The sequence below is a fragment of the Sphingopyxis sp. BE235 genome, from assembly GCF_031457175.1.
In the GTDB taxonomy this organism is placed as follows: Bacteria; Pseudomonadota; Alphaproteobacteria; order Sphingomonadales; family Sphingomonadaceae; genus Sphingopyxis.
The window spans coordinates 280,771-396,113 of the sequence record NZ_JAVDWC010000004.1; the positions used below are offsets into that span (position 1 = coordinate 280,771).

General features: G+C 64.0%; 96 protein-coding genes (2 of these 96 only partly in view). 45 read left to right on the plus strand and 51 right to left on the minus strand.

Going from position 1 to position 115,343, the window contains the following annotated elements:
- The 6 genes from J2X38_RS17700 to manD all read right to left on the minus strand — a co-directional run.
- Positions 1-230, minus strand: the 5' portion of a protein-coding gene (locus J2X38_RS17700; RefSeq protein ID WP_058539334.1) for a hypothetical protein. The gene continues 184 nt to the left of window position 1, outside the view; only the first 230 of its 414 coding nucleotides appear in the window; its start codon is at positions 228-230; the stop codon falls past the left edge of the window.
- A 25-nt stretch (positions 231-255) separates the two neighbouring features.
- Entirely contained in the window at positions 256-630 is a 375-nt protein-coding gene (locus J2X38_RS17705) for a hypothetical protein (protein ID WP_056373730.1), read from the minus strand.
- A gap of 58 nt (positions 631-688) precedes the next feature.
- The gene (locus tag J2X38_RS17710) at positions 689-1,186 is read right to left on the minus strand and encodes a response regulator transcription factor (protein WP_231732763.1); all 498 of its coding nucleotides are present in this window, start codon (positions 1,184-1,186) and stop codon (positions 689-691) included.
- Between the two features lie 112 nt (positions 1,187-1,298).
- Positions 1,299-2,006 carry a FadR/GntR family transcriptional regulator gene (locus J2X38_RS17715; RefSeq protein ID WP_310255946.1) on the minus strand — a complete coding sequence of 236 codons (708 nt, stop codon included), beginning with the start codon at positions 2,004-2,006 and terminating at the stop codon, positions 1,299-1,301.
- A gap of 33 nt (positions 2,007-2,039) precedes the next feature.
- Complete coding sequence (locus J2X38_RS17720) at positions 2,040-2,957, minus strand: DUF4861 family protein (RefSeq protein ID WP_310255947.1); 918 nt, start codon at positions 2,955-2,957, stop codon at positions 2,040-2,042.
- On the minus strand, positions 2,957-4,168 hold the full coding sequence (manD, locus tag J2X38_RS17725) for a D-mannonate dehydratase ManD (protein ID WP_310255949.1): 1,212 nt from the start codon (positions 4,166-4,168) through the stop codon (positions 2,957-2,959). The genes J2X38_RS17720 and manD overlap by 1 nt, the downstream gene beginning before the upstream one ends.
- 303 nt (positions 4,169-4,471) lie before the next feature.
- Here manD and J2X38_RS17730 point away from each other — a divergent pair, with 303 nt between their 5' ends.
- From J2X38_RS17730 to J2X38_RS17745, 4 genes are all read left to right on the plus strand, one after another.
- Positions 4,472-5,623, plus strand: coding sequence for a glycoside hydrolase family 88 protein (locus J2X38_RS17730; protein ID WP_310255951.1), 1,152 nt, complete (start codon positions 4,472-4,474; stop codon positions 5,621-5,623).
- A 174-nt stretch (positions 5,624-5,797) separates the two neighbouring features.
- A complete protein-coding gene (locus tag J2X38_RS17735; protein WP_310255953.1) occupies positions 5,798-8,740 on the plus strand; it encodes a TonB-dependent receptor in 2,943 nt (980 codons plus the stop codon).
- A complete protein-coding gene (locus J2X38_RS17740) occupies positions 8,737-9,981 on the plus strand; it encodes an alginate lyase family protein (RefSeq protein WP_310255955.1) in 1,245 nt (414 codons plus the stop codon). The genes J2X38_RS17735 and J2X38_RS17740 overlap by 4 nt, the downstream gene beginning before the upstream one ends.
- 9 nt (positions 9,982-9,990) lie before the next feature.
- Complete coding sequence (locus tag J2X38_RS17745) at positions 9,991-11,154, plus strand: alginate lyase family protein (RefSeq protein ID WP_310255957.1); 1,164 nt, start codon at positions 9,991-9,993, stop codon at positions 11,152-11,154.
- Here J2X38_RS17745 and J2X38_RS17750 read toward each other — a convergent pair.
- The 7 genes from J2X38_RS17750 to J2X38_RS17780 all read right to left on the minus strand — a co-directional run bounded on the left by J2X38_RS17750 (position 11,151) and on the right by J2X38_RS17780 (position 20,924).
- Positions 11,151-12,743, minus strand: a complete 1,593-nt coding sequence (locus J2X38_RS17750; protein WP_310255959.1) for an acyl-CoA dehydrogenase family protein — start codon at positions 12,741-12,743, stop codon at positions 11,151-11,153. The genes J2X38_RS17745 and J2X38_RS17750 overlap by 4 nt on opposite strands.
- 2 nt (positions 12,744-12,745) lie before the next feature.
- A complete protein-coding gene (locus J2X38_RS17755; protein WP_310255961.1) occupies positions 12,746-13,960 on the minus strand; it encodes an acetyl-CoA C-acetyltransferase in 1,215 nt (404 codons plus the stop codon).
- An 18-nt stretch (positions 13,961-13,978) separates the two neighbouring features.
- Positions 13,979-15,175, minus strand: a complete 1,197-nt coding sequence (locus tag J2X38_RS17760) for a CoA transferase (RefSeq protein WP_310255964.1) — start codon at positions 15,173-15,175, stop codon at positions 13,979-13,981.
- 781 nt (positions 15,176-15,956) lie between these two features.
- Positions 15,957-18,113: a tetratricopeptide repeat protein gene (locus J2X38_RS17765; RefSeq protein ID WP_310255966.1), complete on the minus strand. Its 2,157-nt coding sequence runs from the start codon at positions 18,111-18,113 to the stop codon at positions 15,957-15,959.
- Positions 18,110-18,577, minus strand: coding sequence for a hypothetical protein (locus tag J2X38_RS17770; RefSeq protein ID WP_058539323.1), 468 nt, complete (start codon positions 18,575-18,577; stop codon positions 18,110-18,112). The genes J2X38_RS17765 and J2X38_RS17770 overlap by 4 nt, the downstream gene beginning before the upstream one ends.
- Positions 18,574-20,181 (minus strand): cytochrome C, encoded by a 1,608-nt coding sequence (locus J2X38_RS17775; protein ID WP_310255968.1) that lies wholly within the window; start codon positions 20,179-20,181, stop codon positions 18,574-18,576. The genes J2X38_RS17770 and J2X38_RS17775 overlap by 4 nt, the downstream gene beginning before the upstream one ends.
- On the minus strand, positions 20,181-20,924 hold the full coding sequence (locus J2X38_RS17780; RefSeq protein ID WP_310255970.1) for a hypothetical protein: 744 nt from the start codon (positions 20,922-20,924) through the stop codon (positions 20,181-20,183). The genes J2X38_RS17775 and J2X38_RS17780 overlap by 1 nt, the downstream gene beginning before the upstream one ends.
- A 476-nt stretch (positions 20,925-21,400) precedes the next feature.
- On the opposite strand from J2X38_RS17780, the gene J2X38_RS17785 reads away from it, so the two are divergent.
- A complete protein-coding gene (locus tag J2X38_RS17785) occupies positions 21,401-22,819 on the plus strand; it encodes an NAD(P)-binding domain-containing protein (RefSeq protein WP_405053471.1) in 1,419 nt (472 codons plus the stop codon).
- A 464-nt stretch (positions 22,820-23,283) separates the two neighbouring features.
- Entirely contained in the window at positions 23,284-24,621 is a 1,338-nt protein-coding gene (locus J2X38_RS17790; protein WP_053555637.1) for a site-specific integrase, read from the plus strand.
- A gap of 82 nt (positions 24,622-24,703) precedes the next feature.
- Here J2X38_RS17790 and J2X38_RS17795 read toward each other — a convergent pair whose 3' ends face one another.
- Positions 24,704-25,459, minus strand: a complete 756-nt coding sequence (locus J2X38_RS17795) for a helix-turn-helix domain-containing protein (RefSeq protein ID WP_077031238.1) — start codon at positions 25,457-25,459, stop codon at positions 24,704-24,706.
- A gap of 91 nt (positions 25,460-25,550) precedes the next feature.
- On the opposite strand from J2X38_RS17795, the gene J2X38_RS17800 reads away from it, so the two are divergent.
- The 3 genes from J2X38_RS17800 to hutC all read left to right on the plus strand — a co-directional run bounded on the left by J2X38_RS17800 (position 25,551) and on the right by hutC (position 28,125).
- Complete coding sequence (locus J2X38_RS17800; protein ID WP_156878254.1) at positions 25,551-26,279, plus strand: class I SAM-dependent methyltransferase; 729 nt, start codon at positions 25,551-25,553, stop codon at positions 26,277-26,279.
- Position 26,280: 1 nt separating this feature from the next.
- A complete protein-coding gene (locus tag J2X38_RS17805) occupies positions 26,281-27,135 on the plus strand; it encodes an alpha/beta fold hydrolase (protein WP_083720930.1) in 855 nt (284 codons plus the stop codon).
- Between the two features lie 183 nt (positions 27,136-27,318).
- Positions 27,319-28,125 carry a histidine utilization repressor gene (hutC, locus tag J2X38_RS17810; RefSeq protein WP_294047960.1) on the plus strand — a complete coding sequence of 269 codons (807 nt, stop codon included), beginning with the start codon at positions 27,319-27,321 and terminating at the stop codon, positions 28,123-28,125.
- 4 nt (positions 28,126-28,129) lie between these two features.
- Here hutC and J2X38_RS17815 read toward each other — a convergent pair whose 3' ends face one another.
- The 7 genes from J2X38_RS17815 to J2X38_RS17845 all read right to left on the minus strand — a co-directional run bounded on the left by J2X38_RS17815 (position 28,130) and on the right by J2X38_RS17845 (position 37,813).
- Complete coding sequence (locus J2X38_RS17815) at positions 28,130-28,864, minus strand: PepSY domain-containing protein (protein WP_077031240.1); 735 nt, start codon at positions 28,862-28,864, stop codon at positions 28,130-28,132.
- Entirely contained in the window at positions 28,861-29,565 is a 705-nt protein-coding gene (locus J2X38_RS17820) for a PepSY domain-containing protein (RefSeq protein ID WP_077031241.1), read from the minus strand. Before J2X38_RS17820 ends, J2X38_RS17815 begins: the two co-directional genes overlap by 4 nt.
- A gap of 11 nt (positions 29,566-29,576) precedes the next feature.
- On the minus strand, positions 29,577-32,282 hold the full coding sequence (locus tag J2X38_RS17825; RefSeq protein ID WP_077031242.1) for a TonB-dependent receptor domain-containing protein: 2,706 nt from the start codon (positions 32,280-32,282) through the stop codon (positions 29,577-29,579).
- A 285-nt stretch (positions 32,283-32,567) separates the two neighbouring features.
- A complete protein-coding gene (locus J2X38_RS17830; protein WP_011542694.1) occupies positions 32,568-33,320 on the minus strand; it encodes an amino acid ABC transporter ATP-binding protein in 753 nt (250 codons plus the stop codon).
- Positions 33,317-34,564, minus strand: a complete 1,248-nt coding sequence (metC, locus tag J2X38_RS17835; RefSeq protein ID WP_062767673.1) for a cystathionine beta-lyase — start codon at positions 34,562-34,564, stop codon at positions 33,317-33,319. Before metC (J2X38_RS17835) ends, J2X38_RS17830 begins: the two co-directional genes overlap by 4 nt.
- Positions 34,554-36,746, minus strand: a complete 2,193-nt coding sequence (locus J2X38_RS17840; RefSeq protein ID WP_077031243.1) for an ABC transporter permease subunit — start codon at positions 36,744-36,746, stop codon at positions 34,554-34,556. The genes metC (J2X38_RS17835) and J2X38_RS17840 overlap by 11 nt, the downstream gene beginning before the upstream one ends.
- Positions 36,743-37,813, minus strand: coding sequence for an amino acid ABC transporter substrate-binding protein (locus J2X38_RS17845; RefSeq protein WP_120694176.1), 1,071 nt, complete (start codon positions 37,811-37,813; stop codon positions 36,743-36,745). The genes J2X38_RS17840 and J2X38_RS17845 overlap by 4 nt, the downstream gene beginning before the upstream one ends.
- Before the next feature lie 55 nt (positions 37,814-37,868).
- Between J2X38_RS17845 and J2X38_RS17850 the strand changes: the two genes are divergently transcribed.
- Positions 37,869-38,774, plus strand: coding sequence for a LysR substrate-binding domain-containing protein (locus J2X38_RS17850; RefSeq protein ID WP_003046376.1), 906 nt, complete (start codon positions 37,869-37,871; stop codon positions 38,772-38,774).
- Positions 38,775-38,810: 36 nt separating this feature from the next.
- Here the strand turns inward: J2X38_RS17850 and J2X38_RS17855 are convergent, their stop codons facing one another.
- The 10 genes from J2X38_RS17855 to J2X38_RS17900 all read right to left on the minus strand — a co-directional run bounded on the left by J2X38_RS17855 (position 38,811) and on the right by J2X38_RS17900 (position 47,354).
- On the minus strand, positions 38,811-41,282 hold the full coding sequence (locus tag J2X38_RS17855; RefSeq protein ID WP_294048557.1) for a TonB-dependent siderophore receptor: 2,472 nt from the start codon (positions 41,280-41,282) through the stop codon (positions 38,811-38,813).
- Between the two features lie 115 nt (positions 41,283-41,397).
- Entirely contained in the window at positions 41,398-41,514 is a 117-nt protein-coding gene (locus J2X38_RS17860; protein ID WP_294048558.1) for a DUF411 domain-containing protein, read from the minus strand.
- Positions 41,515-41,520: 6 nt separating this feature from the next.
- Positions 41,521-41,868, minus strand: a complete 348-nt coding sequence (locus J2X38_RS17865; RefSeq protein WP_294048559.1) for a hypothetical protein — start codon at positions 41,866-41,868, stop codon at positions 41,521-41,523.
- Positions 41,869-41,895: 27 nt separating this feature from the next.
- A complete protein-coding gene (locus tag J2X38_RS17870; RefSeq protein WP_310255989.1) occupies positions 41,896-42,363 on the minus strand; it encodes a DUF411 domain-containing protein in 468 nt (155 codons plus the stop codon).
- 58 nt (positions 42,364-42,421) lie between these two features.
- The gene (locus tag J2X38_RS17875; RefSeq protein WP_223181178.1) at positions 42,422-42,811 is read right to left on the minus strand and encodes a DUF305 domain-containing protein; all 390 of its coding nucleotides are present in this window, start codon (positions 42,809-42,811) and stop codon (positions 42,422-42,424) included.
- Between the two features lie 92 nt (positions 42,812-42,903).
- Positions 42,904-44,115, minus strand: coding sequence for a copper resistance protein B (locus tag J2X38_RS17880; protein WP_077031245.1), 1,212 nt, complete (start codon positions 44,113-44,115; stop codon positions 42,904-42,906).
- Positions 44,112-45,947 carry a copper resistance system multicopper oxidase gene (locus tag J2X38_RS17885; RefSeq protein ID WP_405053472.1) on the minus strand — a complete coding sequence of 612 codons (1,836 nt, stop codon included), beginning with the start codon at positions 45,945-45,947 and terminating at the stop codon, positions 44,112-44,114. Before J2X38_RS17885 ends, J2X38_RS17880 begins: the two co-directional genes overlap by 4 nt.
- Positions 45,948-46,066: 119 nt before the next feature.
- A complete protein-coding gene (locus J2X38_RS17890; protein ID WP_067179814.1) occupies positions 46,067-46,651 on the minus strand; it encodes an RNA polymerase sigma factor in 585 nt (194 codons plus the stop codon).
- A complete protein-coding gene (locus tag J2X38_RS17895; RefSeq protein ID WP_003046401.1) occupies positions 46,648-47,085 on the minus strand; it encodes a periplasmic heavy metal sensor in 438 nt (145 codons plus the stop codon). The genes J2X38_RS17890 and J2X38_RS17895 overlap by 4 nt, the downstream gene beginning before the upstream one ends.
- A 2-nt stretch (positions 47,086-47,087) precedes the next feature.
- Positions 47,088-47,354: a hypothetical protein gene (locus J2X38_RS17900; protein WP_003046403.1), complete on the minus strand. Its 267-nt coding sequence runs from the start codon at positions 47,352-47,354 to the stop codon at positions 47,088-47,090.
- A 143-nt stretch (positions 47,355-47,497) separates the two neighbouring features.
- Between J2X38_RS17900 and copC the strand changes: the two genes are divergently transcribed.
- The 8 genes from copC (at position 47,498) to J2X38_RS17940 (ending at position 55,751) form a co-directional block, all read left to right on the plus strand.
- Positions 47,498-47,881 (plus strand): copper homeostasis periplasmic binding protein CopC, encoded by a 384-nt coding sequence (gene copC, locus J2X38_RS17905; RefSeq protein WP_011542702.1) that lies wholly within the window; start codon positions 47,498-47,500, stop codon positions 47,879-47,881.
- A 6-nt stretch (positions 47,882-47,887) separates the two neighbouring features.
- Positions 47,888-48,856: a copper homeostasis membrane protein CopD gene (copD, locus tag J2X38_RS17910; RefSeq protein WP_077031247.1), complete on the plus strand. Its 969-nt coding sequence runs from the start codon at positions 47,888-47,890 to the stop codon at positions 48,854-48,856.
- Positions 48,853-49,578 carry an AraC family transcriptional regulator gene (locus J2X38_RS17915; RefSeq protein WP_232314621.1) on the plus strand — a complete coding sequence of 242 codons (726 nt, stop codon included), beginning with the start codon at positions 48,853-48,855 and terminating at the stop codon, positions 49,576-49,578. The genes copD and J2X38_RS17915 overlap by 4 nt, the downstream gene beginning before the upstream one ends.
- A gap of 137 nt (positions 49,579-49,715) precedes the next feature.
- Entirely contained in the window at positions 49,716-50,393 is a 678-nt protein-coding gene (locus tag J2X38_RS17920; protein ID WP_011542705.1) for a class I SAM-dependent methyltransferase, read from the plus strand.
- A 166-nt stretch (positions 50,394-50,559) separates the two neighbouring features.
- Complete coding sequence (locus tag J2X38_RS17925) at positions 50,560-52,881, plus strand: heavy metal translocating P-type ATPase (RefSeq protein ID WP_077031248.1); 2,322 nt, start codon at positions 50,560-50,562, stop codon at positions 52,879-52,881.
- 43 nt (positions 52,882-52,924) lie between these two features.
- On the plus strand, positions 52,925-53,401 hold the full coding sequence (locus tag J2X38_RS17930) for a DUF4440 domain-containing protein (protein WP_053555655.1): 477 nt from the start codon (positions 52,925-52,927) through the stop codon (positions 53,399-53,401).
- A 257-nt stretch (positions 53,402-53,658) separates the two neighbouring features.
- On the plus strand, positions 53,659-54,288 hold the full coding sequence (locus J2X38_RS17935; RefSeq protein WP_077031249.1) for a cytochrome c: 630 nt from the start codon (positions 53,659-53,661) through the stop codon (positions 54,286-54,288).
- A gap of 185 nt (positions 54,289-54,473) precedes the next feature.
- Positions 54,474-55,751, plus strand: coding sequence for a hypothetical protein (locus J2X38_RS17940; RefSeq protein ID WP_011542709.1), 1,278 nt, complete (start codon positions 54,474-54,476; stop codon positions 55,749-55,751).
- A 307-nt stretch (positions 55,752-56,058) separates the two neighbouring features.
- On the opposite strand, the gene J2X38_RS17945 is transcribed toward J2X38_RS17940, so the two are convergent.
- Positions 56,059-58,134: a TonB-dependent receptor gene (locus J2X38_RS17945; RefSeq protein WP_077031250.1), complete on the minus strand. Its 2,076-nt coding sequence runs from the start codon at positions 58,132-58,134 to the stop codon at positions 56,059-56,061.
- A 313-nt stretch (positions 58,135-58,447) separates the two neighbouring features.
- Here J2X38_RS17945 and J2X38_RS17950 point away from each other — a divergent pair, with 313 nt between their 5' ends.
- The 6 genes from J2X38_RS17950 to J2X38_RS17975 all read left to right on the plus strand — a co-directional run bounded on the left by J2X38_RS17950 (position 58,448) and on the right by J2X38_RS17975 (position 65,155).
- Positions 58,448-58,807, plus strand: a complete 360-nt coding sequence (locus J2X38_RS17950; RefSeq protein ID WP_053556385.1) for a hypothetical protein — start codon at positions 58,448-58,450, stop codon at positions 58,805-58,807.
- Positions 58,808-58,870: 63 nt separating this feature from the next.
- Entirely contained in the window at positions 58,871-59,137 is a 267-nt protein-coding gene (locus J2X38_RS17955) for a hypothetical protein (protein WP_053555658.1), read from the plus strand.
- A 63-nt stretch (positions 59,138-59,200) separates the two neighbouring features.
- Positions 59,201-60,427: a TolC family protein gene (locus J2X38_RS17960; RefSeq protein WP_077031251.1), complete on the plus strand. Its 1,227-nt coding sequence runs from the start codon at positions 59,201-59,203 to the stop codon at positions 60,425-60,427.
- Positions 60,424-61,656, plus strand: coding sequence for an efflux RND transporter periplasmic adaptor subunit (locus J2X38_RS17965; protein WP_077031252.1), 1,233 nt, complete (start codon positions 60,424-60,426; stop codon positions 61,654-61,656). Before J2X38_RS17960 ends, J2X38_RS17965 begins: the two co-directional genes overlap by 4 nt.
- On the plus strand, positions 61,653-64,787 hold the full coding sequence (locus J2X38_RS17970) for an efflux RND transporter permease subunit (RefSeq protein WP_310256003.1): 3,135 nt from the start codon (positions 61,653-61,655) through the stop codon (positions 64,785-64,787). The genes J2X38_RS17965 and J2X38_RS17970 overlap by 4 nt, the downstream gene beginning before the upstream one ends.
- Positions 64,784-65,155 carry a copper-binding protein gene (locus J2X38_RS17975; protein ID WP_077031254.1) on the plus strand — a complete coding sequence of 124 codons (372 nt, stop codon included), beginning with the start codon at positions 64,784-64,786 and terminating at the stop codon, positions 65,153-65,155. Before J2X38_RS17970 ends, J2X38_RS17975 begins: the two co-directional genes overlap by 4 nt.
- A gap of 25 nt (positions 65,156-65,180) precedes the next feature.
- Here the strand turns inward: J2X38_RS17975 and J2X38_RS17980 are convergent, their stop codons facing one another.
- The 4 genes from J2X38_RS17980 to J2X38_RS17995 form a co-directional block, all read right to left on the minus strand.
- Positions 65,181-65,978, minus strand: coding sequence for a sulfite exporter TauE/SafE family protein (locus J2X38_RS17980; RefSeq protein ID WP_077032448.1), 798 nt, complete (start codon positions 65,976-65,978; stop codon positions 65,181-65,183).
- Positions 65,975-67,555, minus strand: coding sequence for a bifunctional protein tyrosine phosphatase family protein/NAD(P)/FAD-dependent oxidoreductase (locus J2X38_RS17985; protein ID WP_067179789.1), 1,581 nt, complete (start codon positions 67,553-67,555; stop codon positions 65,975-65,977). Before J2X38_RS17985 ends, J2X38_RS17980 begins: the two co-directional genes overlap by 4 nt.
- Before the next feature lie 31 nt (positions 67,556-67,586).
- On the minus strand, positions 67,587-68,465 hold the full coding sequence (locus J2X38_RS17990) for an MBL fold metallo-hydrolase (RefSeq protein WP_083455621.1): 879 nt from the start codon (positions 68,463-68,465) through the stop codon (positions 67,587-67,589).
- Positions 68,466-68,720: 255 nt separating this feature from the next.
- Entirely contained in the window at positions 68,721-70,520 is a 1,800-nt protein-coding gene (locus tag J2X38_RS17995) for an amidohydrolase family protein (RefSeq protein ID WP_200905403.1), read from the minus strand.
- 203 nt (positions 70,521-70,723) lie between these two features.
- Between J2X38_RS17995 and J2X38_RS18000 the strand changes: the two genes are divergently transcribed.
- The 5 genes from J2X38_RS18000 to J2X38_RS18020 all read left to right on the plus strand — a co-directional run bounded on the left by J2X38_RS18000 (position 70,724) and on the right by J2X38_RS18020 (position 78,551).
- Positions 70,724-72,010 (plus strand): dicarboxylate/amino acid:cation symporter, encoded by a 1,287-nt coding sequence (locus J2X38_RS18000; RefSeq protein WP_077031256.1) that lies wholly within the window; start codon positions 70,724-70,726, stop codon positions 72,008-72,010.
- Between the two features lie 2 nt (positions 72,011-72,012).
- Positions 72,013-72,474, plus strand: a complete 462-nt coding sequence (locus J2X38_RS18005; RefSeq protein ID WP_077031257.1) for a RidA family protein — start codon at positions 72,013-72,015, stop codon at positions 72,472-72,474.
- Between the two features lie 179 nt (positions 72,475-72,653).
- Entirely contained in the window at positions 72,654-75,749 is a 3,096-nt protein-coding gene (locus tag J2X38_RS18010; protein WP_077031258.1) for a TonB-dependent siderophore receptor, read from the plus strand.
- Between the two features lie 137 nt (positions 75,750-75,886).
- Positions 75,887-77,302, plus strand: coding sequence for an amidohydrolase (locus J2X38_RS18015; protein ID WP_077031259.1), 1,416 nt, complete (start codon positions 75,887-75,889; stop codon positions 77,300-77,302).
- Position 77,303: 1 nt separating this feature from the next.
- Entirely contained in the window at positions 77,304-78,551 is a 1,248-nt protein-coding gene (locus J2X38_RS18020; protein WP_310256009.1) for an amidohydrolase family protein, read from the plus strand.
- A 22-nt stretch (positions 78,552-78,573) separates the two neighbouring features.
- On the opposite strand, the gene J2X38_RS18025 is transcribed toward J2X38_RS18020, so the two are convergent.
- Both J2X38_RS18025 and J2X38_RS18030 read right to left on the minus strand, forming a co-directional pair.
- A complete protein-coding gene (locus J2X38_RS18025) occupies positions 78,574-79,053 on the minus strand; it encodes an Lrp/AsnC family transcriptional regulator (protein ID WP_037512420.1) in 480 nt (159 codons plus the stop codon).
- 12 nt (positions 79,054-79,065) lie between these two features.
- On the minus strand, positions 79,066-80,391 hold the full coding sequence (locus J2X38_RS18030; RefSeq protein WP_082660530.1) for a dicarboxylate/amino acid:cation symporter: 1,326 nt from the start codon (positions 80,389-80,391) through the stop codon (positions 79,066-79,068).
- Between the two features lie 314 nt (positions 80,392-80,705).
- On the opposite strand from J2X38_RS18030, the gene J2X38_RS18035 reads away from it, so the two are divergent.
- The 4 genes from J2X38_RS18035 to J2X38_RS18050 all read left to right on the plus strand — a co-directional run bounded on the left by J2X38_RS18035 (position 80,706) and on the right by J2X38_RS18050 (position 86,682).
- Positions 80,706-81,395: an RNA polymerase sigma factor gene (locus tag J2X38_RS18035; protein ID WP_053555670.1), complete on the plus strand. Its 690-nt coding sequence runs from the start codon at positions 80,706-80,708 to the stop codon at positions 81,393-81,395.
- 14 nt (positions 81,396-81,409) lie between these two features.
- On the plus strand, positions 81,410-82,615 hold the full coding sequence (gene metC, locus J2X38_RS18040) for a cystathionine beta-lyase (protein WP_310256014.1): 1,206 nt from the start codon (positions 81,410-81,412) through the stop codon (positions 82,613-82,615).
- A 74-nt stretch (positions 82,616-82,689) separates the two neighbouring features.
- Positions 82,690-85,164: a TonB-dependent siderophore receptor gene (locus tag J2X38_RS18045; protein ID WP_294048577.1), complete on the plus strand. Its 2,475-nt coding sequence runs from the start codon at positions 82,690-82,692 to the stop codon at positions 85,162-85,164.
- 27 nt (positions 85,165-85,191) lie between these two features.
- Positions 85,192-86,682, plus strand: a complete 1,491-nt coding sequence (locus J2X38_RS18050) for a VCBS repeat-containing protein (RefSeq protein ID WP_310256016.1) — start codon at positions 85,192-85,194, stop codon at positions 86,680-86,682.
- Positions 86,683-86,937: 255 nt separating this feature from the next.
- Here the strand turns inward: J2X38_RS18050 and J2X38_RS18055 are convergent, their stop codons facing one another.
- The 12 genes from J2X38_RS18055 to J2X38_RS18110 all read right to left on the minus strand — a co-directional run bounded on the left by J2X38_RS18055 (position 86,938) and on the right by J2X38_RS18110 (position 102,097).
- Positions 86,938-87,243, minus strand: a complete 306-nt coding sequence (locus tag J2X38_RS18055; RefSeq protein WP_137890099.1) for a hypothetical protein — start codon at positions 87,241-87,243, stop codon at positions 86,938-86,940.
- Positions 87,244-87,405: 162 nt separating this feature from the next.
- Complete coding sequence (locus tag J2X38_RS18060; protein WP_053555674.1) at positions 87,406-88,050, minus strand: thioredoxin domain-containing protein; 645 nt, start codon at positions 88,048-88,050, stop codon at positions 87,406-87,408.
- Complete coding sequence (locus tag J2X38_RS18065) at positions 88,047-88,481, minus strand: disulfide bond formation protein B (RefSeq protein WP_171013492.1); 435 nt, start codon at positions 88,479-88,481, stop codon at positions 88,047-88,049. The genes J2X38_RS18060 and J2X38_RS18065 overlap by 4 nt, the downstream gene beginning before the upstream one ends.
- On the minus strand, positions 88,478-88,963 hold the full coding sequence (locus J2X38_RS18070; RefSeq protein WP_053555675.1) for an SRPBCC family protein: 486 nt from the start codon (positions 88,961-88,963) through the stop codon (positions 88,478-88,480). Before J2X38_RS18070 ends, J2X38_RS18065 begins: the two co-directional genes overlap by 4 nt.
- A gap of 13 nt (positions 88,964-88,976) precedes the next feature.
- Entirely contained in the window at positions 88,977-92,156 is a 3,180-nt protein-coding gene (locus J2X38_RS18075; protein WP_053555676.1) for an efflux RND transporter permease subunit, read from the minus strand.
- A 44-nt stretch (positions 92,157-92,200) separates the two neighbouring features.
- Positions 92,201-94,741 (minus strand): heavy metal translocating P-type ATPase, encoded by a 2,541-nt coding sequence (locus tag J2X38_RS18080; protein ID WP_067179758.1) that lies wholly within the window; start codon positions 94,739-94,741, stop codon positions 92,201-92,203.
- Between the two features lie 186 nt (positions 94,742-94,927).
- Positions 94,928-95,398, minus strand: a complete 471-nt coding sequence (locus J2X38_RS18085; RefSeq protein ID WP_067179755.1) for an SRPBCC family protein — start codon at positions 95,396-95,398, stop codon at positions 94,928-94,930.
- Positions 95,399-95,479: 81 nt separating this feature from the next.
- A complete protein-coding gene (locus J2X38_RS18090; RefSeq protein WP_067179753.1) occupies positions 95,480-95,824 on the minus strand; it encodes a DUF190 domain-containing protein in 345 nt (114 codons plus the stop codon).
- Between the two features lie 12 nt (positions 95,825-95,836).
- Complete coding sequence (locus J2X38_RS18095) at positions 95,837-99,079, minus strand: efflux RND transporter permease subunit (RefSeq protein ID WP_148650765.1); 3,243 nt, start codon at positions 99,077-99,079, stop codon at positions 95,837-95,839.
- 3 nt (positions 99,080-99,082) lie between these two features.
- Positions 99,083-100,252, minus strand: coding sequence for an efflux RND transporter periplasmic adaptor subunit (locus tag J2X38_RS18100; RefSeq protein WP_067179751.1), 1,170 nt, complete (start codon positions 100,250-100,252; stop codon positions 99,083-99,085).
- Between the two features lie 109 nt (positions 100,253-100,361).
- The gene (locus J2X38_RS18105; RefSeq protein WP_310256029.1) at positions 100,362-101,546 is read right to left on the minus strand and encodes a TolC family protein; all 1,185 of its coding nucleotides are present in this window, start codon (positions 101,544-101,546) and stop codon (positions 100,362-100,364) included.
- Between the two features lie 188 nt (positions 101,547-101,734).
- Positions 101,735-102,097: a hypothetical protein gene (locus J2X38_RS18110; RefSeq protein WP_077031264.1), complete on the minus strand. Its 363-nt coding sequence runs from the start codon at positions 102,095-102,097 to the stop codon at positions 101,735-101,737.
- A 415-nt stretch (positions 102,098-102,512) separates the two neighbouring features.
- Here J2X38_RS18110 and J2X38_RS18115 point away from each other — a divergent pair, with 415 nt between their 5' ends.
- From J2X38_RS18115 to J2X38_RS18140, 6 genes are all read left to right on the plus strand, one after another.
- The gene (locus J2X38_RS18115; RefSeq protein WP_067179743.1) at positions 102,513-102,908 is read left to right on the plus strand and encodes a DUF3703 domain-containing protein; all 396 of its coding nucleotides are present in this window, start codon (positions 102,513-102,515) and stop codon (positions 102,906-102,908) included.
- A 58-nt stretch (positions 102,909-102,966) separates the two neighbouring features.
- Complete coding sequence (locus tag J2X38_RS18120; RefSeq protein WP_067179740.1) at positions 102,967-103,305, plus strand: hypothetical protein; 339 nt, start codon at positions 102,967-102,969, stop codon at positions 103,303-103,305.
- A gap of 64 nt (positions 103,306-103,369) precedes the next feature.
- Complete coding sequence (locus J2X38_RS18125; protein ID WP_067179737.1) at positions 103,370-104,605, plus strand: TolC family protein; 1,236 nt, start codon at positions 103,370-103,372, stop codon at positions 104,603-104,605.
- Entirely contained in the window at positions 104,602-105,864 is a 1,263-nt protein-coding gene (locus J2X38_RS18130; RefSeq protein WP_067179735.1) for an efflux RND transporter periplasmic adaptor subunit, read from the plus strand. Before J2X38_RS18125 ends, J2X38_RS18130 begins: the two co-directional genes overlap by 4 nt.
- Before the next feature lie 17 nt (positions 105,865-105,881).
- Positions 105,882-109,043, plus strand: coding sequence for an efflux RND transporter permease subunit (locus J2X38_RS18135; RefSeq protein WP_089217534.1), 3,162 nt, complete (start codon positions 105,882-105,884; stop codon positions 109,041-109,043).
- Between the two features lie 116 nt (positions 109,044-109,159).
- Positions 109,160-109,765: a cation transporter gene (locus J2X38_RS18140; protein WP_058818126.1), complete on the plus strand. Its 606-nt coding sequence runs from the start codon at positions 109,160-109,162 to the stop codon at positions 109,763-109,765.
- A gap of 52 nt (positions 109,766-109,817) precedes the next feature.
- Here the strand turns inward: J2X38_RS18140 and J2X38_RS18145 are convergent, their stop codons facing one another.
- Positions 109,818-110,240, minus strand: a complete 423-nt coding sequence (locus J2X38_RS18145) for a helix-turn-helix domain-containing protein (protein WP_058818127.1) — start codon at positions 110,238-110,240, stop codon at positions 109,818-109,820.
- Positions 110,241-110,295: 55 nt separating this feature from the next.
- Here J2X38_RS18145 and J2X38_RS18150 point away from each other — a divergent pair, with 55 nt between their 5' ends.
- The 6 genes from J2X38_RS18150 to arsB all read left to right on the plus strand — a co-directional run.
- Positions 110,296-110,931, plus strand: a complete 636-nt coding sequence (locus J2X38_RS18150; RefSeq protein ID WP_058818128.1) for a cation diffusion facilitator family transporter — start codon at positions 110,296-110,298, stop codon at positions 110,929-110,931.
- Positions 110,932-110,935: 4 nt separating this feature from the next.
- Positions 110,936-112,888 (plus strand): cytochrome c/FTR1 family iron permease, encoded by a 1,953-nt coding sequence (locus tag J2X38_RS18155; RefSeq protein ID WP_058818129.1) that lies wholly within the window; start codon positions 110,936-110,938, stop codon positions 112,886-112,888.
- Positions 112,889-113,021: 133 nt separating this feature from the next.
- Entirely contained in the window at positions 113,022-113,351 is a 330-nt protein-coding gene (locus tag J2X38_RS18160) for a helix-turn-helix transcriptional regulator (RefSeq protein WP_058818130.1), read from the plus strand.
- Between the two features lie 31 nt (positions 113,352-113,382).
- The gene (locus J2X38_RS18165; protein WP_058818131.1) at positions 113,383-113,904 is read left to right on the plus strand and encodes an arsenate reductase ArsC; all 522 of its coding nucleotides are present in this window, start codon (positions 113,383-113,385) and stop codon (positions 113,902-113,904) included.
- Positions 113,901-114,332 carry an arsenate reductase (glutaredoxin) gene (arsC, locus tag J2X38_RS18170; RefSeq protein WP_058818132.1) on the plus strand — a complete coding sequence of 144 codons (432 nt, stop codon included), beginning with the start codon at positions 113,901-113,903 and terminating at the stop codon, positions 114,330-114,332. The genes J2X38_RS18165 and arsC overlap by 4 nt, the downstream gene beginning before the upstream one ends.
- A 10-nt stretch (positions 114,333-114,342) precedes the next feature.
- Positions 114,343-115,343, plus strand: the 5' portion of a protein-coding gene (arsB, locus tag J2X38_RS18175) for an ACR3 family arsenite efflux transporter (RefSeq protein ID WP_058818204.1). 64 nt of this gene lie beyond the right edge of the window; the window shows 1,001 of its 1,065 coding nt (coding positions 1-1,001); the start codon lies at positions 114,343-114,345; the stop codon falls past the right edge of the window.

Here is a 115,343-nt window from a genome sequence, read left to right on the forward strand (position 1 = left end):
AAACTCTGCGTGCGCATGGCAATGAACCAGAAGCTCAGCAGAACGAACATGTCGATGATGAAGATATTCAGTTCAATATCGGTCCAGGTCGGAAAAGGCGTCAGGGCACTGGTGAGGACCGAGGCGATCAATGCTGTATAGGCCGCCCAACGTTCCAATGGCCCGCCGCGTCGGATCGCGACGGCCACCGTGATGAGCAAGACAGCATAATAAATCGCCACGGACCACATTGTGGCAGTCAACCTTTCTTGCGGATCAACCGGCCTTCGCGAACGTAGCAGCACCATCGCCTGAGCGATCGTTGCTGCCTTCGTCGACCAGCTTCGCGGCGGCCGGCTTGACGCCCGCGCCGAACATCCGCGTTCCGAGGCCGACTTCCTTTTGCGTCACGGTCAGCGCCAGATGCGCGTCGGTCAGAAGCTGGCGGACTTCGCCCGCGGCGGCGAGCGCATGCGCGACCTTTGCCATCGCTTCCTGGCCGACGATCGCCGACATGTTGGTTTCGCGGCGCGCGGTGGGCAGCGTCGCGGCGAGCTGGGCGATGCGGATCATCGCTTCGTCGATCGCATCTTCGGCCAGGTGCAGGTCGGAAGCGATCTTCTTCGCCGCAGAAACTCGTTGATTCAGCATCATCTTTTTCCTTGAAAAAGAATGCTACCGGTTCCCCCCCGCAGCATTCGTTCGAACATCAGGTCAGAACACGACCGAGTCCGACAAGGATCGAATAGAGGGCGGAGAAGGCCAGGATTGTCGCAAAAGCGATCAAAATCGGCCAGATTATCCTTTCCATCAACCCATGCCGGTTGGCCGGCTGGGACGCGGTAGGAAATGGCGAACCTATATCGAAAAATCGCCGAAACGAACTGCGCCCCGCTTCCGCATCGGGGGGCGGAGATACGTCGCCAAGGTCGATCAATTGATATGTCAAAGGCTGATAAGGGGTAACATGATCGAAGACACCGTTAACAGCAAGGATACGCGCTGCCTCTATTCTGTTGGAAACATTAAGTTTTTTTAACACGCGCCGCACGCGTTCGTCGACGGTGTGCGGCGAAACGTTCATCAGCCGCGCGATCTGCTTGGAATTTTTGTGCTCGTAAACGTGCCGCAGCGTTTCGATCTGCGCGGCAGACAGCAGGCTTATGTAATTGTCGGGGTCGCCTTGCACGGGGTTGGAATAGAGCATCACGAGTCGAAATCAAGGTCAGTAGATAGCTAATTTCCTGCGCGGCCCGTTCTGGGGCACGCGTTCGGCACCCAATCGCACCGATCAATAGCGCGCAATAACGGGCAGGCGGCTATCGGCTTTCCTTGAGCGTGCGATAGCGCAGAATCGATTTTTCGATATGCCGGCGCGCGGCGCGGCGCGCGGCGACCGGATCGCCGGCCTCGATCGCGACGACGATCGCCTCATGGTCGCGGTTGATCGTATGCGCATAGCGTTGGTGCAGGACGGGATCGTCGCCTTGCAGGTACAGCCGCCGCGAGGGGATGAGCCGCACGCCGAGAAACTGGGTAAAGCGCAGGAAATAGGGATTACCCGTCGCGCGCGCGATCGCGGCGTGAAAGGCGGCGTCGGCGGCGACCGAGGCGTCGACGTCGCTGCCTTCCTCCATCGCGTCGAGCGCGCTGCGCAGCGCCGCCAGATCGGCGTCGGTACGCCGCCGCGCGGCGAGATCGGCCATCTCGGCCTCGAACCCCATGCGCATTTCGAGCAGCTTGAGCACATCGTCGATCTCGCCGATTTCCTCGGCGGTGACCTGGAAAGCGCGATATTGCGCGCCGTCGGGGACATAGGCACCCGACCCGCGCCGCGAGACGAGCAGGCCACGCGCGGCGAGGCGCGAATAAGCTTCGCGCACGACGGTGCGGCTGACGCCGAACGTCTCGGTGATCTCTTTTTCGGTCGGGAAACGCGATCCGACGGGCATTTCGCCCGTTTCGATCTGTTCCTCGAAGCGCTGGACCAGATCATCCGCCAGCGACGCCGCCTTGGTTACCGCCATGGATGCTGCGTTATCATCGCGCCGCGAAGCTGGCTAGGGCCGGAAATCGGGTCGCTGCGCGTCGACATAGCTATTCCAGTCGCCCTCTGCCGCAAAGTCGCCCCCGCGATCCCCCCCGCGATCCCACGCCGCGCCGCTGTAATAGACAAAGGGCTGCCCCGGCCGGACGCGGATGAGGATCAGATAATTGTCGGTGTCCTCGGCAAAGCCCGCGAAGGCGGCCGGATCGACGATCACCGCCGCCGCCATCCGTCCTTTTTCGCCATCGGCGGGTCCCCACCAGCTCAACCGCGCGGCGGCGGCGTCCTTGCGGACCTCGCCCAGCTTGCTCCCGTTTATCGGCCGTTTCGAAATGCCGATGCCGACGATCAGCTCGGCATCGCTGCTCGACGCGATGGTCGAGGTCATCCGGGTGAAATTCGTGCCCGCCGGCAGCGTGAAGCGGCGTGTTTCGCGCACCGTGCGCAGCGTATCGACCGGCCACGGCTCGTAATCGACGGTGAAGTCGGCAACGTCGGGCCTCGATTGCAGGATGCGCGGCCGCACATAGTTGCGCGAGGTCCACAGCTTGTTGTCGTACCAGATGCCGAGCCCGCCGGTCCCGCGGCCCGTACCGACATTATAGAAGTCGATCCCTTCGCCATGGTCGGCGTGCTGGTCGCCGGTGCGCAGCTGACGGTCCGTGAAAGGCCAGCGCACGCGCTTGCCCCACGCGTCGATCCCCGACGAGGAGGGCGGTTCGGCCTTCTCAAGCGCGCGACCATAGATACGGTGCGCGATGCGGTCGTTTTCCCAGAGGAGGTCGTCGAAGCGATAATCGGCGATCACCACCGCCGCGCGCGCTTTTTGCTCGTCCGCCGTGGCGGGCCGGAGCGGTTTATGCTGTGGTTTGGGCTCTTGGGCGCCCACCGGCGCGGCGAGCAAAGCAAGTGCAAGGAAAGTCAAACGCATTACCAACTCCACATCGTTCCGTCCTCGAGCCGGTTCACCGGCAGATAGGCACGGGCATAAGGAAAGGATTCGGCGAGCGCCTCGTCGATATCGACGCCGAGGCCCAGCGCGTCGCCCGGATGGAGCATGCCGTCCGCAAAGCGATAGGCGTGCGGGAAGACCGCGTCGGTCTCCTCCGTATGGCGCATATATTCCTGGATCCCGAAATTGGGGATCGAAAGCCCGAGGTGCAGCGCCGCCGCCATCGTCACCGGCGACAGGTCGGTCGCGCCGTGGCAACCGGTGCGGACCTGGTGGAGATCGGCGAGGGAGGCGATCTGCCGCATATGGGTGATGCCGCCCGCGTGGAGCACGGTGGCGCGGATATAGTCGATCAGCCGGTTTTCGATCAGCGCCTTGCAATCCCAGATCGACGAGAAAATCTCGCCGACCGCGAGCGGCGTCGTCGTATGCTGGCGGATCAGGCGGAACGCCTCCTGATCCTCGGCCGGGGTCGCATCCTCGATCCAGAAGGGACGCCAGGGTTCGAGGTCCTTGCCGAGCCGGGCCGCCTCGATCGGGGTCAGCCGGTGGTGGACGTCGTGGAGCAGGTGGACGTCCCAGCCGAGCGCCTCGCGCGCCGCGGCGAACAATTCGGGGACGACACGCATATATTTCGCCGTCGACCAGACATTCTCGGTCGGCAGGTCATTGTCGGCGGGCTCGTAGAAATAGCGGTCCTTGCTGACGCCATAGGTCGACGCCATTCCGGGCACGCCGCATTGCAAGCGGATCGCCTTATACCCCTGCCGCTGGTAATCGAGCGCCGCCTCGATCGTGTCGGCGATCGTCGCGCCATTGGCGTGGCCATAGACCATGCAGCCCTCGCGCGCGGCACCGCCGAGCAGCTGATAGACCGGCAGTCCTGCGACCTTGCCCTTGATATCCCACAGCGCCATATCGACCGCGGCGATCGCCGCCATCGTCACCGGGCCGCGGCGCCAGTACGCGCCTTTATAGAGATATTGCCAGATATCCTCGATGCGGTGCGCGTCGCGCCCGATCAGGCAGGGGACGACATGCTCCGACAGATAGGCCGCGACCGCGAGCTCGCGGCCATTGAGCGTCGCATCGCCGACGCCCGTCGTCCCGTCGTCGCACTCGATCTTCAACGTCGTGAAATTGCGGCCCGGCGCGGTCAAAATCACCCGGGCTGACACGATCTTCGGCATTCCATCCCCTCATCGCCACATGGCTAGTTGTGTGACAACCTTATTGACACTCGATCCAAAAGGAAAGACATATGTCACCGGTGTCAAGGTCAAAGGCCGACACCTCCATGGGAGAGGAAACACGATGCGCAGCGCCAGATGCACCCCGCCTGCCGCAGGCGCGCGCTTTTCGGACATCATATCATCGCCGCGGTGGAGACCGTCGCCCAGCGCTATGCGGGCGGCGCGCGCGGCCCCTGGCAAGATCACGCCGAAACGTGCCTCCTTTCGCTGGTCGCCCCTTGTTGCCGTGAAGGAAATGCCATGCCGCTGAGCCTCTTTGCCCTGATGATGACCGCCCCCGCCGCCGCGGTGGCGCCTGCCGAACCCGCGATGCCGCAGCCCGCGGCGATCCTCGCGCAGACGCGCCGCGTCGCCGACTGGCAGCTCGCGAACCGCACCAACTGGGCGACGATGCCCGCGGCGCGCAAGAGCGTGCAGGAAGTGCGCGACTGGCAGCAGGCGACCTTCTGGGTCGCGCTGACCGAGCTCGCCAGCCGCGACAAAAAATATGCGCAGCCATTGCTCGATCTCGGCCGCGCCGAGAAATGGCAGCTTGGCGACCTCGCCTATCACGCCGACGATCAGCTCATCGGGCAGGCGTGGCTGTGGGCGGCGCAGAGTGGTGCGGGCAAGGGCGCGATCGCGCCGACGAAAGCCTATTTCGACAACGTCCTCGCCAATCGGCCGACGATCGGCCTCGAATTCATCCCCGTCGCGCCGGGCAAGAACACGTCGAAATGCACCGACCGCTGGTGCTGGTGCGACGCTTTGTTCATGGCGCCGCCGACCCTGCTGCGGCTGTCGAAGGCGACGGGCGACAAACGCTACGCCGATTTCGCGCACGAGGAATATAGGGCGACGACCGACTATCTCTTCGACTCGTCGGAAAATCTCTATTTCCGCGACAGCCGATTCTTCGGCATGCGTGATACCAAGGGGCGCAAGCTGTTCTGGAGCCGCGGCAACGGCTGGGTGATGGGCGGCCTCGTGCGGATGCTGCAGGTGATGGACAAGAAGGATCCGAAGCGTCCCTATTATGAAAAGCTGTTCAAGGACATGTCGGCGAAACTCGTGATGCTACAAAAGGCCGACGGCTATTGGCCCGCATCGCTGCTCGACAACGACCCGGGCACCCCGCCCGAATCGAGCGGCACCGCCTTCTTCACCTATGCCTTTGCGTGGGGGGTCGACAACGGCCTGCTCGACCGCGCGACATACGAGCCGGCGGCGGTGCGCGGATGGGATGCCTTGCAGCGCGCGGTGCAGCCCGACGGCATGCTCGGCTGGGTCCAGCAGGTCGGCGACCGGCCCGACAGCGTCTCGGCGAAAGAGACGCAATTTTACGGCAGCGGCGCCTATCTGCTCGCCGGCACCGCGATGTACGACCTGTCGAAAAAGCGCGTAAAGCGTTGATATAGAAAGGGCCGGTCCACCCAGACCGGCCCGTAGCCGCCCTACAACGCGGGCAATTGACTTACCCTCTCAAAGTTGTCATACATTTCTCAAGTTGTATGACAACTAAAATTGACACCGGTATCAACCGGGTCAGTGCCGCCACCAGAGGCGGCGCCACAAAAGGAGAGGGAAATGAAGTCACCATCGGCCTTGCCGACCCGCGCCGCCCTGCTGGCGTCCGCTGCGCTATTTACTGCGATGCCGGCGTGGGCGCAGGAAGCCCCCGCCGAAATCGAGAGCGAACAGGCGGCGGCGGTCGATGGCGGTGACGAAATCCTCGTCACCGGCACCCGTGCGACGCAGCGCAGCTCGATCGAATTCAAGCGCGCCGCCGACGTCGTCGTCGACGGCCTCGTCAGCGACGAAATCGGCGCGACCCCCGACAATTCGGTCGGCGACACGCTCGAACGCATCGTCGGCGTCTCGGCCGACCGCTTCAAGGGCAACGCCAACGAGCTGTCGGTGCGCGGCCTTGGCCCGACCCTGAGCTTCTCGACCTTTAACGGGCGTGAGGTGTCGACCGCCGGACCCGACCGCTCGGTCGCCTTCCAGCAATTCCCGTCCGAACTCGTCAACGGCGTGCTCGTCTATAAAACCCAGCGCGCCGATTTCCTCGAGGGCGGCGTCGGCGGGGTGATCGAACTCAAGTCGATGAAGCCGCTCGATTACGGCAAGCGCCGCATCCAGTTCGAGGTGCGCGGCGATTTCCAGCCGCAGGACAATGATGTCTATCAGCACGACGGCCTCGGCTATCGCGCCAATTTCTCCTACACCGACCAGTTCGAAACCGGGCTCGGCGATATCGGCGTGTCGATCGGTTACCAGCGGCAGGACACGACCGCGCCCGAGGATTATTATAACGCCAATTCGACCTTCCAGCTCTGCAACACCTCGGCGAACAATCCCTTTCAGCTGACCGGCAGCGCCGCCGCGCAGATCGCGGCGGGCGCCAGCCAGAATTGTACGTTCGCGACCGGTCCACGCTCGGTTGCGCCGAGCGCCGGCGCGCCGCCCGTGGTCGTCGGCGAAACGCGAGGCCCCGCCTATTTCGCCAATACGTCGCGCAGCTTCCGCACCCAGCAGACCTCCGAGGTTCGCGACGGGCTGATCGGTGCGATCCAGTGGCGCCCGTCGCCCGATTTCGAAATCGCGATCGACGGCCAATATTCAAAGCGCAACAGCCTCGAGGACCGCAACGTCCTCGGCATCACCGAGGGGCTGCGCGGGGTCCAGCCGCTGGTCATCGGCAACGGCGACAACGGCTATTCGCGCGGCGCGCTGATGAGCTATCGCGGCAATTCGAACCTCGAAAACCAGCTCGAAACGCGCCGCCGCGTCGAGGAATATCTGGGCGGCGGTTTAAGCCTGATCTGGTCGCCCGACCGCTGGAACGTCGCCTTCGACGCCTCCTATTCGAACAGCCACCGCACCGAGACGCAGAAGCAGACGCGCATGCGCTCGACGCGCCGTGTCGGCTATACGCTGACCTATGAGGGCGACGATGTCGTGCCGGTCGTCGCATTCGACAATTTCGACATCACCGACCCCAATCTGTTCCTCGCGAACGCTGCCAACGCGGTCTATGCCCGGCGCCGCTTCGTCACCGACCGCACCGACCGGATCTGGGCCGCGCGGCTCGACATCGACCGCGAGCTCGACGGCTTCGTCACCAGCGTGAAATTCGGTGGCCGGGTCTCCGACCACAATCGCACCAACGACAATGCGCGCAACAACGACCTCAACACACTGGCCGCCATCAACGGCCAGACGCCGGCGCAGCTGATCACGCAGGCGAACCAGCAGTGCCGCGTCCCCTTCACCACCTCCTCCTATATGAAGGGCATGGGGACAAACGTCACACGCTGGGCGACCTTCGACAACGACTGCCTGTTCCGCACCTTTGCTGGCAGCGACGATGCGCTGCCCTACCCCGCCGACGGCCGAGACCCCAGCGACATCGACGTCACCGAACGCATCTATGCCGCCTATGCGATGGCGAATTTCGAATCCGATGCGGGCAACGTGCCGTTCAGCGGCAATATCGGCCTGCGCTGGGTCAAGACCGACATCACCTCGATCGGGTTCCGCCAGCCCTATCGTATCGTCATCGACAGCGTCGGCGATACCTATTCGATCGGCGTCGACCCGACCCGCCCACTCGAAACGAACCGCGTCAAAGGCAGCTACAATTATTTCCTGCCGTCGGCGAATATCGCCTTCGACTTGTCGCAAGAGGTCAAATTGCGCCTCGCCGCCTATCGCGCCATCGCGCGCTCGGGGATCGAAAGCTTCGGCGCGGGGGTCAATCTCAACCCGACGACCTCGGCGACGGGGGTCGACAATATCATCTTCAACGCGACGACGGGCAACCCGAACCTCAAGCCGCTGCGCGCGTGGAACCTCGACGCCAGCCTCGAGCTTTACGCCTCGCAGGACACGCTGATCTCGGTCGCGGGCTATTATAAATGGGCGAAAGGCACGGTGATCAGCGCCGAGGAGCCTATCCCCACCGATGTTACGATCACGACGATCCGCGACGGCGGCGCGCCGGTGACCGAAACCGTCACCATCGCCCCGGTGGCCCCGACGAACGACGCCGAAACGCGGCATCTCTATGGGGTCGAAGCGACCGCGAGCCACGCCTTCACCTGGCTTCCCGATCCGCTCGACGGGTTCGGCATCCAGGGTTCGGTCAACCGCGCCTTTGCCAATTTCGAATATCCCGACACCTCGCCGATCGCCGACTATGTCGACCCGGCCAATCTGATCGGGCTGTCGAAATGGACCGCGAGCGGGTCGGTTTGGTTCGAAAAATGGGGCCTCTCGCTCCGCGCCAACCTTCGTTACCGCTCGGGCTATTACAAGCCGAACGGCGGCACCAACCGCGAGATCCGCGGCGGCACCTACCTGAATCTCTCGGCGCAGTACGACCTCACCAAGAATGTCCAGGTCAAGCTGCAGGCGCTCAACGTCACGAACACGCAGGATATCATGCACAAGGGCGGGTATGACAGCATCGCCGAAGTGTCGCGCAGCGGCCCGCAATATTTCTTCGGCTTCCGGGTCCGCCTGTGAAGCCAGCGACCTTAGCCCGACTCCCTTGGGCTATCCTGGCCGCCGCCGCGTATTTTCCGTCCGCGGCGGCGGCTTTTTCCTCGGCGCCCGCAGCGCCTGTCTGCGCTGCGAGCGAAGGCTATTCGGCATCGTTCGATGGGCGCCGCACCTTCACGCTACGCCCCGATGATCTTGCGGCGATCAAGGCGGCGCTGCCTAATGATGCCGCGATCGGCGCGGCGTACCGCGAGCTGATCGCGCGCGCCGACAAGGCGCTCGCGGCAAAACCCGCGTCGGTGATGGACAAGCGCAGCATTCCGGTGTCGGGCGACCGCCACGATTATGTCAGCCTCGCGCGTTATTGGTGGCCGAACCCCGCGAATCCGAAAGGCGCCTATGTGCGCCGCGACGGCGACACCAATCCCGATATCGAATCAAGCCGCTTCGACCGCTCGGCGCTCAGCCGCATGGCGCGCGAAGCCGACACGCTCGCGCTTGCCTACTATTACAGCAGCGACCGCAAATATGCCGCGGGTGCGGCGCAGGCGATCCGCGCCTGGTTCCTCGACCCCGCCACCGCGATGAATCCGAACATGAATTTTGCGCAGGCGGTGCCGGGCGTGTCGAACGGCCGCCCCGAAGGCGTACTCGACGGCGCGAGCTTTATCGGCGTGATCGACGCCGTAGGGCTGATCGGCCCGTCGGGCGCATTGACGCCGGTCGAGACGACCGCGCTCGAAGGCTGGTTTTCGCGCTATCTCGACTGGATGCTGAGCAGCCCGAACGGCAAGGCCGAGGGCAAGGCGTCGAACAACCACGGGCTCTGGTACGACGCGCAGGCCGCACGCTTCGCGCTCTTCGCGCGGAGGCCCGACATCGCGCGCGCGATCGTCGCGGCCTTTCCCAAGGCCCGGATCGCGCAGCAGATCGACGCATCGGGCGCGCTGCCCGAGGAACTGACTCGCACACGCAGCTTCCATTATTCGCTCTATGCGCTGGGTGCCGCCTATACGGTTGCGGATAGCGCGGCATGCCTCGGCATCGACCTGTATCGCGCCGACGAAAAGGGCCGCTCGCTGCGCAAGGCAACCGACTATGTCGCCGCCTGGCGCGGCCGCGGCGCCGACTGGCCGTACAAGGAGCAAGGCTGGCCCGCCGACACGCTCGACGCGCTGCTCGTCCGCGCCGACGATGCCTGGGGACCCGGCGCCTATCCGCGCAGCATCGGCGGCGACCTGTTGCTGCGCCATCGCTCCCGGTAAGGACACAGGATGATCGCACGCCGCACTCTGCTCCTCACCGCACTGCTCGCCGCACCGGCGGCATGGGCGCGCCCGCGGCCCGGCGCGCTCGATATCCGCGCGATCGAGCGCCGCCGCCTGCTACCGCGAGCCGCAGCGCTGCTCGGCGCCGAACCGCGCACGATCGCCGCCATTCCCGCGCCGCGCAGCCCCGCGGGGCCGCACGACTATTATTCCGAGGGCGATTATTGGTGGCCCGACCCGGCAAACCCCGGCGGTCCCTATGTGCGCCGCGACGGCCGCTCGAACCCCGACAAGTTCGACGGCCACCGCGACGCGCTGATCGCCTTCGGCCGCACCGTGCCCGCGCTTGCGGCGCTGTGGGACCTCACCGGCGAGACGCGTTTTGCGGGCGCCGCGATGCGCCACCTGACCGCGTGGTTCGTCGATCCGAAAACGCGGATGAACCCGAACCTGAACCACGCGCAGGCGATCATCGGCGTGAACAGCGGCCGCGCGATCGGGGTGATCGACACGCTGCAGATCGTCGAGGTCGCGCGCGCCGCCGCGCTGTTCGCCAAGCGCGATGCACCGGGCTATGCGGCGATCCGCGCGGGCGTCGAGGGCTGGTTCGCCGCCTATCTCGACTGGCTCACCACCTCGCGCTTCGGCACCACCGAACGCGACGAAAAGAACAACCATGGTACCTGCTGGCTGCTCCAGGCGGCGTGCTTTGCCGCGTTGCTTGGCCGCACCGATATTCTCGAGGATGCGCGGGGCCGGCTTCAAACCGTGATCATCCCGACGCAGATCGAGCCCGATGGCCGCCAGCCGCTCGAACTCGCGCGCACCAAGCCCTACGCCTATTCGCTCTTCAATCTCGATGTGCTCACCGCGTCGGCGTGGCTGCTCGGCGGCAGTGAACTGATCGGCTGGAAGACCCCAGACGGCCGCTCGATCGGCGGCGCGATCGCGTGGATGGCGCCGTTCATCGCGGACAAGGCGAAATGGCCGCTGCCGCCCGACGTCGAATATCGGGACGGCTTCCCGGTGCGCCAGCCGAGCCTGCTCTTCGGCGGCATCGCGCAAAAGCGCAGCGACTGGCTGGACCTCTGGCAGCGCCTCAATCCGGATCCGACCATCGGCGAGGTCGTGCGCAATTTCCCGGTGCGCCAGCCCCTGCTCTGGCTCTAGTTGCGCCCGCCGACCAGCCCGCGCGCGATCACCTGCGCCTGAATCTCCGCCGCGCCTTCGAAGATATTGAGGATGCGCGCGTCGCACAGCACCCGGCTGATCTCATATTCGAGCGCATAGCCGTTGCCGCCGTGGATCTGCAGGCTCGCGTCGGCGTTCGACCAGGCGGCGCGCGCGGCAAGCAGCTTCGCCATGCCCGCCTCGATATCGCAGCGCTTGCCCGAGTCCTTGGCGCGCGCGGCGGCGTAGCTGAGCTCGCGCGCCATCACGAAGTCTACGAGGCTCATCGCCAGCTTGTCCGACACGCGCGGGAAATGGACGATCGCCTTGCCGAACTGCTTGCGGCTGAGCGCATAATCCAGCCCGAGCTCGAGCGCGCGCCGCGCCACCCCGACCGCGCGCGCGGCGGTCTGGATGCGCGCGCCTTCGAAGGTCCGCATGAGCTGCTTGAACCCCTGCCCCTCTTCGCCGCCGAGCAGCGCGTCGGCGGGCGCTTTCATCGCGTCGAACTGCAACGCATATTCGCGCATCCCGCGATAGCCGAGCACTTCGATCTCGCTGCCGCTCATCCCGACGGCGGGGAACGGTTCGGCCTCGCTCCCGCGCGGCTTGGGGACGAGCAGCATCGACAAGCCGGCATAGCCCTTCGCATCGGGAACCGTTCGCGCGAGCAAGGTCATCAGGTCCGAGCGCGCGGCGTGGGTGATCCAGGTCTTCGCACCATCGATCACCCAATGATCGCCGTCGCGGCGCGCGCGCGTCTGCAATGACCCAAGGTCCGACCCGACGTCGGGTTCGGTGAACACCGCGGTCGGCAATATCTCGCCGCTCGCGATCCGCGGCAGCCATTCGGCCTTTTGCGCGTCGGTGCCCCCCGTCGCGATCAATTCGCCTGCGATCTCGGACCGCGTGCCGAGCGACCCCGCGCCGATCCAGCCGCGCGACAATTCCTCGGTGACGATGCACATCACCAGCTTCGACAGGCCGAGCCCGCCGAACGCCTCGGGGATGCAGACGCCGAAGGTGCCGAGGTCGGCCATCGCCTGCACCGTCGCATCGGGGATCAGGTCGTTCGCGAGATGCCAGCCGTGCGCGTGCGGGACGATCTCCACATCGGTGAAGCGGCGATACTGGTCGCGGATCGAATCGAGATCGGCGTCGTGCAATGTCTCGCTTGGCCAATGGCCGTCGGCGAGCGCAGCCGCGACCTCGGCGCGCATCGCCGCATGATCGGCGTCGAGCAGGTCGGCACAGCTATCGGCGAGCGAGCGCGCCTCGGCGCCCAGGCCAAGATCGGCCGGGCGGAAAATCTCATTCTGCCCCATCGGCAACCCGCCGACGAGCTGGCCGATCCCCTCGGCAAAGGCGAGCACCGCGATTTTCGTATCGAGCGGGTTCGTCTCCCGGCCGGACTCGCACCATTCCAGCACCGCCTCCAGCGCCGCGACCGTTGTCGCGACCCACGCAAAGCCATGCGCCGCACGCTGCTCGCGGTCGATCGGCGCCTGCGCCAACCGTTCGGCAAGCGCCGCCTCGGCCGCGGCGCGATAGACCTGCGCCGCCGTCAGCGCCTCGCGCAAATCGGCCATGCTCAGGCAGCGCGCTCGAAGATCGCGGCGATGCCCTGCCCGCCGCCGATGCACATCGTCTCGAGCCCGTAACGTCCGTCGCGGCGCACCAGCTCGCGCGTCAGGTTCGCGAGGATGCGCCCGCCCGTCGCGCCGATCGGGTGGCCAAGCGAGATGCCCGATCCATTGACGTTGAGGATTTCGTTCCGGCTGTCGTCGTCCGACCAGCCCCAGCCCTTCAGCACCGCAAGCACCTGCGGCGCGAAGGCTTCGTTGAGTTCGACGAGGTCGATATCGCCCCAGCCGAGCCCGCTGCGCGCAAACAGACGCTCGACCGCGGGCACCGGCCCGATGCCCATCCGGCTCGGATCGCAGCCCGCCGCCGCCGAGCTGTGATACCAAGCTATGGGTGTGAGCCCGAGTTCATCGAGCTTGTCCTCGGCGACGACAAGGCATGCCGCCGCGGCGTCATTCTGCTGGCTCGCATTGCCTGCGGTCACGACCCCGCCTTCGAGCGGGCGCAGCTTGCCGAGCGTCTCGAGCGTCGCGTCGGCGCGGTAACCCTCGTCGTGCGCGAAGACGACTGGATCGCCCTTTTTTTGTGGCACCGATACCGGCACCAGCTCGTCGTCGAACAGGCCGTTCGCCCAGGCGGCGGCGGCGCGCTGGTGGCTGCGCACCGCATAGGCGTCGCATGCCTCACGGCCGATATCATAATCCTTGGCCAGATTTTCGGCGGTCTCGATCATGCCCGTGATGACACCGAAGCGCTCGACCGGCTGCGACATCAGCCGCCCGCGCGTCAGCCGGTCGTGGAGCGTGAGGTTGCCCGCGCGAACCCCCTTACGAATGTCGGTCGAATAATGTTCGACGTTCGACATCGATTCGACGCCGCCCGCGACGACGACGTCGGACATGCCCGTCTGGACCATCATCGCGGCGTTGATCACCGCCTGCAACCCCGAACCGCAGCGGCGATCGAGCTGATATCCCGGCACTTCGAGCGGCAGTCCGGCGGCGAGCCACGACCAGTGGCCGATGCTCGGCGCCTCGCCATTGCCATAGCCTTGGCTGAAAACGACGTCGTCGACGCGCGACGGGTCGATCTTCGTCCGTTCGACCAGCGCCTTCAGGATCACCGCGCCCAGCTCGCCCGCGGTCAGCGAGGACAGCGCGCCGCCGAACTTGCCGACGGCGGTGCGGATCGGGGCGACGATGGCGGCGCGGCGCAGGGTCATGTCTTCATTTCTCCATGGTCAGGCGATACCGACGATACCGGCATCGATCAGCCGGGCAAGCTCGCCCGATGAAAGCGACAGGCGCTCGCTCAGGATTTCCTCGCTATGCTGCCCGTTGCGCGGTGCGGCGCGCGGCGGCTGGCGTTCCGCCTGCGGCAATGTCGCAAAGGCGCCCGCGGCGGGATAGGCGAAACCGCTAGGATTGTCGGCGTGCCCGAAGATCGGATTGTCGCCGACCAGCGTCGGATCCTGCACCGCATCGTGCATCGTGCGGTAGGGCGAATGAACGATGCCGCCCGCGTCGAACGCGGCGGCGAGATCGGCATGATCGCGGCTTGCTATGGCCGCCTCGAACAGCGGATAGAGCGCGTCGCGATGCGTGAAACGCAGCCCGTCGTCGGCCGCAAAGGACACGCCGCGCGCCGCCTCGATCGCCGCGATCGCTTCGGCGAGACCCAGCGCCGCGATCAGATTGGCCCATTGGCGCGGCGTGACGACGACGATCATCGTCCGCCGGCCGTCCGCCGTGACAAAATCGCGCCCGAACAGGCCATAGACGGCATTGCCGAGGCGCGGGCGGTTCGCCCCCGAATAGAGCATTTCGGCGACCCCGCCGAGATTGGCGACGGTGCCGATCGCGACGTCGGAGAGCGGCAGGCGCACCTCGCCGCCCTCGCCGGTCACGGTGCGGCGCTGGATCGCCGCGAGCAGCGCAAAGGCGGCATAGGCGCCCGTCAGCAGATCCCACGCGGGCAGCACATGGTTGACCGGCTCGGGACCGGCACCCGTCAGCATCGGATAACCGACGCTGTTGTTCACCGTATAGTCGAGCGCGGGCGACCCGTCGGCCCAGCCCATCACGCGTATGGTGACGAGGTCGGGGCGCCCTTCGGCCAGCTTTGCATGCGACAGGAAGCCCCCGACCGGAAAATTGGTGACGAACTGCCCCGTCGCGCGCACCAGCGCCTGCAGCAGCTCGCGCCCCTCGGGCCGCGCCAGATCGAGCGCGACCGACTTTTTCGCGCGGTTCAGATTTTCCCAATAGAGCGAATCATTGGCGTCGGTCACCGGCCAGCGGCGAAAATCGGGGCCGCCGCCGATCTGATCAACGCGGATCACCTCGGCGCCCATTTGCGCGCAATAAAGCCCGGCGGTCGGAGAGGCGACGAAGGACGAAGCTTCGATCACCGACAGGCCGGCCAGCAGGTCGTACATCCGGCGCCAATCCCCCCCGAGAGCCTCTCGCGAAATCCCCGGCCTCAACGGCCGCAGGAAGCTATCTGGCGCATCCTAAGGGTTCGAACCCCCGGCCTCCGCCTTCGGAGCGGGTACTAACAGGCTATGCCATTCAATGCCAGAGCCGGCATCTCTTACATAAGCCACTAATATTAAGCCGAAAAGGTGAAAATCAACTCCGCCAATGCCAACCCAGATCCTGCCAGAATAAGCCCTGTGGCTTACGCCCCGCTTTCGCGAAAGCGACGAAGCGCCGGGTTTCGGCATCCGGATATTCGCGTCGGACAAGCGTAGATATATCATCCGATCTTTTCATTCTCCCCCGGCCTAGCGATCATTTTGAACGTTTCGGCCAGCTTGACGCCGATGCAACGGAACGATCGTTGCGAACAGCTGTTGTCAAAATATCGAAACTCAAATGGAGGGTGGTTCGCCCTCGCCGTCGGAGAGAGAGAATGAAAAAGCTTCTGACAATTTTCGCAATTAGCAGCTCGCTGTTGCTTCTGTCTGCTTGCAACACAGTTGAAGGAGCTGGAAAAGACGTTGAATCCGCTGCAGACTGTGCTGATGGGGTTAAAGGCAACTGCTAGGCGGCGTGACAGATGGGCGTGAACCGGCGTTCGCGGATCACCTTCATTGACCGGTAGCGGACTGTCGGCTTCTGGGTGCAGGTCGTGAAAAGCAGACGCCGGCCAGGCTATGTTCGCCTGCCATCGCTCGCCATTATTCGTCGCCGCTAGCTCGCCATTATTCGTCGCCGCTAGAACGAAAAACGATAGCCAAGGTTTAAGATCGTCGCGCGCTCCTCGCTTTTGCCGACGAACGCCGCATCGGACCATCGTTGATCGAGGAAAGTGAAGCCGATTTCGGCGTCCAGCGCTACCTTCGTCGACGCGGCGTAAGTGACGCGCAGGCTGGGGCGATAGGCTTTTTGGTGGCCCGGGCCAAAGCGATCGGTGCGCCGCGCGAAACGGAATCGCGGCTCGAAGCTGACCGGCCCCACGGGAAAGCGCGCCGCCGAATCGAACGAAATGATGTTGAAACGGGCCGTCCGCGCATGGCGCAGCCCAAAGATGAGCGTGTCGCCTTTCCTGACGATGCCGTTTCCAGTGATCTGCGCGCCCAGATAAGTTTCGGTGCCGCTGTCCGCGATCGCATCGACCCCGCCCGATGCCGGGGTGCTGCCGGTACGCGACAGGACCAGATCGAGATTGGCCTGCCATTTTGGTGTCAGCGGCTGGGTATATACCACCGACAGGCTGCGGGTTCGTGCCGATCGATCGCGCGCCCATTGTTCCAGCGTCTGGCGCGTGAACAGCTGCCTGAGTTCGCCGAGGCGGTGCACTGACTGGCCGATCACGCTGTTAGTGAGCGAGAGCTGGGGATAATATTGCTGGTCGAATTGCACGCCCACGCTGCCCCCGCCCCGCAGCGGCACGGTGGCGTTCAGGAAGGCATGGCTGAGCTTGCCAAAGCTGACGTCGAAGTCGACCAGCCCCCACAAAACGACGCCCGGCGTGCTATAGCGCGCCTCGATGCCCACCGCCTGCCGGTCGGTCAGCCCGCCGCTTTTCTGGTCGAACCAATAGGCATTGAGCTCGAACGGCTTGTCGCGCGGCGCATAGCCCAGCGTGAAACCGTAGAAACGTCGGTCCCGCTCGATCCGGTCGGTGCGGGTCGAAAAGACCGGACGCCCCGCCTGCGCGTGGAGCGTCCACGACGGATCGATCTCCCATCCCGCACGGATGCCGTCGAACCGGCCGAACACGCCCGAACCGAACAGCGACTGCCGCCCAATCCGCGCCGAAAGGCCAAGGCGATAATGCTGGGTATCGATGTACAGCGCCGCGATGCGCTGGGTGTCGTCGCCCGAACTGCGCGAGGAGCCGACAAGCGTGACCGGCCGCCAATCGAGCGTATAGCTGCCGGCGGCGCGCGCGCTGAACCGCGTTTCGCCGTTGGTGGTCGCCATGTTGATATCGATTGCGGTCAGCAGCTGGTCGATATTGACGCGTCGGTCGATCTCCTCGATCGGATCGCGCCGGCGCGCATCGACGAAAACATTGCGGCTGGTGTCGCGCGAATAAAATTGCGAAAGACCGCCCGAGAAGGTGGTGCGCCATTCGCGCCCGTCCACGCTCGGCCGTGCGGGCTCGCCCGCGCCACCCCGGCCCAGCGCCGCCAGCCGCTGCCCGACCCGGTCGGCGCCCGGCGAGCCAGGAAAACGCCGCAGATATTCCTCATAGCGCAGCCGCGCCGGCCCGCGTTCGCCGCGGCGTTCGTGGATCATGCCGCTGAGTTCCAGCGCGCGCGGGGCATAATCGGTGTCGCGTTGGCCAAGGATGCGGTCGAGCGCGTCGCTGGCGGCTTCATATTGGCCCGCCGCCACCGCCTCTTCGGCCACGGTCTGGAGACGGCGCAATTCGTCGCCGTCCAGCGGCGCGACGGCGCCGTCCGCCGCCTGCTCGACCGGACAGCCGCCTTGAAGGGCGATGTTGCGCAGCGACAGCACCAAGCTTTGCGAGTCATGTCCCAGGGCGATTTCGAAGCGGGTGAGCGTGCGAAAAGTGATCGCGAGCACCGGTCCGCCGACGGCGTCGGCCTCGTAGACAATAGAGCGGACCAGCGGCGTACCGCCCGGCACGGGCAGGAAATCGCGGTTAGGCCGAACGCCGGGCTGCACCATCTCGACCCGCAGCCGCACGTCCATTCCCTGGTCGGTCGGGGCCGCGCCGCTGTAACGGATCGGGCCTGTGAAATGGATCGTCACGGTCGGGCAGTCGATGGTGCCCGCGGCGCTCGCGTCGGCCAACACCTTGTCGCCGCCGCGCTGTGCCCCGGCATGGCCCGCCCAAAACAGCAGGAACAGCGCGAGTGCGATCTTGAGCAAGGCTTCGAAGGCGGCATGCGCGCTCATGATGCCGCTCCCGGCAACAGCTGGTTCCAATGGATCGCCCGGTGGCAATCCTGGCATTGATTGCCGGTCGGCGGGTGATTGGCGGTCTTGCCGGGCGCCTGGAAATTATTGTGGCAGCTGACGCAGTTGCTCACGACGCCGCTGTGGTCGAAGCGCGCGGTCAGCCAGTCCTTGGTGGTATGGCACGACACGCACGCATCGGTCGTGGGGATGTGGCGGAACGTCTTGCCCTCGGCGCGGACATTGTTGTGACAGGCGGCGCAGGTGCGCGGCGTGCCGCGGAACACCGCCTTGGCGTGGCAGGTGTCGCAGCCGATTTCGGCATGCCGCCCGTCGAGCACGAACCCCGTCGAGATATGATCATAGCGGTCGATGACCTTGATCGGCGGCGGATCGGACGTCGCCGCCGCGGCCAGCGCGGCGACAAGGAAGCAGCCCAGCAGGGCGATCCAGGCTTTGATCATCGCAGGTGCCTCCCGTCGAAATCCGGATGGCGGCGCGCGTTCGCGGGGACGCGCACCGTCTTGAAGCTGTCGCCCCCGACATGGCAGGTTTCGCATTTCGTGCCGAAGCGGCCCTCGTGATGATCGTCAGCCTTGTGGCAGCCGTAACAGCCCACCGGCAGCCGCGCGGTCGTCGCGGGCCTGGTGTGGCAGCTGTTGCAGGCGAGCCGGGCATGGCGGCCGGTCAGTGAAAAACCCGTGCGATCATGGTTGAACCGCGCGCCGGTCCAGCGCGCGGTCGTGTGGCATGTCTCGCACCTCGCTGGCGTGCCGAACCGGCCCTTGTGCGCAATGTCGGCGTGGCAACTGGCGCATGTGACACCTGCGGCGCGGAATTGCGTATTCCGGTGACAATCGGCGCACGCGACGCGGCTGTGGGCGCCGGTCAGCGGAAAGCGCGTTGCGGCATGATGAAAGCCCGGCGCCGGCCGCCAGCGGTCCTGCGTGTGGCACGCCGCGCAATTGCGGCCGAGCTTGCCCAGATGCGGATCCTGGCGGACATGGCACCCGGCGCATTCGCGCGATGGTTTGAAGCTGTGCACAGGTTTGACGTGGCAGGTGGCGCAGCGCACCCGCTTGTGCGCCCCGAGCAGCGGAAAACGCGTCGCCTTGTTGTGATCGAAAAACGCGCCTTTCCAGCTGGCAGGCGAATGGCAGGTGGCGCAGTTGCTGCCGTTGACGCCCTTATGGACATCGTCCTTGCGGTGACAGGCGGCGCACTGCATCGGTGGACGCAGCCGATCGTTCTGCGCGCCGTGACAGGCGGTGCAGGTAACCGTGCGATGCTGGCCGACGAGCGGAAAACGCGTCCGTTCATGGTCGAACAGGGCGCCCTTCCAGCTCAGCTGCGAATGGCAGCTTGCACAGTCGGTTCCGTTGCGCCCCTTGTGGACATCGTCCGCCAGGTGGCAGGCGACGCACTGTTTCGGCGTCCCGGCGAAGCGATTGCCGACATGGCAATCGGCGCATGCGGCCGTCTGATGCGCGCCGACCAATTGAAAGCCGGTCGCCGCGTGATCGAACTTATGGATGATCTTCCAGCCGCTTTCGCTGTGGCAGCTGGCGCAATTCTTGCCGAAGCGGCCGCTATGAACATCCTCTTTGACATGGCAGGCAACGCAGGCAGCGGGCGCGGCACGAAACTTCATTCCGGACTTGTGGCAGTTCGCGCAGGCGACGCCGCGATGCTTGCCGTGGATCGGAAAATCGATCTTGCCATGGTCGAAGCCGGTGCCCTTGAGGTTCGCGGCGAATTGGACCGCGCCCTGATGCTCGAGATGGCAGGCACGGCATTGCTGTTTCGCGGCCGATGGCGTGCGACCGTGAAAGCCGGTGCGCAGGCGGACGTCGTTGGCGACGTCGGCATGGCATGCCTTGCACTTGCCATTCTCGGCCGACGGGGTGAAGGAATAATGGCAGGCTCCGCAGCGCGCCTCGATCTTCGCATGCGCGGGGCGCAGCGGGCCGGGGCTGACCAGTCGCTCCAGCGTCGGGCGCAACGCGAACAGTCCCCCGATCATCGCCAGCAGCACGAGCGCGCCGACAAGGACCGAGGTCCGCGACATCAGTACATATGGACGGCGAGGACGTGCAGCGCCACGGTCATCGCGAGGAACAGGAACAGCGGCACGTGCAGATAATGCCAGGCCCGGAACAGGCGGTCGTAGAAGGCGAACCCGCCGACGTCGCGGATCGACTGCAGATAGCGCGTCAGATGGTCGATCAACGCCTCGCTGTCGGTTGCCCGCCGGCCCGGAAGCGAAGCCTCCCGTGCCAGTTCGGCACGCACGACACCTCGGAGCCGCCAGGCGAACAGCCATGTCCGGGCCGTGATCGAAAAGACCGCGAACGCGCCATGAAACAGATTGGACCGCTTTTCGAGGGCGTGCCGCTCAAGCTCGCGAAGATAGCCGACGATGAGGTGACCGGCGTCGCCATCGGCGTCGAGCAGGAGCCGCGATTCGCCAAGTTCGTCGAGAAAATCCCGAACCTCCAGCTTTCGCTGCGAATATCCGCGATGGATATGGACATATAGAAAGCGCCCGAAAAGCCCGCTCGCGACGACCACCAGCAAGGCAAGCAGGGCGACACCGCTGTTCGTCGCCGCCCAGGTAAAGCGCGCATGGTAAAGAATGACCAGCGGCCCGAGCAGGCCAAGCAGCATGTGGATGCGAAACCAGGTGCCGACCGACCCCATCCATGTTGCTCCGGTCAGCCTTTTGCGGAGCGGATAGATCATGAGAATGGCCATCATCGTCACGCCGATGATCCCGAGCGCATAACCAAGGCCATCCTCGGGCGTCGGCAATTCCGCGCGATGCCACCAGCCCCATAAGATGGCGGCAGGTATGAACAATAAAATGAGGAAGGAAAAAACTGTTTCAAAAGAAACAATTGCTTTCCTTTGGGGTGCCGACGCCTCTCTGGCTACGAGAGTGAGCTGTTCCGACTCCATTTTGGTTCACCCTCTAGGGCATGTTTACTAGGCTAGACCTCCCTCTTCGGCATGACAAATTATTAGTCTATCTATATAATTTGGCCTACTCCTTCCAGATTTTGCACATTGATTTCAAAAGAACTGAACGCAGCCGTGGTCAAAAATCCATATCGCTCGCCGCCCCGAGCGCCGAACAGCGACGCGGCTTGAACCTCCCATCGACGCGAATGCCGCACCGCCGGGCGCAGGGGGTCTTTCCTCTTGTGACAAGGACGGCTCTTAGGGCCGCGGAGGGCTTCCAGAGGGGAAAATAGCGGAAAAATCCGCAGACATATGATGGAGTCGCAATGCCCTTTGACCCGGCGGTTTTCGCCGACGCCCTCGCGGCGTTACCAAAACTGCCGTTTGACACGGCGGCGCTCGCCTACGCGCTCCCGGCATTGCCCATCTGGCTGAGCTATTGGGCGCGGCACCGCGCGATCGAGCGCAAAAGTCACACCATATTGGAAGATGCGCGCGACGCAGGGCTGACCGAGCCCAATTCGCTCCACCCCGTCATCGACACCGCCAAATGCATCGGCTGCTCGGCATGTGTGCTGGCGTGCCCCGAAGGCGACGTGCTCGGCCTCTTGGAGGGGAAAGCCACGCTCATCGACCCGACCCGCTGCATCGGGCACGGCGCCTGCCAGCAGGCATGCCCAGCCGACGCGCTGGCGCTGGTCTTCGGCACGGCCACGCGCGGCATCGACATTCCGTTCGTCAGTCCCGATTTCGAAACCAATGTCCCCGGCATCTATCTCGCCGGCGAAATCGGCGGCATGGGGCTGATCCGCAACGCCGTGAAGCAGGGGACCGAGGCTGTCGACGCGATCGCCGCCGCGAACGAAGGCGATGATGCGCACGACATGCTCGACCTGATGGTCGTCGGCGCGGGTCCGGCGGGCATTGCCGCCAGCCTGCGGGCGATGGAACTCGGCCTGCGCTTCGAAACGGTCGAGCAAGATAGTCTGGGCGGAACCGTAGCGCATTTCCCGCGCAACAAGCTGATTATGACCGCACCGGTAAAACTGCCGCTCTTCGGCGAACTCCGCTTCCGTGAAATCCGCAAGGAAGCGTTGCTGGGAATATGGCAGGATGTCATCGAGCGGACCGGGCTGCATATCCGCTGCAACGAAAAGGTGGTGGATGTCACGCCCGGCAACCGGGGCTTTACGGTCAGAACAGCGAACGGCGTGTATCGCGCCCGGCGGGTGCTGCTGGCAATCGGCCGGCGCGGAACCCCGCGCAAGCTGGGCGTGCCGGGCGAGGATCGGAGCAACGTCGTCTATCGCCTGACCGACCCGGCGCAATATGCCGGCCGGCGCGTGCTGGTCGTCGGCGGCGGCGACAGCGCGATCGAGGCCGCTGTCGCATTGGCGGATCAGCCGGGCACCCAGGTCACCCTTTCCTATCGGCGAGATGCCTTTAACCGGACGCGACGGCAGAATCGCGATGCGATCGCCGCGGCGGCGGCGGAGGGCCTGGTCACGCTATACCTCCAATCGTCTGTCGAGGAGGTGCGGCATGGCGCCATCTCCCTTCGGCACCACGCCGAATTGTTCGACCTGCCGAACGACGATGTCATAGTCTGCGCGGGCGGCGAGTTATCCACAGGCCTTCTGCAATCGATGGGCATTCGCGTGGAGCGCAGGTTCGGTACGGCTTCTCCCGCAATTGCGATCGATCCGGTAAACGCGACCAAGGAGGCAAATCTGCAGGCGGCCTGATGCACCATCATATCTTGGGGACCTGTGGTGCCTAACGTCCGCTTTGAGGGCGAATCTTCAATAATCTGAACGGCCGACATCGGGCCCAAAGTGCCATGCCCGAACATGATTCGGACCGCGGCGGGACGAATATGACGCGTAATGGCATTGCCTCACGAACGAGATGCTTATGCGGCAAAATCCACGCTCCCGCGCAAATCGCCGGAATCTAGTCAAATATTTGAAGTATAAAGGAAATGGCGCACCCGAAGGGATTCGAACCCCTGGCCTCTGCCTTCGGAGGGGGTACTAGCATGTTTGCGCCAGCCTACGCCAGAGCAAGTTTTTCTAGCCTAAGCCACTATAATAAAACGCTATTCTTGATTTGTCGATCTGCGCTGCCGTAACCTTGAATTCGCCCTGATTTCCTTCCGCGTGCTTACGTGGTGCTTACGCGAAAACCGGGCCAAACGGGAGTAGGCTCGATGGTCAAACTGACCAAGCGCGTTGTCGATGCAGCTGTAGCAGAGACGAAAGATTATGTCCTCTGGGACGATGAACTAATTGGCTTCGGGCTCCGGATATTCCCCACCGGCAAGCGCAGCTACCTCATTCAGTATCGCGCCGGAGGCCGCTCGCGTCGTTACACGATCGGCATCCATGGAGTCTGGACTCCGGAAACTGCCAGGCGGGAGGCCAAGTCCCAGCTCGGTAGGGTTGCTCAAGGCGAGGACCCTGCCGAAGAACGGGCCGAACTCAACAAAGCGATGTCGATGAAGGAGCTATGCGAGCTCTACATGCAGGATCTCAGGGATGGACTCATTCTGGGCAAAGGGGGCCGCCCGAAGAAGCAATCGACCGTCGACATCGATCTGGGCCGGATCGAACGGCACGTCATCCCGCTCCTCGGATCCCGCCGGGTCAAAGACCTCACTAAGGCGATCCTCACGAAAGCCATGCGCGATATCATGGCGGGGAAGACCAAAGCCTTCATCAAGACCAAAAAGCTCCGCGGCCGCGCCAATGTGCGGGGCGGGCCAGGCACGGCGGCTCGGACGCTGGGGTTGATTGGCGGAATACTGACCTATGCCGTCGATCTCGGCATCATCGACAGCAATCCCGCGCATGGCATCAAGCGTCCCAAAGACAATGTCCGTTCGCGGCGTCTCAACGACGGCGAGTATCGAATTCTTGGCCGCATGCTCAAGGCCGCTGCGCAAATCGAGAAGTTCGGCCCGACGATCGATATCATCCGGCAAATCGCACTTACAGGTTGCCGACGCGGTGAGATTATCAATCTCAAATGGTGCGATGTCGATATCGACGGAAGTTGCCTTCGCCTCTCCGAGAGCAAGGAAGGAAAGTCGGTCCGCCCTGTCGGCTTGCCGGTTGTAGAGTTCCTCGAGCAGCATCAAGGCGAAGACAATGGCACATATGTGTTTCCTGGCCCGCGCGGTGAGGACACGGCATTTGGCGGCTTTCCAAACCATTGGGACGAGATATTCCTGGGCTCGCCCCTCGAAGGCGTCACTGCGCATGTTCTGCGCCACAGCTTCGCCAGCATCGGTAATGACCTGGGCTTCACCGAGGTCACCATCGCCGCCCTTATGGGTCATGCGAAGGGGTCGGTAACGAGCAAATATATCCATGTCCTGGACGCGGCGTTGATTATGGCAGCCGACACACTGGCCGGCTACATTGCCGCCCTGCTCGACGGAAGAATCTTCAAGCAGCGTGCGTATTCGCTCGATCGCGCATCGCGGAAGGCGGCTCTCTCCGAGTTTCTCGATCGACAGGAGGCACCAATTCGCAAGGCAGCCTAGCTGGGACAGGGTTACGGATTTTGGAGGGAAGCTTGAATTCAGATCGCAAGCCGCAGCTAGCGGCGCGCCGAAATTCGACCATCTACCTACGCTTGGACTGGCTTTGGAAATACTTCCCCGGGGTGACGCCGGTCGCCTGACGGAACATACGGATGAAATTGCTGGCCGAGCCAAATGACAAATCCAGGGCGATATTGGTTATGGGCTCTCCTTCAGCCAAGCGAACCAGGGCGGCCCGAAGTCGCGCCTGTCTTCTGTAATCTGTAAAAGTCATATTCGCTTCACGCTCGAATGCGCGAGCCAGGGTCCTGCTGCTCGCGCCCAATTCGCTCGCCCACTCCGACAATGGTTTGTCATTCCCCGGCTCCCGCGAGAGAGCGGTCTCGATTTTTCTGAGACGCGAGGACCGCAGTTGAGGGACGAATAGGGATGGCGCGATTTCGACGGACACTTCTTGAGAGAACAAGAGCGTCAAACTGACGCGCCGGGAGCGCGGCGCTGCCTTTTCGAGGGCAAAGATGCACTCGCGCAGGAGGCTACTCACCGCAACGACACCGGGAGCCTCGGGCAGCCGGCGGAGCACGCTGCCGCGACAGTAAACGCTGAGCATTTCGAAGCCAGCTGAAGTTTGCACCCGGTGATTTTCATTGGAAGGGAGCCAGCAGGCTTGCTGGGGCGGCACCACCCAGCATCCAGCCGCCGTTTCGAGGATCATCACACCGCGGCTAGGATAGATGAGCTGTGCGGCAGGGTGAACATGCCACGTGCCCCTGAACCCCGCCGGAAATACCGAACGGTCTACTGAGAGGGCATCGGCCCCGCCTTCGGCAATTGTCACAACATGTCCGATTCAGAATATTACTTGTCATGCTAGCATATATCCGACGTAACGCGGATTGCCTACCAGACGCCATCAGGTGGAGTTGCAGATGTCGTTGAAGATGGTCGAACAGCGAGAGCCGGAAGAAATGCCTCGCCCGCACGGAGAGTATCGCAAAGAATTCCTATCGCGCGTGCTCGCCTTCAAGCCGTCGTCGATACTGGATGTAGGGTGCGGCAATGGTGCTTCGCTGCAGCTATTCAGCGAAGCCGATGTCGCCCACTGCGTCGGCATAGACCCGGAGGAAGAGGCCGTAGAGGAAGGCCGCGCGCTAGGTCTGGAAATACACCTCGGCCGAGCAGAGGCACTTCCATTCCCGGATCAAAGCTTTGATGTGGTGACTTTGGAATACGCCGCGCATCATCTTGAAAACCTTCATAGGGGGCTTCAGGAGGCAATCCGGGTCGCACGTTTGGGTGTCGTGGTGCTGGATTGCTGGTACGATGCGGCCATTCCATCGCAGCTGGCAGCACAGCTATATGACGAATGGATAAAGGTAATAGACCGCCGGGCCGGTCTTGTGCACAATCCCTGCCCCCAGCCAGCTGATCTCGCCGCCACATTTCTGACCGCCGGCTTCAAGATCGACTATTCTTGTAGGCTTTTTCTCGTGCCCCTCTCCGTTTCCCAAATCGAATTATCGGCCAGACAGAGGCTTCACGAGATCCCGGAGCCTTGCGGATTGCGCGACGATCTGGAGAGGCTGCTTGATATAGCCCGATTAAATGGTCTTTCGGATGACGGTGCGATCATCCTCTCGGCAGCTCGTGGCGGTTAGCATGCGGACCGACATAATCGACATAACCTATTCCGGACCTGACGGCTGGCCGCTCTTTGCTGCGCTTGTAGATCCCTATCGCAGGCTGCCGACCGCCAACGTCGTTGTGCTCATGCATGGCGGCGGCCCTGATCACCAAAGTTTGATACCCTTGGCGCGCCAGCTGTGCGACCGGCATGCGGTACTGCTGCCCGATGTCCGTGGCTATGGCCGGTCCCTTTGCAGCGAGGAAGCGAAACACACCTGGGCGTCCTACGCAGCCGACGTGATCGCGCTTCTCGATCACCTGAAGGCAGATTCCGCCATTGTCGGCGGTGCGGGGCTCGGCGCCACGATCACTTTGCGAACCGCACTCGCCCATCGGGAGAGAGTGAGAGCGGCCATTTTGATCAGCGTTGAAGACATCGAAGACGACGAGGCCAAAGTAGCTGAAACGGCATTTATGAGAGAGTTCGCGGCGCGCGTCCGCGAGGAAGGGCTTTATGCGGCCTGGGCGCCAATACTGCCCAATTTGGCGCCAGTCATTCGCGAGATGGTTCACGACGCGATTCCGCGAAGCAATGCGGCCAGCATTGCGGCTGCCGCGGCAATAGGTGATGACCGCGCCTTCCGCGGCGTCAGCGAACTCGCAGCTATAGCAATGCCGACGCTGATCATTCCAGGAATGGACGAGAGGCATCCACAAGCGTTAGCGGAGCAGCTCGTTGACCTGCTGCCGCACGGCAAGCTGGCTGCGGCAGCAATGTCGGATGCGATCGTGACAGCCGAGGATTTCGCTCGATGCCTGGCGCCTGGCATCCGCGAATTCCTGAACGAGCTTCCTCCGCTGCCCACAGCATCAGCAGGCCCTGATTAACCGCCCAGCTTCACTCAAGGTAGCCGAGCTTTTGGCCGGCATGGGCAAGCCCAATAGTCATTTGGCGAGATGACTTGCGTCACAAATCGGTGGCATCAGGCACCAGTCGCCCCGATGCCGTAAATCGTTTCTTGCAGTCATATGACTTTGGAAGGAGCCTAACGGAAATTCACGTCGGAACGCTTGGAATCTGAATGGTTTCACCTGTATAGACGGGTGATGGATCTTATGCCTCGACTGAACTCGAACAGCGCCCAGCGGTCTGCCGACGGCGCTTCCCCGGATGCCCCACCGCGCTACGCAGCGATCAAGCAAAGCATCCATGATGCTATCCGCGAAGGCCGTTTGAAACCGGGAGACCGCGTGCCGTCGGAAGCCGATCTGGTCGGGCAATTCGACGTCTCGCGCATGACGGCGAACCGGGCGCTTCGCGAATTGCAATCGGCAGGTATCATCGTCCGCCGCGCGGGTAGTGGCTCGTTCATCGCCGAGCCAAAGCCGATCGGCCATATGATCGAGATCCGGAATATCGCCGAGGAAATTCGCGGACGCGGTCATGACTACCGGGCGAGAGTCATCCAGAATGTCGAGGAGAAGGCCAGCGCCGAAACCGCCGCGCTGCTGGAGGTGCCGGTGGGCACGAAAATCTTCCATTCGATCATCGTTCACCACGAGGCCGAGTTCCCGATCCAGCTCGAAGAGCGGTTCGTACTTGCGTCCGCCGCGCCGGATTATGGCACGCTAGATTTTACGCAGCTCACGCCCAACGAATATTTGACGCGCACCGCGCCGCTCGAGCGGGTCGAACACCGCGTCCGCGCGGAAATGCCCGACGCGCGCACGCGCGGCATGCTCGGTCTCAACGAGGGGGAACCGGTTCTGCGCATGACGCGGCGGACCTGGAGCAACGGTCGGCTGGTGTCGCACGCCTGGCTCTCCCATCCCGGCACGCGCTTCGAACTTTCCGCCGCCTTTTCGGTCGACGACTGACGCGTCAGGCCGTGCTGCGGGTAACGACGGGCTTGCGGCGACGGCGCAGCCAGCGAAAATCGGCGCGGCTGAAGCTTTTGAAGAGTAGATAGAAACCGGTCCCCGAAAGCCACAGCGCCCCGAAAGCGACGAAGATGATCAACGGGTGGTTGAAGCTCTTCCGGTTCACATAATCCATGTTGTGGAGCATCCAGAAGAAATCCCAGGTCCGCCAGGTATCGCCGCGCATCACGAGGAAGCGCGCCGTGTCGAGCGAGACATAGGCGCTGCTGTTCTCGGCGTCGGAAAAGTCGACGCGCCACATCGCACCTTCATGGTCGCGTGATTCCAGGTTTGGCTTGGCAATCACGCTCACCTTGCGGATTGGTGCCTCGTTCATCATCGTTGCGACTTCGCGGGCCATCCCCTCATCGACGCGGATATCCTCGCCGCTCGTAGCGTCGACCAGCCGCACGCCCTTGGCGGTGCGGAGTTCGTAGATCGGTCGGACGCCAAGATCGCGCAAAACCACCCCGGTGACGGGCTCACCGCGCGGCAAGCTGGCGATGTCGAAATACTCTCCGGCCGGCAAAGGGTGCGCATGCGACATCCCGCCGCCGTGTCCCCCGACCTTGTCCTTGTCGAGCAGCGCCATCACCGAGCCGCTGAGCGCCCAGAGCAGAAACTGGAGACCCAGGATCAGCCCCACCCATTTGTGGATGCGCCGGAAGAAGAGCGGCGTCAGTCGGATGCGTTTCATGCCTGCTTCCTCTTGCGGCGTTTGAAGGACCAGATCAGCAGCCACGCACCGGAAAGCGCCATCGCGAAGACGCTCCAGGTCGCGATGCGCAGCAACGGGTTGTTGACGTCGGTCCGCTCATCATAGTCCATGATGTGGAGCATCCACGCGAAATCGAAGACGCGCCACAATGCGTGGCGGCGCGAAATGAGCTCGCCGGTCGTCGGCGACAGGTAGAGCGTCGGGCGGTTCCAGCCTTCGAACTCGATCTGCCAATAGGGTGGCTTGCGCGCCTGCATTTCCTGAGGCGCCTCGGTCAAAAGTCGCACCGAGACGATCTCGCCGTCACCGGTGTAGATGCGCCGTGCCTGTTCGCGAACCTGGGACTCGGTCAGGGCAGGCAGCGGCGCACCCGAACGCGCGTCGAACAGGCGCGCGCCTTCAGGGGTCTCGGCGCGCCAGACCGGTTGGCCGAAAAAGCGCTGGAGACGGATTTCAGACACCCCCGGCGCGGCCGCGACGACCTTCGACGGCGCTGCGAGTCCGTCGAGGTCGAAGGGCTGGGCCACCGGGGAGCGCACCAGATGATCGCCGTGGATGGTGTCGATGTGAACGACCACCATGTAGAAGCCGGTCAACGTCCAGAGCAAAGCCTGGACGCCCACCACCAGCGCCAGCCATTTATGCGTTCGCCGGACGAGCAGCGGCCAACGGATCGCCATATCGATTACCCTCAGAACGCGGTGCGGAAGCCGACGTAGAAACGCCGTCCGAGCAGATCATAGGTCATCGTGTCGGTGTTCGCATCGGTGAAGCTCTGGATATAGGGGGCCTTGCGATCGAAGAGGTTGTCGACACCAAGCTGGAAGCGCGTCTTCTCGTCAATCTCATAGGCGACCTGAAGGTTGTGATAGAAGACATTCGGCGTGCTGTAGCCGATCTCTCCGGGAGCCGCATTAAAGTCGGTCGCCTTGCCGATCCACTGCGTCGACCAAGTCGCGCTGACACCATCTTTTTCAGCGGTCAGCACGCCATAGCCGCGCCATTTCGGATAGCCGCCATTGCCGCCGCCGATAAAGCCGTCGAAGTCGATCGGCGCGCCGCCGGGGAAAGGCAGGACCACATATTTGTTGAGATAGGTCACGTTGACGTCGAGCGAGACGTTCACGCTGCCGATGTCATTGTTGTAAACGAGACCCAGATCGAGGCCGTTCATTTCTTCGCGGCCCGTGTTGATCGGTTGCGCGGAGAGGAAGGTAACCTCGCCGGTCAACGGGCTGCGGGTAAAATCTTCGCAGAAGGGATGCGAAAGATTCTGGCTCGCATAACAAATGCTGAGCTTTGTCGAGCCCGGAATAGCACGGATCGCATCCTTGATCTTGATGTCGAACCAGTCGGCAGTGAGCGAGAGTCCCGGAACCAGTCCCTTCGGTGAAATCACCGTCCCGACGGTCCAGGTCGTCGAGCTTTCGGGTTTCAGATTCTCGTTGCCGCCGACCGTTGTCAGGATCGTTGTACCGAGCTGAACATAATTGGCCGGCACGCCCGACGCCTGACAATTGGCGATCAGTGTCGCATTGCCGCTGGTCGAATAGCGCGAGCAGGGGTCGGTGGTCGTCAGATTGCCCTCGGAGACGCCGCCGAACAATTCGGGGACGTTCGGAATGCGAAAGCCGGTGCCGTAGGTGCCGCGCAGGCGGAAGCTGTCATTGATGACCCAGTCGACGCTCCCCTTGTAGTTCCAGTCGCTGCCGAACAGGTCGTAGTTCGAGTAGCGAACCGCGCCGTCGAGGGTAAGCGACTGGAAGAAGGGTGTGTCGGCCAGAACGGGCACCGACAGTTCGAGATAGGCTTCCTTCGCCGTGCTCGTTCCGGAGATCGGATCCTGCTGGTTGGTGTTCGCGATACCGAGCACCGTCAGCGGATCGGGATCGCGCCAACCCTTTTCCTTGCGATAGACGACACCCGCCGCGAAGGAGACGGGGCCTGCGGGCAGCTTGAAGAGATCGCCGTTGATATCGGCGGTGACCGTCGCAAGCTCGTTGCCGCCGCGGTCGCGCGACGTGAACAGGATATAGTCGAGAACCTCCGGGGTCAGGTCGCCGAACCCGAGATAGTCGGCGCAGGGGATCGTGGCACCGGCAGCAAGACTGCACTTGGTCGTATCGAGGGAATTCGCCACTCGCTCGAGATTGGCGATGTTGGTCGAACCATCGACCGCGGTGTTGCGGCCGAAGGCGCCCGCGATTTCCCATCCCCAATCGTTCGAGAGCTTGCCGCGGAGGCCAAACGTACCCTGCCAGGTATCGGTTTCCTGGAAGAATTGGCGCGGGCCGGGCTCGGCGAGGCGGCGCTGGATGAGGACGATATTCTGCCCCGTCGGATTGGTGGGATTGCTCGCCGCGATCGAGAGGTTGCGCAGCGTTCCGGGCGTCGCGATCTGATTCGACTTGCGGAAGGTGTAAAGGAATTCGCCGAACGCCTCGATATTGTCAGTGATGTCATAGTCGGCGAAAAACGCCGTGCTCACGCGCTCGACCGGGCTCACCGCGTTGAGGAACGGGTTCGAGTTGAAGTTGTGCTTGGCAGCGCTGTACGGCTCGAAGAAGTTGCCGTTACCGCCCAGCACCTGATTGAAGTTGATCTGCTGGCCGTTCGGCAGCACCGCGCGGCCGCCGATCGTCGAGGCGCTGTTCACGCAGCTCAGCATGCCGGGCGTGGTTTCGGCAAGCGAGCAAGGCGCGCGCGTTGCCATATTGACCGCGCTCGTCTTCTGATAGGTGACCGCCGCCATGAAACCGCCGCGATCGTTGCGGACGCCCCACAGGAGGTCGGCGGTGAAGTCCGAGCCATCGCCCTTTTCGGTGATGCCTTGGCGCACGCTGAGGCCGAGGCCTTCATAGTCAGTGCGGGTCACGAGGTTGACCACGCCCGCCATCGCGTCGGCGCCATAGATCGCCGAGGCGCCGTCCTTGAGCACATCGGTGCGCGCGAGCGCCGCGACCGGGATCATGTTAAGATCGGGCGAGGAGTTCGCCCCGGTGCCGCCCGCGACGAGGCGGCGGCCGTTGAGCAGGACGAGGGTGCGCTTGATGCCGAGACCGCGCAGGTTCACCTGCGCCGTGCCATATCCATTGTTCGCCCAATAGGCCGACGTCTGGTTGCCCGCGAAACCGGCGTTGGCCGGCAAGCGCTGCAGCACCGTCTCGATATTGACGACGCCGGTGTTCTCGATCTGCTCGGCCGACACGACGGTCGCGGGGCCGACGCCCGCGAGATCCTGGCGACGAATGCGCGAGCCGGTCACGACGATGTCCGATGCGTTCGGAGCATCCTCGGCGGCGGGTGACTGCGTCGCGGCACCGCTCTGCGCGAGCGCGGGTGTTGCAAAAGTGGCGACCGCTGCGGCGCTGGCGAGCAAAATTGTCCTGGTCATCATAGCGAAACCCCCTGATGGTTGGCTGATTCCCCTCAGAGAGCATCAAATGTATATACAGGTCAATAAGAATTTATTGAATCATATCAATTAGTTATGAAGGAAATTCCGGGCGCACGATACCTATTAGATACGCACGCCAAAGCTCTACCCCTCATCAATTTTGAAATTTTTTTTCCGGCCTGAGCCTTTTCGCGCAAGGAGCCGGCTGGCCCCTCCCTCGGCTTACTTATGAAATGACATGATTAAGTGGGTCGGCACAGCTTGGGGGCGACCGACTTGAGCCGCTCAATGCGAAAGTATCTGTTCGAGAAAGGTCCGTGCACGCTCGCTTTTCGGCGCGGCGAAAAAATCGGCCGGCCTTGCGTCTTCGATGATCTGGCCCTGATCCATGAAAAGAATGCGATCGGCCGCCTCGCGCGCGAATCCCATTTCGTGCGTCACGCACACCATCGTCCGTCCTTCGCCGGCAAGGGCCGTCATCACATCGAGTACCTCTTTGATCATCTCGGGATCGAGCGCCGATGTCGGCTCGTCGAAGAGAAGAATCCTGGGTTCCATCGCCAGAGCGCGAGCTATTGCGGCCCGCTGTTGCTGCCCTCCCGAGAGCTGCCCCGGATATTTGCCCGCCTGGTCGCCAATCCTCACCTTGTCCAAATAGGATATGGCGCGCGCCTCCGCCTCCGGAAGAGACAGGCCGCCGAGCAGGACGGGTGCGAGGGTGCAATTCTCGAGCACAGTCTTGTGCGGAAACAGATTGAACTGCTGAAAGACCATGCCGACGGCGCGGAGCGCCGCAACTGCCTCCCGCGACGCGTCGGTAATCTTGGCCCCCTCGATCAGGACGGCGCCGGAGTCGGGCACCTCGAGCCTGTTCATGCAGCGAATGAGCGTCGACTTGCCGGAGCCCGAAGGCCCGCAAATCACGATCCGCTCGCGCGGGGCGATTTCGAGGTCGATCGAGCGGAGCGCATGATAGGCGCCATAATATTTGTCGACCTGCCGCAAGCTGACGGCCGCGTGGCCCGAGGCGTCGGTCATGACGCCTGCCCCCGGCCGCGTAGCGCTCGTACCCGCGCGAAGGCTGCGGCGAGGTCGGCGATCAGATCCTGCGGCGCTTCGAGTCCGGCGTGAATGCGGATCAGCGCCCCATCTGCCTCGCCATTCGGAAAATCGCGGATCGGAGCGGGCCACGCCGGAACCGCGAGACTTTCGAAGCCGCCCCAGCTCGAACCCAGCTGGAATAACGAGAATTCGTTGAAAAAGGCGCTAGTTTCGGGCGGGGTAAGACCGTCGAGCTGAACACCGAACAATCCGGACGCACCGGTGAAATCCCGCTTCCAGATCGCATGGCCGGGGTCGGCGGGATGAGCCGGATAGCGGACCGCAACCACTTCGGGTTGCTGGGCGAACCATTCGATCAGCGTCGTTGCGGTGCGCTGGTGGCGTTCAAGGCGCGCATCGAGCGTCCTGATGCCCCGGTGGACCAGATAGCAATTGTCGGGACTCGCGCAGTTGCCCCAGCGCGCCGCCGCGTCCTTGAGCTGGCGGTAGACGGCATCACTGGCGGCCGTCATCGTGCCGAGCAGACAGTCGGAGTGCCCCGAGAGATATTTGGTTGCCGAAGCAAGCGAGATGTCGACCCCGTGGGCCAAGGGCTTGAAGAAAAGCGGCGTCGCCCAGGTGTTGTCGAGAGCGGTCAATATGCCCCGGCTGCGTGCAACGGCCGTGATCGCGGGGACGTCGATCATATCGAATGTCTGCGAGCCCGGGGTCTCCATATAGATGAGCCGGGTGTTGCTGCGGCACAGCCCGGCAATCTCCGCTCCGATATCGGGCCGGAAATATTCCACCTCGACCCCGAAACGCGCGAGAACGTCGGTCAGAAACTTGCGGGTCGGCCCATAGACGCAATCCGCAACGAGCAGATGATCGCCCCCGGCCACGAAAGCCGTGAGGGCCAGCGCGATCGCGCTGGTTCCGGACGAGGTGATGACGGTGTTGCAGCCGCCTTCAAGTTCGCTGACAGCCTCGGCGAGCGCAAAGGTCGTTCGCGTTCCGTACAGGCCATAGATGACCTCATCGTAGAGACCCTGGTGCCGGTCCATATAGGCCTCGACGCTGTCGTAGATAATGGTCGAGGCTCGATCGACGGGCGGATTGATGAGGCCCCGCTGATCGCGCGGGCGGGGACCGCCGTGCACGGCACGCGTCGGATCCTGCCAAGCGTGCCCTTTCGGGCTCGCCGGCTCCTCGAGCCATTTTCCGTCATGATTATCCTGCATAGTCTAGTTTCCGTTCGATCTTCATGCTGAGCCGGGACAGGGAGAAACAGAGGAGGAAGAAGATTGTCCCGGTGAAAAGATAGGCTTCGGCGAAATAGGGTCGCCATTGCGCCTCGACGTAGGAGAGGCGGGTCGTCTGCAACAAATCGAAGACGCCGACGATGAGGACGAGCGTCGTGTTCTTCACCTCGCTAATCGAAGTGTTGACCAGTCCGGGTACGCTGACTTTCAGCGCCTGCGGCAACAGGATATGGCGCCGCGCCTGCCATTTGGTGAGGCCGAGAGCGTGCGCGGCCTCGGCCTGCCCGACGGGAACCGCCAGCAGGCCGCCCCGGATGACCTCGGCCATATAGGCGGCAGTGAAGAATATGAGCGCGAGCTGGACGCGCGGCAGGCTGTCGATCGAGAGATAAGAGGGCACGAACAGCGGAAACAGGACCGCAGCGAGGAAGAGCACCCCGATCAGCGGCGTTCCGCGAACCAGCTCGATGAAGACGACGCTCGGCCAGCGAATGCCGCGCCGCGTCGACCTGCGGCCGAACGCGAGGAGTATGGCCAGCGGAAACGCGCCGACAACCGCGAGGCTCGCGAGCAGCAATGTGACCGGCAGGCCGCTCCACTTCTCCATCGGGACATAGGAAAGGCCCGCGAATCCTCCTCGTAGCAGAAGTACCGCCACCGCGATCGCGCCGAGCCAGGCTAGGCCGAGGCGGCTACGCCAAAATCGCGGGACGAAGGAGAACGCGAGGCAGGAAAGCAGCGCCGCCGCCGCCGCTGCGGACCGCCACTGCTCGGCTTCGGGATAGGTTCCGAACAATATAAGCCGCGCATTTTCGCGGAGGAATGGCCAGCAGGCACCGCTGGCCAAACGGCAATCGGCCGCGCCCCCGGCGAATGTCGCCTCAAACAGCAGCCACGAGAGTCCCTTGCCGACGAAAGCCGCGGTCATGGCGAGGATCGCGATGGTCAGTATCGACTGGCGTCCTCCTCTGAACAGATTGCGCCGCATCCACGACGGCCAGGCCGCCGCCGAGCGTAGCGGAAAGGGTTCGAGGGGCGCCGACTGGATGCTGCGGCCGGGCTGCCCGGCAACGGTCCAGCCCAACCGGCGGGCATAGCGGCCGGTAACGAACGCCAAGGACAGCGAGAGCAGGAGAAACGTCGCGACGATCAGACCGACGCCTTCGATCGCCTGACCTGTCTGGCTGATGACGGTATCGACCACCGAGACAAATTCGGGATATCCGATCGCGACGCCCAGGGAGCTGTTCTTGATCGTGTTGAGATGCCAGCTCGTCATCGGCGGTATGGCAATGCGCAGCGCTTGCGGGATCACGATCCGTCCCATCGTTTGCGCGGGCGACAGGCCGAGCGCTTTGGCGGCCTCGCTCTGCCCTGCTGGAACGGCGAGGATCGCGCCGCGGAATATCTCGGCCAGATAGGCCGAGGCATAGACCGAAAGGCTGGTGACCAGAGTCAGAAACTCCGTTGAGAAGGACAGTCCGCCGACGGTTCCGAAGCGCCCCGCCCGCGGCAGATCGATCCCGCCCCACAGCAAGAGCGGCACCAGGGAGATGCCGGCGAAGGCCAGCGCAGTGCGCGTGCGAACGGCTCCTCGCCGCACGGCACCCAGCAGGATCGCACAGGCGACGATCGCGATGAGCAAGACCGGCCGTCCCGGATCGGCCAAGGAGAGCGCGGGGAGGTGCAATCCCCGATTATCGAGGTCGAACGGTCCGACGGCGCCCGGGCCGGGTCCGGGCAGACCGAACAGCAGCGCGGCGTACCAGACGAACATCTGGAGCAGCAGGGGAATATTGCGAACCAGCTCGATATAAAGGCCGGAGAGCCTCGCAAGCAGCCAGTTGGACGACAGGCGCGCCATGCAGACCGCGAGGCCGAGCAAGGTCGAGAAGATGATGCCGAGCGCCGATATCAGGAGCGTGTTGAGAAGACCCACCGCCAGCGCCGCGGCATAGGAATCGCCAGGCGCGTAAGCAATCAGCGTTTCGCCAATCGCGAAGCCCGCCCGGTCGAACAGGAAACCGAACCCCGTCCGGATGTTTCGGTCCGCTAGATTGTCCGCCAATGTCGCAAACAGGCCGTAGGCGACCACAAGCCCGCCCGCGATCAGCAGCCAGGGCAACGCAGCGATGGCAAGCCGCCTGTGTTTATGGTTCATCGCATCGGCAACGGGTAGATCAGCCCGCCGTCCCGATAGAGCTTATTCTGTCCGCGTTCGACGCCGAGCGGCGTAATGTGCCGGTCGAAGATTTCGCCATAATTGCCGGTCGCCTCGATTGCCCGGTACGCCCAGTCATCGTCGAGGCCGAGCGACTTGCCGAATCCGGGCAAGCCGCCGAGCATCTTGCGCACTTCAGGGTCGCGCGAGGCCATACGCATGCGCGCGGCATTCGCGCGGGTGACCCCCATTTCCTCGGCAGCGAAGAGCGCGTTCAGCACCCATTTGTTGATCTCATACCATTGCTCGTCGTCGCTGCGCACGACTGGGCCGACCGGTTCTTTGGTGAGCCGCTCGGGCAGCACCACATAATCGTCGGGATGTGCGGTGTCGGCCAGGCGGATCACCGTCAGCGTGAAGGCATCGGTGGTCATTGCGTCGCACCGCCCGGCAAAGAAGGCGAGCTTGGCTTCCTCGGGATTCTCGAACACGACCGACAGGAAACGCAGCCCCTTGCGCTCGAAATATTCGGCGGTGTTGAGTTCGGAGGTCGTCCCCTTGGTGATGCAGATCGATGCGCCATCGAGATCCGTCGGAAGCCGCACGCCCGATCGCCGGGGCACCAAGAAGCTCTGCCCGTCATAATACATGGTGCCGACGAAATTCACCCCGAGGTCGGTGTCGCGCGTCAGCGTCCATGTGGTCGTCCGCGACAGGACGTCGGCCTCGCCCGTCTGCACGATCGTGAAGCGCTTGTTCGAGGCGACCGGCATGAACCGGACCTTGCGGGCATCGCCGAGGACCGCAGCGGCGAGCGCCCGGCAGTAATCGACGAAGAAGCCCTGCCAGCGTCCGCGCTTGTCGAGATAGGACATGCCGAGCTGCCCCGTATGAATTGCGCAATTGAGCGTTCCGCGCGCGCGAATCCGCGCAAGCGTCGACCCCTTCGCCGCGGCGATTTCATGCCCACCGGTGCCGGCGGGCTCGCGGCCGCAGCCGCCGAGTAACAGGGCGCCTGCGGCGAGCAGCGCCGGTAACCAGCGGCGCGATGCGTGCGACCTATTCATAAACGAGGCTTTCAATGCTAGCGCCATAAGAAATAGCTATAGGGAGCGATGTCCGATGAACCTGCGTCACCTCGAAGCCTTCAGGGCCGTGATGCTCTCGGGATCGGTCACCCAGGCCGCGCAGTCGCTCAACCTGTCGCAACCCGCGGTGAGCAAGATGCTTGCCGAGCTCGAGCATCAGCTGGGCTTTCAGCTCTTCCTGCGTTCGCGCGGCAGCGCGCTCACCGTGACGCCCGAAGCCGACGCCTTTTTCTACGAAGTCGAGCGGAGCTTCTCCGGTATTGCGGCCCTGAAGCGGGTAGCGGAAGACATCCGCAACATGGCGACCGGCACGCTCCGGATCGCCGCCCTCCCGGCGCTCGCGGTCAGTTTCCTGCCGCGCGTGATCGCGGCCTTTCGCGAGACACATCCCGGCGTCACCGTTCAGCTCCAGACCCGCAGCTCCTCGACGGTGCGGCAATGGATGGCGAACCAGCAGTTCGACATCGGGCTCGCGACGCCGGCGCGCGAATTGCCCGGCATAAGGATGGAGCGCTTCCTGCGCTGCCCCGGCGCCTGCGTTCTCCCTGCCGGCCACCGCTTGGCCGTCAAGGACGTCATCCGGCCGGCCGATCTCGAGGGCGAGCCCTTCATTTCGCTCGCGCTCGAGGACGGCGTGCGTCACCGCATCGACCGCATTTTCGAGGACGCGGGCGTCCACCGCGAGATGGTCATCGAAACCCAATATGCGATGACCATCTGCGCGCTTGTCATGCAGGGGGTCGGATGTTCGATTCTCAACCCCGTGACCGCAGCGGATTATGCCGAGCGGGGCCTTACGGTCCGTGATTTCGCGCCGGAGGTCCATTTTGAATATATGCTCTTCACGCCGAAGTTGAGGCCGATGTCCCAAGTCGCTGCGGCCTTTATCGCGGTGCTCGAATCCCACCGCGACGCGATGTTCGGCTCCGACGCCAGCTGAAGACACAAGACGCCGCACGGCCCTCACGGCCACCGATCAGAAGGAGGCGGTCGCGCGGACGTACCAGAAGCCCCCGTTGAACCCCGTCGGCGCGAAGCGGAGATATCGGATCCCGTTGTTGATCTGGGATTGCCGCGCCTCGACGTCGGGGTAATTGTCGAAGATATTCTCGCCGCCAACCGCAAGCTTGAGCATGTCGCTGACCTTGTAGGACAGCTCGAGATCGACCAGCAGTTCGGCGCCGCCCGTCTGGTCGGCAGCCGGTGCGGCGCCATAGTCGGTCCATTTGCCATAATAGTTCGCGCGCGCGACGAAGCCGAAGCGCTCGCCCGCATAAGTGAAGGACGCATTGCCCTTCCACTTCGGAACGAAGCCCTCGAGTTCGAGCAGCCGCTCGCGGTCCGCAGTGATCACCGGCGAGGCCTTGATGACATCGGTTTTGGTATAATTGCCGTTGAGGCCGAGCGTGGCCTTGCCGCCGCCGAGGTCGAAGCCGACCGTCAGCACGGCGTCGACGCCTTGGGTGCGGCTGTCGAAGGAGTTGGTGAAGAAACTCACCTGCTGGAAGGAATCCCCACCGGGAATGCCAAGCGCCGCGAGCTGCGCGCGCTGCGCCGGGGTGAGATTGAAATTGCCCGATACGGCGATCCGGTCTTCGACCTTGATGTTGAAATAGTCGAGCGTGAAGGTGATGCGATTGGAGGGCTTCACGACGATGCCGCCGGCGACGTTGAACGAATTCTCGGGCCGAAGCGGCGTCGCGCCGAAGAATTGCGCGACCGGATTGTTGGGCGCAATAATGCCTGCGGTCAGCGGCGCCCCGGTTATCGAGTCGATGTTGGTCTGGACCTGCGAGGCGTTCGACTGACCCGGCGTCGGCGCACGAAAGCCGGTGTTGACCGATCCGCGCACCGCGAAGACGTCCGAGAAATCATATCGCCCGTTGACCTTCCAGGTGAATTTCGAGCCGAAGTCCGAATAATTCTCGTAACGGCCGGCAAGGCCGAACTGGAGAGCGTCGGTGAGATTGCCTTCGAGCGACGTATAGGCGGCCCAGTTGCTGCGCGCGAACTCGCCCGCCTGGATGGGACTGAAGCCCGGGAAGCCGTTCGAGCCGACCGGCAGTCCGACGCGGTTCCCGGTATCGGGATCGATAACCGACGCGAAAGGACCAACCTGCCATGATGCGATGTCGCCGGCCGTGATCTCATATGTCTCGCGCCGATACTCGAGACCGCCGGCAAGCGTCAGCGGATCGGAGGTGCCGATCGCGATGGGGTAAGTGAGATCGAGATTGAAAGCGAGTTCGCGCTGCTCGAGCTGCCCCGGCTTGAAGGATGTTGGCGACGCGAGGCCAAGCGACGGATTGACCGTATTTTCGATCCGGTAGGAAGCATGGTTCTGACCATAGGAAGCGCTGAGGTCATAGGTCAGGCCCGAGGAGAATTCGCCCTTGAGGCCGGCCGCAAGCGCGGCGTCGGTCACCGTCGCGCCGAAATCCGGGGTAAAGCCGCCGGGAAAGAGCTGGCGGAAGCTGAAGCGCTGTCCTCCGGGCGTATTGGTGAGCGGAATCGAGGTGGAAATGAAGCTGGCATTGGGATTGCGGTAGAAGAAGGCCGTCGTGCCGCGGCTCCAGCTATAATTGCCGAAGGTGTAGAATTCCATCTCGTCCGACAGTTCGATGCCGGCATTGACGAAGATGCGCGCCGCCTCGGATTCGGGATTTCCCCAGCGCTGCGCCGGGACCGGGACGTCCTGCACGCCGGCATCGATGAGCGCCTGCGCGTCGGGACGCTGGATGCCGCGCGACGTCGTGCTGGCGTTCACATATTCGCCGCTGATGTTGACGAAACCGGCGTCGGTGAAGGGAAGCCCGACATTGCCCTGGACGAGGAAATCCTCGCCGTCGCCCTTGTAGAATTGGCCATAGCGGGCGATCAGCAATCCGCCTTCGCGGTCGCGGCGCAGACCGAAATTGAGAACGCCGGCGATCGCATCCGATCCATAGAGCGCCGATGCGCCGTCGCGCAGAACCTCGAGCTGGCCGATCGCGATCGACGGGATCGCCGAGAGATCGGGACCCTGCGATCCCCGGATATAGGGAACATTGGTGAACTGGACCGTCGCGCCGCGATGGCGCCGTTTGCCGTTCACGAGCACCAGCGTCTGGTCCGGCGGCAGGCCGCGCAGCGAGAAAGGCCGAGTGAAAACGGCGCCGTCGTTGCTGACGAGGCGCTGGACGTTGAGCGACGGGACCTCGGTGCGGAGAAGATCGTTCATGTCGGCCGTGCCCTTTTCGAGCAGTTCGGCGCCGGTGATGATGTCGATCGGCTGAGCGGAATCAGCCGCCTTGAGATCGTTCCGCCGCGTGCCCGTCACGACGATTTCGCCCTGCGACGCGCCTGGCTGCGGCGCCTCTTTGGCGTTATCCTGCGCGAAGGCGGCGGCGGCCGACATGCCTGCCAGGACGGCGATAATCGAGCCACTCGTGCGAAGCAATTTCCTCATGGTCCCCTCCATTTGCGAAAGCTCTTGGCTTCGCCACCGAGCTATCTTCGCGGCCTTGGCATGACCAGAAATAATCACCACTCATCGCTATAAACGAGATGGTTATTCCATATGGTTATATCTCTCGCTGCAGCATCGAGCAGCACGGACCGCGCGGCATGCCGGGCACGGCGATGCCGGACACTTCGCGCAGCTTGTCCTCGATCGCCCGGGCGACATGCCGTGCCGGCACACGCCCTTATTTTTTGTCCATATCGTGCCCGGCATGAGGATCGGGTTCGGGTTCGACAGGTTTCGGCGCTTCCGGCGCGGCCTTTGCCCGCGGCGGCACAGCGGCCTTCGCGGCAGGTTCTTGCTTGGGGCGGGATTTCTCGGGAGGCACTGCCTCTTCGGTCGGCGCCGCCGGGGCAGACGCAGTGGCCGTCTCTTCCGCGATAGGCATGGTCTCCACCATTGCTGGGGACTCGCCGGCAGTAACCTCACTCTGTTCCGGTGCGACGTCGCTCTGCTGCGCAGGCTCAGTGCCGCATCCTGCCAGAACAAATATCAGCACGGCGGCGCTCGCCAAGGGAATGAATCGCGTCATATCCGTCTCCTCTTTCGTGTCGGCAGGTCATGTGCGGAATTCAGAAACCTTACCGTCGCTGCCGAACGCCATCACTTCGAATGCGTCCACGCTTCCGTCCGGCATTTCCATTCCCGGTGAGCCGCGCGGCATGCCGGGCACGGCGATCCCTCGAATGTCGCGTGGCTTGTCGTGAAGGAGCCTCGCGACATGCCGCATCGGCACATGACCCTCGATCGCATATCCGCCGATCACGGCCGTGTGGCACGACGCCAGTTGGCCAGGCACGCCATATCGCGTCTTTACGGCGGCCATGTCAGAGCGGTTCTCGACAGTCACATCATAACCCGCCTTGCGCGCGATATCCGCCCAAGCTTCGCAGCAGCCGCATTCGGGATCGCGATAAACGAGCATTCGCTTGGGGCTGGACGTCTCGGCGCCCGGCGCGGGCGCCGCGCCATTCTTATCGCTGGTCGCCGCCGGGCCCGAGGCAGAATTGCATGCCGCAAGCGCCATCCCCGATCCGACCGCAATCAGGCCGAAAAGATGACGGCGCGTCATCGGATTTTTCATGTCATTTCCTCGCGAGAATGGATTTCATCTGTTCGATTTCGGCTGCCTGCCCCGCGATGATGCCGCGGCAGAGTTCGCGTATCTCGGCATCTTTGAGAGAAGCCTGTTCACACATGAGGATCGCACCCGAATGATGCGGGATCATCGAACGCAAGAAGGCCGTGTCGCCGATCGTCGTCTGTGTCCGGATGAGCCCGAAGCTCCCGAAGAAGGCAACTGCCGATCCCAGCAGCAGGAACGTATTGAGACGTTTCGACGGGAACATGCCCGGCATTGCGACGATCATCAGCACGACCATCGGCGAGACCATCATCAGCGTCATGTAGAGCATGTTGAGATTATTGTAGAAGCTCGAGAGGCGGTCGATCATGACGAACATCACCAAATACATGATGACGCCGCTGACGATCGTCTGCAGCGCGAGGCTGCGATAGGCTGGTTTCACGGCATTTCTCCTCGACGTGTCGCCACCCCGCGAAACTTCTAGAACCAGGCCCGCACCCCCATCACGAAACTGACACCGCTCGCATCCTCGCCCGCCGCGCGGGCGAAACGCGCGGTATCGCCGACCTTGCGCGCCCATTCGACGCCGACATAAGGCGCGAATTCCTTCACGACCTCGTAACGCAGGCGAAGCCCGAGCTCGAAATCCGAAAGCCCCGAACCAACGCCGGTCTCGGGGACATCCTGCAGCGCAAAATTGACTTCCGCCATCGGCTGGAGGATCAGTTTCTGGGTGATGCGCTGGTCGTAATAGCCTTCGAGCCGGGCGAGCAGGTCACCCTTGTTCGAAAGAAACAGCGCGCCCTCGACTTCGAACCAATAGGGGGCGAGCCCCTCGAAGCCGATCGTCGCATAGGTGCGGTCGGGGCCGGGCCCAAGATCCTGCCTGATACCCGCCTGCGCGTTGAAATAGGGTCCGATCGCCCGGCTGTAGAGCGCCTGTACCTCGGCGCTCTCGATGCCTTCGCCGAACACGCCCTCGCCTTCGCTCTTGATCGTCAGCCGGTTAATGTCGCCGCCGTACCAAGCCTCACCGTCCCAGCGGAACCCGTCGCGGCCCTTGCGCGCCTGATATTCGGCAAGGTTGAAGCTGATGAAAGCGATGGTCTGCGCACCATTCTCTTTCATCATGTCGTGGCGCGAATGCTCCATTTCGGCTTGGGGATAAATGCGATCGGCATACCAGTCGCCGGGAGGCGCAGGCGCGGTAGCATCGCCCGGCGGCAAGTCGGTGCCGCTGGCGCCGCTCATCGTCGCCATGCCTTCCATTCCGGCCATGGGGTCCGCAGACCCGCCCTTCGGGGTGCAATGGCCCATTTTGGCATGTTCGGGCGGACAATCGGGATCGGACGGCGCCGCCGTGCCATGATCCATCGCGTCCATGTCAGAAGCGCCCTTGCCCGAAGCCTCCGCCTCGGGCGTACAATGACCCATCGCCGCATGTTTGGGCGGGCAGGTCGAAGTTTTGGGCTCCATGTCCATGCCCTGCATGCTCCCATGGTCCATCTGCTCCATCGACCCTTCGGCGGGCGCTTCGGGCGCGGGCTGCGCTACCGGCGCTGGCGTTGGCGAGGGAGCGGGTGTCGGCGCGGGCGCCGCACCATGCATCGAATGATCCATCGACTGCGCCGCGGCGGGCACAGCAAAGGTCAGCGGGGCGATACCCGCGAGGAGAAGCGCGACCCGGGTCATTCGCCGTCTCCCTTCGGACGGACGCTGACGACGCGCATCATTCCCGCGTGCATGTGATAGAGAAGATGGCAATGGAACGCCCAGTCGCCGAGCGCGTCGGCGGTAAAATCGAAGCTCGCGATGCCGCCCGGCTGGACAAGCACCGTATGCTTGCGCGGCGACCGGTCGCCCTTGCCCGTCACCAGTTCGAAAAAATGACCGTGGAGGTGGATGGGGTGGCTCATCATCGAATCGTTGATGAGGTTGATCCGCACGCGCTCTCCCTCGATGAAGGGGATGGGCTCGTGATAGTCGGACATCTTGATGCCGTCGAACGACCACATGAAGCGTTCCATATTGCCGGTCAGATGGATGTCGAGCGAGCGCGAGGCGGCGCGGGTATCGGGGTTGCGCTCGAGCGCGACAAGGTCATGGTAGGTCAGCACCTTGTGCCCGACATTCTCCAGTCCCTGCCCCGGCTCGTCCATGCGATCCATCGGCATCGGCGAGATCGTCTGGACGCTCGGGTCGCGCTTGACCTGCGGCGCGACACTGAAGTCGCGCATGCTGTGCTGCATGCCTCCGCCCGATCCATGATCCATGCCCGCCATCGCGCCGCTTTCCCCCGCTGGCGTACAATGGCCCATCTTGGCATGTTCAGGGGGACAGGAAGGATCGCTCGCCGGCATGGGCATGGCGCCCATATCGCCGCCCGAATGGTCCATACCCGCCATTGAGCCGCCCGACATGTCGCCCATGCCCATGTCCTTCATGGTCGCGAGCGGCCGTTCGCGGAGCGGCGGCACCTCGGCGACCATGCCGGCGCGCGGTGCGAGCGTCGCGCGTCCCATGCCCGACCGGTCATTGGCCTCGGCAACGAGCGTATAAGCACGGTCCTCGACCGGCGTGACGATGACGTCATAGGTTTCGGCGACCGCGATCTGGAACTCGTCGATCTCGGTCGGCACGACATTGAGGCCGTCGGCCTGCACCACGGTCATCCTGAGGCCCGGGATGCGGACGTTGAAGATCGTCATCGCCGACGCATTGACGATACGCAGGCGCACCCGCTCGCCCGGGCTGAAGAGCGCGGTCCAGTTGTCGCGCGGACCATGGCCGTTGACGAGGAAGGTGTATGTCGAACCATTGACGTCGGCGACGTCGGTCGGGTCCATCCGCATCTTGCCCCAATCGATCCGCTCCTTGAGCGGTTGATCCTTGCCGGCGAGCAGGCCCGCCAGCGTCTGGCGCTGCATGTTGAAATGGCCGGGATTGACCTTGAGCTTGCGGAAGATCGCCTCGGGCGACAATTGACTGTGGTCGGACAGGACGACGACATGCTCGCGATCGTAGCCGATCGGGTCGGCGCCCGCGGGATCGATGACGATCGGGCCATAATGGCCGAGCTGTTCCTGAAGCCCCGAATGGCTGTGATACCAATAAGTCCCCGATTGAACGACCGGGAATTCATAGACAAACTTCGAGCGCGGCTTGATGCCGGGGAAGCTGACGCCGGGCACGCCGTCCATCTGGAACGGCAGGATCAGGCCGTGCCAGTGGATCGAGCTGTCCTCGTCGAGATCGTTGACGACGGTCAGGCGCGCTGTCTGCCCTTCCTTTAGACGGACGAGCGGCGCGGGCACGGTGCCGTTGATCCCGATCGCGCGGCTGACCTTGCCGTCGATCCGCATCGTCTGCCGGGCGATGCGCAGCGTTATGTCATTGCCGGATACGGTCGGAAGCGGCGCGGTGATGCCGGACGACACCGACTGGGCCCAGGCCGGGAACCATGCGGCCATCGCCGCAGCAGCCCCTCCACCCAAAGCTCCACTGACGAACCGACGCCTTTCCATCTGCATATTCTTTCCGACCGTTACTGACTGTTCCTAAAGCTATACGCAGGCGGCACGGCTGCCCCTCAATAAAAATGCCGGACGATGAGGAGATGCCGCCTGAACGAGCGGTCGAACCCTCAACCCTCGGCGCTCGCAGATGTTCCCGCGAGCAATTCCCGGAGCCTGGTCCGCGCTCGATAGAGGCGCGTTTCGACTGTTTTCTCGCTGACGCGCAAAATGACCGCTGTTTCGGCCTGGCTGACCTCGTCGACACCGCGGAGGAGCAACACTTCGCGCAAATTCTGCGGCAGCTGATCGATCGCCCCGCGAACCTTGGCGAGCTCTCGCCTGTCGGTCGCCGCGGAATCGGGCCCAGGACCATCGCTTGCTACGTGATGCGCATTTTCGAGCGGGAGCGCGCGGGAGAAAAAGGCGCGCACCTTTCGCCGTCGTGCCCAGTCGCGACATTTGTTGAGCGCGATACGGGCGATCCATGTGCGGAAGGGGCGTTCGCCATCATAGCGATCGAGCGCCGAAAAGCCGGAGACGAACGTCTCTTGCGTCAGATCCATCGCCTCGTCGGCATCGCCGATCTGCTTTACGATGAGCCGGTAGACGCCCGTTTTGTAACGGCGCAGCAACTCGCGATAGGCGTCTTCGCGGTGCGCGCGCGCAAAGGCCGCCAGATCCTGGTCGCTACATTGCGATAGGTCGGCGCTCACCGCGCATCGGCGGTCAGCGCCTTGACCACGCTTTTGTCGAACATTTCCGCTTGATCGGGGTTGAGAACCCCGCGCATCGCGAAGAGATGCTGGAGCGTTTCCTTCTGCAATGTCCCCATCACCTCATGCGTCTCGTCGATCGCCTCGGTGACGCGCGGTCCATAGCCATGCTCGGCTTCGATCGCCTGCGCGAGCCGGACATTGGCGGCGCGCATCTCGAGTTCGAGCGCCTGGCGGCGACCGGCGAAGTCGGCTTCGATCCGCTCGAGTTTCTTTTCCTGCTCCGGGGTCAGGTCGAGTTGGCCGTGGAGAAGCGCATGAAGTTCGGTTTCGCTGGCTTTGGGCGCATCGGCCACCAGACGGCCGATGAACACGCCGGCAATCGCCGCGGCGAAGGCAATGAGCCCCAAGAGAAGAAGACGGCGCGACGGCATTGCTACTGTACATCCAGCAAGGTGGAAGGCACCAATGCGCTAGGCGGGCCGAATGGGGTCAGGGGGCTTGCCGCGACCGCCGGCTGGGAAATCGCACTCCCCGCAAAAACACCGCCGCCGAGCGAGACAAAGGCCGCGAGCGCCATCAGGCGGCGCATCGCTACCGCTTCGCGCCGGCGGATCGCCAATGCGCCCATGATGCGATCATCGAGCGCATCGAGCGCTGCGGGCAGATCGATCCTGTTCAAAATGCGAAGCTCCTTATCCATCGATCGTCTCTTCAAACCTTTCCATCATTGTACATACGCGCCGAAGCGCCTCACCCCTCACACCAGAATATTATTCCGGAATATTTGAGGGCCATGCCGATATCCTGCGTATTAGCAGGACAGACACGCATTTGGAGGTGTTCATGTTCAAGTCTCTTCTCCCCTCTGCAGCGGCGGCTTTCGCTCTGCTTCTCATGCCGGCCACGGCAAGCGCGCACACCAAGCTCGTCAGCTCGACGCCCGCCGCCAATTCGACCGTTTCGAAGGTCACGTCGGTCAATCTTCAGTTCAACGAAAAGATCGTCGCCTCGACCCTCAAGACCGAGCTGGTCATGACCGGCATGCCCGGCATGGCCAATCATGCCCCGATGAAGGTGCCTTACTCGTCGATGATGGGCAAAGAGGGCAAGTCGGCGATGCTGATGCTCAAGCGGCCGCTGACAGCCGGAACCTACAAGGTCACATGGTCGGCGGCGGGCGCTGATACCCACCGCATGGGCAGCGAATTCAGCTTCACCGTAAAGTAAAAGACGGTGGGGGACCCCGTTCTGATCGGCATCAGGTTCGCACTTTATGCGGACCTGATGCTCATCGCCGGCCTTGCTGCGTTCCCGCTTTTTGCGCTGACGCGGAGCGAACGCCATGAGCCGCAGCCGATGATGGCCGCGATCTGGCGCGCAGAACGATGGCTCTGCGCCATCGGGCTGCTCGTCTCCAGCCTCGGAATGGGCGTGCTCGCGGCCTCGATGCAGGGCGTGGGCATCCTCTCCCTGGAGTTCCAACCCTTTTGGGATCTGGTTCGCGAAACCGAGGTCGGCATGGCCTGGATCTACCGGAGCGCCGCGCTGCTCGTTGCGTTGGCGGCGGCAGTCTGGATGACGCGCCGGCCGACAATCGCAGCCGCCATACTCACTCTTGCCGGCTCGGTCGCCGTCGCGACCTTGGTCTGGTCGGGCCATGCGGGCGCGACCGAGGGCGCGGCGGGCACCCTGCATCGGGCCAGCGACATATTGCACCTGATCGCAGCGGCGGTCTGGATCGGCGCAATCGGCGCCTTTCTTATGCTGATCTCGCCCCAGCGCCTCCGCGAATGGCCGGGGGGACTCCAAATTGCGTCGCGGAGTCTCGATCAATTCTCGCGCGTCGGTACGATCTGCGTCCTCGTCATCGCCGCCACCGGCCTCGTCAACAGCCAGATGATCGTCGGCGCCGAGAATCTCGGCCGCTCCCTCGGCTCGCCCTATGGACAATTGCTCCTCGCCAAGCTTGCGCTGTTCGGACTGATGTTAGCGCTCGCGGCGGCGAACCGCTGGCAGCTGACCCCGGCGCTCGCGGCCGCCGTCCCGGAGACCAATACCGACAATGTCGCCGCCGACCCCGACCTCGCGATCGCAGCCATGCGCAGAAGCCTGGTCATCGAAGCGTCGGCCGCGCTCGCCATACTCGCGCTGGTCGCCTGGTTCGGCACGCTCGAACCCTTCGTCGCCGTCGATCCGGTTTGACCGCCAGCACCGTCTCATGGTCCGGTTCGATCATGCTCGGGGCCGGCTGGGCGTTGATTGACGCACGCATCGGGAGCAGCCGTCCTCATAGCCATGTGGCGCATCAGATCAGCCTCGCCGTCGAACGAGACCTCGAAATTTCCGGTGATGCCGACATGATAGTCCCTGCCGGACACGCCATTGCCATCGCATCGCATGTCCGGCACCGCCTGGGACCGCCGGGCGCCCTCGTGCGATCATTTTATCTCGACCCGCTTTTTCGTGCCGACGCGCGGCTGTCCGCCGGATCGGCGCCCGTCCTGTTGACACCAGTAGAGACGGCCGGACTATGCGATATCGCTAGCGGCGCGGACGCGAAGCGCTGGGCGTCCGACTATCTCGACCGGTCGCAGGTGCGTCCGGTGGATGCACGCCTGTCCGAGGCGCTCGCGGCCCCTAGTGATTTGTCGACCGCGCGCGCGTTGGCCGACGTCGCCTGCCTCTCGCCCTCGCGCCTTCGCGAAATCGTCTGCCGCGACTTCGGCGTGCCTCCGGCCAAATTGCTGCAGTGGCTCCAGCTTCAACGCGCCGTGCGGGCGCTGGTCGGCGGCGGAGGTCTCGCCGACGCAGCGGCGGCGGGAGGCTTCGCCGATCAGTCGCACTTCACGCGCCGCTGCGCTCAATGGCTAGGCGTGACGCCTTCGGCTGGCCTTAGCGCCTTCGCGTTCGAAATCGTGCCCTGAGCCGGATGCGCCTCGCACCGCGTCGCCCCGGCGAAACATTCAAGACCGCCGCGCCTGCTTGCCCCTAAGCGTCTCCTCGAGACCGGCGAGTGCGGCCGCAATCCGGCGGCAAGCCAAAGCGTCGAAAGGAGACGGCCATGCCCGACCCGAAACCCGTAGCAAGATCCTACACGCCAGCGGCAGGATATCACTTCCTGACGCCCTTTTATGATTTCGGCGTCGCGGTGACGACGCGCGAGCGCGTGTGGCGCGACCGTCTCGTTCGCCATATGGCGCTCGGCGAGGGTGACGTCATTCTCGATATCGGCTCGGGTACGGGAAATCTCGCGCTGGCGATCGCTCGCCATAGCCGGGACGTCCGCTATCTTGGTTTCGACCCCGACGAGGCCGCGACGCGAATTGCCCGAACGAAGACCGCGCAGATTGTTCCACCGCCGGAGTTTCGAGTTGGCTTTTTCGCGGCTTCGGCGATCGATGACTGGCCCTCGCCTTCCAAGATTGCGATCTGCCTCGTCCTTCATCAGGTCGGGCTTGAGGAAAAGGCACGTCTGCTACGCGAGGCCCGGCAGGTGCTCGCGCCGGGCGGCAAACTCTATGTCACCGACTATGGAGAACAGCGCAGCCGCCTCATGCGGTTGCTGTTCCGCCTGACGATCCAGCAGCTCGACGGCGTCCAGGACACCCAACCCAACGCCGATGGATTGCTCCCGGTGCTGATGAGAGAGGCAGGCTTTTGCGATGTTCGCGAACTTGAGACGTTCCGCACGCCAACCGGTGCGATCGCGATCATCGAGGCCCGAAAGCCCGGGACCTGACGGCACAGGGCAAAGAAAATCCAAGGGATAATCGCCTTTCTTGCGTATCGATAGAAGCGGCTCCATTCTGGAACCGCCAGGAACGACGCCAGCGGCGAACTCGACCGGTGGCGTTTGGACCGCCCCGCCGCGAGGCGGGCATCCGACACATACGGGAGCGGCGGCGATGCACGATCATCAGGGCGCAGAAAAAGGCAGCGGGAGCACGACCGATCCCGTCTGCGGCATGACGGTCGATCCGGCCACCACACCTCACACCGCGACGCATAGCGGCAAGCATCACTATTTCTGCAGCGCAGGCTGCCTCGCCAAATTCGAGGCCGATCCCGATCTTTATGCCGCAAAAAGCGAGCCGGCCGCAGCCGATGCACCCGAAGGCGCCATCTGGACCTGCCCGATGCATCCCGAAATCCAGCGCGCCGGCCCCGGAAGCTGCCCGATCTGCGGCATGGCACTCGAGCCCGTCATGCCGACAGCATCGGACGGCCCCAGCGAAGAATATCGCGATATGCGGCGGCGCTTCTGGATCGGGCTCCTTCTCGCCCTTCCGGTGGTTGCGCTCGAAATGGGCGGCCATCTGACGGGCCTCCACCAATATGTCGGCCGCCAGACGAACAACTGGATCCAGATGCTGCTCGCGACCCCCGTCGTGCTATGGGCTGGCTGGCCCTTCTTCGAGCGCGCCTGGCTCTCGATCCGCAACAAGAGCCTCAACATGTTCACCCTCATAGCGATGGGGACGGGCGTTGCCTGGGGCTACAGCATGATGGCGGCGATTCTCCCGCAAATCTTCCCGGCAGCCTTCCGCGCCGCCGATGGTTCGGTCGCGGTCTATTTCGAGGCCGCCGCAGTCATCACGGTCCTGGTGCTACTCGGGCAGGTGCTCGAACTCAGGGCCCGCGAAACGACGAGCGGCGCGATCCGCGCGCTCCTTGACCTGACACCGAAGCTCGCCCGGCGCGTCCGCAGCGATGGAAGCGACGAGGAGGTAGCGCTCGAGGAAGTCGCGGTCGGCGACATGCTGCGCATCCGTCCGGGCGAAAAAGTCCCCGTCGATGGCATCGTCGTAGAAGGCCGCGGCACAGTCGACGAATCGATGGTTACGGGCGAATCGATGCCGGTCACCAAGGCGGCCGGCGCGGCGCTGATCGGCGGGACGATCAACCAGACGGGCGGCCTGCTCATGCGCAGCGAGAAGGTCGGGCGCGACACGATGCTCGCGCGGATCGTACAAATGGTCGCCGACGCGCAGCGCAGCCGGGCGCCGATCCAGCGTCTCGCCGATACCGTTTCGGGCTGGTTCGTGCCCGGCGTCATCGTCGTCGCCATCGTCGCTTTCATTGTCTGGTCGCTTCTCGGCCCCGCGCCCGCCATGGCCTACGGCCTTATCGCCGCCGTCTCGGTGCTCATCATCGCCTGCCCCTGCGCGCTCGGCCTCGCGACGCCGATGTCGATCATGGTCGGCGTGGGGCGTGGCGCCGAAGCCGGCGTGCTGATCAAAAATGCCGAGGCGCTTGAACGGATGGAGAAGGTCGACACCCTCGTCGTCGACAAGACCGGGACGCTGACCGAAGGCAGGCCCTCGGTCGTCGCCATCGACGTCGCCGAAGGCTTCGAAGAGCAGGATCTGCTCCGGATTGCCGCGAGCCTCGAGCGCAGCAGCGAACATCCATTGGCGGCCGCGATCGTCAAGGCCGCCGAGGACCGGGGCCTCGCGCTGGTCGAGCCATCGGGGGTCGACCAGCCGGTCGGCAAGGGTATCGTCGGGGTCGTCGTCGACAAGGCGATAGTCCTCGGCAATGCGAGCTTTCTTGAAGAATATGACGTCGATCTGGGCGCGCTCACCGAGGCAGCCGACCGCCTTCGCACAGACGGCGCGACGGCGATCTACATCGCGGTCAATGGCAAGGCGGCCGGGGTCATCGCCATCGCCGACCCCGTCAAGGAAACGACGGGCGACGCGCTCGCGGCGCTGCGCGAGGCCGGAATCAAGGTCATCATGCTCACCGGCGACAATCGCGTCACCGCCGAGGCGATCGCGCGGCGCCTCGGCATCGACGACGTTGAGGCCGACGTCCTCCCCGACCAGAAGAGTGCGGTCGTGCAGCGGCTGCGCGAAGAGGGCCGGATCGTCGCGATGGCCGGCGACGGGGTCAACGACGCCCCCGCGCTCGCCGCCGCTGACGTCGGCATCGCGATGGGCTCGGGAACCGATGTCGCCATCGAAAGCGCGGGAGTGACGCTGCTGCGCGGCGACCTTCTGGGCATCGTGCGGGCGCGGCATCTCAGCCATGCGACGATGGCGAACATCCGCCAGAATCTCTTCTTCGCTTTCGCCTATAATGTCGCCGGGATTCCGGTCGCTGCGGGCGTGCTCTATCCGGTCTTCGGACTATTGCTCTCGCCGGTCATTGCCGCCGCTGCGATGGCACTCTCGTCCGTCAGCGTCATCGCCAATTCGTTGCGGCTGCGCTTTGCCAGAATCTGATCGAAACCACCGGAGAAGTTCGGACGCAATAAGGGGAAATGATATGAGACGACTGACGATTACAGCAATCACATTGGCCATGCTGGTGGCCGTCCCGGCTCAGGCGACCGAGCCTGTGGATTATCAGGGCGCGGCGGCAGCGCTCGCGCAGTATAAATCAGCGATGGAAAAGCGGGACCTGACCGGCGTCGAGGCACTCTTTTCGCCAGACGCCCAGATATTCGAGTCGGGCGGCGTCGAAGGGAATTTCGCCCACTATCGCGACCATCACCTCGGTCCCGAACTCAAGGAGTTCAGATCCTTTGCCTTCCGCAACTACAAGATATCGGTTCGGGGCGAAGGCGATGTAGCGATCGCGACCGAGACCTATAGCTTCTCGATCGTACTCGCGAGCGGCGAAACAATCGAGCGGGACGGCGTCGCAACGAGCGTCCTTAAATGGGAAAACGGAAAGTGGCAGATCGTCAATCTGCACAGTTCCTCACGCAAGCCCAAGGTGCGGCCGGCGGGCGGCGCCTGATCGCGTGAAGAAAGGGCTCGCCCCCGAGGCTCGCGGGCCCGGGCGGGCCCTGAGGCCTCGCCGAGCCCGCGCCTGAACGAAACGCATAAGTCCGATCGAGTAAGGGGCGCCCGGAATTACCTCGACGCGGCAAGTACGCAAACCACCTGTCTCCTTTGCGACAAGGGAAAACCTGTTGCGGTGCGTATCATCTGTTGAACAGCCTTTGCATCGCGTTCGGCTTCACAGCTCGACGCTTGTTTTGAGGGAGATAGACGATGGAGCGTTTTCGAAACTTCGATTTCCGGAAGCACATGCCTAGCTTGGCGTTCACGCTCCTGGCCGTTGCCGTCATAGCTGGCGCTGGAGCAATCACCGTCTATCTCGGCCTGTACAATATAGCGGCCGATGCACCTCATAGCCGACTGACTTACAGCGTCATCGAAACATTCAGGGAGCAATCCATCGCAGCCCGGTCCGGATCGATCGCGGTGCCGGCGGATTTGGCGGCTCCGGCGCGGATCGCATCGGGCGCCGGACTATACACGGAGATGTGCAGCGGCTGCCATCTGGCGCCCGGAATGGAAAAAACCGAAATGAGTCAGGGGCTGTATCCGCAAGCGCCCATCTTGTTCAAAGGTTCGGATCGTTCTGCCTCGGAGCAATTCTGGATCATCAAGCATGGCATCAAGATGACCGCCATGCCGGCCTGGGGGAAAACGCATGATGATCGTCTCATCTGGGATATGGTCGCGTTTGTCCGAAAACTCCCTGGCCTGTCGCCGGCACAATATCAGGCTATTACGCAGAATGCGCCAATGGACCATGACGCGATGATGAAGGGCATGACAGAGGCGGAAGGCGCGAGTCAGAAACCAAGCGGAGCGGGCGAACACGCAGGGCACTGAGGTCGTCGACAATTATGCAGCGCCGGGCGTGAACGGGCTCGTTTCGACCTTCCATTCCCGCCCACCTTGCCGGTGGGACGGAAGGTTTCGCCTTTCGCTAAGGGCCGGATCGAGCGAACTGTCTTGGCCGGCAAGCCGCAGGTGGAAAACAGCAATTCGGAATGGATCAAGCGGGGGCTATAAACATGAAGCGCGATCTTGTTCGCGAACTGATCGAGCGCTGGCGCGGCGATTCCGGCTCGACCTATCAAAGCTGGTTCCTGTGGGAGGAACGACTGAAGAATTTTCGGTCGATCAGAAGAGGAATCTCGCAGGTCGTCGCCGAAATTGAGGCCGGCACCTTCGGAGCGGCATATCGGGGCTCGTCATTGGAGATCATTGTTCATTCAATCGCCGAGCAACGACAGATTTTCAAAGGTGCGGATCATGCTTTCTTGTGGAAGCCCAAACTCCGAATCCCGGACATCTACGAGAACGCCGACAATCAACGAGCTTTTGGCAGACTTCTTCACCATTGCTCCTGTTGCGATACCGCCGAGGAGGTCGTCGCCGGGATCCTCGCAATCGACAGACAGAAGATCAAGGGGTTGGGTCCTGCGGTAGCCAACATTCTCTATTTTCTGCATCCCACCCTTGTGCCTCCGTTCAATACGGCAATCGTAAAGGGCTACAACGCGCTGACGGGTGCGAATGTGAAGCTTGGCAGCTGGGAGCATTTTCTCGCGATGCGCGCGGGCATTCTGGATCTCAACGATTGCTACCGGGATCTTCTCTCCAACGATTTGGGCGCGATAGGAGGGCTGCTGTTCGATATCGGATCGGGACGGTTTCCAGCCCCACCGCTCAGCGGTTCGAGCGAAAATGCTCGCGATTGGATGGCCTTGCTGAATGAAACGCGCTCACAGTCCGACAAGTTCGATAAGGGGCTTGCAAATCAGAAAGAGAGCGACCGGACGCATAGCGAAGTCCAATCCTGGCTTCGGGACCTCGGCCTTGCACTTGGATATGACGTCTGGGTAGCGGCAAATGACCGGGGGCGCCTTCATGAGGGTGTACCGCTCGGGTCTCGATGCCTCGATAGCTTGCCGCATGCCATCGCAACCGCTCAAGGAAGCGATGCCATAAGACTGATCGACATCTTATGGCTCGAGCAATCGACGGCTACGGTCGCGGCGGCATTCGAAGTCGAGCATTCGACATCCATTTATTCCGGAATTGTCCGCATGCTTGATCTCGCGCTGAGCAGCGAGAATCTTCATTTGTCGACGCCACTTTTCCTGGTTGCACCCGATGCGCGAGAAGCCGATGTCCGCGCTCAGCTCCGACGCCCGGCTTTCAGCCGGATCGGTGATCTCGACATTTCCTACCTGCCCTACGCCGAGCTCGAACAGAACAGGGTCGCCATTGCCCGCTTCGGTACGGGCCTGAAGGCGATCAAGGCGATCTCCCATCCATTGCCGTGAGGCAGCCGACGACGCGTAGGCCTCCGAAAGCAGTTGGTCTTCGCATCCTCGCGGCGTCACAGGGAAAGCCGGGCATCGAAATCGCGCGCGCTACCGACGTTCAGGATGGGACTAGCCCGTATCTGTTCGTGCCATCTTACTGTCCGGCTCATCGTGCCATCAGCAGGGCCGTTCAAGTAACGGCGCCGGTGAGAACAGGGACATATCATGTCCTGCGTTCAGAGGAAGTATTCCCCCCGGGCGCAAGCGCCCAGGGGGACCGACGACCGTAGGGGAGTCGCCGGGGGACCTCGCAGGACGAGGAACCTCAGAAAAAGTAGCGCAGCTGCAATCCGTACTGGCGCGGCTCGCCGTAGATGTAGAGCGGAAGAGTAGGGTTCGAGACACCCGTCGCGTCCGTCCCGATCGTACTATAGCTCACATAGCGCTCGTTGGTGAGATTTCGGCCATAAAGCGCAATTTCCCACGCTTCGCTCGCCGGCTGCCATGCGACACGCCCATTTATAAGGGTCGTGGCGTTTCCGGAAAAAAGCGGATTGTTGCTGGGCTTGAAAAAGATGCTGTCGCGCCAGGAGATATCGGTCCGTAATGTCAGCATTCCGCCGCCCAGGGAGGCCTTATATTCTCCGCCGAGAGTGATGTTCCACTTCGGCGCGTTCGGCAGCCGCTTGCCCTTGAGGCTTGCGCCGACGTCGTCAAAATAGACATCGTAGCGCGCATCGAGATAAGCGATCGTGGATGTAAGCGTCAGGCGATCGAACGGCCGTGCCATCAGTTCCGCTTCAACGCCCTTGATCGTCGCCTTGCCGGCGTTGGTGGTACTGGCAACGCCATTATTATACTCGACCACCTGAAGATTGGTGTAATCATAATAGAAGGCCGAAAAATTAGCTCGAAGCCGGCGATCGAGGAGCGTCGACTTCAAGCCGACTTCGTAGCTCCAGACATACTCCGGGAGGAAAGGCCGCCCGTCTCCCAGCTGGAATCCACCCGATTTGAACCCGCGGGTTGCCGACGCATAAGCCATGACGTCATCGGCAAGGTCGTAATCGATCCCAATTTTCGGAGTCCAGGCGGTCCAGGATGATTTGGGCTGACCGGCATCGACCTGATTTCCGTTCAGCAGGACACGATATCCGAAATCCTTTTTTTCGTATGAGTATCGAAGCCCTCCGGTCAATCGCAGGCGGTCGATGAGTTCGTAGCTTGCTTGTCCGAAGAGCGCGAATGCATTCGTCGTATTGTTTTCCGGGATCGCGAGCCGACGACCCGGTTCGATGATCCGTATTTCGTCATTGCCCTTTTCGTTGAGATAGAAGGCCCCGACGATCCAGCGCAGCTTGTCTGCATCATTGTTGAGCAGTTGGAACTCCTGCGTGAAGCTGCGAGAGCGTTCGAAAAACTCGATATCGCGGAGGAAGAGGTCGGTCGAGTCGACATCGAGCGCCTGGACGACCTTGCTCTTGCGCAGCGCAGTGATCGAGCGGATCGTGACCGGACCACCATCCCAGTTCATCGTCGAGGACACGCCCCAAGCATCGACGTCGTAACGCGGCACGCGGTCGAGCGCGGCTTCTTTGTCATTGGCCGGGATCGTCGCCCCCGCATCGATGAAGCCTTGCGGATAAAAGGGCCGGACAGACCGTGCGCCAGTCTCGCGATCGCGGCTGGCATCCGCCCGCAGCACGATCTCAAGACGGTCGCTAGCGTCGATCGCAAGCGTCAGTCGTCCGGCGAGATTGTCTTCATTCTGGTATCGCCGTCCCGAAACGATGTCGCGGTAGATGCCGTCACGCTGGTTGGCAAGCAAGGTGAGACGGCCTCGGACGCCCGCTCCGAGCGGCCCCGAAATCGTGCCACTAAGCGAGCGCTTCTCATAATTTCCGACTGTGAGCCCCAGCGCGCCGGTCAAATCCTCCGTTGGCATCTTGGAGATGATGTTGAGCGTGCCGCCGGCGGAGTTGCGACCGAAGAGAACGCCCTGCGGACCGCGCAGAACCTCGATGCGTTCAACGTCGAACAAATCCTGATAGCTCGTCGTCGGACGCGAGATGTAGACACCGTCGTAATGGACCGTCGTGCTGGGATCGGTCGCAACGCCGAACGCGGAGGTGCCGATTCCACGAATATTGATGATCGCCATGGAATCGTTGGTGATCGACACGCCCGGCACGAAAAATTGCAGGTCTTCGACGTTGGATATGCCCGTTGCCGTAAGCGCCTCGCCGGTCATCGCTGTGACCGAGACGGGAACAGACTGCAAATTTTCCTCGCGCTTCTCGGCCGTTACGATGATCTCCGCGAGGCCTTCCGACTGGGCTTCCTGAGCCTGCACAGGCATTGCGAACGCCATCGCAATCGCCGCGAGCGAAGTTCGCTGCATTGTGCGCTTCTTTAACGAGCAACAGTATAGATTGTTCACTACGCTTCCCCTGTTTCGAAGAACTGCGCCGTCGCGCAGCTCAAATGAGTTTCGGGGAAGTCGAGGACAAAAACATGCATGCCCGGAAACCGCTGTTTACGGCTTCCGGGTTCAAACACCCAACATCCCCTACTGAGATTGATTACGCACCAGAACGCCCCATCCCTCAAAAAATGGTACAGAGGACGTTTGACCGATGGAATTGGGCTCTCCGATTTGTCCGGCTTGCCAGAATGAAGTTGACGCGGAATGCGCCAAGGATCATGCTTTCGTCATGAAGCGCCGCTTCTCGCTCCTGCTCCTTCTCGGAGCCTTGCTGGGTCTCTTGGCCCAGGAAGCGGCGTTCGCTTCAGCGATGCCGATGCCCGACACGGCCATCACCGCGTCCGCAATGAGCGACGAATGCGCGGAGATGATGGGCATCGACAAGTCGCAGGACAAGAGGCCCTGCCAAGGTCTCACGCTCGACTGCATTGCCAAGATGGGCTGCGCGCTTCCGCCCGCCGTCGTATCGCCGGCTATGCCGCTCGAAACGAAAGCGCATGTCCCGGGCTTGCTCGATCCGCTTCCTGTCCGGCGGCTCGCTGGCAGAACATTCGGCCCCGAACCCGATCCACCTCTATCCCTCGGCTGAACTGCAAAAGGCGAACCGCGCTTCCGGCGCGCCTTTCCTAGCTTTTCAACCGAGGAATTCGACATGAAACCTATTTTTGCTCTTGCCGCACTCGCGGCCGCAACGCTTGCCGCTCCCGTTTTCGCACAGGAAGCGCCGGGGGGCCATTATGAATGGCAGACCCGCCAGGTGCCGGGACCGAACAAGTCCAATACCACCTCGCGGGTCCGCGTCTGGGTGAAGGACAAGTCCGCCCAGATGGCCAACTGCGACTGCGACATGATGAAGGCCGATCCGGCCGATTGCATGAAAAAAATGACCGGCGGCCACATGGCGCACCCCGCGGCGTAATATCTCCATCCCCGGCGCCTATGCGCCGGGGATGGCCTCGCCCGATCCAAAAAGGGGGAAATCATGCGCCTTTTCTTTGCGGCAGCCGTGCTTGCGCTGCCCACGGCCCTGCACGCCGAACCGATGTCGCTCGATGATGCGCTTCGGCTGGCGGAAACGCGAGCGCCCGAATTACAAGCCCGAGAAGCCGGGCTCGATGCCGCGCGGTCGGCGGCAATCGCCGCCGACCGGCTTCCCGACCCGAAGCTCAATCTCGCCATCCAGGATTTCCCGGTAACCGGTCCCGATGCGGGCCGGTTCAATCGCGACGATTTCACGATGCAGGTCATCGGCGTCAGCCAGGATTTCCCGAACTCCGCCAAGCGACGCGCACGCGCGACGCGCGCGCAGGCCGATATCGGAATCGCCCGCGCCGACGAGGCAGTTACCGCGCAGGACGTCCGGCTCGCGACTGCGCTTGCCTGGGTCGATCTCTTCTATGCCAAGAAGCGGCTGAAGGAACTCGACCTGCTCGACGCCGGTCTCGGGGATTTGCAAGCAACGGTGACGGCGCGGCTAGCGAGCGGCGCGGCGCGCCCGGCGCAAGCGCTGGAGCCCGATCAGCTTCGCGCCGCGATCAACGACCGCCGCAGCGCGCTCGCCGCCGAGATCGCGCGCGCCCGCGCACAGCTCGCGCGTTTCACCGGCGACCCCGTCGCCGACACGGCGGGCGACCCGCCGCCGCCGACGGTCGACGAGGCGACGCTGCGCGCGGGCATCGACGCCCTGCCAAGGCTGCGGGCGCTCGACGCTCGCGCCATCGCGGCCGATGCCGAAACGGGCCTTGCGCGCGCCGACAAGCGCCCCGACTGGAGCGTCAATGCGGCCTATGGACGTCGCGAGCCCAATTATGGCGACCTCGTCACGCTCGGGGTCACGATCGATCTGCCATTTTTCTCGAAAAAGCGGCAGGATCCCAAAATCGCCGCCCGCGCCAGCGAAGCGACACGCGCGCGCCTCGACCGCGAAGCCGCCAAGCGCGACATCGCGGCGTCGCTCGACGCCGATCTAGCCGATCATCGCATGCACCACGAGCAGTTGACAAATGCACGGTCGCAGCTGGTGCCGCTGGCGAAGAAGCGCGCCGAGCTCGACCTTGTCAGCTACGCCGCCGGAAAGCTCGACCTCGGCACTGCGCTCCTGTCGACACTCGCGCTGGCAGAGGCCGAAGTCGATGCGCTGTCGCGCGAAGCCGAGGTCGCGCGCGACGCGATCCGGATCAACACTATCTATGGGGAGACAGGGCGATGACCGATGCGACGTCAGCGGCGCGGTGGCGCGCCGCTATCCTGGCCGCGGTGCTGATCGCGGGCGGCGGCGGCTATTGGCTGGGACAGCGCGGGGACAGCCATGCGCCGGGGGGAACCCCGGCCGACAGCCGCAAGATCCTCTATTATTACGACCCGATGTTTCCGAACCAGAAGTTCGACAAGCCCGGCAAGTCGCCCTTCATGGATATGCAGCTCGAGCCTAAATATGCCGATGAGGCTGGCGGTTCTGGCACCGGCCCCGGCATCACGGTCGATCCGGCCGCGAGGCAGAGCCTCGGAATACGCGTCGTCGCGGCCGAAATGGGCAGTCTGGCGGCGACCTTCGACGTCAATGGCAGTGTGGATTTCAACCAGCGCGACGTCGCCATCGTCCAGGCGCGCTCGGGCGGCTTCGTCGAGCGCGTCTATCGCCTCGCGCCCGGCGACGTCATCGGCGCCGGCACGCCGATCGCCGACCTGCAATTGCCCGAATGGGGCGGCGCCCAGACCGAATATCTGAGCGTCAAGAAACTCGGACGCCCAGACCTCACTTCAGCGGCACGCCAGCGGCTGCGGCTGATGGGCATGCCCGAAGGGGTGATTGCCGAGGTCGACCGGACCGGACGAACCGGCGGCAGGCTGACGATACGCGCGCCGATCGGCGGCGTCGTCCAGACACTTAATGCGCGCGCGGGCGTCACGCTCGCCACGGGGCAGACGCTCGCCGAAATTTCGGGGCTCGGCACGGTATGGCTCAACGCGGCGCTACCCGAAGCGCAGGCCGGGTTGGTCAACATCGGCCAGCGGGCGACGGCGACCCTTACCGCCTTTCCCGGCGAGAGCTTCGCCGGCAGGGTCGTGGCGATCCTGCCGACGACGACCGCCGACAGTCGGACTCTGACGGTGCGCATTGAACTCGCCAATCGCGGCGGGCGTCTCCGCCCCGGAATGTTCGCGGCGGTAGCGCTCGGCGGCGATGCCAAACCGGCGCTGCTGGTGCCGAGCGAAGCGGTGATCCGCACCGGCACGCGCAGCATCGTGATGCTCGAGAAGGGCGACGGTCGCTATCATCCTGCCGAAGTGGTCGCTGGGCGCGAAGGCGGCGGCAAGACCGAGATATTGCGGGGGCTCGCACCCGGCGAGAAGGTCGTCGCGTCGGGTCAGTTCCTGCTCGATTCCGAAGCGAGCCTGACCGGTCTCACCGTGCGCCCGCTGGAGCCTGCGCAATGATCGCGAAGATCATTCGCGCCTCGGTCGCGGCGCGCGGACTTGTCGTCGCGGCGGCACTGATCCTGACGCTGCTCGGGATCGCCGCGGTCCGCACGACGCCGGTCGATGCCCTGCCTGATCTCTCGGACGTTCAAGTCATCATCCGCACCACTTATGCGGGCCAGGCACCGCGGATCGTCGAGGATCAGGTCACCTATCCGATCACGACGACGATGCTCTCCGTGCCCGGAGCGCGCGTCGTGCGCGGCTATAGCTTCGTCGGCGACAGCTTCGTCTATGTGCTATTCAACGACGGCACCGATCCCTATTGGGCGCGCAGCCGCGTCCTCGAATATCTGAGCCAGGTGCAAAGCCGCCTCCCCGAGGGCGCACGCGCGAGCCTCGGCCCCGACGCAACCGGGGTCGGCTGGATCTATGAATATGCGCTGGTCGACAAGAGCGGCCGCCACGATCTCGCCGAACTGCGCAGCCTGCAGGACTGGTTCCTCCGCTTCGAACTCAAATCGGTCCCTGGCGTCGCCGAGGTCGCGAGCATCGGCGGCATGGTGCGCCAATATCAGATCATCGTCGATCCGCAGAAGCTCGCCGCCTTCGGGGTGACCGCGCCGGAGGTGGCAGACGCCCTCAAGCGCGCCAACCAGGAAAGCGGCGGCGGCAGCCTCGAACTCGCCGAAGCCGAATATATCGTCCGCGCGAGCGGCTATCTGAAGTCGCTCGACGACTTTCGCGCGGTTCCTCTCCGCACTGCAAGCGGCGGAATTCCGGTTACGGTGGGCGACGTCGCAACGGTCCAGATCGGCCCCGACACAAGGCGCGGTATCGCCGAGCTCAACGGCGAGGGTGAGGTCGCGGGCGGCGTGATCGTCATGCGAGAGGGCAAGAATGCCCGCGAGGTTATCGACGGCGTCCGCACCAAGCTCGCCGAGCTCAAGCGCAGCCTGCCGCCCGGGGTCGAGATCGTCACCACTTACGACCGTTCGGGGCTGATCGACCGCGCGGTCGACAATCTGACCTCGAAGCTCGTCGAAGAGTTCATCATCGTCGGGCTCGTCTGCGCGCTCTTCCTCTGGCACGCGCGCTCGGCGCTGGTCGCGATCCTGACCTTGCCGCTCGGCATCCTCATCGCCTTTATCGTCATGCGGCTGCAGGGGCTCAACGCCAATATCCTGTCGCTGGGCGGCATCGCGATCGCGGTCGGCGCGATGGTCGACGCAGCCGTGGTGATGATCGAAAATGCCCACAAGCATCTCGAACATTGGGAGCGCGATCATCCGGGCGAGGACTTGAAGGGCGCCGAACGCTGGCGCGTGATCACCGAGGCCGCCGCCGAAGTTGGGCCGGCGCTCTTCCTCAGCCTCCTCATCATCACCTTCTCGTTCATCCCGATCTTCACGCTCGAGGGCCAGGAAGGGCGACTCTTCGCGCCGCTCGCATTCACCAAAACCTATGCGATGGCCGCGGCCGCGATACTCTCGATCACGCTGGTTCCGGTGCTGATGGGCTGGCTGATCCGCGGCCGGATCCCCGCCGAACAGGCCAATCCGATCAATCGCTGGCTGACCCACGCCTATCGGCCGGCACTCGACTGGGTGCTGGCCCGCCCCAAAAAGGCGCTCGCGATCGCCGGCCTCGTCTTCGCCACCAGCCAGTGGCCGATGACCCAGATCGGCGGCGAGTTCATGCCGCAGATGCGCGAAGGCGACCTGCTCTACATGCCCTCGGCGCTTCCCGGCATTTCAGCGGCGCGCGCGTCGAGCCTGCTCCAGCAAACCGATCGGCTGATCAAGACGGTGCCCGAGGTCGAGAGCGTGTTCGGCAAAGCAGGGCGCGCCGACACCGCGACCGACCCGGCGCCCCTAGAGATGTTCGAAACGACGATCCGCTTCAAACCGAAAGAGCAATGGCGTCCCGGCATGACCGAGGAAAAGCTGGTCGAGGAACTCGATGCGCGCGTCCGCGTTCCGGGGCTCGCCAATTTCTGGATTCCCCCGATCCGCAACCGCATCGATATGCTCGCGACCGGGATCAAGAGCCCGGTAGGTATCAAGGTCGCGGGATCGGATCTGGCGGCGATCGACCAGACCGCCAAACGCATCGAAACGGTCGTGAAGACCGTGCCCGGCGTCGCCTCGGCGCTGGCCGAACGGCTGACCGGCGGGCGCTATATCGATGTCGACATCGATCGCGCCGCGGCGGCGCGCTACGGCCTCAATGTCGCCGACGTGCAGTCCATCGTCTCCGGCGCGATCGGCGGCGAGACGATCGGCCAGACCATCGAGGGGCTCGCGCGCTACCCGATCAGCGTCCGCTATCCGCGCGAGCTGCGCGACAGTATCGGCGAACTCGCTAGCCTGCCGATCCTGACGCCTTCGCGCCAGCAAATCACGCTCGGCACCGTCGCCAGCGTGAAGGTGAGCGACGGCCCGCCGATGCTGCGCAGCGAGAATGGGCGTCCGGTAACCTGGATCTATGTCGACAGCCGCGGCCGCGACCTGCAGGGGCTGGTGCAGGACATGCAGCAGGCTATCGAGCGCGACGTCAAGCTGCCGCCGGGCGTCAGCGTCTCCTACACTGGACAGTTCGAGTTCCTCGTCCGCGCGACCGAACGGATGAAGATCGTGGTGCCGGTCACGCTCGCGATCATCTTAGTCCTGCTCTATCTGACCTTCCGCCGCTGGGACGAGGCTTTACTCATTATGGCAAGCTTGCCCTTCGCGCTCACCGGCGGCCTGTGGCTGCTCTATCTGCTCGGCTATAACCAGTCGGTTGCGAGCGCAGTCGGGTTCATTGCGCTCGCTGGCGTCGCCGCCGAGTTCGGGGTCGTGATGCTTATCTATCTCAAACAGGCGCTCGCCGCCCGCGACGACGGCGACATCAAGGCCGCGGTCCGTGACGGTGCGCTGCTGCGCGTGCGGCCCAAGGCGATGACCGTCGCAGTCATCCTCGCCGGCTTGTTCCCGATCCTCGTCGGGACCGGGACGGGTTCGGAGGTGATGAGCCGGATCGCAGCGCCGATGGTCGGCGGCATGCTCACCGCGCCGCTCTTGTCGATGTTCATCATTCCCGCCGCCTATCTGCTCATGCGGAGACGCGCGGCAAATCCCATTCAACCCGAAGGAGAAGCGACATGAAGAAATCTGTCACATTCGCGCTGGGCCTCGCGCTCACCGCAGGACTTGCCGCTTGCGGCCAGCAAGGCGAAACCTCGAAACCGGCCGAAGACGCGGCCGCGCCCGCGAAGGATGTCGGCGCCATGGCGATGCCGGCCGAAACCAGGCACGGCAAGGGCACGGGAAGCGTGACCGCAATCGACACCGCGGCCGGGGAGGTCACCCTCGATCATGGCGCGATCGCCGAACTCGATTGGCCGGCGATGACGATGGGCTTCGCCGCGCCGCAGAAGCTGCTGGAAGGTCTGGCGGTCGGAGACCGGGTGAGTTTCGAGCTCGACTGGAACGGCAAGGCGGGAACGATCACGCGGATTGAAAAGATGAAATAGACGGTGGCGGCGGGCGGCAGGAACCTCAACCGCCCGCGGTCGCGAAAAGAGCGCTCGCGCTCCTGACGAGCATATAGGCTGCGACCGTGAAGATAAGGCCGGCGAAGATCGCGGTCAGCGCCCCCCGGCTCGATAATTGACGCGCGGCGCGTGTCCCGGCGATACCGCCGGCGAGTCCCCCGGCGATGAAGACTGCGGCCAGCGGCCAGTCGATCAATCCCGACACCGCATAGCTCAGCGCCGTGGTCAGCCCGAAGGCGGTGACCGCGACGAGGCTGGTGCCGACCGCGTTGAGGATCGGCATCTTCGTAGAGGCGATCAGCCCAGGCACGATCAGGAACCCGCCGCCGATACCGAAAAATCCCGAAAAGCCCCCGGTGCCGAGACCATAGCCGAGCACTTTCGGCGCATTATGGCGATTGCAGGCGGCCCCCTCGATGCCGGGATTGTCTCGCCCGCGCAGCATCAGCACGCCTACGACGAGCATCAGCAACGCGAAGAGGAAGAGCAGTTTCTGCCCGTCGATCGCCTTGCCGATGGTCGAGCCTGCGAGCGCGCCGACGATGCCGCTCCCCGCATAGAGAAAGCCGCAGCGCCATTTGACCGTCCCGGCGCGTGCATGCTGCGCGAGCCCCGAGGCCGCGTTGGCGGCAACCGCGAGCGCGCTCGTCCCGATCGCTACATGCGGGCTCGCGACCCCGACGAGATAGACCATCAGCGGCACTGCGAGAATCGAGCCGCCACCGCCGACAAGGCCGAGGGTGAAGCCGACGATGCCGCCCGACAGGCCGCCGAGCAGATATTGAAGCGTGTCGAGCGTCACGCCCCCGAACCGATCGGCGCCGGCGCCGCGAGCCACTCGCGGCCGCGCAGCATGCCGTGCCAGTAGACCGGCGGTAGAATCTTTTCCTTGAGCAGCCAGGAGATGCGCGACGGCCGCGTGCCCTCGATCATCCATTTGGGAAAGGTCGGGAGCAATTTCCCGCCATAGCCGAATTCGGCGAGGACGATCTTCCCCGCTTCGACGGTCAGCGGGCAGCTCCCATAACCGTCATAAGCTGCCACTGGCGGAGCGCCATCGAGCGCGGCGAGCGCGTTGAGCGCCACGACAGGCGCCTGTTTGCGCGCGGCGGCCGCAGTCTTGGCGTTGGTGGTTGCAGCGACATCCCCGAGCGCGAAGACATTGGCGTACACACTATGGCGGAGCGTCGCCTCGTCGACCGCGACGAAGCCGGAGGGCGCCGCGAGCGGGCTCGATGCGATAAATTCGGGGGCGACCTGCGGCGGGACGACATGGATCATGTCGAAGCGTTCCTCGACCCGGCGGACGGCGTCGCCGCGACGCTGCTCGAAGAGCGCGACTTTTGCCGGCCCGTCGATCGACACGAGACGCGATTCTAGCTGCAGATCGACGGCGTAGCGCGCGATATAGGCTTCGAGCGCAGGCACATAGGCGGCGACCCCGAACAGCGACGGCGTCGCCGTATGGAACTGCACCTCGGCCTGCCCGAGCAACCCGGCGCGCTCCCAGCGGTGGCACGAGAGATACATCGCCTTCTGCGGGGCGCCCGCGCATTTGATCGGCATCGGCGGCTGGGTGAACAGTGCACGGCCGCCGCGAAAACGGCGCACCAGACGGTCGGTATAGGGCGCAAGATCGTATCGATAGTTGGACGTTACGCCGTCCGCGCCGAGCGCTCCGGCGAGCCCTGGGATCGCGTCCCAGTCGAGCTTGAGCCCCGGACAGACGATGAGCGCGCGATAGCCGAGCACGCGCCCATCGGCGAGCGTCACCCGGTCGCTCGCGGGATCGAAGGATGCCGCCGCGCCGCGGACCCATTCGGCGCCTGCTGGGATCAGCCCCGCTTCGTCGCGCCGGGTTGCCTCGGCCGCAAAAATGCCGCCGCCGACCATCGTGAACCCGGGCTGGTAATAATGATCCGCGCATGGCTCGACGATCGCGATCGACACCCCGGGACGGCGGCGCAGGATGCTCGCTGCGGTCGCGATCCCCGCGCTGCCGCCACCGATCACGATGATATCATAATGCGCGACACTACCATCGGCGCCGCGCGCCGACGCCATACCGGCAAGCTGCTCGGAGCGCGCGCCTGAGCGGCAATAGGCCAGAACCGGCGCCGGGAGGTCGGCGAGCGCTCGGGCCATTGTGGCGACATCGCCTTCATCGATCCCGCCCGACATGACGGGAATATGCACGAAGCGAAGGCCGTGCGCCTCTGCAGCAGCGGCGATCGCCGCTGCCGTCGGCTGCCCTGCTTCCTCGCCATCGGGGCGATTGCAGACGATCGAGCGGAACCCCGACGCGGCGAGCGCGACGACATCGGCCGGGTCGATCTGCGGCGACACGCTGAGTGCTGGGGTCAGGCTCCTGATGGTCATTGTTTCTCCATTCGGGGAAAGGTGTCGGCGCTCACAGCCGATCGATCGGTATCTTGAGATAGGCGACGCCATTGTCCTCCGCGGGCGGCAAGCGCCCCGCCCGCATATTGACCTGTATCGAAGGCAGCAGCAGCCGAGGCATCGCGAGTTCGGTATCGCGCGCGCGGCGGCGAGCGACGAACTCGTCTTCGGAGATACCATCGCGCGCGTGGACGTTTGCGGCACGCTGCTCGGCGACGGTCGTTTGCCAGCGGTGCTCCTGCCGCTCCGCGGTCAGATAGTCGTGGCACATGAAGAGCGGCGTATCGCCGGGGAGCTCAAGGATGCGGCGGAGCGACCGGAACAGAAAAACAGCATCGCCGCCCGGAAAATCAGCGCGCGCCGAGCCGTAATCGGGCATGAACATCGTGTCGCCGACGAACACCACATCGCCGATCACATAAGCAACACAAGCTGGCGTATGACCGGGAACATGGAGCACGGTAACTGGCAGTTCGCCAATTGCGAAACGGTCGCCATCGGACCAGAGACGATCGAAATCCGAGCCATCACGGCGAAATTCGGGTCCGGCGTTGAAGATGTCGCCGAACACAGCCTGAACGTCCCGGATATGCTCGCCGATCGCGATCGCGCCGCCGAGCCTTTCCTTGATCCAAGCTGCTGCCGAGAGATGATCGGCATGCGCGTGGGTCTCCAAAAGCCAGTCGATCGCGATGCCCTCGGCGCGGACATACTCCATGATCGCTTCGGCCGAGGCGGTCGAGGTACGCCCGGCAGCTGCGTCATAGTCTAGCACACTGTCGATCACCGCGCCGCGCTTCGTGCGCCGATCATGGACCAAATAGCTGATCGTCGAGGTCTCGGGATCGAAGAAGCCGCGCACCGCCGCCGTATCTTTCGCTATCGACATAAGCTGATGCCGTGCAGCCGCGAGCGGGACATCCGCTGCTAAAGTCCATGCAGCCCGGTCCTCCTCCATGATCAGCGAATACTCCTTCCAGGAACAGCGGACGCGCGATTCTGAGCAAATGCATCCGCTCTCAATAGAAAGAGACGCAGCGAAACGAGTTTACCCCACTCCTATATTGCCCAACCGAGTCTGACACGGATGGAGCAAGGATCGCTCGCTTTGCGGCAGACCGCCGTAAGCGGCGCCGCGCGGGAATCAGTAAAAGCGAAGATTGTCGATTTCGCCCCATGAACTTGCGCCCGCCTCGCGCTGGACGACGACACCGACCTGCACGAGATCGTCGCCGCGCCAGGACGGCGCATCGCCGCGGCCGGGGCGCGTCGCCACGAGCGCGGAGAAGGGCACGCGCAGCTCGGACCAGCCTTCCTTCGCTTCGATCGGCGCGGTGAATTCGCCTGCGAGCGTGTTGACCACGAGGAGATAGCGGCCGGCGCCGCGCATATCGAGCCGGACGCCTGCGAACTTGCGCGCATCGACCGGACGGACCGAACCACGGCTCAAGGGCACGAGGATGCCGCCCTCGGGCTTGTCCTTGAGCGACATCTGCACCGCGAAGGCAAGCGCCGAGCCGTCGCCGCCCGCGTGGGTCACGCGGTTGGTGACCACCGAGGAACGCTCGACGCCGCCATCCATGTCGGTGAGGCGGAGCGTGTCGAGCGAGCTCCGTCCATCGGCGCGTTCGAAATCGTCGATCAGCGCCTCAGCGGGCAACGCCGGGAGCGTCGTGGCGAGGTTGCCCGCGGGCAGCTTCACCCCGGCGCCATGGACGAGCTTGCCGTCGACGAAAACACGGTCGATCTTCTCGACATCGCCGATCGCTTCCCACGGCTTGCCGTCGATGAGCACAAGATCGGCGCGCTTGCCCTTCTCGATCGTGCCGCGGTCGGCCGAAAGTCCGAGCGCGAGCGCGCTATTCGACGTGCCCGCGAGCAGCGCCGCCTTCGGCGTGAGGCCAGCCGCAACGAGCAATTCCATTTCCTGGAGCGTCGAGACGCCGTGCTTCGCACCGCCGATCCCCGCGTCGGTCCCGACCGCGATCGTGACGCCGGCCGCGTGGAGATTGCGGACATTCTCTTCGGCGAAGCCATATTTGCGAATGCGCAGGCGCGTCGCGGCATCGTCCTTGCGCCCGGGGCCGATCTCGTCGGGCTTCAGCTGATAGATGGCGAGCGTCGGGGCGTAGAAGGTGCCCGCCTTCTTGATCCGGGCGATCGCGTCGGCATCGAGCACGCCGTCCTGGATGCTGTGCGCGATCACGTCGATGCCGGCGTCGGCGGCGAGCTTGCCGCGTTCGACGGTCACCGTATGAGTGAGCACGCGCTGGCCATGCTTGTGCGCCTCGTCGGCGAGTGCGGCGAGGGTCTCGACGTTCATCGAGGTTTCCTCGGGCAGCTGGCCGTAGCGCCAGCCGTCGGCGAAAGCCTTGATATAGTCGGGGCGATAGGGCTGGAGCGCCTGCACCTCGCGCCGCGCGCTCTCGGCGGTCGCGACCCATTTGGTGGTATTGGTGTCACCCCAGTCGGCGCCGTGGCCGCCCGGCGTGCTCATGCGCGCGACGAAGTTGACGTGCGGCGCGTAGATGTCGGCGAGCCAGGCGCGGCGCGGCGCGAAGGCTTCGGGCTGCTGGTGGAAGTCGTTCACGGTCGTCACGCCGCTCGAGAGGTAAGCGTTGGCGATTTGCGGCAGCGCGGCGGGCGAGCCCGACGGCGACCAGTGCGTATGGACGTCGATGAAGCCCGGGAGCAGCGCCTTGCCGTCGGCACGCACTATCTTCGCGCCCTTGGGAGCCTTGACGTCAGCTCCGACCGCATCGATCCGGCCACCCCGCACGACGACGGTGCCGCGATAGGGATCCTTGCCCGTGGCATCGAAGATCGTCGCGCCGGTGATCGCGACCAGCTCGCCGCCCGGTTCGGCGAGTACCGACTGGCTCGCCCAGCCAAGCCCGGCGGCGAGCGCCGTTCCCGCTACGATCATCTTCCGAAAACTGGCCACGCGCGTCTCCTCGATTGTCTGATTGTCGCCCTGCCCTGCTTTGACGCAGCGGCGGTAGATATCCCCACCAGCCTGTTCGGTCCGCGCCCGCCATGTCGCAACAATATGCGCTTGTCGACCGCATTGCTGCTGCGGAACCGCGCCGCACTTGCGTCTCTGCTTCCTGTACGCCCCGGCCGGGGCGAAGCCGGAACGGGACAGTCATGAACAGAGCTTTCGCCTTCATCCTCATCTTCGCCATGGTCGCCGGGATTGCGGCGGGCTGGTTCGTGAATTCGCATTACCCGGCCGCAAGAGCCGCCGAAATCGCCGACAATCTCTCGATCCTTACCGACCTCTTTCTGCGGCTCATCAAGATGATCATCGCGCCGCTCGTCTTCGCGACCCTCGTTGCTGGGATCGCGCATATGGAAGACGCCGCCGCGATCGGCCGCGTCGGCGCGAAGACGATGGGCTGGTTCATCGGGGCCTCGATCGTGTCGCTCTCGATCGGGCTCGTCATGGTCCACCTGCTCCAGCCGGGCGCGAGCCTCGCGCTCGACCTGCCGACAACCGGCGCTGAAGGCCTCGTCGCGACCGGCGACTTCTCGCTCAAGCAATTCGTCACCCACCTCATCCCGCAATCGATCGTCCAGGCGATGGCCGAGAACGAGATCCTCCAGATCGTCGTCTTCTCGGTCCTCGTCGGCTCGGCGGTGGCCGCCATCGACGACAAGGCTCCCGCCGTGCTCGCCCTCGTCGAGCAGGTCGCCGCGATCATGCTCAAGGTAACCGGCTTCGTGATGAAGACCGCCCCGGTCGCAATCTTCGCCGCGCTCGCCTCGACCGTCGCGACGCAGGGCCCCGGCGTCCTCGTGACCTATGCGGGCTTCGTCTCGGGCTTCTATCTCTCGCTCGGCGCGCTCTGGCTTGTGCTTTTCCTCGCCGCGCTCGCGATCATCGGCACGCGCGCCTTCGGACTGTTCCGCGGCATCCGCACTCCGGTGCTCCTCGCCTTTTCGACCGCCAGCTCGGAAGCCGCCTATCCGAAGACGATGGAGGAGCTCGAGAAGCAGGGCGTCAACCGCCGCATCGTCTCCTTCGTCCTGCCGCTGGGCTACAGCTTCAATCTCGACGGCTCGATGATGTATTGCACTTTCGCGGTGCTCTTCATCGCGCAGGCCTATGGCATTGACATGAGTATCGGCCAGCAGATCACGATGCTGCTCCTGCTCATGGTGACGTCGAAAGGCATGGCGGGCGTCCCGCGTGCCTCGCTCGTCGTGATCTCGGCGACACTCGCCTACTTCAAACTGCCCGAGGCCGGGCTGCTCCTGATCCTCGCGGTCGACCATCTGCTCGACATGGGCCGCTCGGCGACCAACGTCGTCGGCAATTCGGTCGCTGCCGCCGTCATCGACCACTGGGAAGGCCGCAGAATGGCGCGCGAAGCGGCTGCCGGCGAGCCCGTACCCACCGAACAACTACCCTCTCTCGCAACCAAGGAGTGAATATGTCTCGTATCGAAAGCCGTCTCGCCAGTCTCGGGATCGAACTGCCCCAGGTCTGCCCGCCCGTCGCCAACTATGTGTCGTCGACCCGGTCGGGCAACATCGTCCAGATCTCGGGCCAGCTCTCAACCCATGCCAGTGGCGGGATCAAGGGAACGGTCGGCGCCGACTGCAGCCTTGCCGACGGCATCATCGCCGCGCGGCTCTGCGCGATCAACCTCATCGCCCAGTTCAAGGCGGCTGCGGACGGCGACCTCGACCGCGTCGCACGCGTCCTCCGGCTCGGCGGCTATGTCCAGGCCGGCGCGGAATTCTACGAGATTCCGACGGTGATGAACGGCTGCTCGGACCTCATCGTCGATGTCTTCGGCGAAGCCGGAAAACATGCCCGCTCGGCGATCGGCGTTTACCGTCTGCCGTTCAACTTCGCGGTCGAGGTCGATGCGGTGATCGAGCTGGCCTGAACGGTGACAGGCGGCGGAAACTGGAAAATTTCGCTGTAGCGCAAAGGGTTGTAATTTTCTGCGCCAATGCTGATGGGGATATGTCGATAACTTGCGTCAAAGCGAGACGAGATGGAGGAAAAATCCATCCGCCGCACGGAGGACGACGCGCCGATCGGGTCGAAACAAGGGGACATGGCATGACGAACCGCACATATTCGAACTACCGCAAGCATATTCTCGCCGCAGCATCGCTGATCGGAATGATCGCCGCACAAACCGCGGCCGCCCAGGAACAGGCGGCGGAGACCCAGGCCGCGACCGAGCCGCAATCGGCTCCCCGCGGCGAAGAAATCGTCGTGACCGGCAGTCGCATCGCTGGCACCAAGATCACCGAAGCCTTGCCCGTGACCGTGGTCGGCGAGGACGAGATTGCGGCGACCGCTGCGGTGTCGGGCGACGAACTGTTGCGATCGATCCCGCAAATGAGCGACCAGTCGTTCAACAGCAGCAATGGTCAGACGAGCAGCAATTTCGCGCGCGGCGACGTCGGCTCCATCGACCTGCGCGGACTGGGAGTCGGCAACACGCTGGTCCTGCTCAACGGGCGCCGGCTTGTGCAGCACCCAAGCAGCCAGGCGAGCACGTCGCTGGCGCCGGTCATCACCTATAATAGCAACTCAATCCCGGTCTTCGGTATCCAGCGCGTCGAAGTACTCCGCGACGGCGCGGCAGCCCTCTATGGCACCGACGCGGTGGCGGGCGTGGTCAACACCATCCTTCGCGACAATGTGAACGGCGGCGGTTTGTCGGTCCAATATGGCGGAGCAGAGGGAACGGGGCTGCGCGAATTCAACGGCTCAGGTTATCTCGGCACCGACTTCGCCGAGAATCGCGGCAATATTTCGCTGCTGTTCAACTACACCAACCGCACGGCGCTGTCCTCACAGGACCAGGATTATACCGCGACATCCGATCACCGCTTCTTCGACGATTTCGCGGGGACAGTGTTCGCAGGCTCGAACAGCTTGGACGACACCAGCACTTTGTCCCAGTGGGGCAATTTCACCACCGGCGTTCGCGTACGCCGCGGAACGACCAATATCACGACCACGGGCGGGGTGTTTTCGATCCAGCCGACCGCAAATGGCGGCTGCTCGGCCGATCTGGGCGGCGGGATCTGTATCGATGATGCGACGCGTGCAACGACCGGCGCTGATCGCAACACGAGGTGGGACGCCCAAGCCAATTATCCGCTTTCGATTATTCCCCGGCTGGATCGTGTCAACGTGTTCGCGAACGGCCACTATGACCTCAGCGACAATCTGACCGTCTTCGGCGAGGCCGGCTATTATTATGCCAAGACGCGGAGCATCCAGGACAGCGTCTTCTCGATCGGTTCGATCCAGATGACGGTGCCGGCGTCCAACTACTGGAACCCCTTTGGCCCCGTTACCTTCGCCAATGGCACGTTAAACCCGAACCGCCTCGCGGGGATCGACGCGCCCGCCGCCGGCCTGCCGGTGACGATCACAAGCTATCGTTTTGTGGACATGGGACCAACCGTCGTCGATGTCACCAACCGCCAGTTCCGGGCATTGCTCGGGCTTCGCGGCGAGGCGCTCGGTTTCAATTGGGAGACGGCGGCGCTCTATTCGCAAGCAACGGTCCGCGATGTTCAGGATGGGATCAGCGCCACGCTTCTCCAGCAAAGTCTCGCGCTATCGACGCCCGATGCCTATAATCCGTTCAATGGCGGCAGCGCGACCAATCCGACCGGTCCTGACACGACACCTAGCAATCAGACCGCTCTCGACGCTATCGCGATCAAGACGGTTCGCGCGGGCAAATCTACGCTGGCGCAGTGGGATTTTCGGGCGTCGAAGGCCGATCTTCTGACGTTGCCCGCCGGCAACGTCGGCATGGCGCTTGGCTTTGAGCTGCGTCGCGATTCCTATCTCGACGACCGCGACGAGCGCGTCGATGGAACAATCACCTGGACAGACACGGTCACCGGAATTGTCCAACCATCCGATTTGTTCGGTGTCAGTCCAACCCCCGACACCAAGGGCTCGCGCACGGTTTTCGCTGCCTACTCCGAACTGGCCGTGCCACTGATCGCGCCCGAAATGAATGTTCCGCTCATTCGCAGCCTCGAGCTACAGCTGGCGGGCCGCTACGAGCATTATTCGGATTTCGGCAGCATCGCGAAACCCAAGGTGGCCGCCGCTTGGGACCTCTTCGATGGCTGGCGAATCCGCGGCTCGTGGGCGCAAGGCTTCCGCGCGCCGAACCTCGAGCAGACCAAGGCAACGATCATCACACGCGGCAATACGCGGACCGATTATATCCGCTGCGAGGCCGATTTGCGCGCGGGCCGCATCACCAGCTTCGACGCTTGCGCCCAAGGTTTTGTCACCACCGGACGGCGCGCGGGCAACCCCGACCTGAAGCCGGAAACCTCGACCACCTGGACGGTCGGTACTGTGCTCCAGCCGCCAGCCTTCAATACCGGCCGACTCCGCACCACCTTCACGGTGGACTATTGGCAGGTCAAGCAGAAGGGCATCGTCGGCGTATTCGGCGAAGGCAACGCGCTCATCAGCGATTATCTCCTCCGCCTTCAGGGGTCGAGCGATCCCACCGTGGTCCGCCTGGCGCCGACTGCCGACGATATCGCATTGTTCGCCGGGACTGGCATCGCACCGGTCGGTCGGGTGCAATATGTCGACGACCAGTATCGCAACCTGGAACCACAGACGGTGCGCGGGATCGATTTCGGGCTCAACGTCGGGCTTCGCGACACGGGAATCGGCGATTTCACCATGTCCGCCAACGCGGCCTATCTGCTCAAATATTTCCGCGACGTGTCCCCAGACATCCGGGTCCTGCTCGATGCGCGCGCGGCGGGCGACATCAACATCGACACGGTCATTCCGGAAGGCGGTAATCAGGTTCGCCGCGACGCTTTCCCAAAATGGCGCGGCTCGGCCTCGCTTACTTGGAAGCTTGGGCAATTCACGGCTGGCGGCTTTGTAAGCTACACCGGCAGCGTCATCGACAACGACATTTCGATCGGCGGAGAAAACCTGATCGTAAAGGCGTACACCACCGCGAGCCTGTATGTGCAGTATGACCTTAAAGGCGGGTTCACCGATGGAACCCAACTGCGTGTCGGAGTTCGCAACATTACCAATGCGCAACCGCCGATTGATTCGAGCGGCTTCGGCTACATGGGTTCGCTTCATTCGCCGATCCCGCGCTACTGGTACGTCAACGTCCGCAAGACTTTCTGACGCACCTCCCGTCCGGCCGTCGCGCACCCCCGGCGCGGCGGCCGGATTGCTGCCCATTCCATCCCTTCGCACAAGGTGATCCCGGCGTGACACGACATTTCTCCGACACCATCTCTCCGGCCCGCACCCCCCGCGCGGTGCGCGCCGCGCTTCTCGGCACCACGCTCGCCCTTCTCGCGGGCTGCGCCGCCGACGCCTCTTCGGCGCGTCCCGCCAGCACCCCGCCGCCGCCCGCGGAACCGGCGGCAGCGCCGGCGCCCGCACCGTTCGCGAGCACCTACCAACCGCGTCCCGCCGCCGACACGGCGATCGTCGGCGCCTCGATCCTGACCGGCACCGGCACCCGGATCGACAATGGCACCGTGCTGATGGCGGCAGGCAAGATCGTCGCGGTCGGCGCCGATGTCGCTGTTCCCTCAGGCGCGCGCGTCATTGACGGGCGCGGCAAGTGGGTCACTCCCGGCATCATCGACGCCCACTCGCACCTCGGCGTCTTCCCGGCGCCCGGCGTCCAGGGTCACGCCGACGGCAACGAAAATATCGATCCCTACACCGCGCATGTCTGGGCCGAGCATTCGATCTGGCCGCAGGACCCGGTATTCACGAAGGCCCGCGCCGGCGGCGTGACGAGCCTCCTCATTCTGCCGGGTTCGGCCAACCTCTTCGGCGGCCGCGGCGTCAGCGTGAAGAATGTGCCCGCGGTCACCGTCCAGCAGATGAAATTCCCTGGCGCGCCCTACACGCTGAAAATGGCATGCGGCGAGAATCCGAAAGGTCGCTACGGCAGCCGCGGCCGCGCCCCCGCCACGCGCATGGGCGAAGTCGCGGGCTTCCGCCGCGCCTGGATCGATGCCGCCGAATATGGCCGCAAGGTCGATGCCTATGAAAAGAAGCGCGCGCGCGGCGAAGGCGGCGAGGCGCCCAAGCGCGACCTCGGGCTCGAAACGCTCGCAGGCGTGCTGAAGGGCGACATCCTCGTTCAGAACCATTGCTACCGCGCCGACGAAATGGCGGTGATGCTCGATGTTGGCCACGAGTTCGGCTACAAGACGCGCGCCTTTCACCATGCGGTCGAGGCTTACAAGATCGCCGACCTGCTCGTCGCCGACGATGTCTGCGTCGCGACCTGGGCGACGCGCTGGGGCTTCAAGATGGAAGCCTATGACGCGATCGAGGAAAATGCCGCGATCCTGAGCAAGGCGGGCGTCTGCGTTGCGATCCACTCGGACGAGCAAAGGCTGATCCAGCGTCTCAACGTCGAAAGCGCGGTCGCTATAGCCGCCGGGCGCCGCGCGGGGATCGACATTCCGCAGGAGGAGGCGATCAAGTGGATCACCATCAACCCCGCGAAGATCATGGGCATTGCCGACAAGACCGGCTCGCTCGAGCCGGGCAAGATGGCCGACGTCGTACTGTGGAGCAAGAATCCCTTCAGCGTCTACGCCATCGCCGAGAAGGTCTTCATCGACGGCGCGCTCGTCCTCGACACGAGCGATCCCGCCACGCGCTACCGAAGCGATTTTGAAATCGGCCAACCGGTCGGGGAGGAATGAGATGCAACGACGGCTCCCAGTTTTCACAGGCCTCGCCCTGGCCCTCGCTGCGACCGCTTCACCGGTCGCAGCGCAGACCTTCGCGATCACCAACGCGCATCTTCTGACCCCCGGCCCCGTCGGCGAGGTCGAGAATGGCACGGTCCTCGTGCGCGAGGGGCGCATCGCCGCCGCCGGCGCCAATATCGCCGTCCCGTCGGGCGTGCGCACGATCGACGCCAAGGGCGCGACGGTCACTCCGGGGCTCATCGCGGTGAACACCGCGCTCGGCCTCCTCGAGGTCAGCTCGGTCGATGGTTCGGTCGACAACAAGACGCATAATTCGGGGATCAGCGCCTCGTTCGACGTCCAGTACGGGCTTAACCCGGCGTCGACGCTCATACCTATCGCGCGGCTCGGCGGCGTCACCCATGCGGTCGTGATGCCCGACTATGACGACAGCGACAAGGAACGCGAACTGCCCTTCGCGGGCAAGGCGGCGCTGATCTCGCTCGGCGAGGGCGCGGCTATCCTCCATCGACCCGGGGTCGGCATGATGCTCGAGCTTGGCGAGGATGGCGCCGCGCGCATCGGCGGCTCGCGCGCTGCCGAATTCGTGCAGCTTCGCCAGATTTTCGATCTCGCGCGTCAGGCGCCGCGCGACGAATATCCGTTCGAGCTCTCGCAGGCCGATGTCGCGGCGCTGAAGCCCGTGCTCGCTGGCACGATGCCGCTGATCGTCGTCGTCCACCGCGCCGCCGACATCCAGCAGGTGCTGAAGCTGGCGCGCGACTACAAGCTCAAGATCATCCTGTCCGGCGCCGAGGAAGCCTGGCGCGTCGCCGACGAAATCGCGGCGGCGAAGGTCCCCGTGCTCATCAATCCGACCTCGAACATCCCCGCGAACTTCGACATGCTCGGTGCCTCGCTCCAGAACGCGTCGATCCTGAAGGCAGCGGGGGTCGAGATTGCGATCGGCGGCAACGACGCCGGCCACCGCGTCCGCGAGATGCGCTATAATGCCGGCCTCGCCGTATCGCGCGGGCTGCACTATGCCGCAGGCATCGAGGCGCTCACGCTCGCACCCGCCCGCATCTTCGGCGTCGCCGACCAGATGGGTTCGATCGCACCCGGCAAGGCAGCCGACATCGTGATCTGGGACGGCGATCCGCTCGAGCCGCTCACCCAGCCGACCGCGATCTTCATCGCGGGCAAGGAACAGCCGCTGACGTCGCGCGCGACCGAACTCGGCAAGCGCTACGCGCGCTAACGCGCCGCGCCCGTACTGAAGGTCAGGACGGGCGCGCCGTGAGCGGCAGCGCGGTGGTGAACTTGATTTCTTCCATCGAGAAGGCCGAGCTTACATCGGTGAGCCGGATCGAACGGATGATGCGCCGATAGACCGCGTCATAGGCGGCCATGTTCTCGACCCTGAGCTTGAGCAGATAGTCGACGTCGCCGGTCATGCGGTAGAATTCGACGACCTCCGGAATATCGCGGATTGCCGAATTGAGCATCTCGAGCCAGGCTTCGCTATGCTCGGAAGCGCGCAGGCTCACGAAGACCGTAAGGTCGAGACCGAGCGCACTGGCGTCGAGGATCGTGACGCGCCGCGAGATCACCCCGCTTTCCTCGAGCCGCTTGATCCGCCGCCAGCAAGCATTCTGCGACATATTGGCCTTGGCGGCGACGGCCGCGACCGAGAGCGTCGCATCCTCCTGAAGAAATCCCAGAATCCGGACGTCGGCATCGTCGAGTGAAACGCGGGTCATGGTTTTCCTCCTTCAAACGTCTTGCGCGCTAACGAAAGAAGGCGCGGGTCGCGGCGAGGCGTCATCCTCGCCGCCTCCATATCCATCGGCGCCATCACTGACGGCATCCGACGCCGGCCCCATCCGTGCGATCGCCGTCGTCGCAGCGACATCCATGGTCACATTGCCAACCGTCCGCACGAGATCGGGGATCATCTCGACCGCAATCAGCAGGGCGAGCGGCTCGATCGGAATACCCATCGCGACGCAGATTGGCGCGATCGAGGTCAGAAAGCTCACTTGTCCAGGCAGACTCACCGACCCGATCGTCGTGATCGCTGCCACCGCGGCGCCCGCCGCGATCGTGGACGGCGCGAGCGATATGCCAAGCCAGTGCGCGACATAGATGGCGACCGCGAGGTTCATCGCCGGGCTCGTAACGCGGAAGATCGCGACCGCGACCGGCAGCGATACGCGCGACACCGAGCGGTCGACCCCGAGATCGGTCGATGCCTTCAGCATCGGCGGCAAGGAGGCGAGCGACGACTGGGTGCTGAGCGCGACCGCCTGCGCGGGTGCGACCGCCTTCGCGAAGGCGAGAAGCCGCACGCGGCCACCGAATACCGCGACCGGATAGGCGAGCGCCCAGGCGGCAAGCCCGGCGCTCGACACGATCACGACATAATGGGCGAGCGCGCCGATCGCCGAGGTGCCGGCGCGCGCGCCAACCCCGAAGGCCAGCGCGAGCACGCCGATCGGCGCGAGCGCGAGCACCCAGCCGACGATGAGCAGCACCGCGCTAGCGATCGTGTCGAAGAAGGCGGTCACCGGCTCGCGCTGCACCGCGGGCAGCCGCGCCAGCGCGACCGCAAAGACCGCGGTGAAGAGGATGAGCGGAAGAAGCGCGTCGTTCGCGGCCGCGGCAAACGGATTGGTCGGTACGATCGAGCGGAGGAAGGCGGCAATCCCGACCGTTGGCGCCTCGACATGGGCCGATGTCGTAAGGCTCCCCGTGAGCGAGCGCGCGGCGTCGGCCGGCATCGGGAAGATACCGAGCAGCGCGGGAATGAGCAGCGCCGCCATCGCGGTCGAAATCCATAGCAGCGCAATGAACGTGACGACCGAGCGCATCGCGACGCGATCGCCGCGCGCGCTATCGACCGTCTTTGCGATCCCGGTGATCAGGAGCGAGACGACGAGCGGGATGATCGTCATTCTGAGTCCGTCGAGCCAGATACCGCCGATGCTGTCCGCAATCGTTACCGCATCGATGAGACCGGCGAGCCCGAGCCGCGTCCATCCCACGCCCAGCGCCAGTCCAGCGACCAGCGCCGACAAAATAAGCCAGGTTCTCGCCATGCGATCACTCCTCCTGCCTCCGATACGGGAGGCCCCTTGGCTTTGACGCGCTACGAACCGAACACCCCATCGCCCAAAGCGCGATTCCGCGAGGAAGTTTTGCGGCCCCTCGCCAAATGTTGCAGTTCCGAGGCGAATCCGGGACAGATGATTCGACCGGACCGACGTTGTTCATGTAGGATTTCGATCATTTGATCGACCAAATACCGAACTATCAGTTCAAACATCCCAACATTCGCCAAATTCCTGCCAAAGTCGGTGATGAATTCACCCTAGCACTCATGTCATAAAATGTCGCCACAAGGGGACGCACGATGACATTCAGTGCCTATGGGGCCGAGTATGAGACTGAAAACGTCACGGCCGGCGATGGCTGGCAGACGTTCGAACTTATCGCTCCACCTCCGGAAAAGCCGCCGGCCACTCCCGCTTTGCCGTCCGACAACGCCGCGCCCGATCTTGTCGAAGCTTTCTGGCCGCACCTCCCGCTACTCAGGAAATATCTCCGCCGCCGCGTCCCGGTCGCCGACCTCGACGACATTCTCCAGGACGTTCTCCTCAGCATCATTCGCCGCGCCGACGCCGCCGCGGTCGCCCATCCCAAATGTTATCTCTTCCAGGCCGCGCAGGCCGCGCTCATCGATCGCCATCGCCGCCAGACGACGCGCCGCAGCGACTGCCATTGCCAGCTCGACGAACCTGACCATCCGGTCGACGAGATGTCGCCGCTGCGCATCCTGCTTGCCAAGGATGAGGTCCGCGCTGTCGAGACCATGCTCAGCCAGCTTCCCGAGCGGACGCAGGAAATCCTCGTCGCGATCCGTGTCGAGGGGTCGAGCCTGAAGAGCCTCGCGAACCGCTACAACATCTCGACGAGCGCCATCGAAAAACATGTGACCAAGGCCGCCAAGGCGCTCTCGGTCGTCCGCCGCAGCGATCTCGTCGCGGCACATCGCAACGGCGTGTCGCCGCAGCGGCAGAAACTCCTCTCCAATTCCATCTGAGAAAGAAAATATAGATGACGCTTTGCAGTATGGTTCACGAGCAGACGCGGCTCATCCACGGCGATACCCCGTGCGACGCGCTCCAGCGGACCCCCGGTCCGCCGATCCAGCGCGGCTCGACCGTTCTTCTGCCCAGCTGTGAGGCGCTCTACGACGGCGGCAAGGTCACCTACGGCCGCGTCGGCCTCTCGACCCAGCGCACGCTGCGCGATGCCCTGCGCGATCTCGAGAATGCCGATGAAGCCTTCATCTATCCCTCGGGCCTCACCGCGATCACCGGCACGCTGCTCGCGCTGCTCTCCGCCGGCGACGAAGTTCTCGCCTGCGACACCGTCTATAATCCGACCCGGCGTTTCCTTGCCGGCACGCTCGCGCGCTACGGCGTCACCGCGCGCTACTTCGATCCCGCCGACGATGCCGAAGCCATCCGCGCGATGATAACGCCGAAGACCCGTGTGATCTTTCTCGAATCCCCCGGTTCGCTGAGCTTCGAAATGCAGGACATCCCGGCGATCGCCGCAATGGCGAAGGAAGCCGGGATCATGACCGTGATCGACAATACCTGGTCGGCCGGCGTCCTCTTCAAGCCGCTCGATCACGGCGTCGACGTGAGCATCCAGTCGCTCACCAAATATGTCTGCGGCCATTCGGACGTGTTCATGGGGCTCGCCGCGACGAAGGGCCACGCCGCCGAACTGCTCGCGGCGTCGAGCTACGAGACCGGCTGGGCGGTATCGCCCGACGACGCCTATATGGCGATCCGCGGTCTGCGGACACTCCATACCCGTCTCGCACAACATGGCGCCGCCGCGCTTCAGGTCGCCAAATGGCTCGAGGCGCAGCCCGAAGTCCATTCGGTGATGTGCCCCGCGCTGCCGAGCGATCCGGGTCATGCGATCTGGAAGCGCGATTTCACGGGCATCTGCGGCCTGATCGGCGCGGTACTCCAGCCCGCGCCCGAAACGGCTGTCGCCGCGATGGTCGAGCAGCTCAAGCTTTTCGGTCTCGGTTTCAGCTGGGGCGGCTATGAGAGCCTCGCCATTCCCGTCGACCCGCAGCTCAAGGCCCGGACCCACAAGCTCAGCTATCCCGGCCCCTTGCTAAGATTGCACATCGGGCTCGAAAGGGTGGATGACCTCATCGCGGATTTGCGGCAAGGGCTCGACACCCTTTCGCAGGACACCGCAGCGCCACCGCGCAAGTTGAGGGCCGCAGGATAAGCGCCGAAACAAGCGGAAAACAAAAAATCGCAGGTTCACCGGGGGAACGATTTTCCGTATTCAGGAGCAAGACCATGCAAAAATATACGAGACTTCTGGCGGGGGCGTCCTGCGTCGCCGCCGCCATCTCCATGCCTGCTTTCGCGCAGGATGCCCCGGTCGACGACGCCGGTGAAACGGCCTCCCAGTCCGAAATCATCGTCACCGGCACCCGCGGCCAGGCTCGCACCGTCATTTCGAGCCCGACCCCGATCGACGTGATCGGCGGCGAAGAGCTTGAAAAGCTCGGCGGCGGCATGCAGCTGCGCGACGCGCTGACGCAGCTCGTGCCGTCCTTCCAGTCGACGACCGTGGGCAGCTCGTCGTTCAACAGCCTGACGCGCCCCGCGGGCCTTCGCGGCCTTTCGGGCGTCCATGTCCTCGTGCTGGTCAACGGCAAGCGCCGTCACAACAGCTCGATCATCGACTTCAACTCGGGCGCGACGTCGCAGGGCGGCAACCCGGTCGATCTCGACCTCATTCCGTCGAGCGCAATCGAGCGTATCGAAGTGCTGCGCGACGGTGCCTCGGCACAATATGGCTCGGATGCGATCGCGGGTGTGATCAACGTCATCCTGAAGACCAATGACTCGGGCGGCAAGGCGACCCTCGAAGCCGGCCAGCGCTATGGTCGCGACGGCAGCGGCAGCGATGGCGAAACCATCTCAGGCAGCGTCTCGCACGGCTTCGCGCTCGGCGACGGCGGTTCGTTCACACTGTCGGTCGAAGGCAAGAAGGCCAATGCCGCCGTGCGCAACACCGACGTAACCGGGGCGCTTTATTTCCCGCTCGCCGGCGGTGTACCCGATCCGCGCGAACTCACCGCCAATCGCCGCACCTATCAAGGCGGCCTCCCCGACGTGAAGGACGTCAAGGTCGCGCAAACGCTCATCCTGCCGCTCGGCAACGTCACCTTCTATTCGGATGGCACCTTCGGCTATCGCGACGCGCGCGTCGGCCAGGCCGGCCGCCGCCCGAACAGCAACCAGAACATCATCCAGATCTATCCCGACGGCTTCACGCCTTACTACACGCTGCAGGAAACCGACTTCCAGTTCACCGGCGGCCTTCGCGGCGAGACTGCGGACTGGAACATCGATCTCAGCAGCACCTATGGCCGCAACTATGCCAAGAATGGCGCCGAAAATACGCTCAACGCGTCGCTCGGTCCGTCGAGCCCGACCGAGTTCAAGACCTTCAGCTCGGCGTTCGACCAGTGGACGAACAATCTCGACCTGACGCGTCGTATCGAGTTCGGCGGCGAGACGGCACTCCAGGTCTCGCTCGGCGCTGAATATCGTTACGAGAATTACGTCACCAAGCCGCTCGACGTCGACAGCTACCGGGCCGGGGGCTATTTCTATCCGACCGGCCCACTCGCCGGGCGCCCGGCACAGGTCGGCGCGCAGGGCGCGATCGTCGTCACCCCCGAGGATGCCGCGAACATCAATCGCAACATCTGGGCGGGTTATGTCGATCTCGCGCTCGACGTCAGCCCGCGTTTTCTGGTCACAGCGGCGGGCCGCTTCGAGCATTTCGACGACAGCTCGGGCAGCGTCTTCAGCGGCAAGGTGAGCGCACGCTATGAGCTGACCGACTGGCTCGCACTGCGAGGTGCGTTCAGCAACGGCTTCCGCGCCCCCTCGCTGGCGCAGCAGGACTTCGCGCAGACCTCGACGTCGATCAATCTTGTCGGCGGCGTCTATATCCCGGTGCTCACCAAGATCGTGAAGACCAACTCGGCGGTCGCGCAGGCGCTCGGCGCGCAGCCACTCAAGCCGGAGAAGTCGAAGAACTACAGCCTCGGCTTCACGCTGACGCCGGCGTCGGGTCTCTCGCTCTCGGTCGATGCCTATCAGATCGATCTTGATGACCGCATCACCCTCACCGGCCTGTTGTCGGGCACGGGGATCCGGAACATCCTGATCGCGAACGGCTTCTCGGGTGACCAGTCGGTGCGCTTCTTCACCAACGCCGTCGACACGCGCACGCGCGGCGTCGATGTCGTGGGCACCTATGCGTTCGACGTCGGCAGTGCCGGACGCCTGCGCACGAGCGTCGGCTTCAACTATAATGACACCGACATCAGGAAGATCGCAGCCAACCCGAGCGAACTCGCGGGCCTCGGCCTGACCCTGTTCGACCGGCGCACGCAGGGATGGTTCACCTCGACTCCCAAGACCAAGCTGATCCTCGGCGCCAACTTCGAATCCGGTCCCTTCACGATTAACGTCAAGGAAACGCGCTACGACAAATTCAAGTCGCTCGATAATCTCGTCGGGGGCCTTCCCGTCAACGACCAGAGCTTCGGCGCCAAGTGGATCACCGATCTCGAGGTCTCCTATGGCGTGACCGAGAAGTTACGGGTCGCAGCGGGTGCCTATAATATTTTCGACGTCTATCCCGACCGCACGACCGTCGCCAACACCATCGGGCTCGCGCCTTATGGCGCCGGGCCGTTCGGCCAATATGGCGGTTACTATTATGGCCGGATCGCACTCGATTTCTGATCCCCACCATCCTCAGGAGTCCGCATCATGCGCGATGAACTGATGCGGAACCTGTCCTGGGCCGTCCTGTCGATCGGCATTGCCGGCGGCGGGACGGCCGGGACGGCCGGCCCCGCTTTCGCTCCCGTCCAGACCGCCGATTTCGCCATTCCCGGCTCGCTCTCCAACAGCTGGGCAGATTTCGACCGTGATGGCGATCTTGACCTCGCCGTGTCGATCAAGACCGGCGAAATTCGCCTCTACCGCAATGATCGCGGAACTTTCACCAGCATCGGTGCCGCGATGGGCCTGCCCGTCTCCGGCGCCGAGATGCGCGGGCTGTCATGGGGCGACTATGACGGCGATGGTTGGTTCGATCTCTATGCCGGCGCCACCAAGGCGACCGAAGCCAACCTTCTGTTCCGCAATGAGAGCGGCCGCCGTTTCATCCGCCAGGACCTCACACCCGTCGTTCCCGGACGCTCGGCGCGGCAATCGAGCTGGGTCGATTACGACAATGACGGCGACCTGGACCTTTTCACTGCCGACCGCGCTGGCCCCAATGCGCTGTTTCGCCAGGATGCGGGCCGTTTCGTGCGCGTCGACGCCGAACAGGCAGGCGACGACGCGCGGCCGACCGTAGGTGCCTGCTGGTTCGATTACGACCGCGATGGCGATCTCGATCTCTTCCTCGCCAACCAGTCGGGCGCAACCGACGCACTGTGGCGCAACGACGGCGGTCGCTTCGTCGACGTAGCTCCCGCGCTCGGCATAGACCGCCCCGGCCGTCCGGCCGAAGATGGCAGCGTCGGTTGCGCGATCGGCGACTATGACAATGACGGCGAACTCGACCTGTTCGTCGCGAGCTACGGCGTCAACATCCTCTACCGCAACAAGGGCGACGGCAGCTTCGAGAATGTCGCGCCCGAGCTCGGCCTCGCGGAGGACAATCATGCCGTCGGCGCCGCTTGGGGTGATTTCGACAATGACGGCTGGCTCGACCTCTTCGTCGCCGCTTATACCGGAAAGTCGGGTGCGCAGCAGCCCGCAAACCGCCTCTATCGCAACCTCGGAGGCAAGGGCTTTGAGAACATCCTGCCCGCCGGTTCGGCGCTCAACGTCGCCGATCATGGCATCCAGTGGATCGACTATGACCGCGACGGCGCGCTCGATCTCTCGGTCACACGCGGATACACCGCGACCGGCGGCCATTTCCTCTTCCATAACGATCCGGGCAAGCAGGCGGCGCGGCGCGGCCTTTCGGTGCGCGTCCTCGACAAGGCGGGGCGTTTCACTCGCATGGGCGCCGAAGTCCGGCTCTACGACGCCGCCGGCCAGATCGTCGCGACGCGTCTGGTCTCGACCGGCGAAGGCTATAATTCGCAAGGCACCCAGCCGGTCCACTTCGGCCTCGCCTCCATGACGCCGGTGACCGTCGAAGTCACCTTCATGAACAGGGCGAGCCGCCGGACGCAGCGGATCGAGCATGTTCGCCCGGAGCGCTATGCCGGGACCGAACTCGTGATCCGTGAGCGGTAGCCCCGGCGGGCGATGCGGCTCCAATCCGGTTACCCGAATGATATCCATGAAACTGTGACCGCGTATGAACGGCCCTGCGCTGGCAAACGGCTCGAAGGTCAGCACGGCCTGCTTGTTGGCGCAGCCTTACGCCGGCCTTTGAAGCGGCTCTGCTATCGTCGCCGACGATGCCCTCCCTGGCTTTGCGCACCAAGGCAAGGTTGTTGTCGATCAGAGAGGTCGCTCTACCTGACGCGGAGACGGCATTCGCCGCGCCTAGCCTCGCCAGTGACGGCCCCGGTGATGATGATGCTGTCGCCTCTTCTGGTAGCGCCGTTCGTATTGATCGCGCCGCTCGAACCGATGAGCGTTGCCGCGATAATAGGGATCGTAGGAACGATAGCCCCGGTCGTGGCCATAAGTGGGGGCGCTGTGCCGAATGGGCCGGTAATCGCGGTCATGTCCGCGCGGAGCATCATGGCTGCCACTCCAGCCGCCACGATCACCATGATGTTGAGCCATTGCGGTGCCCGGGATCGCAAATGCGAGCAGCGCCGCCGCGAACTGCACAAATTTTCGCATGTCTGTCTCTCCTTTTACGAACCTGCAAACTCCCCCTTCGTCATTGAACGCACTGTGAATATCGCACCCGAACACGAGCCGGTGGATCACTCGGGCCAGTGCTGCGGCAGGACGAGATGCTGGAGCGGCTCGCTACCCCGTCAAGGGACACCCCGCTCCGGCTCATTGCCCCATCGCCGCGACCGCGGCCTGAACCTTGGCCTCGACCTGTTCGGGGCTCGGCTGGACGAGCATCTCGCCATTGACGAAGAAGGTCGGGGTGCCCTTGACGCCGACCGCACGCGCGTCGGCAATGTCCTGCTCCATCCAGGCCATTGCATCGGTGGTCGGCATCGCGCGCGCCTTCGCGACATTGAGGCCGGCCTTCTCGGCCGCGGCCCAGGCACCGTCCATCTTGCCGTCGTGCCAGTCGGGCTGCGCCTCGAGCAGCGCCGCCGTTACGGGCTGGAGCTTGCCCTGCACGCGCGCGGCTTCGAGGATCACGATCGCCTCGGCCGAGCCGGGATGGAGCGGCAGGTAGCGCATCACGAGACGCACATCCTTGGGATATTTGGCGACGATGCCCTTCACCGTCGGATAGAAGGCGCGGCAGGCCTCGCACGAGGGGTCGAAGAATTCGACGATGGTCACCGGCGCATTCTTTGGACCGATGATTGGAGAGTGCGGACGAATGAGGCTGTCGACCGGCCCCGCCACGACCTTCTTCGTGGGTTCGCCCTCGGCGGTTCCGCTGTAGAGCATCGCGCCGCCGGTGAAGGCGAGTGCCGAGAGGACAAGCGTGGCAACGACACCGATACGTCTGTTCATGATTTCAGTCTCCTTTGGAAGTTGAGCAAGAGGATAAGGATGAGCGCAAACGCGGCCAGCGACAGGAGGGGCAGCGGCACGCCTCCGATTGCCATGCTCTCTCCCGAGCATGACGGGCCGCCGGTACAGGGGACGATCTGGGCCGGAATGACGCCGACGTAGAGCAGGCTGTGATAGAAAGCGACGAGACCGCCGCCGAAAGCCAGCGCCAGCCCATAAGGAACGACGGCGCGGTCCGACATGAACGCCGCGATGCCGAGAATGATCGCGAGCGGAAACATGAAAGCGCGCTGGAACCAGCAGAGATCGCACGGCGCCTGGCCCATGACCTCACCGACGAAGAGGACAGCTAGGCTCGACAGGAGGGCAATTGCCCAGGCCGCGCCGAGCGGACGCCATTTGTGCGGCGCGAGCATCGGAAAGCTCGTCATCGCCGACCACCTTTGAACTTCGACTTGGGCCGCCGCGGCGGCGATTGCGGCTTGCTGTACTTGGACTTGAGGTAGCTGAGCAGGATGCCGTCGATCGATGCGAGCATCCTTTGAAAGCTCGTCTGGATGCCGGGAAGCCGGAGCCAGGCAAAAGGTCCGCGGCAGCGATAGCGATGGAGGAATTTGGTCCCTTCCGGCGTCCGGGTCAGGATATAGCTCTCCTCGAACTGGAGGATGAAGCTCGGCTTTACGTCGAGAATCAGTTCCTCGCCGGAGCGCGCGGAAAGGACCGTCGCGGAGACTTCGAGAAACTTGGGCTTGTTGGGATCCATTCGCATCGAATAGCGGATCGCGATCGGGTCCTCGGCAAGCCGCTCGATCCGGACATAGGGATTCCAGATCCGGTGGTTCTCGAAATCGCCGAGGACCGCCCATATCTGTTCCGGACTATAGGGGAGGTCATGCTCCCGCTCGAACTCCATCAACTTCACTCCTCTATCGATCGGCCGCCGGGCTTTGCCCCGCGCCGATGTCGGTGACGCCCGCAGGCGATGGGTCGGCGTGCGCGCCGCCGGTCGTGAACCAGCGGCGCAGGCGCGGGGCCATCCGGCGCTCGAAGCCCGCCGCAAGGCTGAAGGACGCCGGTACGATCAGCAGCGTCAGCATCGTCGAAAGGATGAGACCGCCGATCACCGTGACCGCCATCGGCGCGCGCCATGCACCGTCGCCGGTGAGCGACAGCGCGGTCGGGATCATGCCCGCGACCATCGCGACCGTGGTCATCAGGATCGGCTGCGCGCGCTTGTGCCCCGCGTCGACGATCGCCTCGTCGCGCGGCACGCCGGACGCCATTTCCTCGATCGCAAAATCGACGAGCAGAATGCTGTTCTTGCCGACGATACCGAGCAGCATCAGCACCCCGATGAAGACGGGGAGCGACAGCGGATAGCCGGTCAAGAGCAACGCGATCGCACCGCCGAGCGGGGCGAGCAGCAGCGAACCCATGTTGACGAAGGGCGGGATGATCTTGCGATAGAGCAGGATCAGAACGGCGAGCACGAGGAAGATGCCCGACACCACCGCGATTGCGAAGTTACGCAGCATCTCGGCCTGCCATTTGGCGCTGCCGAGCACGAGCCGCGTGACGCCGGCGGGAAGCTGCTTGAGCGCGGGCAGCGCCTCGACTTTTTCCATCGCCTGACCCGTCACCAGACCCGGGGCGAGGTCGGCCCCGATGGTGAGCTGGCGCACCTGATTGGTGCGATTGATCTGGGTCGGGCCGGCGCCAAAGCCGATCTCAGCGACGACCGAGAGCGGCACCGTTCCGCCGTTGCGGGTCGGGACCGGCATATTGCGGAGCGTATCGAGCCGCTCGCGCGCGGTTTCCGCGAGCGCGACGCGAACCGGGATTTGCCGATCGGATAGCGAGAATTTCGCGCTGTTCTGGTCAATCTCACCAAGCGTCGCGACGCGGATCGACTGGCTGAGGGCCTGTGTCGTCACCCCGAGCTGCGCGGCGAGCGCAAAGCGCGGGCGAATGACGATCTCGGGGCGCTGAAGATTGCCCTCGACGCGCGGCGAGCGGATTTCCTTCACCTTGGCCATTTCGGCAAGCAGCCGGTTGCCGACATCTTCAAGCTTCTTCGGGTCGTCGCTGCCGAGTGTGATCGAGATGTCGCGGCTGCTGCCGCCACCGCCGCCATGCTGCGACTGGAAGTTGATGCGCGCATCGGGAACCGCAGCCAGCCGCGGCGCGCGGTCCTTTTCGAACTCGGTCGAGGTGAGTTCGCGGTCCTTGCGCAATTTCAGATAGACCGTCGCCGTGCCGACATCGATCCGCGACAAGGCGGATTCGACGAGCGGGTCGCGCTTCATGAGATCGGTCACCTCGTCGGCCACTGCCTCGGTTTGTTCGAGCGTTGCACCCGGAGCGAGCTGGATTGCGACGCGGCTCGTGTCGGAATCGATCGACGGCTGGAAGGTCATCGGGAGCAGCGAGAAGCTGAAGATGGTCGCGAAGAGCGCGAGTACCCCGATACCGACGACCCAGAGCCGGTGATCCTTGATGTAGGCGAGCCATTTCCAGCGATCGCCTCGGGCGCGGGCCGCATCGGCGGCCCTGGCATCGAGGCTCCAGCGCAGCACGCGCATATAGGTGTCGATCAGCGGGCCTTCGCCATGCTTCTGCGGACCCTGCGCGGAGAGAAAATAAGCGGCGAGCATCGGCGTGATCATGCGCGCGACCGCGAGGCTCATCAGCACCGCCGCGACGACGGTCAGCCCGAAATTCTTGAAATATTGTCCGGCGACCCCCGGCATCAGCCCGACGGGCAGGAAGACCGCGACGATCGTCATGGTGGTCGCGAGCACGGCCAGGCCAATCTCGTCGGCGGCGTCGATCGAGGCCTGGTAAGCGGATTTGCCCATCCGCATGTGGCGGACGATATTCTCGATCTCGACGATCGCGTCGTCGACGAGGACGCCGGCGACAAGGCTGAGCGCGAGCAGGGTCATCATGTTGAGCGAGAAGCCCATCAGGTCCATGAAGAGGAAGGTCGGGACCGCCGAGAGCGGGATTGCGAGCGCCGAGATAAGGGTCGCGCGCCAGTCGCGCAGGAACAGGAAGACGACGATGACCGCGAGGATCGCGCCCTCGACCATCGCGTTGATCGCCGAATGATATTGGCCCTTGGTATATTCGATATCGCTGAACAGCTCGGTGAACTTGATCTTGGGGTTTTCCTTCTCGAGCTTGCGCAACTCCTCGACCGCCGCGTCATAGACGGTGACGTCGGAGGCGCCCTTCGCGCGCTCGAACCCGAAGGTCAGCACCTGCCGTCCGTCCTGCTTCGAGACCGAGCGCTGCTCGGCGTAGAGGTCCTTGACCTCGGCGATGTCCGCGAGGCGCACGGTGCGGTTGGTGCCGACCGAGATCAGGGTTTCGCCGAGCGCGTTCGCGCTACTGGCATTGCCGAGGATGCGCACCGCCTGTTCCGATCCAGCGACCTCCATCCGGCCGCCCGCGGCGTTGACGTTGAGCTGGACGAGCTGGGTGTTCACCGCGGCGGCAGTCAGGCCGTAAGCGCGCATGCGTTCGGGGTTGAGGATGACGCGGATTTCGCGGCTGACGCCGCCCCGTCGATAGGCGTCGCCCATGCCGGGGACGGCAATCAGCCGCTTGGCGACGACATTATCGACATACCAGCTCAATTCCTCGAGCGTCATGTCGGTGGCCGAAGCCGACCAATAAGCCAGCGTATTGCCCGAGGTCGACAGGCGGATGACCTGCGGTTCGAGGATGCCGTTCGGCAGGTTGCTCCTTATCTGGGTGATCTTGTCGCGGATATCGGTGACCGCCCGGTCGATCGGCGTCCCGATCGCGAACTGGACGAAGGTCTGCGACTGGCCCTCGGTGACGGTCGAGTTGAGCTCGTCGATCCCCTCGATCGTGCGCACCGCCGCTTCGACGCGCTGGGTGACCTGCGTTTCGAGTTCGGTGGGTGCGGCGCCCGGCTGCGCGATGATGACGATCGCGCCCGGAAAATCGATGTCGGGATCGCTTTGGACCCCCATCATGAGGAAGGAGACGATCCCCGCGACCGTCAGGCCGAAGAACATGACGAGCGGCGGGATCGGGTTCCGGATGGACCAGGCCGAGATATTCTTGAAGTTCATCCGCTCTCCCCTTTCCGGTCTCGCCTCGCCGCCGCGCCGGCCTCTCAGGCCGCGCTGCGGTCGCGATAGGCGAGCAGCCGCAGCGCGTTGGCGACCACGACCAATGTCGAGCCCTCATGCGCGGCCACCGCGGGGCCGATGCCCAGCCCGAGGATGGTTGCCGGCACGAGCACGACGACGACGCCGAGGCTCACCACGAGATTCTGGCGGATGATCCGCCGCGTCTGCCGGCTGAGCCCGATGGCGAAGGGCAGATGGGCAAGATCGTCGGCCATGAGCGCGACATCGGCGGTTTCTAGGGCGACGTCCGACCCCGCGGCGCCCATGGCTATGCCGACGGTTGCGATCGCCATCGCGGGCGCGTCATTGACCCCGTCGCCCACCATCGCGACCGGCTGCTCGGCCTTGAGATCGCGTATGGCGTCGACCTTCTGATCGGGCATCAGGTCGCCCCACGCCTCGTCGATCCCGACTTCGGCCGCGATCGATTCCGCTACTTTCTGATGATCGCCCGAGATCATGATCATCCGTCCGATACCGAGCTCGCGGAGCTTGGCGATCGCCGTGCGCGCCGCCTCGCGCGGCGTGTCCATCAAGCCGATCGCACCCAGGTCGCGGTCGCCCATACGGACCACCATCGTCGTGCGTCCCTGCTCGCGGAGGCCGGCAATCGCCGTCGCCACTTCGTCGCCGATCGGCGCGATGCCGTCGGCGCCGAACATCTCGGCTTTGCCGATCAGGACGGTTTCGCCCTCGACCTTGGCGGTGACGCCGCGCCCCGTGAGGCTGTTGAGATCGTCCGCAACCGGCACGCGCGCCGAGGTCAGCATGGCCTCGCCATCGCGCACGATCGCGGCGGCAAGCGGATGGTCGCTGAGCCGCTCGACCGCGACCGCGATGCGGAGCAACTCTTCCTTGGGCACAGCAGTGGAGGGCACGACATCGGTGATGCGCGGCTTGCCCTCGGTGAGCGTGCCCGTCTTGTCGAAGGCGAGCGCGGTCAGCGAGCCGAGATTCTCGAGCGGACCGCCCCCCTTGACGAGCACGCCACCCCGCGCGGCGCGCGCGACGCCCGACAGGACGGCGCTCGGCGTCGCAATCGCGAGCGCGCAGGGGCTTGCCGCGACGAGGACCGCCATGGCGCGGTAGAAGCTGTCGCGGAAAGACTCGTCGACGACGACCCAGGCGAAGAGCAGGACGAACACGAGCGCGAGCACGCTCGGCACGAAGATGCGCTCGAACTTGTCGGTGAAGCGCTGGGTCGGCGATTTCTGCGTCTCCGCCTCGCTCACCATTTTTACAACTTTCGCGAGCGTGGTATCGGCGGCGAGGCGCGTGACCGCGATCTCGATCGCGCCATGACCATTGATCGTGCCTGCAAACACGCGGTATTTTGCATCCAAGCCATCGGGTTTGGCCGCCGCCAAGGCCCGGTCCGCGACCGGCTCCTTGTCGACCGGCACGCTTTCGCCTGTGACGGGAGCCTGATTGACCGCGGTGCGGCCAACGGTCACGAAGCCGTCGGCCGGGAGCCGCTCGTTGGGCTTGACCACGACCGTATCGCCGATCTGCAGGAGTTCGACCGACACTTCGCGGGTGCTACCATCGGCGCTCTTCAAGATCGCGGTCTGCGGCGCGAGCTCCGCCAGCGCCTCGATCGCACGTTTTGCCCGGCCCATGGCATAATGCTCGAGTGCATGGCCAAGACTGAAGAGGAAGAGCAGCAACGCGCCTTCCGCCCAAGCACCCAGGGCCGCCGCGCCCGCCGCGGCAACGAGCATCAGCGTGTCGATCTCGAAGCGCTTGAGCTTCAGATTCTCGATCGCTTCGCGGACGGTGAACCAACCGCCGAAGCCATAAGCGGCAAGATAGAAGCTGAAACTTACCCATTCGCGAGCGACGTCGAACTTCTCGATGGTGAAACCGATGCCAAGAACGAGACCGCAGAGCAGAGCGAAAATCAACTCGGTGCGCTCGCCAAATATGCCCCCATGATCGTGACCATGATCATGGTCGTCGGAGCCTTTGTGGCCATGCTTGTGGTCGGACCCGTGGGCATGATCAGGGCCATGATCATGGCCATCATCACCATGCTCGTGGCCGGCTTGTGCCGGGACAGCCGCGGCGACGGCAGCCGATTTCCGGGTAACGCCCATATCCGAAAGCACCATTCTAATCGTTTCGATGGAGGTCTCCGAGCGCTGGAACTCGGCGCGCAGCGTCCCCGCCGCGCCGACTTCGGCCTCGATGACGCCCGGAATTTCGCGAAGCCGAAGCCCGACCGTCCGCGCGCGCCGCGTGTGGCCGACGCCTTCGAGATCGTCCCAGAAGAGATGCTGATATTGGCCGGTGAGCTCGGCGCCGGCGCTACGCGCCAGCTGCCGCACCCGTTCGAGCGGAAGGATATCCGGCCGATAATGAATGCAGAGCTGCGGTGGCGAGCCGTCGCTGGTGCGGATCACATGGACCTTGTCGACCCCCTCGCGTCCTTCGAGCTCACTCGTAAGGCGCGCGACGCAGCGGTCGGCAGTATCGGCGACCTCGGGGAGAAGAAGCGGAATATCGAGCCGCAGCTGATCACTCATGATGCAATCCTTTTTTCCATCTGATCCGGGAGGGTCAGGCAATGTCCGGCCCTCCCGGAAGGATGAGGTGCGGGAGTCTTGGTGGGACGCGACCCACTCCCGCACCTCCTTGACCGCCAGTGACCCTCGACCGGGTGGCGGGGGCAAGGAGCCAAGGGCTCCCGGCGGCCAAGATCTCATTGTCCCTCAAGCGCGCCGCCCGCGAGGCCGGGCGTATCGGGACTGAACCGTCGTGCGACGGAGTTGCTGTTCAAGCGCCGTGTTAGAGCGCTTGAGAAAAACGCTGCAAACCCGTCGAAGAACGGGGTATCCGAGCCACGAAAAGAGACCCGCGCATTCGATACGATGCGTAACCTCCACCCCCTGCCCAAGCTTTTCGAGCCGGTAGCTTTCCTCAATGACGAGCAGCCCGCGCGTACCTGTCCGCCACGAGAAACCGGTCAGCCAGTCGAGAGCGGTGATGCGCCCCTCGGAGGCAAATTCCGGACCCCGCTTGCCGCGCGGTGAATAGACATAGCCCAGTCGCTCGTCGTCGCCCGAGCGGTCGGTGAACCGCAGCGTCGGGTGCCAGTCGCCATATCGGTCGATATCGACGAGAAGACGCCAGACGCGACCGATCGGAACTGGCAAGCGGAGCGAGGTGCCTACCGAGAACATCGGAGACCTCCTCGCTCGCGCAAGCTGGTCCGCGACGCAGGCCGGGGGCCTGCGCCGCGGTGGAAACCGGCAAGTTGCCGGTCAGCTCTGAACATCGGGAGGCTCCGCAGCGGATTTGCCGCCGAGGATATCTACCGCTTCGAGGGTGATGAGCCCGATATCGGGTATCTCCCCCAGTTGCGCCGCGAAATCGCGGAGCCGCTGCTCTTCGTCGATGATCTCGATCACGACCGCCCGGTCATTCTCCAGCGCGTGGCGGCGATGGAGATGCGCCGAGCGACCGAAGCCGAGCACCGCCTCAAGGACAGTTACGCCCGCGAGCTTCTGCTGCCGCGCAAGTTCCGCGATGAATTCGAAGGCTCGCCGGTCGCCGAAGAATGCGGATTCGTCAGTGTAGATGCGCAAGAGCTTGGATGCTTTTGTCATGACATTATCTCCCTATTCCGTAGCCGGCTGGGTGGCCGGCTCCGCTTTCCGCTTGAGGAACTTCGGCTGCCAGTCGGCTCCGAGTACGACCTTGGCGATCGCGGGCAGGACGAGAAGCGTCAGGATGGTCGCCGCGATGAGGCCGCCGATGACGGTAGTCGCGAGCGGCTTCTGCACTTCGGCGCCGGTTCCGGTCGCGATCGCCATCGGCACGAAGCCGATCGCGGGCACGAAACCGGTCATGATCACCGCACGCATCTTCTCGGTCATACCCTCGCGGATTGCCTCCGTGAGCGGGACATCATTCTCGAGCCGCTCGCGGATCGCCGTCATGACGACGAGACCGTTGAGCACCGCGACGCCGGCAAGGCAGATGAAGCCCACCGCCGCAGACACCGAAAAGTTGATCCCGGTAAGCGCGAGGGTGAACACCCCGCCCGCGAGGCCCAGCGGCACCGCGAGGAACACGGCGGTCGCGCGTCCGAAGGTGCCGAGCGCCATGTAGAGCAGGATGAAAATGCCCGCGAAGCAGAGCGGAACCACGATGGAAAGCCGCTTCGATGCAGCCTGCAGGCTTTCGAACTGCCCGCCCCATTCGAGATAATAGCCCGCCGGGAGCTTCACATTGGCAATCTTCGCCTGCGCTTCCGTCACGAAGGACCCCGCATCGCGGCCTTCGAGGTTCACCTGCACGACGACGCGCCGCTTGCCATTCTCGCGGCTGATCTGGTTGAGTCCTTCGGTCAGCCGGATCTGCGCCACTTGCGCGAGCGGTATCTGCCCGCGATTGCCGCCTTCCGAAGGAAGGAGGACAGGAAGCGCGCGAATATCGTCGAGATTCACGCGCGTTGCGTCTGGAACGCGCACGGTGATGTCGAAGCGCCGGTCGCCCTCATAGAGCAGGCCCGATTCGCGCCCGCCGAGCGCTGCCGACACGGTGTCGGCGACTTCCTGGACCGACAGGCCGTACCTCGCAATCGCGTTGCGATCGAGCGTTACGTCGAGCATCGGAGCCCCGCCGACCTGGTCGGCCTTGACGCTGCCCGCTCCCGGAATGCCCTGGAGCACCTTCACCATCTCGTTCGCGGCGAGCGACATCTTGTCGAGGTCGTCGCCATAGAGCTTGATCGCGACGTCGCCGCGGACACCCGCAATCAGTTCGTTGAAGCGAAGCTCGATCGGCTGACTGACCTCGTAGAGCTGACCGAGCTGGCCGCCAGCGGCCTTCTCGATGCGCTCGACGACGTCGGCCTTGGAATCGACCCCGACGGGCCATTGGTCTTGCGGTTTCAGAATGATGAAACCGTCCGAGATGTTCGGCGGCATCGGATCAGTCGCGACCTCGGCTGTACCGGTCTTCGAGAACATCAGCTCGACCTCGGGCAATTTAGAGATGGCTGTCTCGACGTTGCGCTGCATCGCAAGCGACTGTTCGAGGCTGACCGACGGCACGCGCGTCGAGGCGAGCGCCATATTCTTCTCATCGAGCTGCGGAATGAATTCCGAGCCAAGCAGGCCGAACGCCGGGATGGCGAGGAGGAAGAAAGCAAAGCCGCCGGCGATGAAAGGCCAGGGCTTGGCAATCGCCTTGTCGAGCAGCGGCAGATAGCGCTCCTTCAAGTTGCGGATTGCCCAGACTTCCTTCTCGGCAACCTTGCCGCGGATCATCAGCGCGACAAGCGCCGGAACCAGCGTGATAGCGAGAATGAAGGCGGCAACGAGCGCGAGCATGATGGTGATGGCCATCGGCGAGAAGGTCTTGCCCTCGACGCCCGTGAACATCAGCAGCGGCGCGAAGGCGAGCAGGATTATCGCCTGCCCAAAGACGGTCGGTTTGATCATCTCCTGGCTGGCGCGCATCGTCTCCTCGAGACGTTCGCGAAGATTGAGCAAACGCCCTTCATGCTCTTGCCGGTGCGCCAATCTGGCGAGGCAGTTTTCGATGATGATAACCGCGCCGTCGACGATCAGACCGAAGTCGAGCGCGCCGAGACTCATCAGGTTACCGGGCACGCGGAACGCGTTCATGCCCATCGCCATCATCAGGAAGGAGAAGGGAATGACCAGCACCGCGATGATCGCCGCGCGCCAGTTGCCGAGCAGGAAGAAGAGCGCGGCCGCCACGAGCACCGCGCCTTCGGTGAGGTTCTTTTCGACCGTGCCGACCGTTGCATTGACCAGCTTAGCGCGGTCGAGCACCACCTTCACTTCGACGCCGGGCGGCAGGGTTTTAGACACCTGCGCAATCTTAGCCGAGACGTCTTCGGCGACAGTCCGGCTGTTCTGGCCGATCAGCATCAGCACGGTGCCGATCACCGCCTCTTTGCCGTTCATGCTGCCCGCACCGGTTCTGAGGTCGCCGCCGATTTTCACATTGGCGAGCTGTCCGACCGTGACGGGCACGCCGCCGCGCGTCGCGACGACGGCGTTGCGGATTTCATCGACCGAACGGACGCGCGCATCGACGCGCACGAGATAGGCCTCGCCCGCCCGGTTATAATAGTTGGCCCCGACCGCGAGATTGGCGCGTTCGAGTGCTTCGCCGAGCTCGCTGTAGGAAATGCCGTAGCTGGTGAGCCGCGTCGGATCGGGCTCGACCACGAAGGTCTTGGCATAGCCGCCGATCGAATCGACGCCGGCGACGCCGCCGACCGACTTGAGCTGCGGGCTCACGATCCAGTCCTGAACCGTGCGAAGATAGCCCGATTTGGCAATCTCGTCGGTGAGGATATCGCCCTCGGGGGTCAGATAGCTGCCGTCGGGTTGCCAGCCGGGTTGGCCGGCGACTTTCTTGGCGCCCTTCCCGTCAGGATATTTGTAGCCGACGGTATACATGACGACCTCGCCCAGCCCCGTTGTCACGGGGCCAATCTGCGGCTGAGCCCCGTCGGGAAGGTTCTCGCCCGCCTGGAGAAGCCGTTCGCCCACCTGCTGGCGCGCGAAATAGAGGTCGGTTTCATCGGTAAAGATCGCCGTCACCTGGCTGAATCCGTTGCGCGAGATCGAACGCGTCGTCTCGAGCCCCGGAATGCCGGCGAGTGAGATTTCGATCGGGTAGGTTACGAGCTTCTCGATTTCGACCGGCGAAAGACGCGGATCGATCGTATTGATCTGCACCTGCTTGTTGGTGATGTCGGGAACCGCGTCGATCGGCAGCTTGGTGAGCTGCCATACGCCGAGTCCCGCGATCACGAGGAAGAGAAAGAGTACCGCCCAGCGCGCGCGGACGGATAGCGCCATCAGTTTCGCGATCATGGTCTATTCCTCCTCGCCCGCGCCCTTGCCGAGTTCGGCCTTGAGCAGGAAGGCGTTCTCGGTCGCGACCATCTGTCCGGGCTTCAGCCCGGAGAGGATTTCGACGCGGCCCGCGCTGCGCTGGCCGACGGTGACCTGCTGCGCACGGAAGCCTTCTTTCGTGCGAATGAACACCACGTCGCGGCCTTCGAGCGTCTGGAGGGCTTCGTCAGTGATCACGATTCGGGCGGGGCCACCGGTTTCGGCGCCGCGGCTCGGAAGCAGACGTACCCGGACCGCAAGGCCCGGCTGCAAGGCGCCGGGCACGTCGAGCACGGCGGTTGCCGAGCGCGTGTCGCCGGACAGGCCAGGAGTCACAGCCCGCACGCGGGCATCGATCGTCCGGCCGTCGGGAAGTTCGATGATCGCACGATCTCCGGGCGAGAGCCGCTGTGCATCGGCCGGACCAACCGCGGCCTCGATCTGCACCTTGCTGGGATCGGCAACGCGGAACAGTTCGGTTTCAGGCTGGACAAAGGCGCCAAGGCTGGCGTTCTCGGCCGTAATCCGCCCCGAGATCGGACTTGCCACTATGACACTGCTGCCATCGCGCGTGACCTGCGCCGCGCTCGCAGCGGCGCGGGCGCGCTGCGCTTCCGCCGCGGCAGCCGCCGCCTCGGCCTGCGCTCGCTCATAATCGACGCGAGCGGACACTTTCTGATCGAGCAGCGTCTTCTCGCGGTGGAGGTTCTTCTGCGCCAGCGTCGAGCGCGCATCGGCTGCGACCCGCTCGGCCGCTATCTGTGCAGCGTCACGGCTCTGGACGATGGCGATCGTCTCTCCGGCGCGGACCGGATCACCGAGCCGCTTGAAAAGCCGGGTGACGGCACCGCCGGCCCGCGCGGTCACGATAGCCTCGCCGCTCGGTGCCGCAGTGACGGTCGCCTGCGAGATGATTTCGGAGCCGAGGCCGCCCGATGCGATCGTTTCGACGCCGATGTCGGCAGACTTGATCGCTTCGGGGCTGATGACGAGGTTGTTGGGAAGAGCTTCGCTCGCCGCTTCCGCACCGCCTTCAGCCGCCGGAGCCGGCGCCGGATCGGCGGTGCAACGTGCGACACCGAAACCGGTGACGGCCGCGAGAGCCATTGCGCCCGCGACGGTGCCGAGGAGGCGCTTGTCCTTGGTGATCATATTCTGTCTCCGCTGTTGATGCGGTTCGCGCGCCGACCGGCGGCGCACCCCTGTTGATTGAGAAGGATGGCGGGGCGGACGGCCCCGCTGATTGCTGGGACCGGCACGCTCATGGCTGGTGATCCGCGTCGCCCTCGGCCGCGGCCTGACGCGAGAGGATCGCACGCGCTTCGGCGCGGGCCTGCCGGGCCGCAATCAGCTCCGCCTGCGTCGCGGCATAGGCTTGCTGCGCGTCGATCAGTTCGACCAGCGTCGATTTGCCGGCGCGGTAGCTGAGCTCGGCGAGCCGGACGCCTTCGCGCGCCTGCTCGATCCCGCTGCCCTCGAGCGCCGCGAGGCGGGCCTCGGCGGCTTCGAGTTCGGCCTGCGCATTGGCAATCTCTGCCTCGGCGTTGACGACCGCATTTTCCCGCCGCGCGATGGCGGCAGCGACGTCGGACTTGGCCGCCGAGATGTTGCCGCGATTGCGATCGAAGATCGGCAGCGGCACCGAGACATTCGCAATGAGGGCACGATCGCCCGTGTCGCGAAGTTGCCGCACTCCGAAGCCAACAGACGGGTCGAGGCGACCGTCGGCGCGCTGCCCTCGGAGGCGAGCTTCGGCGATGAGGCGGTCGGTTTCGGCAAGCCGCACGTCGAGCGTGGCCAGCGAGTCCACCGATGCGGGCATCACCCACAGGTCGCCTTCGACCAGTTCGGCCGGCGCAACCGAGCTGCCGAGGAGCGCTGCCAGCGAACGGCGCGCTGTCCGTTCCTCGGCCTCGGCGGTGCGCAGTTCGGCGGTGGCCTGGACCAGCGCCGCATTGGCACGGAAGGCACGCAGCGGCGGCTCGTTACCCGTATCGACCATCGCCTGTGCGACGCGGACGAGTTCGCGGGCGCGCGCTTCATTCTCGCGCGCGAGCGCCAGACTGTCGCGGGCTGCGAGTGCCGTCGCGAACTGGTTGCGAACCTCGAGCGCGAGATCGGCTCGGACAATCTCGAGCCTATATTGCGCGGCGAGGAACTCGGCATCTGCTAGCGTCATGCGCGCACGGCGCCGGCCGCCGATGTCAAGACGCTGATTGACCGACACCGTCGATTCGAGGCCGTTTAGTCCCGAATAGGGGCCGGTGCCCGCGAAATTCTCGACGTCGACGTTAAGGATGGGGTTGAAGCGATAGCCCGCCTGACGCTGGCGACCGCGAGCAGCCTCCACTTCGGCTTCGGCGGCAACCACGCGCGGCGAGCGCGCGTCGGCCTCCTCCATCGCCTGCGCGAGGGACAATCGAGCGGGAAGCGGGCCGGCACGCACGGCCTGGCCTGCCGAAGAAGGCGGTCCCACCTGCTCCGTCGCTGCCGACTGGGCAGCGGCGGGCGCGGAATTTGCGCCTGCAACGAGCGCCACGAGACTCGCGGCGACAACTATGGATTTCATGAAAAAGAGACTCCTGACGTTTCCAGGGAGAAGCGCACGCGAAGGGCACGCGCAGACCTAGAGCGTCAGGCGATTGGAGGGCGAAAGGTCCCGATATAGGCGACGGGCGGCAAGGCGGCCGTCAGAATGCGCGCATGCGCTTCAGCGGCAGGGGTTTCGGTCGCTGCCGAAAGCGTTTCCGCCGGGACGCCCGAATGGTGGCCATGGCAACCATGAGCGGCGGCAGGCACCTGCTGCTTTTCGCCGGACGAGGAATTTTTCTTGTCGGACTCGGCGCTTTCGGTAGCCGGCGCACTCACGCAGCCGGCTTCGATCGCCGCGACAAAAAGGCTCGCCTCGGCCCGATCCTCGGTCGCATGCGCGAGCGATCCCGCAACCGTTCCGGATGCAAGGAGAAAGGTCAGCAAGAGGAGGATTATCCGTCGCATTGGAACCGGCCCCTAGCATCGAAATAGCGCGGTGAAAAGTAGAAGATTTTCAATCAACTTCGGCGGCACTCTTCTAACCCCCGAACGAGTGCTGTAATGTTATCTCATGATGGCAATCGAGCCATTTATCCGTCCTAGAAATACTTATTAGGACCTCTATAAGAACAGGATATCCGTCGAACAATCGGGCGTTAAGCACAATAGTTCTACGATTGTCTTGCAATCTTATTTCCGGACTTACGCTATTGCTTCTGTCCTCCTTTGTACCGGGCTGTGCCGGGGCGGAGGGATTCGTCTTGGACAGGGCGGTAAATCGGAAATCGCGCATCGAGGCGCCGAGCGGCAACATGAGAGCTTGACCCTGTATCTACTACAGGGTGCAAAAGCCTGCCCTGGACAAAAAGGGGGACCCAGCATGATCACGTCGACTGCCAAGCCGCTGACCCGGACCATCGTCGCGCCGCTCCTGCGCGACCAATATCGCCTTTTCCGCGAATCAAGCCGAACCGGCGATGAAGCCGCCGCGTGGCGGGCGCTGGAATGGGAACATATATTGAGCCAGCCCTATATGGGCGCGCATCTGGCCTCGCACTGGCACATGTTCCGCTATGCGATCGAACTCGGCGATAGCCGCGAAGCCGCCGGTCAGGTAGTGCGGTTCCTGCTCGTGCCGCTAGGCTCGCTGACCGGCCGGCTCCCGGCCGGTAACAACGGCCGCGCGCGAGTGAGCGCCTTCGATCCGATGCCGATGCCGGAGGGCCTGGCGGTACTGATCGAGGCGGCCCGGTCGGCGGCCGAACGCGACGCCTGAAAGGGCTGATCCGGTTTTGGACTTCCGGAACAAGCCATTCGCTGTTAGGGGCGCGACCATGGCCGCCGCTCCCCTTCGCCTGTTGCTTGTGTTCATCCTGCTGCTCAGCGGGCTTCACAATGCTGCGCCGGCGATGGCGGGCATGACGCACCATGCGACGGATTCGCATCTTTCGCACCATGTCGAGCCGGGCCATGCGTCGGACAAGGACACGCAAAAAGGTCAGCAGGACGCCGACCTCCACGGCAGTCACCATAATTGCCCGGTCGCATCCGATCAGGCCCTTTCGGGTCATGACGATCTGCCCTTTTTTTCCGGCGGCCTGCACTTCGCGCTGCCCGCGATGCGCCTCGCTTCGCGCGCCCTCGCGCCTCCCCTGAACCCTCCCCTCGCCTGAACGACGCCTGCCGCGCGGCCCTTCCCGGCCTGCGCTCAGTCGAACCGTTCAGGAGTGATCATTTATGCATATCCATATGCGCGCCGCCCTGTTGGCCGGGGCTGCGCTGCTGGCGGGGTCCGTGTGGGCCCAGCCGCTAACGCTCGACCAGGCGGTCGAGCGGGCCATCGCTGCATCGCCAGAGCTTAGAGCCGGCGAAGCGGGGGTCGACGCCGCGCGCGCCGGCCAACTGCAAGCTCGCGTCCGACCCAATCCGACCGTGTCGGTCGACATGGAAAATGGAGTCGGGACGGGCGGCTACGGCCTGTTCCGGCAATCGGAACTCACCGTCACCTATTCGCAGCCGCTCGAACGCGGCGGAAAGCGGGAGGCGCGGATGGCGCTTGCCGAACGCGGGGTCGTTCTCGCCGAGGCGCAGTGGCGGCTCGTCCGGCTCGATATCGCCCAGGAAGTGCAGCGCGCCTATATCGACGTCCAGATCGCCGAGCAGATGGTCTGGATCGCAGAGGATCGCGTCAAACTCGAAAAGGAGATGCGCACCGAAGCGATCCGGCGCATGCGCGGCTACAAGGATCCGCTCTTCGTCGAGACCCGCGCCGATGCCCGCATTCTCGAAGCCGAGCTGGCACTGAAGGAAGCCCAAGCCAAACGGCAGTCCGCAAGAGCATTGCTCGTATCCTTCTGGGGCGGCGCTCCCGACAGCCTCGTTATCGCCGAGGGTATCGAGAAGCCCGATCCGCGCGATCCGCCGCTGGCCGAAGCCGATGCCGCGGTGTTCGACGCCGCCGTCAATCGCGCCCGGGCACAGGTTGTCGTCGAGCAAAGCCGCGCGCACCAGGACTATACGGTGTCGGGCGGCACTCGCTTCCTTCGCGAGACCAATGATGTCGCCGTTCTCGGCGGAATCTCGATCCCGCTCGGACGCTTCGACCGCAACCAGGGCAATATCGCCCGGGCGCAGGCCGAACGGCGGCAGCTCGAATTCCAGTCCGAGGCGAGCCGCCTCGAACGACTGCGGCGCCTCGCGTCGCTGCGCGCCGATGCCGACGCCGCACGGGTGCGGGCCGAGGGCATCATGAACGACGTCTATCCCAAGGCGGTGAAGACGCTCGGTCAGGTGCGCGAAGGCTATGCCCGCGGCGGCTTCCTGTTCGCCGATGTGCAGGATGCCGCCGACGTCATCATCCAGATCCAGGGTCAGTGGGCCGAGGCCATGACGCGCTACCGCGATTTGCTCGCGGAAATCGATCGCCTGACCGGCCGCTTCGATGCGGCTCCCCTTGCGGAGAATATTCCATGAAGAAGTTTCCATTTCCCGCCGCTGCAGCGGCGCTGTTCCTTGCCGTCCCGCTCGCTGCCTGCGGCGGCGGAGCCGAAGGCGAAGACAAACATGCAGAAGGTGAGAGCCACGCCGAGGGCGAAGGCGAAGAAGACGCCGAGGGCCCGAATGGCGGCAAATTGCTCAAAAATGGCGATTTCGCTGTCGAAATCACGATTTTCGAGAATGGCACCGAGCCGCAGTTCCGAGTTTTTGCGACCCGGGACGGGAAGCCGGTCGATCCCAAGGAAGTCCAGCTCGCGATCACGCTCACGCGGCTTGGCGGCGACGTCGATCGCTTCACCTTCCGCCCGCAGGGCAAGTTCCTGGCAGGGCAAGGCGTCGTTACCGAACCGCACAGCTTCGATGTCGAAGTCGTCGCGGTGACTGGCGGCAAACGCCACGTCTGGAAATATGCCAACCCTGAGGGCCGCACGCGGATCGCGGCCGACGCCGCCAAGGCCGGCGGCATCGAGACCGCCGTCGTCGGACCGGCGACGGTCGGCGAGAGGCGCGAACTCTATGGCACTGTCCAATTGTCGCCAACGGCCCGTTCCGAAATTCGCGGTCAATTCCCCGGCCGCGTCGTCTCGGTCACAAAGGCGGTGGGCGACACGGTTCGCCGCGGCGAACTTCTCGCACGCATTGAATCGAGCGAAAGCCTCCAGGTCTATCCGGTGCATGCGACGGTCGGCGGGGTCGTTGCCGAGCGCAACGCCAACCCCGGCGATGTCACCGACGGGCGGGCGCTCTACGTCATCACCGATCCCGCGCAGACGACGGTCGTCTTCAACATCTTCCCCCGTGACCTCGCGATTATCCGTCCGGGCATGCGGGTGACGGTCGAGACGCAGGACGGCGCCGAGATCGCGACCGCGCCACTCGAGCAGTTCCTGCCCGACGGCAATGTCGAGGCGGGCACTGCGCTCATCCGCGCGACCATCCCCAACCGCTCGGGAACGCTGCGCCCCGGCATGGCCTTGCGCGGCCGCGTGATGGTCAACCCCGTCACCGTGCCGCTGGCCGTGCGTACCGAGGCGATCCAGCCCTTCCGCGACTTCAAGGTGGTCTATGCCAATTTCGGGCAGGACTATGAGGTCCGCATGCTGAAACTCGGCCGTTCGTCGCCCGAATGGACCGAGGTCCTGTCGGGCATCAAGCCCGGCACCGCCTATGTCACCAAGGGCAGTTTCCTCGTTCGCGCCGACATCGAAAAGTCCGGCGCGGGCCACGACCATTGATCGGGGAGCAGGATAATATGCTAGCCAGAACCATAGGCTTTTCGATCCGGCAACGATGGCTCGTCCTCGCGGTCGTCGCGCTCCTGTGCGCGATCGGCGCGTGGAGCGCGACCAAATTGCCCATCGACGCCGTTCCCGACATCACCAACGTCCAGGTCCAGATCAATACCAAGGCTGAAGGCTATTCGCCGCTCGAAGCCGAGCAGCGGATCACCTACCCGATTGAGACCGCGATCGCGGGCATCCCCAACCTCAACTATACCAGGTCGATCTCGCGCTACGGCCTGAGTCAGGTCACGGTCGTTTTCGAGGACGGGACCGACATCTATTTCGCGCGCCAGCAGGTCAACGAGCGGCTCCAGGCCGCAAAGGGGCAGCTGCCGCCCGGTATGGCGCCCGAAATGGGGCCGATTTCCACCGGCCTCGGCGAGATCTTCATGTTCTCGATCGAAGCCGAACCGGGCGCACGAAAGCCGGATGGCACGCCCTACACGGCGGAAGACCTCCGAACGATGTCCGACTGGGTCATCCGGCCGCAGATGCGCACGATCCCGGGGGTCGCCGAGATCAACACGATCGGCGGCTATGCCCGCCAATATCATGTGACCCCCTATCCGGCCTCGCTCGCTTCGCTCAATCTCTCGCTCAACGATGTCGTCACCGCGCTGGAGGCCAATAATGCAAATCGCGGCGCCGGCTATGTCGAGCGCAGCGGCGAACAGATATTGATCCGGGTGCCGGGGCAGGCGAACAATGAGCGCGACCTGTCGCAGATCATCGTCGCCACCCGCGGCGGCGTTCCGATCCGGATCGCCGACGTCGCCGATGTCGCGATCGGTTCGGGCCTTCGCACGGGCGCGGCGACTGAGAATGGCAAGGAGGTCGTCCTCGCAACGGTCTCGATGCTGATCGGACAAAATCCGCGCGTGGTGGCGCAGGCCTCGGCCGAACGCCTCGTCGAAGCGTCGCGTGCTTTGCCGAAGGGTGTTGTCGCGAAGCCGCTCTATGATCGCACCGCGCTCGTCGAACGGACGATTTCGACGGTGCAGAAGAATCTCGCCGAGGGCGCGCTGCTCGTCATCGTGATCCTCTTCCTGCTGCTCGGCAATTTCCGGGCGGCGCTGATCACGGCGGCGGTTATTCCCGTTGCCATGCTGATGACGCTGACGGGCATGCTCCAGACGCGGACATCGGCGAACCTCATGAGCCTCGGCGCGCTCGACTTCGGCCTCATCGTCGACGGGGCCGTCATCATCGTCGAAAATTGTCTTCGCAGGCTTGGCGAGGCACAGCACAGGCTCGGACGGCTGCTCGATCGCGACGAACGCTTCGGCCTCGTTGCCTCGGCGAGCGCCGAAGTGATCAAGCCGAGCATCTTCGGCATCATCATCATCACCGCGGTCTATCTGCCGATCTTCGCGCTCGAAGGCGTCGAAGGAAAGACCTTCCACCCGATGGCGATCACGGTCGTCCTCGCGCTGACCGCTGCTCTTCTCCTGTCGCTCACCCTGGTTCCGGCCGCGGTGGCGCTCTTCGTTACCGGCAAGGTCGAGGAGAAGGAGAATTGGCTGATGCGCGGTCTCGGCAAGGGCTATCGTCCGATGCTCGACCGCGTCCTGAATTGGCCGAAGGCGGCGCTTTCGGGTGCGCTGCTGCTCGTCGCGCTCAGCGGCGTGGCGGCGACGAGTCTCGGGTCCGAGTTCATCCCGGACCTCGACGAAGGCGATATCGCGATGCACGCGATGCGCATTCCGGGAACGAGCCTGACCCAGTCGATCGCGATGCAGGAGGCGCTGGAGAAGAGGATCAGGCAGTTCCCCGAAGTCGAGCGGGTGTTCGCGAAGATCGGCACGCCCGAGGTCGCGACCGATCCGATGCCACCGTCGGTCGCCGACAATTTCATCATGCTCAAGGATCGGAAGGAGTGGCCCGAGCCCAGAAAGCCGCGCGACCAGCTCGTCGCCGAGCTCAACAAGGCGGTAAACGAAGTGCCGGGGAACAATTACGAGTTCACCCAGCCGGTGAAGATGCGGATGAATGAACTGATCGCCGGCGTTCGCGCCGACGTCGCGATCAAGCTGTTCGGCGACGATCTCGATCAACTGCTCGAATCGGGGCGGGCGATCGAGGAGGTGGCCGGCGGGATCGCGGGCGCGCAGGACGTGAAGCTCGAACAGGTCACCGGCCTGCCGATGCTTTCGGTCACGCCCGATCGCGACAAGCTTGCGCGCTATGGCGTGAGCATGGAGACGGTCCAGGATGCGGTTTCGACCGCGACTGGCGGGCGGCAGGCGGGCGAGCTCTTCGAGGGCGACCGGCGTTTCGACGTCGTCGTCCGGCTTCCCGAGGCCATTCGCACCGACCTCGCGTCGCTCGGCAATCTCCCCGTTGCGCTTCCGGCCGGCGGCTTCGTGCCGCTTTCGGAGCTTGCGGAGATATCGCTCGCGGCGGGGCCGAACCAGATCAGCCGCGAGAATGGCAAACGCCGCGCGGTGATCACGGCGAATGTCCGTGGTCGCGATCTCGGCTCGTTCATCGACGAACTGACCCAGAAGGTCGAAGCCGATGTCGTGCTGCCCGACGGTTATTATATAGAATATGGCGGGACGTTCGAGCAGCTCCAGTCGGCGACCGAGCGCCTCCAGATCGTGGTGCCGCTCGTTCTGCTGCTGATCTTCGGCCTCTTGTTCATGCTGTTCGGGTCGGTTCGCGATGCGGCCATCGTCTTCTCGGGCGTGCCGCTGGCGCTGACGGGAGGGGTCGCGGCGCTGGCGCTTCGCGACATTCCGCTCTCCATCTCGGCGGGCGTCGGGTTCATCGCACTCTCCGGGGTCGCGGTGCTCAACGGCGTGGTGATGCTATCCTTCATCAAGGATCTTCGCGAACGCGGAAAGGCGCTCGTCGATGCAATCCGCGAGGGCGCGCTGACCCGCCTCAGGCCGGTGATGATGACCGCGCTGGTTGCGTCGCTCGGCTTCGTACCGATGGCGCTCAATGTCGGGGCAGGATCCGAGGTGCAACGGCCGCTGGCGACCGTGGTCATCGGCGGGATCATCTCATCGACGATCCTGACGCTGCTCGTCCTGCCCGCGCTGTACCTCATGGTCCACAGTCGCAGCGCGAAGATCGAAGAAGAGGAAGTCGCCGGGCCGCGGCGTGAGCCCGGCCTTGCGACCTGAAGCCAGGCCCTCACGGTTTGCTGCAGCGCTTGGGCGCAAGCGGCCGGCCGCGAACAGGGGCGGAACCCTGAGGGGTTCCGCCTCCTTTTAGGGATGCTTGGTATGAGGAGCGTGAAATGATAGACAAGACAGGCAGCACCGACCGCGAAAAGCAGACCCTCCAGATCGTTCTTTTCCTGAACGCGGCGATCGCCATCGCCTTTCTCATAACCGGCGCGCTGGGAGATTCGAGCGCCCTCATCGCGAATGGCCTCGACAATTTATCGGACGCGGCGGTCTATGCCCTGAGCCTTGTCGCACTAAGCCATGGCATCAAATGGAAGACCCGCGCGGCTACAGCGTCGGGCGTTATGCTATTGATCTTCGCGGCCGGCGTCCTGTTCGATGTCGGGCGGCGCTACTTTCAGGGTAGCGAACCGATCGGCGCTACGATGATGATCATGTCGGCGGTCGCGGCGGTGGTGAACTATGCCTGCCTGAAGCTGCTTCAGCGCATTCAGAATCCCGACGTCAACCTTCGTGCGGCAACGACCTTCAGCTTCAACGACTTCGTTTCGAACGGCGGCATCCTGATCGCCGGCGTCCTCGTCTGGTGGCTCGGCACGAACTGGCCCGACTTGCTCGTCGGGTTCGCCACTGCGCTGATTGCCATCAAGGGCGGCATCGAAATTCTGCGCGATGCCCGAAAGGAGACTCGCGGCGCCGCAAGCGACGACCCCTGAATTTGAGAAATAACAAGGTGAAGACCGAATGATGAGTGCGAGGAAACCACCGCTAGACCGCGGACGGCAGCGTCGCCTCGATCGCCTCAATCACCCGGCAATCGGCTATGCGGCCGCCCTCACAGAGCTGGACGATCCGGGCGAGTTCTGCGCGAAGGCGCACCATGCGTTCCAGACGCTCGTCGACGTCGAGCAAATGTCGCGCCGCCAGAGCGCGAACCTCGGCGCAGTCCTGCTCGGGTCCTGCCGCGAGGGCTTTCAGTGAACGAATTTCGTCGATCGAAAATCCCAGCCCCCTCGCACTCCGGATAAACGCCAGGCGCCTGACATCCTCGGGACCATAGCTGCGACGTCCGGAGGCGGTGCGCGCCGCCGGTGGTAGAAGCCCGATGTCCTCGTAGAAGCGGATTGTATTGACCTTCGTACCCGTCCGGCTCGCCAGCGCTCCGATGGGAAGTCCTACCTCACGGCCCATATGCACCTCAGAAATGCCTTGCTTCTACAGCTACTGGAGAATGTAGGACAATGCGATGAGCGAAAGCAACGACAGTAACTGTGGCTGTACGGGCGATACCGTGCGTGCCGAGCGTGATCCCGCCTATCGACGGGCGCTCTGGATCGTGGTGATACTCAACCTCGGTTTCGGTGTGTGCGAAATCATCGGCGGCTTCATCGCCAACAGTCAGGCCCTCAAAGCGGATTCGCTCGACTTCATCGGCGACGGTTCGATCACTTTGGTGGGATTACTGGCGCTGGGATGGTCTGCTGCAAGCCGTGCACGGATCGCGCTAACCCAGGGACTGTTCCTCGGTGCGCTCGGGCTGGGAGTGATTGCCTTTGCCGTGGCGCGGGCCTTAAATGCCGAGCCACCCGAAGCCGAACTCATGGGCGTCATCGGCATAGTCGCCTTGGCCGTGAACGTGACCGCGGCGCTGGTTCTCTCGCGATTTCGGGACGGCGATGCCAATGTGCGGGCCATCTGGCTGTTCAGCCGAAACGATGCGATCGCGAATATCGCCGTCATCGTCGCGGCCATATTGGTCGGCTGGACGGGCAGCGCCTGGCCCGATCTTCTGGTGGCGGGCGTCATCGCCCTTCTCTTCCTGCATTCGGCCACGGAGATCGTGCGCAATGCACGCGCCGAGCTGCGCCCTTCGCAGGCATAGCAAAATGAGGGCATATTCCACGCTTCGGCGCGCTGCGGCAATCTTGCTTGCCATGCTGGTGCTGCTTCCGGCCGTGGCACGCGCCGACACGACGTCGGTGCAGACTACCTGGCGCCTGCTCGATTATGTCGCGGTGGACTATGGCGGTGCGGTACATGACGGCCGGGTCATCAGCCAGGCAGAATATGCCGAAATGCTCGAGTTCACCGATTCGGCCGCCGCGAATATTGCAGCGCTGCCACCCAAAGGCGCACGTGCGCAATTGGTGGCTGACGCGAAGCGGCTGAAGGCAGCCGTTGTCGCCAAGGAAAGCCCACGAGAAGTCGCACGGCAGGCCCGTTCGGTCGCAGCGGCGTTGCTCAACGCCTATCCGGTGCCACTTGCGCCGGCGCGCAGCCCAGATCTTGCGAGGGGCGCTACTCTCTATGGGCAGAATTGCGCATCGTGCCACGGCATGTCGGGCGATGGCCGCGGCCCCGATGCAGCCAGGCTCGATCCACCGCCGATCGCCTTTTCCGATGCTGCGCGCGCTCGCGAACGCAGCGTCTTCGGGCTTTACCAAGTGATCGAGCAAGGCCTCGACGGCACGGCAATGCAAAGTTTCGCCGACCTTCCTGCCGCCGATCGCTGGGCCCTCGCCTTCTACAGCGGCCGCTTCGCTTTCCGTGATACGACGCAGGGCGAGCGGATCTGGCAATCCGACGCTGGTGTGCGCCGCCTGGTGCCTGACATGCCTACGCTGACGGCAATGACGCCGGCGGCGCTCGGTGCGAAGATCGGACAACCGGAGGCCGACGCCGTGATGGCCTATCTCAGGGCTAATCCGCAGGCCGTCACGGGGTCGGGGGCTGGGTCGCTGGCGCTGGCGCGGGAACGGCTCGAGCAGAGCTTCGCTGCATATGCTGCGGGGAAGAGGCAGCAAGCCGGAGAACTTGCGTTGTCCGCTTATCTCGACGGGTTCGAACCCCTGGAACCGCTCCTCGCGTCGCGTGATGGCGCCCTGATGGCGCGGATCGAGACGGCGATGGGGGCAGTGCGCGCGGCCATCCAGAAGGGCGCGCCCGTCGCCGAGGTACGCCACGAGATTTCGGCGCTCGACACGCTCTTCACCGATGCCGAGCAGGTGCTCGCCCCCGAACAGGCGAGCAGCACGTCGGCCTTTGTCGGCGCCCTGACGATCTTGCTGCGTGAGGGCCTGGAGGCACTCCTCGTCGTCATCGCGATCGTCGCCTTCCTGCGAAAGGCCGAGCGCCCGGAGGCGCTGCGTTATGTGCATGCCGGCTGGGTTGCGGCCCTTGCCGCAGGGGGCCTGACTTGGGCGCTCGCGACCTATGCCATCGGAGTCAGCGGGGCGAGCCGCGAATTGACCGAGGGCTTCGGATCCTTGCTCGCGGCTGTCATTCTCCTGTCGGTCGGCATCTGGATGCACGGAAAGTCTCAGGCCGACCAATGGCAGCGCTATATTCACGCAAAGCTGAGCGCGGCGCTCTCGAAACGCTCGTCCTGGTTCCTGTTCGGGCTCGCCTTCCTGGCCGTCTATCGCGAGGTGTTCGAGACCATCCTGTTTTATGCGGCGCTGGCATCGCAGGGCAGTGGCGGGGCTGTCTTCGGCGGCTTCGTGACCGGCCTTGTCCTGCTGGCCGTCATCGCCTGGGCGATGCTCCGCTACAGTCAGCGGCTGCCAATCGGCAAATTCTTTTCGTATAGCTCTGCCCTCATGGCGGTGCTCGCCGCCGTACTGGCGGGCAAGGGAACGGCGGCGCTGCAGGAGGCAGGCATGCTCTCGGTAACGCCCGTGAGCGGCTGGCCTCGAGTAACGCTCCTGGGTATCTATCCGACGCTGCAGGTCATCCTCATGCAAGCCGCCGCGCTGGTCATCATAATCCTTGGCTTCTGGTATAATCGCCGGGCCATCGAAGCCGGGCGGCCTGCCAAAGCCGGCAATCAGTCTGCGTAGAATTGCGACACCCGACCGGTTGCCAACCCGCCCACATCCGCGTCATAGGCCGATTGTGGGCCTCGCCGAACCGACCCATCGCATATTCCCGATACAAATTGACAGACATGAACATATCGGATAATCCCGATGCATGCAAATTGATGCCGCCTTGTCCGCCCTCGCCGCTCTGGCGCATCCCACCCGCCTCGATGCCTTTCGCTTGATCGTCCAGAATGAGCCCGAAGGGCTATCGACGGGACAGCTCGTCGAAGCGTCGGGGCTCAATCAGAGTAGTTTTTCGACGCACCTCGCGGTTCTGGTGAAGGCGGGCTTGGTGATACCGGAAAAGCGCGGCCGGCAGATCATCCAACGAGCGGATATCGACGCACTTCGCGGCCTGATGCTCTTCCTCGCAAAAGACTGCTGCCAAGGACGCGCTGAACTGTGTGAGCCGCTGCTCGCCGAACTTGCCTGCTGCTGATCGGCCCATTCAGCGCTTGAGGGAGAAGTCGATGACCGACAAGATTTATAATGTGCTGTTCCTTTGTACCGGCAACAGCGCCCGCTCGATTCTAGCCGAAGCTCTGCTGAACCGCATGGGCCAGGGGCGGTTCCGTGCCTATAGCGCCGGGAGCTTTCCCAAAGGCAAGGTCCATGCACAGGCGCTCGCGCTTCTCGATGAGCTCGGGTTCGAGACCGAGGGTCTGCGCTCGAAAAGCTGGGACGAATTCTCGGGCCCGGACGCGCCCAAACTCGATTTCATCTTCACCGTCTGCGACAATGCCGCCGGCGAGACCTGTCCGGTCTGGCCCGGCAAGCCGATGACCGCGCACTGGGGGATCGAAGATCCCGCCGCGGTCGAAGGCCCGGGCCAGCGCGAAGCTTTCGAACGTGCGCTGCACTATCTCTCGAACCGGATTTCGCTCTTCCTCGCGCTCCCGCACGAAAGCATCGACGAGATGGCAATGGCGCGCAGGTTGAAGGAAATCGGCGGCATCGAGGGCGCGACTGGCGAGCGGGAGACAGGCGCATGACCGCCGACATCATTATCTATCACAATCCCGAGTGCGGGACGTCGCGCAACACGCTCGCGCTCATTCGCAACGCCGGCATCGAACCGCATGTCGTCGAATATCTGAAGACACCGCCGTCGCGAGCCCTGCTCGAGCGGCTGATCGAGCGCGCCGGTATCACGCCGCGCGAGCTCCTCCGCGAAAAAGGCACGCCCTATGCGGAACTCGGCCTAGGCAACCCCGATCTCACCGATGGCGCACTCATTGATGCAATGATGGCGCATCCGGTCCTCATCAATCGCCCGCTCGTCGTCACATCGCTCGGGGTGAAGCTCTGCCGCCCGTCCGAAGCGGTGCTCGACATCATCCCTGCCCGCCAGCTTGGCGCCTTCGCCAAGGAAGACGGTGAACAGGTGGTCGATGCCGGCGGCAACCGCGTCCATGCCTGAGGGGATCATCATGATTGCCGCAAAGCGTGAACGCCTGTCCTTCCTCGATCGCTATCTGACACTCTGGATCTTCCTTGCAATGGCGCTCGGCGTCCTCTTGGGATCGCTTTTCAAGGACCTCCCCGCTGCGATCGACGCGATGTCGATCGGAACGACGAATATCCCGATCGCCATCGGGCTCATTTTGATGATGTATCCGCCGCTTGCACGCGTGCGCTATGACGAGCTGCCGCGCGTGTTCGAAGACAAGCGCGTCCTAGCCATCTCGCTGATCCAGAACTGGATCATCGGGCCGGTGCTGATGTTCGCGCTCGCGGTCGTCTTCCTCGCGGACAAGCCTGAATATATGACTGGCCTGATCCTGATCGGTCTCGCGCGCTGCATCGCAATGGTGATCGTGTGGAACCAGCTCGCAAAGGGCGACAATCAATATGTCGCTGCGCTCGTCGCGTTCAATTCGATCTTTCAGATCCTCTTCTTCAGCGTCTATGCCTGGTTTTTCCTCACGGTCCTGCCGCCGCTCTTCGGCCTCGAAGGCAGCGTCATCGACGTCAGCTTCTGGACGATCGCCGAGGCGGTGCTCATCTATCTCGGCATCCCGTTTATGGCAGGATATCTCACCCGCAAATGGCTCGCCAGCGCCAAGGGCAACGACTGGTACGAGACGCACTTCCTGCCGAGGATCGCGCCGATCACCCTCGTCGCACTGCTCTTCACCATCGTCGCGATGTTCAGCCTCAAGGGCGGCGAGATCGTCACCATCCCCGGCGACGTCATCCGGATCGCGATCCCGCTGACCATCTATTTCGTCGTGCAGTTCCTCATCAGCTTCTGGATGGGCAAGCTGATCGAGGCTGATTATCCACGCACGACCGCGGTCGCCTTCACCGCCGCGGGCAATAATTTCGAGCTCGCGATCGCGGTCGCGATCGCCGCCTTCGGCCTCGCCTCGCCGGTCGCCTTCGCGGCGGTCATCGGCCCGCTTGTCGAAGTGCCGGTCCTCATCCTCCT

Coding starts and splice junctions, on each gene's coding strand:
- J2X38_RS17705 (WP_056373730.1), bottom strand. CDS start 630: ATGCTGAATCAACGAGTTTCTGCGGCGAAGAAGATCGCTTCCGACCTG.
- J2X38_RS17710 (WP_231732763.1), bottom strand. CDS start 1,186: ATGCTCTATTCCAACCCCGTGCAAGGCGACCCCGACAATTACATAAGC.
- J2X38_RS17715 (WP_310255946.1), bottom strand. CDS start 2,006: ATGGCGGTAACCAAGGCGGCGTCGCTGGCGGATGATCTGGTCCAGCGC.
- J2X38_RS17720 (WP_310255947.1), bottom strand. CDS start 2,957: ATGCGTTTGACTTTCCTTGCACTTGCTTTGCTCGCCGCGCCGGTGGGC.
- manD (WP_310255949.1), bottom strand. CDS start 4,168: ATGCCGAAGATCGTGTCAGCCCGGGTGATTTTGACCGCGCCGGGCCGC.
- J2X38_RS17730 (WP_310255951.1), top strand. CDS start 4,472: ATGCCGCTGAGCCTCTTTGCCCTGATGATGACCGCCCCCGCCGCCGCG.
- J2X38_RS17735 (WP_310255953.1), top strand. CDS start 5,798: ATGAAGTCACCATCGGCCTTGCCGACCCGCGCCGCCCTGCTGGCGTCC.
- J2X38_RS17745 (WP_310255957.1), top strand. CDS start 9,991: ATGATCGCACGCCGCACTCTGCTCCTCACCGCACTGCTCGCCGCACCG.
- J2X38_RS17750 (WP_310255959.1), bottom strand. CDS start 12,743: ATGGCCGATTTGCGCGAGGCGCTGACGGCGGCGCAGGTCTATCGCGCC.
- J2X38_RS17755 (WP_310255961.1), bottom strand. CDS start 13,960: ATGACCCTGCGCCGCGCCGCCATCGTCGCCCCGATCCGCACCGCCGTC.
- J2X38_RS17760 (WP_310255964.1), bottom strand. CDS start 15,175: ATGTACGACCTGCTGGCCGGCCTGTCGGTGATCGAAGCTTCGTCCTTC.
- J2X38_RS17765 (WP_310255966.1), bottom strand. CDS start 18,113: ATGAGCGCGCATGCCGCCTTCGAAGCCTTGCTCAAGATCGCACTCGCG.
- J2X38_RS17770 (WP_058539323.1), bottom strand. CDS start 18,577: ATGATCAAAGCCTGGATCGCCCTGCTGGGCTGCTTCCTTGTCGCCGCG.
- J2X38_RS17775 (WP_310255968.1), bottom strand. CDS start 20,181: ATGTCGCGGACCTCGGTCCTTGTCGGCGCGCTCGTGCTGCTGGCGATG.
- J2X38_RS17785 (WP_405053471.1), top strand. CDS start 21,401: ATGCCCTTTGACCCGGCGGTTTTCGCCGACGCCCTCGCGGCGTTACCA.
- J2X38_RS17790 (WP_053555637.1), top strand. CDS start 23,284: ATGGTCAAACTGACCAAGCGCGTTGTCGATGCAGCTGTAGCAGAGACG.
- J2X38_RS17800 (WP_156878254.1), top strand. CDS start 25,551: ATGTCGTTGAAGATGGTCGAACAGCGAGAGCCGGAAGAAATGCCTCGC.
- J2X38_RS17805 (WP_083720930.1), top strand. CDS start 26,281: ATGCGGACCGACATAATCGACATAACCTATTCCGGACCTGACGGCTGG.
- J2X38_RS17815 (WP_077031240.1), bottom strand. CDS start 28,864: ATGAAACGCATCCGACTGACGCCGCTCTTCTTCCGGCGCATCCACAAA.
- J2X38_RS17820 (WP_077031241.1), bottom strand. CDS start 29,565: ATGGCGATCCGTTGGCCGCTGCTCGTCCGGCGAACGCATAAATGGCTG.
- J2X38_RS17825 (WP_077031242.1), bottom strand. CDS start 32,282: ATGATGACCAGGACAATTTTGCTCGCCAGCGCCGCAGCGGTCGCCACT.
- J2X38_RS17830 (WP_011542694.1), bottom strand. CDS start 33,320: ATGACCGACGCCTCGGGCCACGCGGCCGTCAGCTTGCGGCAGGTCGAC.
- metC (WP_062767673.1), bottom strand. CDS start 34,564: ATGCAGGATAATCATGACGGAAAATGGCTCGAGGAGCCGGCGAGCCCG.
- J2X38_RS17840 (WP_077031243.1), bottom strand. CDS start 36,746: ATGAACCATAAACACAGGCGGCTTGCCATCGCTGCGTTGCCCTGGCTG.
- J2X38_RS17845 (WP_120694176.1), bottom strand. CDS start 37,813: ATGAATAGGTCGCACGCATCGCGCCGCTGGTTACCGGCGCTGCTCGCC.
- J2X38_RS17850 (WP_003046376.1), top strand. CDS start 37,869: ATGAACCTGCGTCACCTCGAAGCCTTCAGGGCCGTGATGCTCTCGGGA.
- J2X38_RS17855 (WP_294048557.1), bottom strand. CDS start 41,282: ATGAGGAAATTGCTTCGCACGAGTGGCTCGATTATCGCCGTCCTGGCA.
- J2X38_RS17865 (WP_294048559.1), bottom strand. CDS start 41,868: ATGACGCGATTCATTCCCTTGGCGAGCGCCGCCGTGCTGATATTTGTT.
- J2X38_RS17870 (WP_310255989.1), bottom strand. CDS start 42,363: ATGGCGCTTGCGGCATGCAATTCTGCCTCGGGCCCGGCGGCGACCAGC.
- J2X38_RS17875 (WP_223181178.1), bottom strand. CDS start 42,811: ATGTATTTGGTGATGTTCGTCATGATCGACCGCCTCTCGAGCTTCTAC.
- J2X38_RS17880 (WP_077031245.1), bottom strand. CDS start 44,115: ATGACCCGGGTCGCGCTTCTCCTCGCGGGTATCGCCCCGCTGACCTTT.
- J2X38_RS17885 (WP_405053472.1), bottom strand. CDS start 45,947: ATGGAAAGGCGTCGGTTCGTCAGTGGAGCTTTGGGTGGAGGGGCTGCT.
- J2X38_RS17895 (WP_003046401.1), bottom strand. CDS start 47,085: ATGCCGTCGCGCCGTCTTCTTCTCTTGGGGCTCATTGCCTTCGCCGCG.
- J2X38_RS17900 (WP_003046403.1), bottom strand. CDS start 47,354: ATGGATAAGGAGCTTCGCATTTTGAACAGGATCGATCTGCCCGCAGCG.
- copC (WP_011542702.1), top strand. CDS start 47,498: ATGTTCAAGTCTCTTCTCCCCTCTGCAGCGGCGGCTTTCGCTCTGCTT.
- J2X38_RS17920 (WP_011542705.1), top strand. CDS start 49,716: ATGCCCGACCCGAAACCCGTAGCAAGATCCTACACGCCAGCGGCAGGA.
- J2X38_RS17925 (WP_077031248.1), top strand. CDS start 50,560: ATGCACGATCATCAGGGCGCAGAAAAAGGCAGCGGGAGCACGACCGAT.
- J2X38_RS17930 (WP_053555655.1), top strand. CDS start 52,925: ATGAGACGACTGACGATTACAGCAATCACATTGGCCATGCTGGTGGCC.
- J2X38_RS17935 (WP_077031249.1), top strand. CDS start 53,659: ATGGAGCGTTTTCGAAACTTCGATTTCCGGAAGCACATGCCTAGCTTG.
- J2X38_RS17940 (WP_011542709.1), top strand. CDS start 54,474: ATGAAGCGCGATCTTGTTCGCGAACTGATCGAGCGCTGGCGCGGCGAT.
- J2X38_RS17945 (WP_077031250.1), bottom strand. CDS start 58,134: ATGCAGCGAACTTCGCTCGCGGCGATTGCGATGGCGTTCGCAATGCCT.
- J2X38_RS17950 (WP_053556385.1), top strand. CDS start 58,448: ATGAAGCGCCGCTTCTCGCTCCTGCTCCTTCTCGGAGCCTTGCTGGGT.
- J2X38_RS17955 (WP_053555658.1), top strand. CDS start 58,871: ATGAAACCTATTTTTGCTCTTGCCGCACTCGCGGCCGCAACGCTTGCC.
- J2X38_RS17960 (WP_077031251.1), top strand. CDS start 59,201: ATGCGCCTTTTCTTTGCGGCAGCCGTGCTTGCGCTGCCCACGGCCCTG.
- J2X38_RS17965 (WP_077031252.1), top strand. CDS start 60,424: ATGACCGATGCGACGTCAGCGGCGCGGTGGCGCGCCGCTATCCTGGCC.
- J2X38_RS17970 (WP_310256003.1), top strand. CDS start 61,653: ATGATCGCGAAGATCATTCGCGCCTCGGTCGCGGCGCGCGGACTTGTC.
- J2X38_RS17975 (WP_077031254.1), top strand. CDS start 64,784: ATGAAGAAATCTGTCACATTCGCGCTGGGCCTCGCGCTCACCGCAGGA.
- J2X38_RS17985 (WP_067179789.1), bottom strand. CDS start 67,555: ATGACCATCAGGAGCCTGACCCCAGCACTCAGCGTGTCGCCGCAGATC.
- J2X38_RS17990 (WP_083455621.1), bottom strand. CDS start 68,465: ATGTCGATAGCGAAAGATACGGCGGCGGTGCGCGGCTTCTTCGATCCC.
- J2X38_RS18000 (WP_077031256.1), top strand. CDS start 70,724: ATGAACAGAGCTTTCGCCTTCATCCTCATCTTCGCCATGGTCGCCGGG.
- J2X38_RS18005 (WP_077031257.1), top strand. CDS start 72,013: ATGTCTCGTATCGAAAGCCGTCTCGCCAGTCTCGGGATCGAACTGCCC.
- J2X38_RS18010 (WP_077031258.1), top strand. CDS start 72,654: ATGACGAACCGCACATATTCGAACTACCGCAAGCATATTCTCGCCGCA.
- J2X38_RS18020 (WP_310256009.1), top strand. CDS start 77,304: ATGCAACGACGGCTCCCAGTTTTCACAGGCCTCGCCCTGGCCCTCGCT.
- J2X38_RS18025 (WP_037512420.1), bottom strand. CDS start 79,053: ATGACCCGCGTTTCACTCGACGATGCCGACGTCCGGATTCTGGGATTT.
- J2X38_RS18030 (WP_082660530.1), bottom strand. CDS start 80,391: ATGGCGAGAACCTGGCTTATTTTGTCGGCGCTGGTCGCTGGACTGGCG.
- J2X38_RS18035 (WP_053555670.1), top strand. CDS start 80,706: ATGACATTCAGTGCCTATGGGGCCGAGTATGAGACTGAAAACGTCACG.
- metC (WP_310256014.1), top strand. CDS start 81,410: ATGACGCTTTGCAGTATGGTTCACGAGCAGACGCGGCTCATCCACGGC.
- J2X38_RS18045 (WP_294048577.1), top strand. CDS start 82,690: ATGCAAAAATATACGAGACTTCTGGCGGGGGCGTCCTGCGTCGCCGCC.
- J2X38_RS18050 (WP_310256016.1), top strand. CDS start 85,192: ATGCGCGATGAACTGATGCGGAACCTGTCCTGGGCCGTCCTGTCGATC.
- J2X38_RS18055 (WP_137890099.1), bottom strand. CDS start 87,243: ATGCGAAAATTTGTGCAGTTCGCGGCGGCGCTGCTCGCATTTGCGATC.
- J2X38_RS18060 (WP_053555674.1), bottom strand. CDS start 88,050: ATGAACAGACGTATCGGTGTCGTTGCCACGCTTGTCCTCTCGGCACTC.
- J2X38_RS18065 (WP_171013492.1), bottom strand. CDS start 88,481: ATGACGAGCTTTCCGATGCTCGCGCCGCACAAATGGCGTCCGCTCGGC.
- J2X38_RS18070 (WP_053555675.1), bottom strand. CDS start 88,963: ATGGAGTTCGAGCGGGAGCATGACCTCCCCTATAGTCCGGAACAGATA.
- J2X38_RS18075 (WP_053555676.1), bottom strand. CDS start 92,156: ATGAACTTCAAGAATATCTCGGCCTGGTCCATCCGGAACCCGATCCCG.
- J2X38_RS18080 (WP_067179758.1), bottom strand. CDS start 94,741: ATGAGTGATCAGCTGCGGCTCGATATTCCGCTTCTTCTCCCCGAGGTC.
- J2X38_RS18085 (WP_067179755.1), bottom strand. CDS start 95,398: ATGTTCTCGGTAGGCACCTCGCTCCGCTTGCCAGTTCCGATCGGTCGC.
- J2X38_RS18090 (WP_067179753.1), bottom strand. CDS start 95,824: ATGACAAAAGCATCCAAGCTCTTGCGCATCTACACTGACGAATCCGCA.
- J2X38_RS18095 (WP_148650765.1), bottom strand. CDS start 99,079: ATGATCGCGAAACTGATGGCGCTATCCGTCCGCGCGCGCTGGGCGGTA.
- J2X38_RS18100 (WP_067179751.1), bottom strand. CDS start 100,252: ATGATCACCAAGGACAAGCGCCTCCTCGGCACCGTCGCGGGCGCAATG.
- J2X38_RS18110 (WP_077031264.1), bottom strand. CDS start 102,097: ATGCGACGGATAATCCTCCTCTTGCTGACCTTTCTCCTTGCATCCGGA.
- J2X38_RS18115 (WP_067179743.1), top strand. CDS start 102,513: ATGATCACGTCGACTGCCAAGCCGCTGACCCGGACCATCGTCGCGCCG.
- J2X38_RS18120 (WP_067179740.1), top strand. CDS start 102,967: ATGGCCGCCGCTCCCCTTCGCCTGTTGCTTGTGTTCATCCTGCTGCTC.
- J2X38_RS18125 (WP_067179737.1), top strand. CDS start 103,370: ATGCATATCCATATGCGCGCCGCCCTGTTGGCCGGGGCTGCGCTGCTG.
- J2X38_RS18130 (WP_067179735.1), top strand. CDS start 104,602: ATGAAGAAGTTTCCATTTCCCGCCGCTGCAGCGGCGCTGTTCCTTGCC.
- J2X38_RS18135 (WP_089217534.1), top strand. CDS start 105,882: ATGCTAGCCAGAACCATAGGCTTTTCGATCCGGCAACGATGGCTCGTC.
- J2X38_RS18140 (WP_058818126.1), top strand. CDS start 109,160: ATGATAGACAAGACAGGCAGCACCGACCGCGAAAAGCAGACCCTCCAG.
- J2X38_RS18145 (WP_058818127.1), bottom strand. CDS start 110,240: ATGGGCCGTGAGGTAGGACTTCCCATCGGAGCGCTGGCGAGCCGGACG.
- J2X38_RS18150 (WP_058818128.1), top strand. CDS start 110,296: ATGAGCGAAAGCAACGACAGTAACTGTGGCTGTACGGGCGATACCGTG.
- J2X38_RS18155 (WP_058818129.1), top strand. CDS start 110,936: ATGAGGGCATATTCCACGCTTCGGCGCGCTGCGGCAATCTTGCTTGCC.
- J2X38_RS18160 (WP_058818130.1), top strand. CDS start 113,022: ATGCAAATTGATGCCGCCTTGTCCGCCCTCGCCGCTCTGGCGCATCCC.
- J2X38_RS18165 (WP_058818131.1), top strand. CDS start 113,383: ATGACCGACAAGATTTATAATGTGCTGTTCCTTTGTACCGGCAACAGC.
- arsC (WP_058818132.1), top strand. CDS start 113,901: ATGACCGCCGACATCATTATCTATCACAATCCCGAGTGCGGGACGTCG.